The organism is Mycetocola sp. Y444, assembly GCF_059445295.1.
On record NZ_JCAIUB010000001.1, the window covers coordinates 244,737 to 358,085 of the forward strand.

A 113,349-nucleotide genomic window follows, 5' to 3' on the forward strand; every position below is an offset into this window, starting at 1 on the left:
TCGTGGCCTCGCCCGTTGTTCTGAAGCGGTAGCCCGGGTGGGCGGTCCGGATACCCCGCCAGCCGGCGCTGTACTGCTAGTTGGCTACGACTGCCTTGTTGCCGAGGCGGAGGCCGGACTCGACGTCGAAGACGTGGACGTGGTGCGCAGCGGGGATCAGGAAGACCTTCTCGCCGGCGTGCGCGTGGATGCGTCCGTCGACGCGGGCGACCAGGTCGGTGCGCTTGCCGTTGACGTCTGCGTGACCGTAGAGGTAGCCGTCTGCACCGAGTTCCTCAACCAGGTCGACCTGTACCTCGAGGCCGTTGCCCGGCTCTGTCGATACTTCGATGTCCTCGGGGCGAACGCCAACGGTGACCTGACGGGCGGTGGTCTCACCGATGATGTCGCGGTCGACCGGGACAACCCGTGCACCGAACTGGATGCCGCCGTCGGCGACGTCCGCGGTGAGCAGGTTCATGGCGGGGGAGCCGATGAAGCCGGCGACGAAAACGTTCTGCGGCTTCTCGTACAGGTCGCGCGGGGTTCCGACCTGCTGCAGGATGCCGTCCTTGAGGACCGCGATGCGGTCACCCATGGTCAGTGCCTCGGTCTGGTCGTGCGTGACGTAAACCGTGGTGACACCGAGGCGGCGCTGGAGCGACGCGATCTGCGTACGGGTCTGAACGCGAAGCTTGGCGTCGAGGTTCGACAGCGGCTCATCCATGAGGAAGACCTGGGGCTGACGGACGATCGCACGGCCCATGGCAACACGCTGACGCTGTCCACCGGAGAGCGCCTTCGGCTTGCGGGTGAGGTACTCCTCCAGGTCGAGCAGCTTGGCTGCCTCGAGGACGCGAGCGGCACGCTCGTCCTTGTTGACGCCGGCGATCTTCAGGGCGAAGCCCATGTTCTCGGCGACCGTCATGTGCGGGTACAGCGCGTAGTTCTGGAACACCATCGCGATGTCGCGGTCCTTCGGCGGCACATCGGTGACGTCGCGGTCACCGATGAGGATGCGACCGTCGTTGACCTCTTCGAGGCCGGCGAGCATACGCAGCGACGTGGACTTACCACAACCGGACGGCCCGACCAGGACGAGGAATTCGCCGTCGGCGACCTCGAGGTTGAGCTTGTCAACGGCGGGGCGTGTACCACCCGGGTACAGGCGGGTGGCGTTGTCGAAGGTTACTGATGACATGGGTACTGCTCCTTCACCGGCAGGTACGTGCCGGACGATCCGAGTGAGGATTCATGCTCCGCATGCTGCATTGCATGCTCCCGGATGCCTTACGGCATTCGAGAGATCATCAGTATGACAGATAGCCGGGGCGGTTGGGCTCCTTGCCGCCGTTTCAGTTTCCAGTCCTCTCATCACGTGCGCCCAGCATCCGTTTGGGTATTTCCCAGTGAGGGCAACTACGATCGATTCGTGTTCGGCGCCTGTAGCGTGCCCACCCGACTACACGAAGCGAGGATCCATGACGAACGGCGGACCTGAGTCCAGTCCGACGAAGAACCAGCGTCGTGAGGCAACCCGCGAAAAGGCGAAGGAGCTTCGTGACGCGCAGCGCAAGCGGGACCTGCGTAACCGGATTTTCCTCCAGGGCGGACTCGTGCTCGTTGTCGTCGCCATCATTGCCGGGATCGCGTTTGTGATCGCCAGCGCGATTCGTCCCCCCGCACCGGGGCCGAAGAACATGGCCTCCGACGGGATCGTTATCGGCCAGGGCCTCAAAGCCGTGACGACGCCGGCCATTGCGGCGGGAGCCAAGCCCGTTGCAACTGAGATCAACGCCAACGTGCCGAACATCAGGGTTTACGTCGACTTCCTGTGCCCGGCGTGTGGTCAATTCGAGAAGGCGAACTCCGAGCAGCTCGCCACCTGGGCCGAAAACGGAACGGCAACTGTTGAGTACCACCCCATCGCCATTCTGACCGGTCGCTCGGCTGGCACCCAGTACTCGCTCCGCGCCGCGAATGCTGCAGCGTGTGTGGCGAACTATGCCCCTGACTCCTTCTTCGTCTTCAGCACCCTGCTCTTCGATGACCAGCCTGCCGAGGGCACTGAGGGGCTGAGCGACGACGAACTCGCTGACGTCGCCAAGACAGCCCTCGCGTCCGCGAACGAGACAGTGGACGAATCGGCGCTCTCGTCGATCTCGAGCTGCATCGACGACGGAACCTTCACCAGCTGGGTGCAGGAAGCCACAGACAGGGCGACCACAGAGCCGATCCCGAACTCGAGCCTCGAGAAGGTCAAGGGAACGCCGACGGTGCTCGTCAACGACAAGCAGTACACGGGGTCCATCACCGACCCGAAGGAGTTCCAGGCCTTCGTGCTCTCCGTGGCGAGCGAGACCTACGCCCAGAAGTCGTCGACGCCGGCACCAAGCGAGACCCCGGCACCGACCGAAACCCCGGCGTCGAGCGAGACCCCCGTGCCGAGCGAGACCCCCGCGGGCTAGATCGTCTCGTCCTGCTTCCGGCTGAGACGAACCTGCACACCCATGAGCGGGCCGACGAAGCGACGCTGGATGCGACGAGCGGGCCCGAGCAGGCTCTGAACGACGTACTGTCCGAGCAGCGCTCCTGCCGCGAGTGCGACAGCGACGCTCGCCGCCTCGATCATGCTGAGCAGCCCGTCGATCGAGCCGGCGCTGAGTTCGAGCAGGCCGCGGAACAGAATAAGTCCTGGCACAAGGGGCACGAGGGCCGTGACGACGAGGGGGAGGGGCGGGACCCGGACCGCTCTCGATGCGAACGCCGAGAGGACGCCGACGGCGACAGCGGCGAACGCGGCGCTCCAGGCGACACCGATCTCCCAGGTGAGGGCCGCTGCGAATACCAGGTAGCCGAGGACGCCAAGTACGATGACAGCCCAGATGGCCCTGGCCGGCACCTCGACACCGAGGGCAAACCCGATGACCACGATGACGCTGCCGATCACTTGCGCACTGATGCTCTCGAGCGTCGGTGCGACGTATGGCTCGATGTCGAGCAGGATGCCGAAGCGTGACAGCAGCATGTTGGTGCCTGCGACCCCGGCAACGAGCCCACCGGTGATGAGCAGGGCCTCGAGAACCCGCGCCGTCCCTGTGACGTAGAAGCCCGAGAGCACGTCCTGCACTGCGCCGAACGAGGTGACGCCGGCCAGGAGCATGATGATCGTCGCGACGACGACGAGCGATGAACTCGCGGCGGGGTCGATGACGTGGACCACGGCGGCGACGATCGGTCCGACGGCGCCACCCGCGAGGGTCTGGTAGAACACGGAGATCCGCGTTCGCGCGAGCACGCTTGTCAGCAGGTCGACGAAGAAGGTGGCAACGAACGCTGCCAGCACCACGAGCGGTCCACCGCCGAGCAGCAGCGCCGCGCCGGCGCCGACGAGGCTCCAGCCGACGCGACGAACCGCGGTCGGGTAGATGGGCCGTGCCCTGATGATCGCGTCAACGCGTGACCTGGCGTCAGCGACGGCGACGGGGCTGTGGAGCAGCTCCCCGATCAGGGTAGAGGTATTGGTGAGGCGGGTGTAATCGAGTGTGCGATACCTGACGTTGCGGCTCTTCGAGATCGAATCGTTCGAGTCGGAGTCTTCGTACGTCAGCGTGATCACCGTGTGCGTGACATCCGCTTCGCACCCGCGAAGCCCGTATGCCCGGGTGACGGCCAGCATCGAGGCTGTCGCGTCTTCGGCACTCGCTCCCGATGCGAAGATGACCTCGCCACACCGGATGGCGAGGTCAAGAATAGATCGGCTGGCGTTCGCTCCGCCGGCGGGCGCGGAAAACGCAGGTGCCATGAAAATCCTCAAAACTTTGTTACTTCAAGGATGCCATGGCGACGGGCCGTTTGTGTCCCGCTGGCGTCGAAGGGAGGGCGGCTTCGGGGTGTGCCCGATGGCAGCGCTTCGACATGGCTCGAATCGGTCCCCGGGTTCGTTATGATTGACAGGTCCATGCCGCCTTAGCTCAGTTGGCCAGAGCAGCGCACTTGTAATGCGCAGGTCGTCGGTTCGAATCCGACAGGCGGCTCTCGTGGATCTTGTCGATGGGCCGGGGCGCTCCCGGTCTCGTCCTCTGTCAGGAGATGAGGCGTCCGGTGGAGACACCTTCCCGGTCCGGCCGGATGCCCTCGTGGCTTGCGGTCACACTCGCGGCCGCGTGCGGTGCAGGCATGGCCGTGCAGACCCGCATCAACGGAGCGCTCGGCGTCGCGATTGGCGACGGCTTCACGGCGGGGACGATTTCGTTCGGATCCGGCCTGCTCATTCTCCTCGTCGTGATGGCCTGTGTGCCGAAGGGACGAACGGGGCTTCGAGTCGTCGTCTCCGACCTCAGGAGCGGCAGCGCGCCGCTCTGGAGCGTGCTCGGGGGTGTAGCCGGAGCATTCTTCGTGCTGTCGCAGGGCATCACCGGTGCCGTCATCGGTGTTGCGCTCTTCAGCGTTGCACTCGTCGCCGGGCAGACCATCTCCGGTCTCGTTCTCGATCGTGTGGGCTTTGGGCCTCACGGTCGATCCGGGTTCACCTGGCCGCGGCTCACGGGGGCGGCGCTCGCTGTCATTGCCGTTACCTGGTCGATGTCCGCGCAGCTGTCGCGGGATTTCCCCCTGTGGATGCTGTTGATGCCGGTCGTCGCGGGTTTCGGCAGCGGATGGCAGAGCGCGGTCAACGGGCGCCTGCGTGTGCGTTCGGGGAGTGCGCTGACAGCGACGTTCATCAATTTTCTGGTCGGGACAACAGCGTTGCTCGCCGTGACGGTCATCCGCAATTCGCTGGCGGGCTGGCCCACCAGTCTCCCGGCGGACCCTGCGCTGTACCTCGGCGGGCTCATCGGCTGCGTATTCATCGGGGTCAACGCGTTCCTCGTTGCACACACCGGGGTCCTTCTGCTCGGACTCGGCACCGTGGCAGGGCAGCTCTTCGCCTCGGTCGCGATCGACGCGATAGCCCCTGGCGACAACCCCCTCGGTGCACCCACGGTCATCGGCGCGGCGCTGGCGCTCGCTGCCGTGTGTATCGCAACGATCAGGGTGCGACCGCGGGCCGCGGGCGTTACCGGAGCCGAGTGAGAAACTCCTCAGGGTCGACGGGTTTGCGGTAGCCCACCTTCGCGCCCTCCGGGATGCCACCGACATACAACCAGCCAAGCAGCTGCTCGTTCTTCTTCAGCTTGTGCATCTTCCGTACGGCTTTCGACCGCGTGTAGTGACCGGTTCGCCAGATGACGCCCCAACCCGCGTCCGCGAGGAGCAGGCTGAGCGTGTGAGCGACCCCGGACGCGACAGCTTCCTGCTCCCACGCCGGCACTTTGCCGCTCTCCTTCTCGCAAACCACGATCGCGAGCAGCAACGGCGCTCGCAGCGGCTTCTGCGACGGTGTGTCGTCGTGCTCCGCCTTCGCGATCGCGGCGCCGAGCTTCACCCTGTCGTCGCCGCGCAGCTCGATCAGCCGCCACGGCTTGAGCGCACTGTGGTCGGCGACGCGAGCCGATGCAGCGACCAGCGGAAGCAGCTCGTCGTGCGTCGGCGCAATGTCGGTGACACGGGAATACGACCGCCGGTTCTCGACGGCGGTGAGCAGAGCTGACACGCCTAGTCTTGTGCTGTGAAGTTCAGCGCAATCGAGTTCATGCAGTAACGGTCACCGGTCGGTGTCCCGAAACCGTCGTCGAACACGTGGCCGAGGTGGGAGTCGCAGTTCGCGCAACGAACCTCGGTCCGCACCATCCCGAGGCTCTTGTCCTCGATGAGCTTAACCGCCTCTGGCCGGACCGACTCATAGAAGCTCGGCCATCCGCATCCGGAGTCGAACTTCGTCCCGCTTTGGAACAGCTCAGCGCCGCACGCACCGCAGGTGTACACGCCCGCACGTGACTCGTCGAGCAACTCGCCAGTCCACGGGCGCTCGGTGGCAGCCTCACGAAGGACGGCGTACTGCTCATCGGTGAGCTCCTCACGCCACTGGTCGTTGCTCTTCTGAACCTGGTCGGTCATGGTTTTCTCCTTCGGAAAGTCGTCGTACCCCATTAAACCCGCCATGCGGCCGGGATGTTCCCGTGTGACCGAATGCTGGGCAAAGGCTGAACATCTGGTTCGAACGATTGCCGTGTGCCATCGTCAAACGCACAAGCGGGCCGCGTTAGTATTGCGGTCGACGCGCGGGCCGGTGCGCGGGAAGGCAGCAGACGAGTGAGCGAGAACGACGTCCCCCTTCCGACCGGCGTGTCCGGATCCGTACCGAGTGACGCTGCACTTTCGCAGCGCGACCTCGCCATTATGGACTTTGAAAACCTGTGGTCACAGCACGCGGGCCAGAAGGAAGAGGCCATCCGCGAGACCTTTCAGCTTTCGCCCACCCGCTACTATCAATTGCTGAGCGCGGTGATCGACAGTCCGGCTGCGCTCCGGCACGATCCCATGCTTGTAAAGCGGCTCCATCGATTGCGGGACGCGAGGCAGGCAACCCGGCGGGCGCGAGCGCGGGGCGCCGCGCAGAACTAGTCGCGGTTGCCAGAGATCCACCCACCAACGCCCTCGCGGGCCGACCCAGAGGACCACACGAGAGCGACATGGCCGAACACTACGCCAAGGACAGGTTCGACGAGATCCCGGACGACCTGAAACGCGTTGGTGCTCACCGTGCGCCGCCCAGGCCGGGCAGGGGATGGGTCGTCTTCCTCTGGGCAGCACTGGCGACGGTCGTGCTCGTTGCGGCAGGCATCCTCGGACTGTTCGTACTGAGCGACCGGGTCAATTTCACCGACACGTCGACCTCCAGTGCCGCTCCGGAGTCGACCGAGACGCCGGCAGCGGTCGCGACCATCGACCCGGAGGCGATGGTCACGGTACTCAACGGAACGACGACCAAGGGTCTTGCCACCCGGGCCATCGGACAGCTGAATTCGGCGGGCTGGACCCAGAACATCACCCCGGGCAACGCGAGCGCGACCGACGTGACAACGACCGCCGTCTACTACGAGGATCCCTCGCAGGAAGGCGCTGCCCGCGGGCTCGCCGAAGCGCTCGGTGTCTCCAACATTCAGCTGTCAACGCAGTTCCAGATCCCCGTCGAAGAGGGCGAGGAGCCGGTTCTTCAGCTCACCGTCGTGCTCGGGTCTGACTTCGTCCCCGAGGATTGACCTGCTGCCTCTCCGGGGTGTGCGTGTTTCGTTCGGGTTTCGCGGGAGTTCGCGCCAGGTAACCATCCGCGTGATTTGCAAAAAAACCTGTTGCTAGCTGTTGCCCGTTCATTAGTATCTGGAACTGGTCGAACATTTTGCTCCACGGTCCGCGCCTCCATAAGGCGGAGAAGGGGTCAGCACAATGGCCGTACGGCGGCAGACCCCAGCCAGCGCAGGCCTGGGTGGAGAGGAACACAGCAACTGGGAGTGACAATGGCGAGTGGAACCGTGAAGTGGTTCAACGCTGAAAAGGGCTACGGATTCATCACCGACGACGGGGAGGGACAGGACGTGTTCGTCCACTACTCCGCGATCGACATGGGTGGCTACAAAGTCCTCGAGGAAGGCCAGAAGGTCGTCTTCGAAGTAGGCACAGGGGCAAAAGGCCCGCAGGCAGAGGCGGTCCGCCCGGTCTGAGTCGGCCGGTCGTCCTCGAATCACACAATGCCGTCCACGGAAGTGGGCGGCATTGCTGTGTCCGGGGGACATCCAGGCATGGTGCCGCGAACGGATGCCGTCGCGCGGGCGGCGTCCGTCGTGTGGTTTCGGGCGGCAGATCGGGTGGGCCGTCGGCAATGGCGGCACGGCCGTGCGCTTTTTCCTCCCGAAGCGCACGGGTCGCCGATCCTGTCTCCACTGGCTTGCACTCGCAGGTGGAGAGTGCCAGAATCGAGTTAGCACTCGCAATCATTGAGTGCTAACTACGTTCATCACGTCCGGGAGGGACGAAAAACCACATGGCAAAAATCATTGCTTTTGACGAGGAAGCCCGCCGCGGCCTCGAGCGCGGCCTGAACATTCTGGCCGACACCGTGAAGGTCACGCTCGGCCCACGCGGTCGCAACGTTGTCCTTGAGAAGAAGTGGGGCGCCCCCACAATCACCAACGATGGTGTATCCATCGCCAAGGAAATCGAACTCGACGACCCGTACGAGAAGATCGGTGCAGAGCTCGTCAAGGAGGTCGCCAAGAAGACTGACGACGTCGCCGGCGACGGAACCACCACCGCCACCGTGCTCGCTCAGGCTCTCGTTCGCGAAGGCCTGCGGAACGTCGCAGCCGGCGCCGACCCGATCTCGCTCAAGCGCGGCATCGAAAAGGCAACCGCTGCTGTCATCGCAGAGCTCGTCACCAACGCCAAAGAGGTCGAGTCGAAGGAAGAGATCGCAGCTACTGCATCCATCTCTGCCGGTGACCCCGAACTCGGTGCCATCATCGCCGAGGCGATCGACAAGGTCGGCAAGGAAGGTGTTGTCACCGTTGAGGAGTCGAACACGTTCGGCACCGAGCTTGAGCTCACCGAGGGTATGCGCTTCGACAAGGGATTCCTGTCCGCGTACTTCGTGACGGACCCCGATCGCCAGGAAACGGTCTTCGAAGACCCGTACATCCTGATCGCCAACTCGAAGATCTCCAACATCAAGGACCTGCTCCCCGTTGTTGACCAGGTCATCCAGTCGGGCAAGCAGCTCCTCATCATCGCCGAGGACGTTGACGGCGAAGCGCTCGCGACCCTCGTCGTGAACAAGATCCGTGGCATCTTCAAGTCTGTCGCCGTCAAGGCTCCTGGCTTCGGAGACCGCCGCAAGGCTCAGCTTCAGGACATCGCCATCCTCACCGGTGGACAGGTCATCTCTGAAGAGGTCGGCCTCAAGCTCGAGAACGCCACGCTCGACCTCCTCGGTCGTGCACGCAAGGTCGTCATCACCAAGGACGAGACCACCATCGTCGACGGTGCCGGCGACGCCGAGCAGATCGCGGGCCGCGTTGCCCAGATCCGCAAGGAGATCGACAACACCGACAGCGACTACGACCGCGAGAAGCTCCAGGAGCGCCTCGCGAAGCTCGCCGGTGGCGTTGCAGTCATCAAGGCGGGTGCAGCGACTGAGGTTGAGCTCAAGGAGCGCAAGCACCGCATCGAAGACGCCGTTCGTAACGCGAAGGCAGCTGTCGAAGAGGGCATCGTCGCCGGTGGTGGCGTTGCGCTCATCCAGGCTGGCAAGACCGCGTTCGAGAAGCTCGAGCTCACGGGTGACGAGGCAACCGGAGCGAACATCGTTCGCGTTGCCATCGACGCTCCGCTCAAGCAGATCGCCCTCAACGCGGGCCTCGAGCCTGGCGTTGTCGCTGACAAGGTGCGTAACCTGCCCGTCGGACACGGCCTCAACGCCGCGACCGGTGAGTACGTTGACATGCTCGCAGCTGGCATCAACGACCCGGTGAAGGTCACCCGCTCGGCCCTGCTCAACGCAGCGTCGATCGCCGGCCTGTTCCTCACCACCGAGGCCGTTGTGGCTGACAAGCCGGAGAAGAACCCGGCTCCGGTCGGCGACCCGACCGGTGGCATGGACTTCTAGTCCGAACCACAGTTCACAGCAACTGGGCGTCTCCTCACGGAGGCGCCCAGTTGTGTTTTAACGGCGGGGTGTTCGGGTCCGGGTGTTCCCGCCGGTGTGTTCGAGCCGGGATCAGGACGTGCGCGCTGGATACCGGCGCGTCGCTCGCGGTGCTCGCGGTCAGCCGATGCGGAACAGGTCCGCGTTCCCGCGCTCGACCTCCTGGTACTGCGTTCCGGCGCGGCCCAGTGCCTGGTTGATGGTCGTGATGCTCTCTTCGACCCGCTGCTGGGTTGCACGCCAGTCGGTGACCACCCCCTGGAACGCCGCTGACGCCTCGCCGGTCCACGTGCTCTGCAGCTCGGTGAGCTGGTTCAGGAGGCCGGCGACCTCGCTCTGGATGGTGTCAATTGTGCCGCGAACCCTCGCCGTCGTCCCCATGACGATGTCGCTGTCTACCTGATACCTGGTCACTGTGTCCTCCTCGATGTCATGGCGAACCTCGCTCGCGGTTCGACCGGACAACCGACGGTACGCGGACACAGCGGCGCGGCACGCCAGTCACGCGCGATGGGGACTCCAGCGCGGGGGAGGGGACCTGTGAAGGGGCGGCTATGCGGCCGGTGCCGCGTCGGCGGTGTTGGCGTCGGCAGCCGAAGCGGGTGTGTACAGCGGAAGAGTCACCCGGAAGGTGGCGCCGCCGCCGGGAGTGTCTGTGACGCTCACCGATCCGTTGTGGGCGCGGACGATCGACGAGACGATAGCGAGACCGAGGCCGGAGCCACCCGTTTCCCGTGCTCGTGAGGAGTCGGCGCGCCAGAAGCGCTGGAAGATCTTCTCCCGGATCTGCGGTGGAACACCCTCACCGTGGTCGATCACGGCGATCGTCGCAGTTTTGTTGATGGGATTCGCGGAGACCGCGATTTCAAGGGGGCTGCCGGCCGGGGTGAATCGGATGGCGTTTCCGACGAGGTTGGTGATCACCTGCCGGAGCTTGTTCTCCTCACCGAGCACGACGGCAGGGACCTCGGGCAGCGGGGATGCCTGGATCGGCGGAAGATCGCCTGTGAGCTGCGGGTCGGTCCCCTCGGACTTTCGTGGTCGCCGGCGGAGGCGGGCAAGGGTCGCTCCCGCGAACGCTATGGGTCCTGTTGCGGACGTTTCAGCGGTTGCCGGCGGTTTCGTGACGGGCCCGGAAGCCTCGGGTTTCGCGTCGGCAACGACGGCGGGCTCGTTCGGCGGTGTATCGACCACAGCCCGGACCACCCGGTCAGGCGCTGACGCGCTCGCGTCGAGGGCCGCATCGCGGGCGATGGGGGAGAGGTCGACCGGCTCGAACACCATGGGCTTTGTCTCGTCGAGGCGAGCAAGCTCGAGGAGATCCTCCACAAGTCCGCCCATGCGGATGGCTTCCTTCTCGATCCGGTCCATCGCCTTGGCGATGTCCTCCGGCGTCTGAAGCGCCCCCATGCGATAGAGCTCCGCATAACCGCGAACACTGACCAGCGGGGTCCGCAGTTCGTGGCTGGCGTCGCCAACGAAGCGCCGCATTTGGTCGATGGTCCGTGCACGGTCGGAGAACGCCTTGTCGATGCGGTTGAGCATGGTGTTCAGCGAGCGGTTCAGGCGACCGACCTCGGTGTTCGGGGTCGACACCGAGAGCCGCTGGCTGAAGTCGCCGTCAGCGATCGCCGCGGCCGTGTGTTCCACTTCGCGGAGCGGATGAAAGGTGCTCGTGACGAGGACTCTCGTCAGCAGCGCGCCGAGGATGATTACGCCGAGCCCGAACCCGAAGAAAATGGTGAAGAGCGTTGCGATGATGGTGTCCGTCTCACGCATCGACACCGCGACCAGGACGACACCCATGTCGCCCTGATGGTTCCACTGGTACGGAACGATGACCGCGTGGAACAGTTCCTTCTTGTCGGCCGTGCGGAGTTCGAAGATGCTCTCGCCCTGCTCGAGAGCTGCGGCAAGGGTCACGGTCGTCGGGACCTTGGGCAGGTCCTGCCTGTCGCGGTTCTGCCATGTCGCCGCGCGCAGGCGACCGTCTGCGTCGTAGACAGCCGTGTAGTAGTCGGAGGAGACGGCATCCTGAACCATTTCGCCGGCATCCTCGGCGGCACCGGCGTCAAGGTCGAGGAAACCGGGCGGCGTCGGAGCCTGGGCAGCGGCGACGAGGTCAGCGTTCACCTTGCCCTCGAGGGCGGGGCGAAGCATGGTCATGGTGCCGACGCCCGCGACGACGAGCCCAAAGGCAAGCACGAGTACCGTCACGCCGGTGATCTTCGTCCGCAGTGAAATCGCGTTCCACCACTCGGCTGCTGAATCGTGCATTACACCGTTCGATTATGCCTTCGCTGTTTTCAGCATGTAGCCGAACCCGCGTTTGGTCTGGATGAGGGGCTCAGTCGAGAACTGGTCAAGCTTCCTGCGGAGGTAGGAGATGTAGCTCTCGACGATGCCGGCATCACCGTTGAAATCGTATTCCCATACGTGATCAAGGATCTGCGCCTTGCTCAACACGCGGTTCGGGTTGAGCATGAGATAACGCAGCAGCTTGAACTCGGTAGGACTGAGTTCGATCGGTGTCTCACCGACGAGAACCTCATGGGTGTCCTGATCCATGGTGAGCTCGCCGGCGCGGATGACGGCATCCTCATCAGCATGCATTGTTCGCCTGAGGATTGCCTTGATGCGGGCGACGATCTCGTCGAGGCTGAACGGCTTCGTCACGTAGTCGTCGCCACCGACGGTGAGGCCCATGATCTTGTCCTCGGTGTCGTCTTTTGCCGTCAGGAACAGGATGGGAGCGGTATAGCCGGCGGAGCGAAGTCGCTTCGTGACGCCGAAGCCGTTCATGTCGGGAAGCATGACGTCGAGGATGATGAGGTCTGGCTCCTCTTCCAGGACGGCGGAGATGGCCTGGGCGCCGTTTCCAACCGCCCGCACAGCGAAGCCGGCGAAACGGAGGCTCGTGGTGAGCAGGTCGCGGATGTTCGGTTCGTCATCGACGATGAGAATTCGTGGTCCAGTCATATTCTCAGTATCTGCGTGTTCCCTGAATTGTTTCTGAACGTTTCGGATATGGCCATCCCGGTGAGCCCACGCCGGCGTCGGCGGGGGCGACCCGACCCGCCGTGGGGCACGATGGGTGGTATGACCGACTCAGTTCCGGACGCTTCGCGCACTCCTCCCGGTTACCCGTCCGAGCGTCGGGGGAGCAGCAGGGTAATCGACCTCTCACGCCGCGTCCGAGTGATGGCTGTGGTCAACCGCACGCCCGACTCGTTCTACGACCGCGGCAGTACCTTTGCGTTCGACGCGGCCGTCGCTGCCGCGCTCGCCGCGGTCGCTGATGGTGCAGAAATCATTGACATCGGAGGTACCCCGTTCGCGCCGGGGCCGGAGCTCGCGGCCGCAGACGAAGTGGCCCGCGTCGAACCGGTCGTTGCTGCCATTCGCGCGGCATCCGATGTGATGATCTCCGTCGATACCTTCCAACCGGAGGTCGCGAGGCGCAGCATCGCCGCTGGCGCTGACCTCATCAACGACACGACAGGACTCCGCAACCCGGAGATGGCGTCCGTCATCGCCGACGGCGGCGCCGGCGTCATCGTCACTCACAGCCTCGCAGCACCGAGGACCGTGTTTCCCCGACCGGTGTACACCGACGTTGTTGCCGAGGTCGTCGACTTCCTGGCCGCGCAGGCCGAGTTCGCACGGGCCGCAGGGATTCCGCCCGAACGCATCATCGTCGACCCGGGGCACGACCTCAACAAGAACACGGTCCATTCGCTCGAACTCACCCGTCGCTTCGGCGAGATCGCGGCGCTGGGATACCCCTCCCTCGCCGCGGTCTCGAACAAGGACTTCGTCGGTGAGACGCTCGGCCGTGACCGTGATGACCGGATAGCCGGTTCGCTCGCCGCCGCTGTGGTCGCCATCATGAACGGAGCACGGATCATCAGGATGCACAACGTCCGTCCCGCCGTCGATGCGGCCCGGATGACCGAAGCGATCCTCGGGCTCCGTGAGCCGGCATATCTTCGCCACAATATGGGCGAGAGCAATGACTGAACCGCGGATTGCGCTCCTCCACAGCGCGGATGGCCAGCTCAGTGACGATCTCAGTGACGACGAAATCCTGGCTCTCTATGCGGTGCGCGACAGGTCTGCGTCGTGGCTGCGGGTCAACTTCGTGTCGAGCGTCGACGGTGCCGCCACCTCGGCCGGGCTGTCAGCTGGACTGGGTTCCGCCGCCGATCGCCGGGTATTCGACCTGTTGCGCCGACTCTCCGATGTCGTGGTCGTTGGAGCGGGGACCGTGCGCGCCGAGGGCTATGGACCGATGCGCCTGACGCCGGACGCGGCCTCGTGGAGAGTCGCCAACGGACTGCCCGAGCATCCGGTCTTCGCCATCATTTCGGCCAGCCTGAGCCTTGACCCGTCCTCACGGATCTTCACCGAGGCTCCGGTGCGCCCGGTCATCGTCACCGTCGAGGATGCACCGGTCGAGAGGGTCGCTGCGTTGTCTGCGGTCGCCGACGTGCTTGTCGCGGGCCGGTCACGGGTCGACACACTACGGATGCTGCCGCTCCTCGCTGCGCGGGGCCTTCGGCAGGTGCACTGCGAGGGCGGTCCGCAACTGCTCGGGGACCTCATCAGGGATGACGCCGTCGACGAACTGTGCCTGACGATCTCACCGATTCTCGAGGGCGCAGGCGCATCGCGTATTGCGACGGGCGTCGCCGGTCACGTCCAGCGGGCTCTCGAACTGGTCCACGTCCTGGGTTCTGACGGGACCCTCCTCCTCCGGTACGTCCGGAAGCACCCGCGAGGCGGGCCAGGGATCGGCAGCTGAGGTCAGGCGGCGAGAGCGCCCGCGTCGAGAATTGTGTAGCTGTAACCCTGCTCGGCGAGGAACCGCTGCCGGTTCTGCGCGAAGTCCTGGTCAACAGTGTCCCGGGCGACGAGCGTGTAGAAATTGGCCGACAGCCCCGACTCCTTCGGTCGGAGGAGCCGCCCGAGCCGCTGCGCTTCTTCCTGCCTCGAACCGAACGAGCCAGACACCTGGATCGCCACGGTCGCCTCGGGAAGGTCGACGGAGAAGTTCGCCACCTTCGACACGACGAGAACCGTGATGTCGCCGGTCCGGAATGCCTGGAACAGCCGTTCGCGTTCGTCGACGGGCGTTGCCCCGGTGAGCTTGGGCGCGCCGAGTTCCTCGGCGAGCTCGTCGATCTGGTCGAGATACTGCCCGATGACGAGAATGCGCTCGCCCTCGTGCCGAGCGACCAGGTCACGGACCACGTCAAGCTTTGCCGGGGCCGTCGCAGCGAGGCGGTACCGTTCGTCATCGGCCGCAGCGGCGTAGGTGAGTCGCTCGGACTGCGGGAGGTCGATCCTGACCTCGTAGCAACTCGCCGGTGAGATGTAGCCCTGGGCTTCGATTTCCTTCCAGGGAGCGTCGAACCGCTTCGGGCCGATGAGGCTGAACACGTCGCCCTCCCTGCCGTCCTCTCGGACGAGCGTCGCCGTGAGGCCCAGCCTGCGGCGAGCCTGGAGTTCTGCGGTGAGCTTGAACACCGGAGCGGGCAGGAGGTGGACCTCGTCGTAGACGACCAGTCCCCAGTCCATGGCGTCGAGGAGGGCGAGGTGGGCGTACTCGCCCTTTCGCTTGGCGGTCAGGATCTGGTAGGTGGCGATGGTGACGGGCTTGACCTCTTTGACCTGACCGGAGTACTCACCGATTTCCTCTTCGGTCAGGCTTGTGCGCCGCAGCAGCTCATCTCTCCACTGCCGGGCAGACACCGTGTTCGTGACGAGAATCAGGGTGTTCGTCTTTGCCGTTGCCATAGCGCCAGCGCCGACCAGGGTCTTTCCCGCGCCGCAGGGAAGCACGACGACGCCGGAACCGCCCTCAAAGAAGTTGTCGATGGCCTTCTGCTGGTAGCCCCGCAGGTGCCAGTCCTCCTCGCGAAGGTCGATCTGGTGCGGCGTGCCGGGGGTGTAGCCCGCCAGGTCCTCAGCGGGCCAGCCGAGTTTCACCAGTTCCTGCTTGAGCTGGCCACGCGCCCACGCGTCGACGAGGTACGTGTCGGGAGACGGATGCCCGACGAGCAGCGGTGAGATCCGTTTGGCGCCGGCGATCTCGGTCAGCACCGCCTCGTCCGTGGAGCGAAGCACCAGCTGGTTGTCGTCGTTGCGCTCGATAATGAGCCTCCCGTAACGCGACACGGTCTCGGCGATGTCGAGCGAGACGGTCTGGGGGATGGCGAACTTCGAGTATTTTTCGAGAGTCGCGAGCATGTCGGAGGAATCGTGCCCGGCCGCACGGGCGTTCCACAATCCCAGCCGGGTGATCCGGTAGGTGTGGATGTGTTCCGGGGCGCGCTCGAGCTCGGCAAAAACCGCGAGGTCGTGTCGTGCGTCCTCGGCAAGGGGATGAGCAACCTCGAGGAGAACCGTGCGGTCGCTCTGGACGATTAGTGGGCCATCAGACATAACTAGCTACCCTATAGCCGAAGGCTGGGAACGGCGCCGGGATCCTATTTCAGTTCAAGGATGCTTGACAGCGGGAGAGTGCGCTCGATATCGGATCGTTTGTCCCGACCGCGGAGCCGGCCACCGGAGACCCCCGTCGGCTCGAGCACGAACTCGAGCGGACCTGAATTGGGCACCTGGACGGTCACGGTAACCGTCTGCTTCGCGCGGATCGCGGCGTCGAGCAGGCGCGCGACCCAGGCCTGGCGCGAATCCTCCGGCGAACCGAACTGAGCCGAACGAAGACTGGCGATGAGTGCCGAATGGTCTTGAGGTGCCTGGGCGGCAGGCTGTTGCGTTGTCCGCTGTCGCCGCAGGCTGATGAGTTCGCCGTCCGGTGTCTCGGCAGCAACGGGATACCGTGCGTCGCTGAGCGCCCAGAACACGACCTCGAACTCGAAGCGGCTCACCAGCCGGTTCTCGCCTGACCGCCTCAGGCCAAGCGGGGTCAGCGCCTGGTCGACATCGAGCAGGCCGATCAGTGCGCTGTCGCTTGAGCGCACGTAACTGTGTGCGTCAGGTTCGGGTGTGCTGGACGGGATCGTTCCGACCCGGATGGTGCCGAACCGGCCGGCGGCCTGCGAGATGAGGTAGTGCACGGGCTGCGGGATTCCGGTGAGGGAGACGCTCTCGAGGAACGCCAGCATTTGGCGTGCGGTTACTCCCGATGACAGCGCTCGGTTGATGCTCGCCTGGGAGAGCCGGTAGCTGAACGCCTGTGCGCGGTTCTCGAGGTCGGCGAAATTGCGGAGCGTCTGGTCGAGGTCGGGCTGAAGAGGACCCGGAGCGATGATCGACAGGTCGTGCTGAAGATAGACCTGACTGACGTGAGCGGGGAACAGGTGGGCCATCGCTGCCGCCGCTGCAGCGGCATCCGTCGTCAGAAGCACCGCTCCCGGTGTGCTGAGCACCTGAGCCGCGGGTGACGGGCCGCTCGTCACTCCGAGCAACTCTGCGTGGGCAGCGACGCGGGTGACTTCTCCGTGAAGCCACTCGCCGCCCGCCGGGTAGAGCCACCGCGCATAGGAATGCAGCGATTCGCCCCACTCGGTCCTCGCGCCGAGCACTGACCTCACCTCGCCGGGGATCGCCTCGACCCACGCGCGTGCCAGAACGGCCCAGCGGTCAGCGGTGGACGCGGACAGCCACTTCTCACCCGTTACGGTCGGATGCCAGCCACCGGTTTCGTGGGACGCCAGATTGCTGCGTACCGCGAGGTCGAGATAGCTGTCGACTGCTGGCTCTTCGACCTGCATCGCCCGGGCAAGCCGGCGACGTTCGGGAAGGGCGGGGCCACCCTTGCCGAGTTCACGGACCGGGTGCGCGAGGAGTTCGACCACGAGTTCCGCGGTGGCCATGGTGGTCTGGAAGGCCTGGTCGGCCGCACCGAGATCCGTTGACCGGGCGGATGCTGCTGTTGGCGTTGCACCCGCGGCCGGCGGCGGTGACGTTGCGAGTTCGGCGAGGTCGGGAAGGCCGATCTTCGGCCAGTCGGCGAGGACGCCTGACACGGGGCCGAGCGCGGAGTATCCGGTCTCTGTCCTGGTGAGCAGCGCGCTCTCGACGGCGTGAGCGGCGCGGTCATCGACCTGGTCAGGACTCATGCTCCCGATACGATCCGCGATCTCTGTTGCGGAGAGCGAATCGGCTGTCGCCGCAGCGAGCACCGCGAGCGTGTGCCGGTCGAGACGCTGCAGTGCTGAGCGGATTCCCGCGGGGTCGAGGAGGCTTTCTGCGAGGTCGAAGAAGTCCCTGACCCGGCCTCGCGGTGCGGGTGGGCGGAGCGTCAGGAGGTGTTCGAGTGAGGCGTCGTCCCGCGCGCGAAGGCTGCTTGCGAGGGTCATAATGTCCGTCATGAGCAGCAGGCCGTGTCAGCGCTGAGTGATCGTGCGCTTGTTTTCGCGGGAACGCCGGATCACGCTCGTGATCATCAGCGCGATCAGCAGGACGAACGCGAGAGGGAGCCCGATGTACGGCACCATGACGACGACCGGCCAGATTCCGGCGGCGAAATCGCTTGACCCCATTCCCTGCCAGGTCCCGATGATGATGGCGAGGAAGGTGCCAACGGAGAGGATCACAAGCCCGAGCAGCATGTAGGCGAGGACTCGCTCAAAACGGCTGACGTTCTGCGGATTATTGTCGGTCACATGCTCAGGATATCGCTCCGGGCTGAATCCGGCAGAACTGGTGTGATGCCTGACGCTCTAAGCTTGAGACGCGGGACCAGAACGCCCGCTCGTTGTTCGGCTCCTGCCGCGACGATTGCACCACTCGCCGGTTCGCCGGCGTGTCTATTCACTGCGAGGTTGAGTCCATGCCCACCGGCAAGGTTAAGTTCTACGACGACGAGAAAGGCTTCGGCTTTATCTCGAGCGATGACGGCCAGGAAGTCTTCCTGCACGCATCGGCTCTGCCCGCCGGCGTGACCTCGGTCAAGGCCGGCACCCGACTCGAGTTCGGGATTGCCGACGGCAAGCGTGGAGTGCAGGCGCTCTCGGTTCGCGTCCTCGACGCGCCCCCGAGCCTGGTGAAGCTCAAGCGCAAACCAGCCGATGACATGGCGATCATTGTCGAAGATCTCGTGAAGCTGCTCGACGGCCTCGGCGGAGACCTGCGGAAGGGTCGCTACCCCGACAATGCACACAGCCGCAAGGTCGCACAATTGCTGCGCCGGGTAGCCGACGAACTGGACGCGTGATCGCTGCGCCACGTTGGGCCCGCCGTCTTTTCCCAAGGAGCACTTCGATGAACCCCGCCGAGAACTCCACGACGGAGCAGTCACTCCCACACGGTCAGGACGCAGCGCCCGCTGCAGACGCCGATTCCGGTTTCCCCGCCGCATCGAGCACCGCCGCATCCGGCACCGCCGCACCCGAAACTGCCGCAACTGATTCTCCCGTCGATTCGGTGCAGAGCCGCGAGCGAACGGATGCCGGCCAGGAGACGGCGCGGACGGCCGTCCAGCAGGAACCAACGGCGGATCAGGTCACGACGGATCAGGCCGCGGCTCAGGCAACGGCGGACGAGACCGCAGCGCCCCACGCTGCCATCTCCGAGGGTGCCGAGTCGAAGCCTGCCGAGTCGAAGCCGGCGTCGACGGTGCCGGACCGGCCGAAGCCAGCCCCCGTCGCAGATGACGTGCTCCTCGCCTCTGTCGATGTGGCTCGCGAAGCACTCCTGAAGGTCACGCCAGCGTCGACAATCGGTCAACCGACCGGACACATCGTCGAAGACGACAACGTGCTCTCCCTGCTGTTCGCCTCGACTCTTCCCGGTTACCCCGGGTGGAACTGGACAGTGACGCTCGCCCGTGTTGGCGACGATGCGCCCACCGTCCTCGAGACCGAGCTGCTGCCGGGGGAGTCCGCGTTGCTCGCGCCCGTCTGGGTGCCGTGGTCCGAGCGTCTCGCCGACTACCACGCATCGCAGGAGGCCGCCGAACAGGAGGCGCGTCTCCTCGCAGAGGCCGCTGCCGAGTTGGAGGACGACGAGGACGACGACGATGATGACGGGTTCAGCATCCTTCACGCCGGCGACGTCGATGGTGTCGACGTCGACGAAATCGACGAGTCTGATATCCCGGGCGATGACGAGTCGGATGACGATGACGACGAGTCGGATGACGATGACGACGAGTCGGATGACGATGACGACGAGTCGGATGACGATGACGACGAATCGGACGACGATGACGACGAGTCGGACGAAGATGACGAGTCGGATGACGATGACGACGAATCGGACGAAGCGTCCGACGATGACGAGGGCGAACGCAGCTACTGACGCGCCGACAGATAACGCCCGCCACTTCACAAGTGGCGGGCGTTATTGCGTGGTCTGTGTGCTCTACAGCGCGTCGACGACAAACTCGATGCTGCGCGTGAGCTGACGGATGTCGTCCGGTTCGATGGCGGTGAAGGTTGCGACGCGGAGCTGGTTGCGACCGAGTTTCCGGTAGGGCTCCGTGTCGACGATTCCATTGGCCCGAAGCGCCTTCGCGACGGCTCCCGCATCAACGGCGTCATCGAAGTCGATCGTTACGACGACCTGTGAACGGTCGGAGGGATCCGTGACGAATGGTGTTGTGTACGCGGTTTTCTCGGCCCACTCATACAGGTACGACGAGGATTCCCTGGTCCTGGAGTCGGCCCAGGCGAGGCCACCGTTCTCTCGGATCCACGAAACCTGGTTGTCGAGCATGACGAGGGTCGCGAGGGCCGGGGTGTTGAGGGTCTGGTTCAGGCGGCTGTTGTCCACCGCGTTCTTCAGGCTGAGGAATTCGGGAATGTAACGGCCGGACGATGCAACTCGCTCAACACGCTCGATGGCAGCAGGTGAGAACAGTGCGAACCACAGACCGCCATCCGACGCAAAGTTCTTCTGCGGGGCAAAGTAATAGACGTCAGCCTGCGCAGCGTCGATCATGACGCCGCCAGCAGCGCTCGTCGCGTCGATCACCGTGAGCGCGCCGGGGTCCGCCGTCACCCGCGTGACCGGGGCCATGACGCCGGTGGATGTCTCGTTGTGGGTCCAGGCGTAAACGTCGACGCCGTCGACGGGTTCCGCTGTTGTCCGTGAGCCGGCGGGAGCTTTCCGGACATCCGGCGCTTCCAGCCACGGAGCCGCCGCGGCCGCTGCGAACTTCGAACCGAACTCACCGAACGTGAGATTCTGGCTCCGGCGTTCGATCAATCCGAAGGATGCAGCATCCCAGAACGCGGTCGAACCTCCGTTGCCGAGCACAATTTCGTATCCGTCGGGGAGCGAGTACAGCGCACTCAGCCCGTCGCGAACGCGGCCGACCAGGTTCTTCACCGGGGCCTGGCGATGCGAGGTGCCCAGCAGCGACTGGGCCGCTTCCGTCAGCGCGGCCACCTGCTCGGTACGGATCTTGGACGGGCCGCAGCCGAATCGTCCGTCCGCTGGCTTGAGGTCATTCGGGATCACAATGTCAGGCATGTTCCGATTCTAGAAGCGATGCACCGGTCCCCGAACTTCTGTGACGATCCAGGCGCGCCAAAGCTGGGTTCAGCGCACAGTAGGCTTGGGACTATCGCGCTGAACCATGGGAGACGTCAATGACTGACCTGATTGACACCACCGAGATGTACCTTCGTACCATCCTCGAACTCGAGGAAGAGAACATTGTGCCTCTCCGTGCCCGGATCTCCGAGCGGCTGAGCCACTCGGGTCCGACAGTGTCACAGACCGTCGGTCGCATGGAACGCGACGGACTCGTGGTGGTCTCCGGCGACCGCCACCTCGAACTTACGCCGACGGGACGCAGCAAAGCCGTGCACGTCATGCGCAAGCACCGTCTGGCCGAACGACTGCTCAGCGACGTGATCGGGCTTGAGTGGGAGTACGTTCACGAGGAGGCCTGCCGGTGGGAGCACGTCATGAGCGAACAGGTTGAGCGCAAGCTGCTCGCCATGCTCAACCACCCGACCGAATCACCGTATGGCAATCCGATTCCCGGCCTCGAGGAACTCGGCGATACCCCCGCTGGTGCGTTTGCGCACGGAGTGACGAACCTGGTCGAGCTCGTCCGCGGCAGAAGTGAACCGATCACCGCGACGATCCGTCGCCTCGGTGAGCCAGCGCAGGTCGACCCGGAACTCCTTCTGCAGCTGAAGCAGGGCGGTATCATGCCTGGTTCGGTCGGTGTGTTCTCCCCGGCTGGGTCTTATGTTCTGGTTCAGGTTGAAGGTTTTGGGGAAGGTCTGGAACTTCCCAACGAGGTCGCCGGTCACATCTTCGTCGAAACCCCGTAAAACCGGCCTCACTGCGGCTTAATGCCGACTCACGTGCGCGGTTCTGATACCAGAGCCGTTGGACTCCCGTTACCAATTCGTTAGTTTCCGTGCGAAAAAGGTGACAAATTGGTAACGGTCACGTACGCTCGAACACGTCCGAAGGTCAGAACTGGCCACAGGAACCCGTTCCGAGGCGCCTCTCCCGCTCGTCTCCTCGGCTGCGGAACCCGAATATTTGTGTAGACGAGACGCCATCCCTAGTGTGGTGTTCGAGGCGCCGGAGGTTCACGCTTTGGCCGTAAACAACAGCCCGTTCGACGGCGAGTCGGAGAAAAGCGACCCGTCGACGTCCCACCGGGTGGCCCTGCGCTCGCCGCGTCCGGTTCGCAGCCAGCCCGGTGCAGTGACACCCGCAGCCCCGGTGGCACGGACAGCGAAGCCCGCTCCGAAAGAGAGTGTGTGGCGCAAGTTCCGGTCGACAGCCATTATGGCGATCGTCGTCCCCGGGCTTTTCGGCACTGTAGCGCTCCCCGCTTATGCCTTCTCGCCGACCGCGACTGACCAGGCGGCGCCTTCGTCCACTCTCCAGACGCTCAAGGAGTCAGGGGCGCAGTCACTCTCCGTCGATGAAGGCGTGACCGCCGCGACCGTTGTTCGCGATGGATATACAGCGACGACGGCCGAGGAACTCGCGAACGCGCGTGCGGTCGCTGAAGCGGCAGAGGCTGCGACCCGTCGCGCCGAATTCGCAACCCAGCAGACGTCGTTCTCCGGACCAACGGCATCCGATCACCTGGCAAGTCCCGCCTACCCCTCGAACTTCAGCCTCGACCAGGTCTTCAACGTCGCGCTGCAGTACCAGGGCGTCCCATACGTCTACGGCGGAGCCACCCCCGCCGGGTTCGACTGCTCGGGGTTCGTGAAGTACGTCTACGCGCAGTTCGGCATTAACATGCCGCACTCCTCGACCGCCCAGGGCAACATGGGTACCCGGATCCCCGTCGCCGACGCCGTTCCTGGCGACCTCGTCGTCAGCGCGGGACACATCGGCTTCTACGCCGGAGACAACAAGATTCTCCACGCCTCACGGCCGGGCACCCCGCTCCGCATCGGCCCGATCTATGCAGACAACTGGTGGATCGTCCGGATCGGAATCTAAGGTCCAGATCAGCCCCGGAATGATATTCCGCTGCGAATGGCGTGCTTCTCTCGGGAAGCACGCCATTTGTGCGTTACATTAAAGCCCTGACCTCAGAAAGAAGCAGCAGGAAGCTCATGACCCGACACGCAGGTATCCACACCACGGATGCTTGTGCGTGCCAGGGTCGCGACCATTCCGGTTCAGCATGTCGCCCCTTCAACGGTGGTGGCGAAAAGGCGCAGTCTGCATAGACTGCGCTTTTTGTTTACCCGGATCCTCTCTTCGGCCTCAGGTCGGAACACCGAATAACCGCGAAGCCGTCGCGGCAATTTGAGAGGAAACGTGACATGCGCACACTCGTGTTGAATGCCGGATACGAACCCCTTGCCATCGTGTCGTTCCGCCGGGCGCTGGTGCTGGTGATGAACGAGAAAGCGGCGATCATCGAGGTGGATGCCGAGAATCCAGTGTGGGGATCTGATGGTGCCCACGAAAGGCCCGCGGTGATCGTTCTCAACCGGTATGTGCGCATTCCCGCTTCCCGTCGCGTTCCCGTGACGCGTCGGGGCGTGCTGCGGCGGGATGCCAACCGGTGCGGGTACTGCGGCAAACTCGCCGCGACCATTGATCACGTCATCCCCCGGTCACGCGGGGGCGAGGACTCGTGGGAGAACCTCGTGGCCTGTTGCCTGCGGTGCAACAACGCCAAGAGCAACCGCACACCGGCCGAGATGGGCTGGTCCCTGCGGATCAAGCCCCGGATGCCCCACGGTCCGACGTGGGCTGTGCGCGGCGCCGAGAAAGCGATGCCGGCGTGGGACCAGTACCTCACGCCTGCCGCTGCGTAGGTCGGGAGCGCGGGGAACAAGCGGGCGGTTGTTCACGTGGGCGGCGTTCTCTCCGCTAAACTTCTGGAGTCAGCCTCTGTAGCTCAACGGAAGAGCACCTCCGTCCTAAGGAGTTGGTTGGGGGTTCGAATCCCTCCAGGGGCACCACAGGAGTTCATTCCACGAGGAAACCCTGGCCGCAGTTCGTCGGCCGCAGTTGTCGCCGGGCGGGGTTATTCCCCACAGCGCTCGCGGCCTGTTCCGTTATCGGGCGATGGCGGGTCGGTGTATTTTCGGGCGGATGTTCCGCCATGCCGTCGTCGATACGACGACAGACACCGCGATTGACCGCCCGAACCAGGTCGTACGTCGGCAACGGTCAGGATCTTGGCGGCCGTGGTTCTTGACGGCCCGGGGTGTCCGCCATTGCCGCCTGAGGCCTGTCCCGTTATCGGGCGATGGCGGGTCGGTGTATTTTCGGGCGGATGTTCCGGGTTGCCGTCGTCGATACGACGACAGACACCGCGATTGACCGCCCGAAGCAGGGTGCACGTCCCCAACGGCCATGATCTTCGTCGGTCAGACCGGCTGGGGCTGTCCCTGCGTGTGCTTCGGTGGCCAGGGGATGAGCATCGATGTTGAGCGTCGGTAATCGGCGTACGCCGGGTACTTCGACGCGCTGATGGACTCGGTAAAGATCGTTGAGCCGATAAAAAGCACGGTCAGCAGCACCGGGCCGATGATCGTCCAGTTGAGGACCCCGCCCAACAGGCCGTGTCCCGCGGAGACCGCTGCCGTCGCCCCGATCGCGTAGAACGTCCACCACTGTGCCTGCTCGAAGAAGTAGTTGGGGTGTCGGCTGAACCGGAAGAGGCCCGAGGTGAGGAAGCCAGGCCCGAGGTCTCCCGCCCTGCGTTTCTTCGCCTCGTGGAAGTTCCACTGTTCCTGGTCTGCGGTGAACTCGCCAACCAGGAACGCGACGAACAGGACGGCGAACACCCCGTCCCACCCGTTCAGCGGAGTGGGGTTCTGCCATGCAACGAGGGCGGGCAGCGTGATGAGCACGAGGAGCGCGTTCTGGTACAGCACGATGAAGAACAGATTGAAGAGCTGGAACTGCCACGGTTTCATCCGCGCGCGGAGGATCCCCCAGCGGTAGTCCTCCATCCCGGTGTACCCGCCCCTCCGCGCAAAGTTGAAAGTGAGGCGCACCGCCCACGCGGTCACCAGGACCGCCATCAGCACCAGTCGCGCGGCGTCCTCGCCTGTACCGATGCCAGCGCCCGCAAAGATCCAGACGTACACCGCCGGAACGACCGACCAGAGCCGGTCGACCCACGAGGTGTCTTTCGTGATCAGGGACGCGATCCAGCAGAACGCGCAGGTGATTGCGAACACGATGAGTACGAGAGTGAGCGGGTTCATGCGCACAGCATACGGACGGTGACGTGCGAGGGGTAGGACCGCAGTGAGGGCGCAGGCCGCAGACGAAGAGTGACCACAAGTGCTCATCAGCGGCTGTCCGAGACAGCGGCTGTCTGAGGTGGCGCTCGGGACCGGCAGGGGAGAGTCCGATGCCGGCCCCGAGCTGTGGAGTTCATCCGTTACCTGAACGGTCGCATGGCGAGGAACTGATCGCGCCATTCCTCACGCTGCCGTTGAGCGTCCTCGCCTTCCCGCCGGCCAGCGTCATCGAGTACGGGCGTGAGGTCCGGCCGTGCATTCGGTTTGGCCGTGCGAGGCCGACGGCTCCACGTGACGAGGGCAACCCCGAGGTGGAGCGCCGCTCGGTCGAGCAGTCCGACACGGCGAACCGCTCGTTCCGCCCGAACGGGAACCGTGCTGGGTTGGGGTGGGTGTTCCTGGCGAGCGGGAGCGCTCACAAAGTGGGTATTCATGGGAGATATGTCCTTAAGAGTGGGATCCAGGCACGCCGAAGAGAGCGCTCGGGATCGCCGAAGAGTGGGAACCCGCTGGTGCGGGCAGAGTGCGACGAACTGCTCGTCACATACGGGGTGATAAGCCTGTTGGCAGGGTGCAGAAATCTGCGGATGCCGCCTGGCCTGGCTTCGAAACCGTCACCACCGTCTGAACCGGTGGGTGTTCTACTGGTCAGGCAGTGAGGACGCCGACGAAGCCAGCTGTGGGTGATGCGATTGCAATAATCATTGAGAACACGCTGGACTCCTTTCGTCATTTGGGCGTAGGCATCACGGTAGCGGAGCCCAACTGTGAAGCGCAAGAGCTTTTCCGCACTGCCGCGCCGCGCCGATTCCCAACTGTTCTGCTTCCCGAACAATCGATGCACGATGATGTTGCTCATGCACAATTCGTCGCCGCAACGCCAGAGCCAGCCTTCGCGCGCAGATACCGGTGACTCCGTCTTCTCGGTGATCTCCGGTGTTTTACTTCTCGCAGGCGGCCTGCTCATCGGCTCGCTCTTCTCGCAGTGGGTCGGCACTCGCGTCTCGATCTGGGGTAGCCCCGTCGTCAGCGACGGTGCTATCCGGAATTACGTGGTGATGGCATCCGTCGCTTTCCTGCTCCTGGCCGGTGCCTGCGTCCTCGCTCTCGTGGGCCGGAACCGGAGCCTCGCGTGGGTTGCCGGAATTTTCCTGGCCGCCGATCTGGTGGCGGCCCTGGTCTTTGTGAACCCGCAAGGGTAAAGGGCCACACGGCCCGGAACACGTCGGTCATCGTCGAACGACCAGCCGTGCTACAGCGGAAGCACGTTCGGCCCTGGGGGTAAGAACTCGGGCGGAATGACCCCAACTCGGCGAATATCCGGTGGTGCTACCGGCGATTGGGCCCGACAGAGCTTAGGGTGTGGATGTGTGGCGGCTAGACAAGAAACCAGAGACTCGCGATTCCGATATCGCTGACGTCGATACTTCCCTTGCGCGTTCGGTCACCAGTCCCACTGGTTTGAGCGTCGGAGACCCGAATTTCACAGTGGGCAACGTGGCGGATGAGACCCGGAAACGCTGGCGTGAGCAACTCGCCACGGCCGGTGGGCGATCCCCGCTGTTGCACTTCGTGGACGACCCGCGCAATCGCATCGAGCTGAGTTCCACGCACCCTGGCGGCCTGCCTCAGTTCATCACCGGGCATTCCACTCTGTTGTCGAACCTCATTCGTGACGAGCTCGCACTCCGCGGCGCGAAAGCCGCGGCGGATCAGATCACCGTCAAGGGTGTCGAACTGCGGACAGTGCGCGGCATCGAATCGGTGCACCTCGCGATCGGGCTCGCCGAGTGGCGCCACGGAGAAGAAGAGTTCTCCGCACCCGTTCTTCTGCGTCCCGTCGCCATCCGCCGCTACGGCCGCGACTTCGAGCTGAAGCTCAAGGGCACCCCGTTCCTCAACCCGGAGCTCGCCAGGGCGCTGCACGAGCAATTCCAGATCACGCTCGACGCCGAGGCGTTCGAGGCGCTCGCCGTCACCAACGGTGCGTTCAAACCGCAGCCCGTCATCGACCGCCTGCGCGGACTCACCCAGCACCTCGAGTGGTTCAGCGTCCAGCCGAGGCTCGTGGTGTCAAGCTTCGCCGAGGTCGGCACAGCGCTCGTTCGCGACGCCAGGGATCTTGACCACCCGGTGCTCAACGCGCTCGCTGGAAACCCCGGGGCGCGCAGGCTCGTTGAGGGTCTGTTCCGGCCGGTGGATGCCATCGGCCAGGACGACAGGCCGCCGACAACGGATACGCTCCTGCTCGACGCCGACACCGAGCAGGAAAACGTGATCGCACAGATCGCTGCAGGGCACTCCATAGTGGTCACCACCCTTCCTGGCACCGGTGGCACGCAGACGGTGGTCAACGCCATCGGCAGCCTCGTCTCCCAGCACAAGCGTGTTCTCGTCGTGAGCGCAAGGCGTTCCAGCCTCGATGGCATCCGTCACCGATTCGGGAAGGTCGGTCTCCCGGGCATTACCGTGTCACCGGCGACCATTCGCCGCGACCTGATCCAGGCGATTTCGCGCAATGAGAAGGCTGTCGCACCGAAGGTCGCAGACGTTGACGACGCGCTTGTCCGGTTGCGCAAGGTGCTCCTCGACTACCGCGGCTCCCTCGGCCGGATCGACAGCGGGCTTGGTGTCAGCGTCATCGACACCCTCCAGGCTCTCACCCGCCTCGGCAACCTCCAGGACCAGCCGACGACGACCGCGCGGCTCGACCTCGCCTCTCTCGAGAAGCTCGCAGGCAATCGCGACATCATCGCGCGCAAGCTCGCGACCGCTGCCCAGCTCGGTGAGTTCCAGTACGGCCCGGATGATTCACCCTGGTACGGCGCCCAGTTCGCCAGCACGAAGCAGGCGAAGGCGACGCACGCCCTGGCCAAGAAGCTGCACAGGACAGAGCTGCCGCGCCTGCTCGAGCGCGGATACGAACTGATCGGCCAGACCCGGATGCGTGCGTTCGAGTCCATCGAGGAACTCGGCATCTACCTCCGGCTGCTCCTCGACATTCGCGAGACCCTGGACAAGTTCCAGCCGAGCGTCTTCGACAGGTCACTCGGCGAACTCATCGCCGCGACAAGCGCAAGGCGGGACGCCCCGAGCATGACCGGCGCCAACCGCCGTCGGCTGAAGAAGCTCGCTCGCGAGTATGTGCGGCCGGGCGTGCACGTCACAGACATCAATGCGGCGCTGCGACGAATTCAGCAGCAGCGCACGCTGTGGCAGCGATATGTGGCGGCAGGCGTCAACCCGGAGGTTCCGCTCGGTATCGCCGACGTGCAGGTTGCATACCAGCGCGTTGTCGAGGATCTCTCCCAGCTCGACGCGCCGCTCAGCCGCACGGCGAAGGCCCAGTCGCTTCTCTCGATGCCCGTCAAGGAGCTCGTCAGGCTCATGTCGGGACTGGCAGCAGACTCCGCGGTGATGGAGAACCTCCAGGAGCGGACCACTCTCATCGCCGAGCTGCGTGAGAAGGGGCTCGCCCCGCTCATCACCGACCTCTCGGTGCGCCATGTCCCCGAGGCGAAGGTTGCGAACGAACTCGAGCTCGCCTGGTGGCAGTCGGTGCTCGAGCACATGCTCACGACCGACCGTGCACTGCTCGGCGCGAACACCAGTGTCATCGACAGGCTCGAAGCAGACTTCCGCCTCGTCGACGAAGCGCATGCCTCGTCGACCGGCGCACTGCTCGGCGCGTTGCTCTCGGAGAACTGGAAGATCGGCCTCGTCGACTACCCGGATGAGGCAACGGCCCTCAAGAAGCTACTCCGCACCGAGGGCGCAACGCCGACGAAACTCGAGAACACGGCACCCCACCTGTCCCGCGTGCTGTCCCCGGTGTGGCTCACCTCGGTATATGAGGCCCACCTCATCCCGGAGAGCGTCCGATTCGACACGGTGTTCCTCGTCGACGCCGGGGCAACCACCCTCGCGGAGAACGCCGGGGCGATTCGCCGGGCACGCCAGGTCGTCGCCGTCGGTGACCCGGTCACGCAAAGCCCGACGCCGTTCACCGTCGCCATCGGCGTTCCGACGCCGGCCGCCGGCGCCGACGATGTTGACGCCAGGCATGCCGACTCGGCTCTCGCACGACTGTCCGGCCTGCTGCCGACCCTGACCCTCACGCGCAGTTACCGCGCCGGGGGCGAGGATCTGGCCGAGCTGGTCAACCACAGGTTCTACGGTGGCGAGATCGAGTCACTGCCGTGGGCAGGGTCCTTCCTCGGCCACGGAAGCCTCACCCTCGACTACGTTCCGAACGGGCATGGCATGCCCGACCCGGAGACCGGGGGAGTGGAGAGCGTTGACGCCGAGGTGGCCCGCGTCGTCAACCTCGTACTCGAACACGCCATCAACCGGCCGCGCGAATCGCTCATGGTGGTCACCGCGAGCGAGAAGCACGCCACCCGTGTGCACCAGGCGGTCATCTCCGCATTTGCCATGCGCGGCGACCTCTCCGACTTCATCCTCAAGGAACGGCCGGAGCCGTTCTCCGTGCTCACGCTCGAGCAGTCGGTGGCCGAGAGCCGCGACCGGGTCATCTTCTCCCTCGGCTACGGTGTCACCCCGCACGGCCGCGTGCTGTCCAACTTCGGCGCTCTTGCCCGGCCTGGCGGCGACCGCCTGCTCGCGGTCGGTATGACGCGAGCGAGGCGATCCATGGTGATCGTGTCGTGCATCCGTCCAGAAGACATCGACACCGATCGGATGCAGCACGGCATCGGAGCGCTCGCCGAGATCCTCAAGCAACCCGTCCAGCACGTCCCCGCGCCGCCCGCTACCGACGGTGCCGAACCGATGCTCATCGACCTCGCCGAACGGCTGTACCGCCACGGCCTGTCCGTTGAGGTCGGTTATCGCGGCAAGCTCGCCCTGGTCGCGGCGTACGAGGGCAAGGCGATCGCCGTGGAGTCCGACCCCGAGGTCAGCAGCGACTCGCTGCGGGAGTCGTTGCGTCTGCGTCCGGACGTGCTGCGCCGACTGGGCTGGCACTACCTCCGCGTACACAGCTTCGATCTGTTCAGCGACCCCGATGGCGTGACGCGCAAGATCCTGGCGATGCTCGGTGTTCCGTCACGCAACGCCGATGCGAACGCCGGGAACAGCCTTGAAACGTATGTCGCGGGCGATGTCGCGGACGTCTCCGAAGATGACCAGCAGGAGCGCGTACACTGAGCGACGTGTCGAACCGCCCAGCGCCCGAAGACCCTGGATCGCCGCACCCCGGTGATGCCAGGACACCGGACGCAGAGCGGGTACGCCGGGTCCCCGGTTCGCGACGTGCGGTCCTTCCGCCGATGCCTGGCACTGATCCAACGCCACAGGCCAGCCGGGAGGCGGTTCTCGCATCCGAAGACACGGACCGGTCCTGGGGCGGGCAGCCTGCAGCGCGCCCGGCTGAGGCCGGCCCGAACGACGCGCAGTTGCTCCAGGACGTTCCGCCCCACTGGGGCTAGCCAGGGGACCGCTATTCCTCGAGGTTGCTTCTATTCCTTGAGGTTGCTTCTGGCCAGCAGGTCGCGAATCTCGGTGAGGACGTCGATCTCGGTGACCGGTGCCTTCTCTTCGACGATGCCTGCCTTGCGCTTGGCCTCGGCGCGTTCCTTCATTGTGTTGATCGGCAGCACGAAGACGAAGTACACCACGGCCGCGATGATCAGGAAGCTGATAATCGCGCCGAGAACAGCGCCGAACTGCAGCTTCGCATCGCCAACAGACACGATGAGCGCGTTGTTGAGGCTGTCGGCCTGAAACAGTGCCCCGATGAGCGGGTTGAAGATGCGCTCGACTATCGAGTTGACGACAGCGGTGAACGCGGCTCCGATAACAACGGCGACGGCAAGGTCGATGACGTTGCCCCGCATGATGAAGTCTTTGAATCCCTTAAGCAATTTCGCCCCCATGGTCACGAAGCGGCAGCGGCGCTACCGGTACTCGACGAGCCAGCGGAACCGCTGGCAGGCGACGAAGATACCTTCTCCTTCGTGGCGCTGGCAGAGTCCTTCGATCCGGCAGAGTCCTTCGAGCCCGCAGAATCTGACTTTCCGCCGGATGACCTGGCACCGGTCGAGGCTGCCGCCGCGCGGGAGTCATTGCGGTAGAACCCCGACCCGGTGAACGACACTCCGACCGCGCTGTAGAGCTTGCGAAGCCTTCCGGCGCACTCGGGGCATTCGGTGAGGGAATCGTCGGTGAACGACTGCTGGATGTCAAAAGCCGTGTCGCAGGCTGTGCATTTGTATGAGTACGTGGGCATTCGGGTTTCCTGGAACTGTCGCGGCGTTTGTGCCGATGAGGTCGGTGTGTGGTTAAAAGTCGAGAATGCGTGACGGGGTGACGGCGCCGTCGACCCGCTGGTCGTGCTTTTCGAATGGCACGTCGGCCCGGAGTTCGCTGTCGAAGACGATCGCGTAGACCGGCGGGCATTTCTCCATTGAGCCGAGGGTTTTGTCGAAGTACCCGCGGCCCCAGCCCATCCGCATCCCATCGGGGCCTACCGCGGCGGCCGGCACGAAAATGAGGTCTACCTCGTTGATCGCGATTGGACCAAGGAGTTCGCCGACAGGCTCGGGCATTCCGTACAGGCCCTCAACCTCGGACCCCGTCTCTCCGACGGTCCAGTCCAGGAGGCCGTCTTCGCGGCTGATCGGAAACAGGACCCGGATGCCGTTGGCGAGTGCCCAGTTCACAAATGGGCGGGTGTTCGGCTCGTTCGGCGCGGAGAGGTAGCAGGCGATGCTGGTCGCGCCGCGGCGGGTGGCCAGGGCGGTGAGGTTGTCGGTGAGGCCGGTGGAAGCATTCTCACGTTCCGACGTGGTCAGGTTCTGACGCCGCTCCCGCAGCTCGGCACGGAGGGCTCGTTTCTGATGGTCCACCTGGGTTGGCATAGCCCCATTCTAGGCGGCGATGCCTGAGCGCCGGCATCCGCTGATGAGGGGCTCCTTCAGCCCTGACACGCCCGGCGCCGCGCTACGGCGAGACATCTCCCCGCCGGGGGCGGCATCCCGCTACTGTTAGTAGATGCCTCAGCCAGTACGCAAAGTCGTTATTCCCGCAGCAGGTCTCGGTACCCGGTTCCTGCCGGCAACGAAGGCCCTTCCCAAAGAGATGCTGCCCGTCGTCGACAAGCCAGCGATCCAGTACGTCGTCGAGGAGGCCGTCAGTGCCGGGCTCAACGATGTCCTGATGATCATCGGGCGCAACAAAAACGCGCTCGCCAACCACTTCGACCGGGTCACCGAGCTCGAACTGGCACTCGAGGAAAAGGGCGATGCGAAGCGCCTGAACCGCGTCGTTGAGTCGAGTGCTCTCGCCGACATTCACTTCCTGCGGCAGGGCGATCCCAAGGGCCTTGGCCACGCGGTGCTTCGCGCACGCAGGCACGTCGGTGATGAGCCGTTCGCGGTTCTGCTCGGTGACGACCTCATCGACGCCCGCGATCCTTTGCTCACGACGATGATCAAGGAGCAGGAAAGCCGCCAGGCCACGATCATCGCGCTGATGGAGGTCGACCCGGCAACGATCCAGATGTACGGTTGTGCGGCCGTCGAAGCGACCGACAACCCTGACGTCGTGAAGATCACCGACCTGGTCGAGAAGCCGGCCCCCGAAGACGCGCCGTCGAACCTCGCGATCATCGGCCGTTACGTCCTGCGCCCGGAGATCTTCGATGTTCTCGAGACGACGGAGCCGGGCAAGGGTGGCGAAATCCAGCTCACGGATGCCATGCAGGTGCTCGCTGCGGACGACTCGATTGCCGGCGGCGTCTACGGCGTCATCTTCCGTGGCCGACGCTATGACACCGGAGACCGTCTCGATTACATCAAGGCCATCATCCAGCTCGCCTCGGACCGTGAGGACCTGGGAGTCGAGCTCAAGCCCTGGATCAAGGAATTCGCCGCCAAGCTCGACTAGTTCGACGTTCTCTATCAAAGGAGACCCGGGTTGGCTCTTCCTGCCACCGTTCTGACCGACGGTCCCATCACCGTACGACTGGTCCGGTTACGCGATGCGCGGGCCATGGAACGCGAGCTCCTCGGTAACCGAAGCTGGCTGCGGCAGTGGGAGGCGACCAGCCCATACGCGCCGCGGTCCTTCGACATGCGTGCGAGCATCCGTTCGCTGCTCTCCAGCGCCAGGGCCGGCACAGGCCTGCCGCTCGTGATGGAGTACGACGGCGAGTTCGCCGGGCAGCTCAACGTGTCGGGGATCACCTACGGCTCACTGTCGTCCGCGACGCTGGGCTACTGGGTGTCCGAACGATTCGCCGGCAGGAGCGTGACACCGACATCCGTCGCGCTTGCCACCGACCACTGTTTCTCCCAGCTGGGCCTGCACCGGGTGGAGATCTGCATTCGGCCCGAGAACGCGCCGAGCCTGAGAGTCGTCGAAAAGCTCGGGTTCCGGTACGAGGGTCTCCGCAGACGGTACATCCACATCAACGGGGACTGGCGGGACCACTTTTGCTTCGGTCTCGTTCGCGAGGAGGTGCCGGGAGGCGTGCTCCGCCGGTGGAAAGACGGGCAGGTCCCTCCCGATGCTGCGACGGTTCCGGAATCCGACCGGATCGCGGCCCAGACGCCGATTGTGCCTCCCGCAGCGCTCTTTTAAACCTTCAACCTCAACTTGGGGGTGACACACCCTCGCCAATGCGGCGTGGCGTGCCTGTTCCCTCGTACCTTGGAGCCATGGCTGGCAGTGGACTCTTGAGTGGCGGGATCGTTTTCGCGATCGCCGCTGCGCTGTGGATCGTCTACCTGATGCCCACGTGGCTCGCCAGGAACGAGTTCCTCGCCACCGAGCGCAACGCCATTCGACTGCAGCAGACGTTGAGGATCCTCGCCGAAACTGCGGAAACCCCCGCCGAGGTGCGGGTAGAGACCACCGCGCGCGGCGTCGCTGAGCAGCAGAAAATTCTCAAGAAGTACGAGGCCGAGGCTCTCGAACGCGCCAGGCTCGAAGCGCTCGCGCTCGTCGAGGCGCAGCGTGAGGCCGAGAGGGCCAGGCAGACAGAGGAAGTCCGGCGAGCAACCGCTCTGGCAGCAGCTCGGTTCAGGGTCAAGAGAGCACGACGGCGCGCGCGACTTGCGGCGACGGTTGTGCTCGCGGCATCGCTCGCCACGGTCGGTGTCGGCGGATGGTTGCTGGCAACCGGCGGATCAGTGCTGGTTCTCGCCGCAGGAGTGACGGCAGCCGTCAGCAGTATCGCTGTGCTCGTTCGCATGGCTCGCGTCTCCGGTCGAACCAGGGTTGCCGCGCCCGTGACCCGGTCAGTTCCCGTCTCCCAGGCCTTCGAGCCGGTGAGCTTTGAAGAGACCGTGTCGGTGCCAAGCACCTGGACGCCAACGCCGCTTCCCCGGCCGCTGCACCTGTCGCAGGGGTCGAGCGCCGCCGGCACCATTGCCCAGGCCGACGCCCATGCCGCGCTGCGGCGTGCCGCTCTCGCGCAGGTCATGGCGGAGCGTGCGGTCGAGCTCGCTCCGACCGTCACACCGCTGGTCCCGGTTGTCGCAGCTCAGGAAGAGCCAGCGGTCGAACCGGCCAGCCGGTTTGCGGGGATGGGCGTCGTGGACGAGTCCGAGATCGCCCCAACCGACCTGACTGCGCTGCTTCAGCGCCGACGAGCCGCCAGCTGATGGATTCATCGCGCTCCCCGGCGTGATAATCTTTTTCTATCAGGGCCTATGGCGCAGTTGGTAGCGCGCCTCGTTCGCATCGAGGAGGTCAGGAGTTCGAATCTCCTTAGGTCCACACCATCCCTGTTCCACATTCGAACCCCCAGCGAGAAGTCGCACCGAGGTCCAAGACATGTTCGACAGCATCCCCGGCGGTCAGTGGATTTTCGGCATCTTCGCGATCGTGGCCATCATCGTCGTGCTCGCCCTGTTCGGTAAGCGCCTCGGCGGTGCATTCTCCACGAAAGAGTCCGACAGGTTCGAGACCACCGAGATTCCGCCCGATGACCCCGAGACGCGTGAGTTCATCGTGCGCGACGATCACACCGGCTCGAGGCTTCAGTTCGTCTCGCTTCACACTCGCGGCCGGGTCGTCGAGATCGTGGTTCCAGCCAAACACCGCCGGACCGGCGTCGAGGTCGACCTGTTCGAAGCCGCGTTGCCGTCGGCGCCGAACGTGACGACGTGGACCTGGCCCCCGACAACCCCCGATGGTTACGCCGCGCTCCTGATCATCGCGCGAAGGATGCCGGACGTCACGTTTCTCGACGCACACGGCTCTCGCGTTCTTTGACGACCCGGGTCGGCTCACGCGGCCGCGGCGCGACATCGGTCGAGTGGCGGGTCAGCGCGACAGGATCCACGCCATCAGGTAGGCGCGGCTGTTGCCGTCGTCGATGCGTGATTCCGGCAGCGCGGGCACGGCGTCGCCGGCAGCTGCGGCGGCATCCGCTCCGGCCAGTGCCGAGTACATGAGCAGGTAGTCGCCGAAGAGGACATCGAATCCGTTGGGAGCCGCCTCGTCGATATTCGCTTGAATCCGATCCGCGTCGCCCGCAAGGTAGCCGGAAACCGGACTCATCGGCAGGACAAGAATCCCCAGCATCGCACTCGGCTCAGCGCTGAACCATGTAGCGTAGTCGCGTTTCCCTCCCCAGACGAGAGAGGTGACCGTGTGGTCGAAGCCCGAGTACACGGGGGAGTCGAGTGGGAAGTCGGTCCAGTATTCCCGTGCGGATGCCGCCTCAGCGGACAGCATCCAGGTCGCCTCTGTCAGGAGCGCGGGCTGGTCACTCACCTCGGCCCACAGCGCGAGGCCGTTCCAGGCGGTCACCGCTTCTGAGCTCGACTCCTGATTGTTCCCGTCGCGGAAGGGGGCAGTGCCGCTGGCCCAGGAATGCCCGGCGTACGCGTCGAACACCCGCCGCTCCGGGAAGTACTCACTCAACCCACTGGTCGCGAGGTCCGCGGCCACCAGGTTCATCACGGGCGCCCATTTCTCCGTCACGTCGTCCCGGCCAGCCGCGACGACGGCGGCCGTATACAACAGGTAGCCATAGTGGAAGTGGTGGTCGTTGAACTCGTCCGAGCCGAAGGAGGGCTGAAGTCCGACAAGGCCCCGCGCGGCAGGATCGTAGACGAAACACCGGGCGTCGCGTGTTTCGCAGCCGTCCGGCTCCATCCACGAGTCAATTTCTCGGATCAGGCGGTCTTCCAGACTCGCAGCGATGTCGTCTGCCCCAAGCTCGCGGGCAATGCTGAGAAGGTTCGCCGCTCGATAGAGCGCTTTGCCGCCGAAATAGGTGTCGGCGGGAAACGCCGGTGTGCCGGCTGCGTCGGCCTCGAGCTGCCTGAGCAGTCGCTCGCGGTCTGCGGTTTCCAGCGAGCCGAGGTCGAGGGTGCCCGACGGTTCCAGGCGGGGGACCGTCCAGCTGAGGGTTTCCGCCCGGCACAGCTGCAGCTGGCCATAGATACTCTCGTAGGTGCCGTGCGTGCACTCGGCATCCGTCGAGGCCTGATGCGGCATCACGGCCATCAGCGCCGGTCCGGTCGCTTCGAGGTTGTACGTCAGAGCGGTGCTCGCCGTGCCGTCGGCCAGGGCGTAGGTGAGGCTCGTGCCGGTGAGGCGGTTGCCGGCAGCGGCGGTGAGCTCGTCGCGGTCGCCGCCGTCAGGGACAGCGAACCACGTCACGCTGTTGCCCGCGCTGAGGGTGACAGACCCGCTGTCTGTCGCGAGTGGATCATCGGACACGACCCCGTACTCAACACCATCGACGGTGGCAAAGGCCACGCGCTCATCGACAGGGCTGAACGCGGTGCCGAGCCGTACTGTGGTGTCCTGCGCTGCCGTGAAGGTGACGAAGGGCGAACCCTGCGCGATCACTGTACGGCCGATCTCCTCGCCGCCGGAGCGCTGTGCCACGGTGACGGATGCCGTGTCATACGCGACGACTTCGTGCTCCTGGGCGCCGACATCCACCGACACCGCCGCTCTGAACCCTCCCATGATCGCCGCAGGCGAGGTGGAGATGGCGGGAAGTCCGAAGTCCATGCCGTTATCGGTCAGCTCGAACGAGAGCGGAAGCGGGAAGACCGGCATCGACGGTTCGCCGAAGACGAGGCCGGAGAACCACCGGTTGGTTGGCGGAATAAGGCCAGACGCCAGCCGGGATGCCGGAAGCGGCTTGACGGTTCGCTCGGGAACGGCGTTCACGGAGGCGGCGATTTCGTCCGTTGGGTAGATGGGCGTGGTGGCCGACGTGACGTCCAGCTCGCTCGCCGGCTTGGGGGCCCAGGCGCAGCCACCGAGCGACACCGCGACCGCAGCGATCAGGGATGCGGCGAGAAGCCGGGGCAGTTGCTCGCGCATGTCACACCCCGATCTTCCGGAAGAAATCGAAGAGCCCGTCGCTCACACCGGCGAGAATGCCGTCGTTGCGCAATTGCAGAGTCGCCGAGACCGGCGTGCCTCGCGCCATGAGGCCGTTATGCCCGCCGTCGGAAAGCTCGTCGCTGTGAACGAGGACCACCGTACGGGCGATGCCCTCACTCGTCGACACCTGAACCGATGTCACCGATCCCTCTATCCGCTGGTCGTCAGGGAGCAGCAGTGTGACCTCCGCGCCGTTCTCGATGCGGCCGTAGTCCCGGCTGGTGAGTTCATACTCCGCGGTGACGAAGAGCGAACCCGCCCGATCGACGGTGGCAAGTACCTGCCCTGCCTGGACGAATGAACCGCGCTCGGTTGTCACATCGCGCACTGTGCCCGCCACGGCGGCCGTCAGGGTGATGGTGCCATCTGTTGTCACCGCGTATGCGATCGTCTCCGGCTTGAGAAGCCCATCGGCGAGATCCGCCTGGAGACTCGTGCTGAGGACAACGAAGAGCGGATCGCCCTGGGCCACCAGGTCTCCCTCGTCCACCAGGCGATCCACGACGGTCCCGCCGTAGTCGATACCGATCGGGAATCGCTCGGCCTCGATCGAGGCGCTGTCGCTCGCCACCTGCGACTGCCGCTGGGTGAAAACGAGGGTCAGTACGGCAACGATCCCGAGAACGACGACCAGCCCGGACAAGAGCCGCAGCCGGCTCCGCCAGGTCACGACGCCACCGCCACTGCCGTAACGGATGCCGTGGGCTCAGTGGAAAGCGCTCCGGCACGGGCGGGTCTGGCGACCGTTGCATGTTCCCTCACGGCTGTCGCGACGAAGCCGCCGAGGACGAACGTATTCGTGACGTTCCAGGCTGTCGCGAGCGTCAACATGCCGTTGCTGGCATCGCGCCAGATGGCCACGACCGACGTGAGAAGGAGAAATGTGAAGAACAGGACCTGGGGAACTATGACGTTGAACGGTGAACTCACGTGATCCCGATTGCCCGTCGCGGTCCACCGCTGCTCGCGGCCGACCAGGACGTTAAACAGGGCAGCGGTATATATCGGGAAGGACGCCGTGGCGAGCATCAGCGTCTCCCAGCGAAACGATCCCATCGTGTAAAACGCCAGGACGATCTGCAGAACGTAGAAGCCGGCGTAATACAGCACCCAGGTACCGACCGTCGTGGACAGATGCACCGGCCGCAGGTCGAAGTAGATCTCGAGCGGCGGAACCAGCAGGAGCAAGAGGGGTGAAATCCCGGTGAGGTAAAAGGAGCCGGTTACGAGGTATTGCAGCCGCTGATCAAGGGTGAGTTTGCTTCGTCGGCTGAAGATTTTGTGCCGAAGGAGGATCTCAAATCCGCCCGTCGCCCACCTGAGCTGCTGTTTCGTATATGCCTCGATGGTGTCAGGAGCATCACCGACGGCGAGGACGAGGGGGATGTAGACGGTTCGCCACTCCCGCTCATGAAGCATGAGGGAGGTCCAGACGTCTTCCGACTTCGAGTCGGTGTACAGGCCTCCGATGTCGGCAATCGCCGAGCGGCGGAAGATGACGTTGGTACCAACACAAAACGCCGCGTTGAACCTGTTGCGCCCCGGCTGGATGAAGCGATAGAAGACCGACTGCATGTAACCAGCGCCTCGTGAAATGACGTTGTGCAGGTTGCCATAGCTCTGGGGCGTCTGGACGAAAGCCACCTTCTCGTCAGCGAAGAACGGCACGGTTTCAACCAGGAAGTTCTCGTTAGGGACAAAGTCAGCATCGAGGATCATGAAGAAGTCGCCCCTGGTCAGGGAGAGCGCGTGGTTGACGTTGCCCGCCTTCGCCCCGCCCGAGCTGAGCCGGCGTACGTATCGTGCACCGAGTTCGGCGGCCAGTGATTTCACGTCGTCCGACCTGCCGTCGTCGAGAACCCACGTGACGTGTGCTCCGCTCATGGCGATGGCAGCGTTCACCGTGCGTCGGATCGTGGTGAGGTCTTCTCCGTATGTCGTGATGAACACATCGACGGATACCGGTGTGTCGGCAAGATGCATCACCCAGTGTTCCGGCGAATTACTGAACCCATCGCGCCTGATGTCGCGGGAGCGGAACAGCGATCCGCGTGCCTGGTGGAAGGCGAAGTCCCGGGGGTCGTGCGCCGCGGACAGGATGGTCCACATGGAGAAGAGCGCCTGCAGGATCAGGATGGATTCGGCCGCGACGACCATCAGGTAGGGCAGCCAGTCGCCACGGCTCGCCGGGTTCAGGAGAAAACCCGCGTACGCCAGGATGCCGATGGCCGCGATGAGCACCAGAAGAACCAGGGAAGGGGACTGGGGCTTGGTGCTCTCGATCGAGCGCGGCGGCAGTACGGGTTCGGCCACCAGTGTCGTCGACGGCCGGGATCGATGCTCGAGGGATGTCATAACGAACTCTTTTCGGGAGACGAGCGAGGAGTTCGAGCAGCGCCCTCGGCACCCGGCGGTTACCGGTGTGGTTCGTCGGTCCCGCATTTCCAATCTAGGAGCGCGAGGTGAACGCGAGAAAGCCTCAGGATTTCAGTCGTGTAAACACTCCCTGACAGCAACCAGGCGCGCAGGGGTCACGTTCTCACGGGTCTGAATCGAGCGAACCATCCGCTTCCGCGTACGCGTGGACGATGAGTTCACGCAGGACATCGAGGTCGATATCGTCGAGTTGCTTGATGTAGACACAGCCCTTGCCGATGGTGAACTTTCCCAGCGAGGCCAGAAGATGCTCGCTCCGCGCGTGACCCTGCAGTCCGTACAGGGTGAGTGCGTTCTTCCGCGGGGCGAACCCGACCCTCATCGTGTCACCCTCCCGCCCGGTGGCGTAACGGTAGTGAAACGAGCCGAAACCGATGATCGACGGGCCCCAGAGCTGTGGTTGCTCACCCGTTGCATCGGCTATCAGGTGGGTGAGGCGCGCCGCGTCTGCCCGTTTGCGCTCATCTTCGATCGTCTCGATGAGCGCCTGGGGATCTCCGTCACCTGGCGGGGTCTTCGGGGCGGTCATGGTCTCATGCTGGCACCGTCGTGTGGCACGGTCAACGGCCTTCTGGCTCTTTCCGCCTGAGCGTTGCCCGGGCGACAAGGGCGGGTCAGCCGCCGAAGACGAGGGTGGCGACCGTGTAGATCGCGAGCCCGGCCAGGGCACCGACCACCGTGCCGTTGATGCGGATGAACTGGAGGTCCCTTCCGACCTGGAGCTCGATTTTCTCGCTCATCTCGCGGGGGTCCCAGCGCTCGACCGTGTCGGTGATGACGCTCGCGATCTCGTGACGGTAGGTATTGACGAGGTACACCGCTGCATCCGTCACCCAGAGATCGAGCTTGGTGCTGAGGCGCGAATCGGTGGAAATGCGGCTGCCGAGGTCGTTGACCGTGCGCGCCAGCTGCACTCGCAAACCGCTCCCGGGGTCGTCGAGGGAGTCGATGAGGGCCGCCTTTGTGGTGTTCCAGGTCGACGAGGCGAGCTCGCGCACCCGGGGGCTGTCGAAGAGTTCGGATTTCGCGCTCTCGAACCTGGCGATCATGAGCGGGTCGTTCTGCAGGTTGTCGGTGAGCGTCAGCAGGTAGTTGTCGATGGCGCGACGGGCCGGATCGAGTTCGTCATCCTTCATCCGGCGGACGAATCCGAGCGCTTCGCGGTACAGCCGGTCGTCGACGACGCGGTCAAGGAACGAGGGAACCCACGAGGGAAGGCGGGATGACACGAGTCGAGCGAAGGCCTCCGGGTTGTTCACCAGCCAGTCGTCGATGCCGTCGAGGACGAGTCCAACGGCTGCGTGATGACCGCCGCCAGCCACGACGCTCTCGCCCCACGCACCGAGTGACTCGCTCCACGGCTGCTCGATGAGGTGCGTCCGCGCGAGCTTCTCCAGGACGTCGCGCACGTCGTCGTCGTCGAGCAGCGAGAGGATTCCCTTCGCCCCAACCGATACCTCGTCGGCAAGCCTCGTGGCATTCTCCGGGCGCGCGAGCCAGTCCCCGAGCTTCTGGCCGATGTGGGTCGATTCCAGCTTGTGACGGACGACCGGTTCTGAGAGGAAGTTCGACTCGACGAAATCGCCGAGGCTCGCCCCGATCTCATCCTTGCGGCGGGGAATGATCGCCGTGTGCGGAATCGGTAATGCGAGAGGATGCCGGAACAGCGCCGTCACGGCGAACCAGTCGGCGATCGCCCCGACCATGCCGCCCTCACTTGCCGCGCGGACCCAGCCGAGCCACGGGATCTCGTCCTGGAGCGCGAAGGAGACACAGAAGATCACGGCCATCAGGATGAGCAGAGCGGTTGCGGTGCGCTTCATGGATACGAGGCCCCTGCGCCGTTCGAGGTCTTCCGGGGTGAGGAGGGGGATCGTCATTGGGCAATCGTACGTCGGGTTACCGGCCTGCCGTCAGGCGGTTGCGCCCCGGGCTTTGTTGCCTCATACGTCGTCCACGTTCTGGCCCCATCCGTCGGATTCGGTTACGTGGTACCCGCTTGGGGGGCTTGTGCTCTCATCTCACACAGCCAAGCTTGGTAACACACAGAGTGGACTGCCCCGCCGCTCGTGGCCCCGACCCTCGCGAGGACTGCTGCCCCCAGTTGTTCGCCGTTGCAGGAGTTGCCCAATGATGTTTGAAGAACGTATTGCAGTTTCAGAGAGCCGAACCCCGATCAGGCTCATGGTGGTTATCGGAAGTGTGCGACCCGGCCGTTCAGGCCTGGCCGTTGCCCTCTGGGTCCACGAGTGTGCGACAAAATTCGGCGGGTTTGACATCGACTTCGTTGACCTGGCCGAACTGGACCTTCCGTTCATGAATGAGCCGAAGCACCCGAAGCACCAGGAGTACCGCCACAGGCACACGATCGCGTGGGGAGAGCGGGTCAGCGCCGCAGATGCGTTCCTCTTCGTGACCCCCGAGTACAACCACAGCTACTCGCCCGCGCTCAAGAACGCGCTCGATTATCTGCACCACGAGTGGTCGGGGAAGCCGGTCGGCCTGGTCAGCTATGGCGGGCTGGCCGGAGGCACCCGTGGTGCGGCAGCACTTCGACCGGTGCTCTCGGCGCTCGCCATGGTTGGCACTGAGTCGAACGTCGAGATTCCCTACGTCTCCCGTCAGATCGACGATGGGTTCTTCGAGCCGACCGACGGGCAGGCAGACAAGCTCACGCTCATGCTGGACGAGTTCGGCCGGCTTTCACCGGCCCTCAGCAGTGTCAGGGGTCGCGGTCTCCTCGCCGTGTAGCTGACGGCCCCGCTCAGGGGGCCCGGCTCAGGAGGCCCGGCTCAGGAGGTCTGGATCTGGATCGGCTCTGTGTCAGGGATCGGGCCCCCGTCCCGACCCCTGAGGTCGGGATGCCACCGTTTTCCGAGAAGCGGCACCATGAAGCCGAGGAAGGCGAGGGCGCTCGCCGCCCAGAATGCGCCGATCGCTCCGTTCGAGTCGATGAGAATGCCGGCGACGGCTGAGCCGAGCGCTGCGCCGATGAGCTGGCCGGTTCCCATCCAGCCGTAAGCTTCGGCGGTGTCGCTGAACTTCACGCTCGACGACACCATGGCGAAGAGCACGGTGAGCGCCGGCGCGATCCCGATGCCAGCGACGAACAGCACGATCGACAGGGCGACGATGTCTGAGAACAGGGTCGACAGCGCGATGCCGGCGAAGACGATGAACATCCGTCTGGCAAGTGCCCACGGTCCGATGGCGATGTGCCCGAGTGCGAGGCCACCGGCGAGGCTGCCGAGGGAGAGGATGCCGAGGACGATTCCGGCTTCAAGTCCGCTGTGTCCGAAGACTGCGACGACACCGACCTCGAGTGCGGAACAGGCGCCGATGAGGAGGAAGCCGACAACCGTCGCGAGCAGGACGGCCGGTCGTTTCAGGACCTGGCCGATCTTGCGCTTGCTGCGCGGGATGCGAACCCGCCCGACTTCCGGCGAGGCGATGAACCAGGTTCCGCCGATTGCCAGGATGCCAACGGCGGTGAGGATGCCCCACTCGGTGCCGACCTGGGTCGAGATGAATGTCGTGATGACCGGCCCGAGGACCCAGATGATCTCCTGCGCGCTCGCGTCGAGTGAGAACAGCGGGGTGAGCTGCTTTGAGTTGACCATCTTGGGGTAGATGGTGCGAACCGCGGGCTGGACAGGGGGTGTTGACAGACCGGCCAGGAAGGAAAAGGCCATGTACCACGGGACGCTCATCTCGATGAGCGCGACCGCGGTTACCGTTGCTCCGCAGACGATGACGGTCAGCACGAGGACGGGGCGCATACCCCAGGTGCCCATCCACCTGCTCGTCAGGGGGCCGGCGAGTGCCTGGCCGACGCTCGATGCAGCGAGAACGATACCCGCGGCGGCGTACGAGCCGGTGACCTGCTCGACGTGAAGGAGGAACGCGAGCGACAGCATCCCGAACGGGAACCGCGCGACCAGCTGGGCGAGGATGATTCGAGCGACGCCCGTTGTTTTCAAAAGGCTGGAATATGCGCTCATGTGTCAAGTCTATTGACAGCGAGACGCCCCTCCTGTTGCTCCCCGGCGGGAACGGAGACGGGGAACTGCGACACGCCGATGGCCCGAATTGGGGACAGATTTAATGTCGGTGGTGGCCCGTAGCGTTGCAACTGTGGAGAACCGCGGATGTGACGCCCGGCACTCGCAGAAATACGGCATTCCGCCCCGGCTCCGGGTGTGGAGAGACCGGTGGATAAATGGTGGATAACGGAAGAAAACGGTGGAATCACTTGTTGATAACTACAGGGGTGTAACTACTAGCTCTAGGGGTGCTCCCCAAAGCGACCAACTATATGTAGTATTGGACCACCGGCAGGCACTGCCGAGAAGATCAGGATTTTTTCCAGGAAAGGGGCCAGAGTCACATGACAATTACGGTCTACACAAAGCCTTCATGCGTGCAGTGCACTGCGACCTACCGTGCCCTCGACAACAAGGGCATCGAGTACAACATCCTCGACCTTTCTGAAGACGAGAATGCGCTTGAGGCTGTCAAGGCGCTCGGCTACCTTCAGGCGCCTGTCGTCATCACGGACGAAGACCACTGGTCCGGATTCCGCCCCGACAAGATCAACGAGCTGGCATCACGCCTGTCCTGATCCCGTCACGCCACGATTTCGACTCGGCGGGGCAGAAGATGGCCAAGCTGGTGTATTTCTCCAGCGTCTCCGGTAACACCCTGCGATTCGTTTCGAAGCTCGGTGTCCCCGCCAAACGGATCCCGCTGCACGCGAAAGATCCGCACCTCGCCGTGAGCGATCCGTACATTCTCGTCACCCCGACCTACGGCGGGGGCGACGGCAATGGAGCGGTGCCCAAGCAGGTGATCAGGTTTCTCAACGACGAGAACAACCGCGGCCTGCTTCGGGGGGTCATTGCCGCCGGCAATACCAACTTCGGTGCTGCCTATGGGCTTGCGGGGGATGTCATCTCCGCCAAGTGCAAGGTGCCGCACCTTTATCGATTTGAAGTATTCGGAACACCGGATGACGTGCGTGTCGTCCACGATGGATTGGAATCATTTTGGCTGGAACAGTAGTAACAGAGGTGCCGATGGACACCGGCATGGACTACCACTCGCTCAACGCGATGCTCAACCTGTACGGCCCGAACGGCGAGATCCAGTTCGACAAGGACCGTGAGGCGGCGCGGGAGTTCTTCCTGCAGCACGTCAACCAGAACACCGTGTTCTTCCACTCGCTGCGCGAGCGCCTCGACTACCTCGTCGAGAAGGAGTACTACGAGGCTGCCGTCATCGACGCATACTCGTTCGACTTCATCCAGAGCCTCAACGACCTCGCGTACTCCAAGAAGTTCCGCTTCCAGACCTTCCTCGGTGCGTTCAAGTACTACACCTCGTACACGCTGAAGACGTTCGACGGCAAGCGGTACCTCGAGCGTTTCGAAGACCGCGTCGTCATGACGGCTCTCGGACTCGCCCAGGGTGACGAGAAGCTTGCCGTTGCACTGGTCGAAGAGATCATCGCCGGCCGGTTCCAGCCCGCTACGCCCACCTTCCTCAACTCGGGCAAGGCCCAGCGCGGCGAACTCGTTTCCTGCTTCCTGCTCCGCATCGAAGACAACATGGAGTCGATCTCCCGCGGCATCAACTCGTCGCTGCAGCTCTCCAAGCGTGGCGGTGGCGTCGCACTCCTGCTCTCGAACATCCGAGAGGCCGGAGCGCCGATCAAGCAGATCGAGAACCAGTCGAGCGGAATCATCCCCGTGATGAAGCTCCTCGAAGACTCCTTCAGCTACGCCAACCAGCTCGGTGCCCGCCAGGGTGCCGGTGCCGTCTACCTGCAGGCGCACCACCCGGACATCATGCGGTTCCTCGACACCAAGCGTGAGAACGCCGACGAGAAAATCCGTATCAAGACGCTCTCCCTCGGTGTCGTTGTTCCCGACATCACCTTCGAGCTCGCGAAGAAGGGCGAGGACATGTACCTGTTCTCGCCGTACGACGTGGAGAAGGTGTACGGAGTGCCGTTCGCCGACATCTCGATCACCGAGAAGTACCACGAGATGGTCGACGACGCGCGGATCAAGAAGACCAAGATCAAGGCGCGTGACTTCTTCCAGACCCTCGCCGAGATCCAGTTCGAGTCCGGTTACCCGTACATCATGTTCGAAGACACGGTGAACAAGGCGAACCCGATCAAGGGTCGCATCAACATGTCGAACCTGTGCTCGGAGATCCTCCAGGTCAACACGCCGACCACATACAACGCCGACCTGTCGTACGACGTGATCGGCAAGGACATCTCCTGCAACCTCGGATCGATGAACATCGCCCTGTCGATGGACTCGCCCGACTTCGGCAAGACGGTGGAGACCGCCATCCGCGGCCTCAGCTCGGTGTCAGACCAGAGCCACATCGAGTCGGTGCGTTCGATCGAAGACGGCAACGACAAGTCCCACGCGATCGGCCTCGGCCAGATGAACCTGCACGGCTACCTTGCTCGTGAGCGCATCTACTACGGCTCCGAAGAGGGCATCGACTTCACGAACATCTACTTCTACACGGTGCTCTACCACGCACTGCGCGCATCCAACCGGATCGCGATTGAGCGTGGAATCGCATTCGACGGATTCGCTGACTCGACCTACGCCTCCGGTGAGTTCTTCACCAAGTACACCGACCAGGTGTGGGAGCCGGCAACCGCCCGCGTCGCCGACCTGTTTGCGAACTCGGCCGTTTCGATCCCGACGCAGGCCGACTGGGCTGCGCTGAAGGCATCCGTCATGGAATTCGGGATCTACAACCAGAACCTGCAGGCTGTCCCGCCGACCGGCTCGATCTCGTATATCAACAACTCAACGTCGTCGATCCACCCGATCGCGTCGAAGATCGAGATCCGCAAGGAAGGCAAGCTCGGCCGCGTCTACTACCCGGCGCCGTTCATGACGAACGACAACCTGGACTACTACCAGGACGCGTACGAGATCGGCGCGGAGAAGATCATCGACACCTACGCCGCTGCGACCCAGCACGTCGACCAGGGCCTGTCGCTCACGCTCTTCTTCAAGGACACCGCGACGACCCGCGACATCAACAAGGCGCAGATCTACGCATGGCGCAAGGGCATCAAGACGATCTACTACATCCGCCTGCGCCAGCTTGCGCTCGAGGGCACCGAGGTTGACGGCTGCGTCAGCTGCATGCTCTGATCTCGATCTTCGACTACTAAGGAACAACAATGATTGAGAAGCTCAAGCTGGTCGACCACGTCCAGGCGATCAACTGGAACAAGATCGAAGACGAGAAGGATGTCGAGGTCTGGAACCGGCTCGTCAACAACTTCTGGCTGCCGGAGAAGGTACCGCTGTCGAACGACATCCAGTCGTGGAACACGCTCACCCCTGAGGAGCAGCAGCTCACGATGCGCGTGTTCACGGGGCTCACGCTTCTTGACACCATTCAGGGCACCGTCGGCGCTGTGTCCTTGATTCCGGATGCCGTCACGCCGCACGAAGAAGCGGTGTACACCAATATCGCGTTCATGGAGTCGGTGCACGCCAAGAGCTACTCGTCGATCTTCTCGACGCTGTGCTCGACGAAGGAAATCGACGAAGCGTTCCGGTGGTCGGTCGAGAACGAGAACCTTCAGAAGAAGGCCGCGATCGTCATGGATTACTACACCGGTGACGACCCCCTGAAGCGCAAGGTCGCCTCGACGCTGCTCGAGTCGTTCCTGTTCTACTCGGGCTTCTACCTGCCGATGTACTGGTCTTCCCGTGCAAAGCTCACCAACACGGCAGACCTGATCCGCCTCATCATCCGTGACGAGGCAGTGCACGGTTATTACATCGGCTACAAGTTCCAGAAGGGTCTCGAGAAGGAGACCGAGGAGCGCCGCCAGGAGATCAAGGACTACACGTTCAACCTCCTGTTCGAGCTCTACGACAACGAGGTTCAGTACACGCAGGACCTTTACGACGGAGTCGGCCTGACCGAAGACGTCAAGAAGTTCCTGCACTACAACGCCAACAAAGCCCTTATGAACCTCGGCTACGAGCCGATGTTCCCGAAGACCGTCACCGACGTGAACCCGGCGATCCTCTCGGCGCTCTCACCGAACGCCGACGAGAACCACGACTTCTTCTCGGGGTCGGGCTCGTCGTACGTCATCGGCAAGGCAGTTGTCACCGAAGACGAGGACTGGGACTTCTAGCGCCCCAGATGATGCCGGCCCGTAAAGGGCAGCTCAAAGGCCCGGACCCGCAGGATTCTGCGGGTCCGGGCCTCTTTTGTGCCTGCTCTCGTTGGAGAACCGGAATCCGATGCGTCGAGTCGTCGCGCGAAATCGCCGCCAGGCAGAGCGTCGAGCGCCCGTCCGCTATCGTTTGCCGTACTTCCGGTGGACCGCCTGCTTGCTCACGCCGAGCCCCTGGGCAATGGCCTCCCACGATAACCCGGCCTGGCGAGCGCTTCGGACCAGGCCTGCCTCTGTGCGAGCTACTTCCCGATGCAGCTCAGCGATGACTCGCAAGGCCTCGACTGGGCCCTTGCCGTCCATTGATCCAACAAGGGTCTTCATCCTCTCGGTCTCCATCCGTCAAGGGTAGTTGACGAGCGACGTCGCCGGTAGGCACTGCAATCTTCCGAGTCCGCGAATGCCGCTGGGGATACGCCCGATCATCATGCTGATCCGCCCGTGATCGCGGGTGGCGGGGGCGCCGTTCCGGGTGTTGTGAACTCCGTAAGCAGCCGAAACCCCTGTCTGTCCACGGAGCGGTGAGCCGCTGAGAGCACAACGACTCCGGTGCCGGCGTCTCGGTCGACCCCTATCCAGCTGCTAAACCCGCCGGTGCTGCCGTTGTGCCACGTGATGTCGCGGTCCTTGTACCTGAGCGTGATCCACCCCGCGCCAATACTGACGCGGGGCGTGAATTCCGCGACCGGGTCGAGTGCGGTGAGACCCCGAGTTGTCCCGTCGAGGACCGCGCGAAGAAAGTCCCGCATGGTAGTTATGCTGGCGCGGATGCCACCCGCCGGAGCGAGGGCTTCACCCACCCATGCGGGTACGGGGCGTCCGAATCGGCTGGATCCCCTCAGGTCCATGGGTCCCAGGTCGTCGGCGTTTGCTGGAGTGGAGAACCCAGCACCCATGACGTCGCGCAGAAGTCGTCCGTAGGTACCTCCGGCTGCGTTCGCCACAGCGTGCCCGAGCAACTGGAAACCGAGGTTCGAGTATCTGGTCCGAGGGGTGCCAAGGCGCACGTCGCGGGTCTGCTCGAGCAGCTCCGTTAGAGAATCGCCGTAAGGGTTGTCTCCGCGGGTGAGGAATCGAATATTTCGGCGAAGGGGATGCATCCCTGGGGGCAAGCCAGGAAGGCCGGAGCGGTGAATGGCCAGGGAGCTGAGCGTTACGGAGCCGACTTCTCCGTGGCCATCGAGTGGCAGCAGATCGCGCAGGACTGTCGACGGCGAAATAAGGCCTGACTCTGTCGCATCCCGGTACAGCATGCCCGTGAGCGCCTTGGAGATCGAGCCAATCTCGAAGGACGAGTAAAGGTCGGAGCCCACCGCCGCGATCATCTCGCGATGAGGGGCAACAACCGCCACGGCTACCGCAGAGGAGCGAAACGCTCCATCCACAGCGTCCACAAGCTCGGCATCCCCCGTCCATTTCGTGGTCACGATTGATCTCCTCTCTCAATGTCCTGACCGCCTGCGATTGCCCACAAGATGCGATTCAAGGGGTCGGATACGTCAACACTCGCTGACGGCGTCTTCGGTCAACTCTAGGCGACGAGAACCGGAAGCGTCAATAATTGTTGACGCGAATCTGCATGGTCGACGGGCTCGCCAGACAGCCAGGCATAGAGGCGATGGACCCGGTGCCCGCCGACTCTTTTCGCACTCGGACGCGTTTCTGGCAGTGAAAATGTGAATACCTGCTGAGATCACGGTAGAGGGGTGACGTTGCAGAAAAGTTGACATAGTCTCAGGACAGCTGGACACGTCAGTGCATGGTGGAGGACCTTCCTCGTTCACGGGCGATCCCCGGGGCGCGACCCCGCGGGCGTGAGACTGACGACCTGCCCGGCAGGCGGGGTGTCGACGATGCGAGCGCAGCGCGGATGAGCAGGCGGGCCGATCGCGTGATGCGCGCGGACCAGGACCAGGGAACGAACCAGTCGCTCCCGGAACCGGAGCGCCACCGGTCCATCTTCAGGTCGCACCCACACCGGGCAGCCCACGCCCTGCCTCGAGCGAGCGAGCACGAGCAGGCGCGTCAGGTGCAGAACCGCGGCAAGGCACGGCATGCCAGGCCCGGGAGAGCCCACGGCGGCGGACTCCGAACGGCGTTCGCCGTGATGCTCGCCCTGCCCGGTCTTTTCCTCACCGCCGCTCTTCCGTACCAGGGGGCTTCGCCGGCAGCCGCAGGCGGAACCGACGTCCTGAGCGAAACCGGACTGCAGTCCTTCACCGTTTCCGTGGGGACGCAGCCGGATGTCAAGCGCGATCTCTACTCAGCCACGAGTATGGAAGAACTGATCGCGGCTCGCGCGGCCGCTGCGGCCGCGCTTGCCGCGGCGGAAGCGGAAGCCGAGGCAGTGGAAGCTGAAGCTGCGGCGGTGGCGGCCCTCGCGGCGCGGGAGAAATTCAACGAGGACGCCGAATGGTCCGGCTCGGATTCGCGCCCGTCTGACTCCTCCGACACGTACTTCGACCTCGACGACGGTGAACTGAGTGAGTTTCTCGTTGGCAGGTCGGGATCATGGGTGCGACCCGTCGAGGCGCCGGTCTCCTCGCCGTATGGGCCCCGTCACATCATCTGCAACGCCGCGGGGTGTTCCAACTCCTTTCACGACGGTGTCGACTTCGGTGCGGGCTGCGGAACCCCGGTGGAGGCCGTCTCGGCCGGTCGGGTGGTGTTCGTCGGCGCTGCCGGTGCCTATGGGAACCGGGTTATTGTCGACCACGGCGGCGGCATCGAGTCGATTTACGGACACCTCAGCGACGGGTCGTACGCGGTCGAGGTGGGCGACCTGATCGAGGCGGGCACTGTTGTCGCGGAGGTGGGAGCGACCGGGGTCGTCTCCGGTTGTCACCTCGACCTCAAGATTCGGGTCGAGGGTGAATACGGCTCGCCCGTGGCTTATCTCGTCGCGCGCGGAGTGACGGTGTAACCACGGATGCGGGACGTCACTCAGTCAGCGGGCAGCACTTCGAGCGTGGTCTCCGGAGCCTCGGGCCCGACGACCGTGTTCACGATGCGTGGCCCGTACCTGTCGTACTTGGCGTGATAGGCGGCATCAACGTCAGGGGCGACAGACCGGTCGGCAGGCACGAAGCGAACATCCTTCTCCAGCTCACCGGCGCGGATCCGACCCGAACCGCTCGCCTTCGCCCGCACGTACCAGGGGTTCGTCGAGCCATAAGCCGAACGCACATAGACGCTGTCGCCGGAGCGAACCACCCAGATCGTCACGTACGGTCGGAGTGTGCCGTCAGCGCGCCTCGACGAGATCTGAAGTTCGTCGGCAGCCGCCAGCGTGGCCAATTCGTCCGCGGTCCATGCAGTCATCGCTGTAGCCCTTTCTCGAATGGGTCTCAACGCTACGCCTGACCGCCGAAGATGGGGAGGCCCGCCCCCAGTGCGACCCGGATTCGCAACCCGGTGTCGACGTATCGACCGGGTTGTGCCGTACGGGCGATTCCAGTGCCGAAGCGCCGGTGAAGTAGTCTCGATATGTCGTCCCGGTCGACGAAGCGAATTTAAGGAAACCACCATGCGCACCCAATCCCTTGTCGCACCGCTGGCACTCGCGGCATCCGTCGCCCTCGTGCTCACCGGTTGCGTGAATAACGAAGAAGCGCCGAGCGGTGAGTCGACCGCCGGCAGTTCCGTCACGGCCGATGAAGCGCTCGTCGCTCTCGTCCCCGAGGACATTGCCTCCGCCGGAGTCCTGACCATCGGCGTTGACGCCAGCTACGCGCCCAACGAATTCGAAGCAGACGACGGGTCGGTCACGGGCTGGGACGCCCAGTTGGCGGAGGCTGTCGCGGCAAAGCTCGGCCTTGAGGTCGAGTGGGAGAAGTCCCTCTTCGACGCCATCCTGCCCAAGGTCGCCGGCGGTACGCTCGACCTCGGCTGGTCAAGCTTCACCGACAACGCCGAGCGCCAGGCGCAGGTCGACTTCGTCGACTACTACAACGCAGGACTCCAGTTCGCGAAGACCCCGGATGCCGCTGACGTCACCGAATTCTGCGGCGTCACCGTCGCCATCCAGGCCTCGACGACATCGGAGCAGTTCCTCCAGGACGCCAGTGACGCGTGCGTCGCCGAAGGCAAGGAACCCGTTGACATGCTGAAGTCCGACAACCAGGACGAGGCGACCAACAACGCTGTCCTGGGTCGGGCCGACTACCTCCTCGGTGACTCACCGATCGTGCAGTACGGTGTTGCGCAGTCGGACGACAAGCTCGTGCTGAGCGGAGACGTCTTCGACGCTGCGCCATACGGCGTCGTCATCGAGAAGGGCGGCGACCTGGTCGAACCGATCCAGGCCGCGATGCAGTCGCTCATGGATGACGGAACATACCTCGAGATCCTCACCGAGTGGGGCGTCGAAGACGGCGCCATCTCCGAGGCTACGATCAACGCAGGCTGATGCCCATGGACTCCGATACAGAACCGATCAAAGCGGTCAAACTCCGCCACCCGATTCGGACCGCGTTCGCGGTCCTGATCCTTCTGCTGCTCGCGGCGTTCATCTGGGACGCCGCGAACCGTGAGGCCTACCAGTGGCCGCTCGTGGGGCAGTACCTGTTTGACCGCCGCATCAGCCAGGCAGCACTCATCACGCTCGCCCTGACCATCCTGTCGATGATCCTCGCGATCGTGATGGGACTCGTCCTCGCCGTCATGCGGCTGAGCGAGAACCCCGTGCTCAAAGCTGTCTCGTGGGTCTACCTATGGCTGTTCCGCGGTACCCCGGTGTACGTGCAGCTCGTGTTCTGGGGTTTGCTCGGCACCATCTACCGCTCGGTGACCATCGGCGTTCCGTTCACCGACATCGAGTTCTTCACCGTTTCGCCGTTCTCAGCGATCGACCTGTTCTGGCTCGCCGTGCTCGGCCTCGCCTTCAACGAAGCCGCGTACATGGCGGAAATCGTGCGCGGCGGCATCCTGAGCGTCCCACGCGGCCAGGACGAGGCGGCGCGTGCCCTCGGCATGAGCTGGCGTCAGACCATGCTCAGGGTCGTCGTCCCGCAGTCGATGCGCGTCATCATCCCGCCGACGGGCAACGAGGTGATCTCGATGCTGAAGACGACCTCGCTCGTCACGGCGCTCGGGTTCTCCCTTGAGCTCTACGCTCGCACCCGCGCCATCTCGGCACAGATCTATGCGACGGTCCCGCTGCTCATCGTCGCGAGCATCTGGTACCTGCTCGTGACGAGCATCCTCATGGTTGGCCAGCACTACCTCGAGAAGTACTACGGCCGGGGCGTCGCGCCGCAACGGGCTCAGGACGCGGACCCGACCGATCCTGACGCTTCCGCTGGTCTGGAGGCGGACAACGCCGTAGACGGGCGGGCGGATGCCAGCCAAGTTCCGCCACCGAAGAGAGAACACCTATGACCGACGTCCCCATGGTCCAGGCGGATCACATCGTCAAGAGCTTCGGCTCGCACGAGGTCCTCAAAGACATCTCGGTCACCGTCAACCGCGGTGAGGTCGCGTGCCTCATCGGCCCGAGCGGGTCGGGCAAGTCCACCTTCCTGCGCTGTATCAATCACCTCGAGTCCATCAACGGTGGGCGCCTGTGGGTCGACGGTGAGCTCATGGGCTACCGCCAGCGCGGAGACAAGCTCTACGAGATGTCGCCAGCCGAGGTATCGAAGCAGCGCGCAGACATCGGCATGGTGTTCCAGTCGTTCAACCTGTTCCCCCACATGACCGTGCTCGAGAACATCATCGAGGCACCGACGCGGGTGAAGGGCGTCAAGAAAGCGGATGCCGTCGCAACCGCGCACGAACTCCTCGATCGCGTCGGTCTCGCCCAGAAGGCCAAGGCCTATCCGGCGCACCTCTCGGGCGGGCAGCAGCAGCGTGTCGCGATAGCGCGGGCGCTCGCAATGAGCCCCAAGCTGATGCTGTTCGACGAGCCGACAAGCGCGCTCGACCCCGAGCTCGTCGGCGAGGTGCTCGATGTGATGAAGGAACTCGCGACCTCCGGCATGACCATGATCGTCGTGACACACGAGATCGGCTTCGCCCGTGAGGTCGGTGATTCCCTGTTCTTCATGGACGAGGGCGTCATCGTCGAGTCCGGAGACCCGCGCGAGGTGCTCTCCAACCCGAAGCACCAGCGCACCCAGTCGTTCCTGTCCAAGGTTCTCTAGCCGGAGCATCCGCCGGGGCCGCCGTCGTGACGGCGACTACCCGGCGAGGACCTTCCGGATGCGCTGAAGCGAGACTGTCTCGTTCGCGCCGATGTTCTGGGCGAATAGGCTGAGCCTCAGTTCCTCGATCATCCAGCGCGCCTTGACGATGTGCGGTGGTGCGAATCGGGCTGGTGGCAGCGTTCCGCCGGCGGCCTCGTACAGTTCGATCGCCGCCTGTACCTCGTTCATCCACACGCGGTCCCGATTGGGGTTGTCGGCGAGTTTCTCGATCCTGTGGGTGATGCCGGCGAGATACCGGGGCACCTGTGCGAGGCGGAGCATGCCGGTCCTCGACACGAAGCCCGGGTAGATGAGTGCGGACAACTGCTGGGTAGCGTCGCTCAGCGCGGGCAGAAGCGCGAGGCTTGTGGCCTTCTTGAGCGCCTTGTCGGCGGTGCGGGATGCCGTCAGCACCTTCGCAACGAGCGAGACGGTGTCGAACATCGTGTTCATCATCGCCCCGGAGATGCGGTCGCGAACCGTCTCGAACTCGGCGCGCATGAAGATTGCACCGTCGGGCTTGACCCGGTACAGCACATCGTCGACGCACGCGGCGAGGCAGTCGTCGAACAACGCCTGTGTCGATGGATACGGACTCGTGGCCAGGGAGAGCTTCTCGGCGCCGGTGAGATGCTGCTGCACGTAGGACACGGGGGAGGGGAGAGCGAGGAGGAGCAGCCGGCGAACGCCATCCGGCATCGACTGGGCCTGGTCCTTTTCGGTCGCCATGATTCGAATGGACACGGAGCTGCCCTCGTCGACGAGGGCGGGATAACCCCGGATCATGTTGCCGCCCTGCCGGGTGTCGACGAATCGCGGCAACTCGTCGAAGTCCCAGCGGGTGATCCCCGAACGCTCGAGCGCGTTGGGTGTCGCCTCGGCGATCTGCGCGACACTCTGGCGGGTCCGGGCCTTGAGCCGTTCCTGAAGCTCCACGAGGTCTTTGCCGCTCGCGACCGGGCGGCCTTTCTCGTCGACGACTCGGAACGTGACCTTGAGGTGGTCCGGCACACGCGAGAGGTCGAAATCGCCCGGTTCGATCTGCATGTACGACAGCCGTTTGATCGCCATCGCGAGGTGCGCAGTGAGCGTGTCGGCGTTGGTCGATTCCGGCTCGGGCGGCCCGGCGGGCAGTTCAGCCATGAGGCGCCTCGCCCAGTCGGCGGCCGGCACGATGTTGCGCCTGATCGCCTTGGGCAGGGATTTGATCAGTGCTGTGACCAGCTCGTGTCTCAGCCCGGGAACCTGCCAGTCGAAACCGGCAGGGGAGAGACGGGCGAGGAGAGCAAGCGGCACCTGCACGGTGACCCCGTCGTCGTCTGAACCCGGTTCGAACCGATAGCGCAGGCTCAGTTTCTGGTCGCCCTGGCGCCAGACCGGCGGGAACTCGGCCTCGTCCACGTCGGGAGCATCGTCGGGAAGCAGGTCTTCCTGTTTGATCGTGAGCAGGTCAGGCGTCTTCTGTTTTGCCGTGCGCCACCAGCCCTCAAACGTCCTGGTGGAGAAGACGTCGGCGGGAATCCGCGAATTGTAGAAGTCGAAGACGGCTTCGTCGTCGAAGAGGATGTCGCGTCGACGCGTGCGTTCCTCGAGCTCGGCGAGCTCTTTCCGGAGCTTCCGGTTGGCGCGGTCGAATGCCTGGGGCGAATCCCACTCACCCTCGACGAGGGCGTGCCGGATGAAGAGTTCGCGGGACAGCTCGGGGTCGATCTTCGAGTACTGCACCCGACGCCTCGGGATGATGGCGAGCCCGTAGAGCATGACCTTCTCCCACGCGACGACAGCGCCCTGCTGCTTCTCCCAGTGCGGCTCAGAGTAGGAGCGCTTGACCAGGTCACCGGCGATCGCTTCCGCCCAGGCGGGGTCGATGGCCGCGTTGGTGCGCGCGAACAGGCGGGAAGTTTCAACCAGCTCGGCCGCCATGATGGCGTTCGGCTGCTTCTTCGCGAGGGCCGACCCGGGGAAGATGACGAACCGCGACTGCCGAGCGCCGATGTAGTCGCCCTTCTTCGCCGGACCGGGGCGCCCCGGCTGCTTGCCGCGCGCGGAGTTCGCCGCCGCTGCCGCGGCATCCTTCAGTCCGATGTGCGAGAGCAGGCCGGCGAGCAGCGACTTGTGGATGCCGTCGGGGTTGGTGGTTCGGTCTGCCATCGTGAGGCCGAGCGGCTTTGACAGCTGGCGAAGCTGGCGGAAAACGTCCTGCCACTCCCGCACGCGAAGGTAGTTGAGGAATTCGTTCTTGCACAACCGGCGGAACGCGCTCGAGCCGAGTTCCTTCTGCTTCTCCTCGATGTAGTTCCAGAGATTGAGCAGTGAGAGGAAATCGCTCGTCGGGTCGGTGAATCGCGCGTGCTTCTCATCGGCCTGCTGGCGTTTCTCGAGCGGCCGCTCGCGCGGGTCCTGGATGGTGAGCGCGGCGACGATCGCCATCACCTCACGCGAGACGTTGTGTTTCTTCGATTCGACGACCATGCGTGCGAAACGCGGATCAATCGGAAGCCGGGCGAGGTCGCGCCCCACACGCGTCAGTCGCGGAGTGCCTGTCGCCTTGCTGTCAATCGCCCCGAGTTCGCTCAGCAGGTCGAGACCGTCCTTGATCCCGCGGGAATCCGGCGGCTGGAGGAAGGGAAACGCCTGGATGTCGCCGAGTCCGAGCGAGACCATCTGCAGGATGACCGCGGCGAGGTTCGTGCGGAGGATCTCCGGCTCGGTGTATTCGGGCCTGGCGAGGAAATCCTCTTCCGAGTACAGGCGAATGGCGATGCCGTCGCTCGTGCGGCCCGATCGACCGGAACGCTGGTTGGCCGACGCCTGCGAGATGGCCTCGATCGGCAGCCGCTGAACTTTGGAGCGCACGCTGTACCGCGAGATACGGGCGGTCCCAGCGTCGATGACGTACTTGATCCCGGGAACCGTGAGGCTGGTCTCGGCGACGTTGGTCGCGAGCACGATCCGCCGGCGAACCCCGGCTTTCGCACTCGGCTGGAATACCTTGTGCTGGTCGGCGGAGCTGAGGCGGCCGTACAGGGGGAGCACCTCGGTGACGCCGGCACCGCCCTCGGAGTATCGGGCGTTGAGCGCGTCGGCGGTGTCGCGAATCTCGGTTTCGCCGCTGAGGAAGACGAGAACGTCGCCCATCGACTCACCCGCCAGTTCATCGAGCGCCGCGGTGATGCCGTCGATCGGGTCGAGGTCCGGCTCGTCGGGCTCGTCGTCGGCATCGGTGTCATCGGTCGTCTTGTCTGCGACGAGCGGCCGGTACCTGATCTCGACCGGGAACGTGCGCCCGGAGACCTCGATGATCGGTGCGTCGTCGAAGTGGCGCGAAAAACTCTGCGGATCGATGGTCGCCGACGTGATGATGACCTTGAGGTCCGGGCGCTTCGGCAGCAGCTGCTTGAGGTATCCGAGCAGGAAGTCGATGTTGAGGCTGCGTTCGTGTGCCTCGTCGATGATGATCGTGTCGTATGCCCGCAGCATCCGATCGCGGTGAATCGCATTCAGCAGGATGCCATCGGTCATCAGTTTGACCTTGGTCTCCGGGCCGGCCTGGTCGGTGAACCGCACCTGGTACCCCACGAGTCCGCCGAGGTCGACGCCGAGCTCCTCGGCGATACGCTCGGCGATCGTGCGGGCCGCCAGTCGCCTCGGCTGGGTGTGGGCGATCGACTCGCGGCCGAGCTCGAGGAGGATCTTCGGCAACTGGGTCGTTTTGCCCGACCCGGTGGCACCGGCGACGATGACGACCTGCGAATCGCGGATGGCGTCGGCGATCTCGCCCCGCATCTGGCTGACCGGCAGCTCGGGAGGGAAGGAGATCGTAAAAGACATAGCCATCCATCGTACGACGGACGGCACGTGTACGAGCGGGATTCGCACGGTGACCCCGGCGATCGATTCCGCTGACGGCGAAGAGGCTGCCCCGAGGGTTGGTCGTCGCCGGGCGCGGGTGGTTAGCTGGTGCGATGACGACAACGTGGACCGGTCCGGTACTTCCCCTCAATTCAGGCGCAACCATCCCGCAGCTGGGCTTCGGCGTGTTCAAGGTAGACCCCGCCGAGACCGAGCGCATCGTGACGGATGCACTCGAACTCGGCTACCGCCACATCGACACCGCAGCCATCTACGGCAACGAGGAAGGTGTCGGGCGCGCCATCGCGAAGAGCGGCATCCCGCGCGAGGACCTCTTCATCACCACGAAGCTGTGGAACGATGACCAGGGCACCCAGTCGGCCTTCGACGCGATCGACCTGAGCCTCGAGAAGCTCGGCCTCGACTCGGTCGACCTGTATCTGATTCACTGGCCGACTCCGAAACGCGACCTCTACCGCGAAAGCTGGAAGGCGTTGCAGCAGATCCAGGCCGACGGCAAGGCCACCTCGATCGGCGTCTCGAATTTCCTCGTCGAGCACCTCGAGAACCTTCTCGCCGACGGTGGCGCTGTGCCGTCCGTCAACCAGATCGAACTCCACCCGGCGCTGCAGCAGCGCGAGGTCGTCGAGTTCTCCCGCGAGCACGGAATCCAGATCGAAGCCTGGGGACCGCTCGGGCAGGGCAAGTACCCGCTCTTCGAAGAGTCCAGCGTTGCAGACGCCGCCGCGGCGCACGACAAGACCCCGGCTCAGGTGGTGCTCAGGTGGCACCTGCAGAACGGGTTCATTGTCTTCCCGAAGTCGAACAGTCGCGAGCGGATCGCCGAGAACCTCGATCTCTTCGACTTCGAGCTGACGGATGCCGAGATGGCCGCGATTTCCGCGCTCGAACGTGACGGTCGCGTCGGCGCTCACCCGAACGACGTCAACTGAGCGAGGACGCCACCATGGCATTACCAGACACCTTCGCCTCGAGCACGGACAGTGTGTCGTCAGACTGGGCCACCTGGCACGAGGCGCGAGAGCGGTCGACGTCGTCGCCGTTCGGTCTCGCGTCGCTCGCTGCGACCCACTGGCTGACCGCGGTGCCGGAACAGCTGGACTCGGTACCGGGACTGTGGCACGCAGGACTCGACGGAATCGTCGGTGAGGGTTCCGAGCTCGACGGGCTGACCATTCTCCAGGGCGGCCGGCCGGTCGGCGTCGTCACTGACGACACCGTGACGCTGATGAGTGGCCAGGACATCGAGTGGGGCGACCGGCGGTTGCGCTTCTTCGAACGCGATGGCGCGCTCGCCCTTCGCGTGCTCGACCCCGACGCGCCGACCAGGACGCGGCTTCGCGGCATCGACGTCTTCGAGCCTGACCCTGCCCTCGTGCTCGAGGGGAGTTTCAGCCCGGCCGCGCCCAACTCACGGGTGGAGATCACGGCCATCGATGGGCATGTCTCCGAAGACCTGCCCGCCGGGGTTATCGCCGTGCCCTTCCCGGACGGCGCCATCGAGACGTTGACCGTCGTCGCCGAACGTGGTGGCCTGCACGCCGTCTTCGGCGATGAAACCAACGGCACAGAAACGTACGGATTCCGCTTCATCGACATGCCGGCACCGGATGCCGATGGCCACGTCACCGTGGACTTCAACCGCGCGTACCTTCCCCCGTGTGCATTCGCCGACTTCTACGTGTGCCCGCTGCCGCCGGTGGGCAACCGGCTCAGCCGTCCGATCCGCGCTGGAGAAAAGAACGTCAGACTCGAGCAGTAGCGCCCGTTACGTCGTGTTGCGCCCTGCGCCCGGTGGAGCCGCGAATCGGCGTAGCGTCGCAGCATGGTCGAGATTGCCGCACAACAGCCGCTCCGAGTCGTTGCCGTGTCGGGGAGCCTGCACACCCCATCGAAGACGAGCGCGCTCATCAATGCCATCCTTGATCGCGTTGCCAGGGAGCATCCGATCGAGGCGCACGTCATCGAGCTCACGGCGATCGGCCCTGAGTTCGCCGGTGCGCTCACCCGGGAGCAGCTTCCTCCGGGCGTTGAGAGCGAGCTGGTCAGGATCGAGAACGCCGACCTGCTGATCGTGGCCAGCCCGGTGTACCGCGGCTCGTTCACCGGGTTGTTCAAGCACCTGTTCGACTTCGTCGGCCAGTACTCTCTCATCGACAAGCCCGTCCTCGTCGCCGCGACGGGTGGTGGCGACCGGCACGCGCTCATTCTCGAGCACCAGTTCCGGCCGCTGTTCGGATTCTTCCAGGCGCTGACCCTGCCAATCGGGGTCTACGCCTCGAACTCAGACTTCACCGACTACGTGCTCACGAGCCGTGCTGTCCAGGAACGGATCGACCTCGCGGTGCTCCGCGGGCTGCCGTTCGTCCGCAACCGTGTGAGGGACGCCAGCTCGGTGTCCGATTACGTCGGCGCGTGGTAGATCGCGGCTGAGCGTAGGCTGAAGTATGGTCAATCGCCTCGCTTCAGCCATGAGTCCCTACCTTCGTTCGCACCGGGACAACCCGGTCGACTGGCGGGAATGGGGGCAGGACGCCTTCGACGAGGCCGCGGCGCGCGACGTTCCCGTCTTCATCTCGATCGGCTATGCCACCTGCCACTGGTGCCACGTCATGGCGCGAGAGTCGTTCAGCGATCCGGCCATCGCCGAGTACCTCAACGAGCACATGGTGAGCATCAAGGTCGACCGCGAGGAACACCCGGCCGTCGACGCCAGCTACCTGGCCCAGGCCAGTGCGTTCACGTCCCAGCTCGGCTGGCCGCTCAGCGTCTTCGCCACTCCCGACGGGGCCGCATTCTTTGCCGGAACCTACTTTCCGCCGGTGCCGATCTCCGGGCATCCGTCGTTTCTCCAGGTCCTGCACGCTGTGACGGATGCCTGGACCAACCGACGCGAGGCCGTCACCGCGAGCTCCACGGCGCTCGCCGCAGCAATCGCGGCGACGGCGGTCCAGGACCAGGCTGCAGGGCTGCCAGACATCGCAGGGATCGATGCAGCTGTGGCTACGCTCGAAGCTCACGAGGACCGTGAGTACGGCGGGTTCGGCGGAGCACCCAAGTTCCCGGTCGCCCCCGTTCTCCGTTTCCTGCTCTCGAGGCCAGGGGGCGTCCCGCTCGCGACGCGCACGCTCCAGGCCCTCGTGACTTCCCCACTTCGTGACGCTGTCGATGGCGGCTTCTTCCGGTACGCGACGAAGCGGGACTGGAGCGAACCGCACTACGAGCGGATGCTGTACGACAACGCGCTCCTGCTCGATGCCTACAGTCTCGCGTACAGCCAGGACACCTCCCGCACGTGGGCGAGAACAGCGGCGGAGGGCATCGCACAGTTCCTTCTGGGCACACTGCAGCTGCCGACCGGGGGATTCGCCAGCGGGCAGGACTCGGAGTCAATCATCGACGGCGAGCGGTCGGAGGGTGGGTACTACCTGCGCGACGCCGATGGCCGTGCCGGGCTGATTCCACCCGCCCTCGATGAGAAGGTGCTCACCGGCTGGAACGGACTGGCGATCGAGGCTCTGACGCGTGCCAGCGTGGTGTTCGACCGTGCGGACTTTCTGGAGTCGGCACGGTGGGCCGCCGACTACCTGCTCGAAAACCACAGGAATGCCGACGACACGCTGGTTCGGGCATCCGTCGCCGAGCGCCGGTCGACCGCGCGAGCGACCCTCGAGGACTACGGGATGCTCGCCGGGGCACTCCTGGAGCTGTCCCTCGCGACCGGAGAGCTGCCGTACGCGCAAGCGGCCAGGTCACTGATCGATCAGACCCTTGCGGCGGGAACGCCCGATCTGGTGTTCGGCGAACCGGGGGGAGGGGACCCCGTCCTCGCCGCCAAGGGCATCGCGCTCGCGGGCGACCCGTCCGAGGGGGCGTACCCGTCCGGCATCAGCGCGACAGCGACGGCGGCGTGGAAGCTGTACCTCGTCACCGCCGATCGGCGCTACGCCGACGCTGCCCAGTCGACGATGGCTCCCCTCGGTGACGTCGCCGTTGCCAACCCGATTTCATTCGGCGCCTCGCTCGAGCTGATGGCGGCGATGGCCGTCGGGCCGCGACAGCTCGTGATCGTCAGTCCCGACGGCAACGTCGACCCACTGCCGGAGAGCGTGCGCCACGACTCTTCAGACGTCGTTGCGGTTGTGACCGAGCAGCAGGCGCGAGAGCTCGCGGCCGCCGGCTTCGAACTGTTCGAGGCGAGGCTCCCGGTCAACGGTCGCCGGGTCGCGTACGCCTGTGAAGCGTTCACCTGCCGGATGCCGACGCCCGTGTAACCCGGCGCCGGTTCAGTGCGGTGCAGTGCGGTCAGCCGTGAGCGACTCAGCACTCGACGACGTTGACCGCGAGTCCGCCCTCGCTCGTTTCCTTGTATTTGCTGGACATGTCGACGCCGGTCTGCCGCATGGTCTCGATGACGGCGTCGAGCGACACGAGATGGCTGCCGTCGCCGTGGAGGGCCAGCCGCGCGGCGCTCACGGCCGTCGACGAGGCTATGGCATTCCGTTCGATACACGGGACCTGCACCAGGCCACCCACCGGGTCGCAGGTGAGTCCGAGGTGGTGCTCCATCGCGATCTCTGCGGCGTTCTCGACCTGCGCCGGCGTGCCTCCAAGCACGCCGCAGAGCGCGCCGGCGGCCATCGCGCAGGCCGAACCGACCTCGGCCTGGCAGCCACCGACCGCCCCGGAAATCGAGGCGTTCGCCTTGAACAGCGAACCGATGGCCGTCGCCGTCAGAAGAAAGCGCCGGATGCCGTCGGCTGACGCGCCCGGGACGAAGCGCAGGTAGTACGACGCAACCGCGGGAATGATGCCGGCCGCACCATTGGTCGGCGCGGTGACCACTCGCCCGCCGGCGGCGTTCTCCTCGTTGACGGCGAGCGCGAACGAGTGCAGCCACTCGGACGGCAGTTCACGGCCGCCCTCAGCCTCGGCGATTTCGAGGTGTTCCCTGACCGCCGCCGCGCGACGCTTGACCTGGAGGCCGCCGGGCAGAACTCCGGGCGTAGCGAGCCCGTTCGCGACAGACTCGGCCATGGCAGCCCAGATGGCGTCGAGGCCGCGGTCCACGTCGTCCGGGCTGCGCACTGCTTCCTCGTTCCGGCGGGCAACCTCGTCGATCCTGAGCCCTTCGCTCGTGCACAGGTCGAGCAACACGGCGGCGGTCGGGAACGGCAGGGGATAGCGGACGACGGGACGGTCGCCGTCGCCGTCGCCGTCGCGGCGGATGAAGCCCCCGCCAACCGAGTAGTAGGTGTCGGTCACCAGCGGCACACCGGCACTCCAGGCAGTCAGGGTCAGCGCGTTGGGGTGCCCAGGAAGCCGGGTACGCGGCTCGAACGTGATGTCTCCCTGCTCGAACGCGATCGGGCGCTCGCCGGCAAGTGAGAGTGTCGAACCGGGCCTGAGGCCGGACCACGCTCCGCGAACCACGGTGGGGTCGCAGGTGTCCGGTCGCAGTCCGGCGAGCCCCGCCACGACGGCATCCGGGGTTCCATGACCGATGCCTGTCGACCCCAGCGACCCGAACAGTGCGCAGGTGACCCGCTCGACGGCGCCGAGAAGACCGGCGCCGGTGAGGCGCGTCGCGAAGTCGAGAGCCGCGCGCATCGGCCCGACCGTGTGCGAACTCGACGGGCCGATACCGATCGAAAAGAGTTCGAACGCCGAAACGTAGGCCGTCATGGGTGCTCCTCGCAGAAGTGATGTCCTGCCACTATAGGCAGACCGAGCGTCGGCACAGGCGGGCGCCGCAGATCGGCGAACCGCGCCGCAACGTTCGTGCGAAATCTCCCGGCTAGGGCACGTTAACTGCGGAAAAACTCAGGTGAGCTGCTTCCGGGAGGAGATCTGGCCCGTGTCGAAGCCGAACAGGTTGAGGCCGCCGTGGAACCGCGCGTGCTCGACCTTGATGCACCGGTCCATGACCACGGTGAGGCCGTTCTCCTCGCCGTAACGTGCGGCTTCCTCGTTCCAGATCCCGAGCTGAACCCACACGGTCTTCGCTCCGACCGCGAGTACATCGTCAATGACCTCGGGGATATCGCTCGCCTTGCGGAACACGTCGACGATGTCGGGCACCTCGGGCAGGGACGCGAGGTCGGGGTACGCCTGGTGGCCGAGGATCTCGCCGGCGTTCGGGTTCACGAAGTAGACACGGTAGTTGCTGGACTGGAGCAGGTAGGTGCCAACGAAGTAACTGGCCCGCGTCGGATTCGCTGACGCACCGACGATCGCAACCGATTTCGCGGTGCGGAGGATGCTGAGCCGCTGTTTCGCGTCAGGGCCGACCCACGTGCGCTGGGACTTCAGCAGCTTCGCGAGCGGTGAGGCAGCGGGAAGCGAGCAGGTGAGACCGTTCTGCAGCTGGGTGGTAACGAGATCCGACATGGTTTATGCCTCCACTGCCCGGGTGAGCGCCTGGTCAAGATCATAAATTATGTCGTCGGCATCCTCGATACCCACGCTGAGCCGCAGGACGCCGGGAAGCACGCCGGCGTCGATGAGCTGCCGCTCGGTCAGCTGGGCGTGCGTCGTTGATGCGGGGTGGATGATGAGCGTCTTGGTGTCGCCGATGTTCGCGACGTGGCTCGCGAGCTCCACGGATTCGATCAGTTTCTGACCGACCACCCTTCCGCCCTTGACCACGAAGCTGAAGACGCTGCCCGCGCCCCTCGGCAGGTACTTCTCGGCGCGAGCGTGGTGCGGGTGCGACTCGAGGCCCGCCCAGTAGACGGCCTCGATCCGCGGGTCCTGCTCGAGCCAGGTCGCCACGGTCCTGGCGTTGTCCACGTGCGCCTGCATCCGGTAGGACAGCGTTTCGATGCCCTGGGCGAGGGTGGCGGCCGAGGTTGCCGAGAGCGCTGGGCCGATGTCCCGCAATTGCTCGGCGCGGAGCCTGGTGAGGAACGCGTACTCGCCGAAGTTGCCCGACCATTCGAGGCCGCCGTAACTCGGTACCTTCTGGCCGAACAAAGGGAACTTGTCGCTGTGCCAGTCGAACCGCCCGCTCTCGACGACGACTCCGCCGAGCGTCGTCCCGTGGCCACCGAGGAACTTCGTCGCCGAGTGCGTGACGATGTCTGCGCCCCACTCGATCGGGCGGTTGAGGTACGGCGTGGCGATGGTCGAGTCGATCACGAGCGGGATGCCGTGTGCGTGCGCGACATCGGCGAGGCCCTCGATATCTGCGACCTCACCCGACGGGTTGGCGATGGTCTCGGCGAAGATGAGCTTCGTTTTGTCCGTAATGGCGGCGGCGTAGTCCGCCGGGGTCGACGACTGCACAAAGGTGGTCTCCACTCCGAATCGCCGGAGCGTGACGTCGAGCTGGGTGATCGATCCGCCGTACAGGTTCGCTGACGCGACGATGTGGTCACCGGCGCCGACCAGGCTCGCGAAGGTGATGTACTGCGCGGAGAGGCCGGATGCCGTCGCGACGGCGCCGAGTCCGCCCTCGAGGCTCGCCACCCTCTCCTCGAAGCTCGCGACAGTCGGGTTGGCCAGCCTTGAATAGATATTGCCGTATTTCTGCAGCGCGAAGCGGGCGGCGGCATCCGACGTGTCATCGAAGACGAATGCGGTCGACTGGTAGATCGGAAGCGCGCGCGCCCCAGTCACCGGGTCAGGAATGTTGCCAGCGTGAATTGCACGCGTGCGGAAGCCATACTCGCGATCTGCCATGGGCACACGCTACCCGAGGCAGGCACGCCACTCGGCTGTCGCCGTAACAGAGCGACACGAAGCACACCGATCAGGAGAACAGGTGTATTGCGGCGAGCGCGAGAGCGGCGATGAGTGCCCAGGAGAGCAGGCCGACGACGAGCGTGCGCCACCCCGTCGTCACCAGTTTCTTCACGTCGACAGCGGCACCGAGACCGAAGAGCGCCATGGCGAGAAGTGCGGTCTGTGCCGTGTCGGCGGTGGCGAGCACGACGTCGGGAATGTCGAGAAAGGTGCGGGCCAGGATCGCTGCGATGAACCCAACGACGAACAGGGGCACGAGCGGCGGCCGGGTCGACTCGGGATTGGCCCGAAAGCGGCGGCGTTCCACAACGCCGGCAACGGCCACGATCGGCGCGAGCATGACCACGCGAGTGAGCTTGACGACGAGTGCGACGGCCAGGGCCCCTCCGCCGGCGACCTGGGCCGTCGCGACGACCTGGCCGACGTCGTGCACGCTCGCTCCGACCCAGTGCCCGAACTGCAGGTTGTCGAGGCCGAGCGGATGCCACAGGGCGGGCAGGACGGCGATGGCGAGGGTTCCGCAGAGGGTGACGAGCGCGACGGGCTGCGCCTGCTCCGAGTTCTTTGCCCTCACGACGCCGGACATGGCCCCGATGGCGCTCGCCCCGCAGATGGCGAAGCCTGTCGCGATGAGCAGGGGCTCGTGCCCTGGCAGGCGGAATGCACGACCGAGCAGCCAGGTGCCGCCAAACGTGATCAGCACGATGCCCACCGTTGAAAGGAACACACCCCAGCCGAGCGACGCGACATCGAAGAGGCTGAGCTTGAGCCCGAGCAGGACGACGCCGATGCGCATGAGCCGCCTCGCCGACAGGGCGAGCCCGGGCGCGAACGTCCCGCGGACCAGCGGCTTCGCGGCGGGCAACTGGGCGACGAGGATTCCGAGCACGACGGCGGCCGTCAGGAGGGGCACGGCGGGAATGAGCGTCGACAGCGCCCACGCGATGACAGCCGCCAGCGCGGCGACCGCCAGCCCCGGCAGCCACACCGGTCGTTTCTCGGTGGTCGTCATCGCCATGTCGTCATTCCCCGCGTTTCCCATGTCGTCATACCCATGTCGAGAGCCAGGAGTGAAGTTGCCAGAACCAGAACGGCACGGTCGTCGCGGACCAGAGCGGGTACCAGAAGGCGCTGAGGAGTGCGGCGAGAGCGAGGAACACTCCCGTCACACCGAGTCCCCTCGTGCGCTCATACCGCGGATCGTTCCTCGTCCCGATGATGAGGCCGATCACGAAGGTGAGGCCGAGGAGGAGGTACGGCTCGAACGCGATCGTGTAGAACTGGAACACCGTGCGTTCGGTGTACATGAGCCACGGCAGGTATCCCGCCGCAGCACCGGTGAGGATGAGGCCAACCCTCCACTCCCGCCGCCGGATCAGGCGGTAGACGAGGTACAGGGTCGCGGCCGCCGCAGCCCACCAGATCAGAGGGTTCGCGATGGATGTGATCGCCTGCGAACACGGGGCGAGCTCGCAGCCGTCGACCCCGGTGGCGGGCGAGGCGTACCACATGCTCGTCGGGCGGATCATGGCGAGCCAGCCGAGAGGATTCGCGGAGTACGGATGGGGAGCGGCCAGGCCGACATGGAAGTTGTAGATCGACTGCTGGTAGAAGAGGAAGCTCTGCCAGACCGATGGCACCCAGGAGAAGGCGCCGGTCCAGGCGTTGCCCGGTTGTTCTGCCCAGTGCCGGTAGTACCCATTGTCTGTGACGAACCAGCCGATCCAGCTGGAGAGGTAGGTGAGCAGTGAAATCGGTACGAGCAGCAGGAAAGTCGCTGGCCCCTGGGTGAGCACGGATGCCGAAAACCACGCGGGCAGGCCGAGTCGGCGGCGGGCGAGCGCGTCGACGACGATGAGGTAGAGGCCGAACGCGGCGAGGAAGTAGAAGCCCGACCACTTCACACCGGCCGCGAGCCCGAACGCGACACCGGCGGCAACGAGCCAGGGCCGCCACCAGATCACCGGGCCCCACTCGGGCGCGGCTCCGGCCGAACGCCGTTCGGCTGTGCGGGCGGTGAGTCTGGACTCATGCCAGCCGCGATCCGCGAGGATAAAGCCGAAGCCGAGCAGCGCGAAGAACATGAGCGAGTTGTCGAGGATCGCTACCCGCGACATGACGATGGCGTGCCCGTCGATGGCGAAGAGGAAGCCGGCGACCACGGCGAGGAACGTGGATGCGCACAGTTTCCGCGCGATGAGGGTGAGCAGGAGGACGGCGAGCGTGCCGAGGAGAGCGGTCGAGATCCGCCAACCGACGCTGTCTGCCGCTCCGAACACGGCGAGGCCGAGCGCGATGATCCACTTCCCGAGCGGGGGATGAACGACGTATGACGGGTCGATGAGGAACCCGTCCACCCTGCCCGCGTTGAAGTCGGTGTCGGCCTCGGGCGGCCACGCTGACTCGTAGCCGTGGTGCAGCAGGGTCCAGGCGTCCTTCACGTAGAAGGTCTCGTCGAAGACCAGGGCGTGCGGGGTCCCGAGGTTCCACAGTCGGAGGACCGCGGCGAGGAGAGTGACCAGGATCGGCCCGCCCCAGTACCACAGCCGTCGTCGGCCGGGCGTGGACAGGAGCCGTCCCCACCAGTCGTCGAGCCGGGATCCGCGGGGCTCGACCAGTTCCGTCGGTCCGGTCGCCGCGCCACTCACAAGGTGGGAGAAGGACTCACGGGAGGGGACGGACACCCTGCAATGGTAGCGACCCGGTTCGCCGCACCGGCCGGGACCGCCCCGGTGGCGCCGAGAGCATCAGTTGCGGTCGAGAACATCCGGCGCAACTGGTGCTCTCGCCCGCAACTGATGCTTTCGACGGCGACGGGACGCGGCCGGGTTCTGGCGGGGTGGGAGACTTAAGCCATGATCATCCTCGCAGCGACCCCGATCGGAAACCTCGGGGATGCGTCCAAACGACTCGTCGACGCCCTCAGCACCGCTGAGGTGGTCGCTGCCGAAGACACCCGCACCACGATCAAGCTTCTCAAGGGGCTCGGCATCGCGCACAAGCCGCGCCTCGTCAGCCTCCATGAGCACAACGAGCGGGAGAAGTCGACGGAACTCGTCGAGTTCGCCCGCAACGCCGACCTCCTCGTGCTCAGCGACGCCGGAATGCCAACGGTCTCCGACCCCGGCTACCACCTCGTGGTCGCTGCCGTCGACGCCGGGGTCCCTGTCACCGTCATCCCCGGGCCGAGCGCCGTCATCACGGCGCTCGCCGTCTCCGGGTTGCCGACGGACCGGTTCAGCTTCGAGGGTTTCCTCCCGCGCAAGCAGGGCGACCGCCTGACGACACTGCGTGCGCTCGAGCACGAGCGCCGCACCATGGTGTTCTTCGAGTCGCCGAACCGGCTGGCGGCCTCGCTCGCTGACGTGGCATCCGTTTTCGGCTCTGACCGACGCACGGTTGTGTGCCGGGAACTGACGAAGATGTTCGAGGAGGTCAAGCGCGGAACGGCCGCCGAGCTCGCCGAATGGGCAACGGCCGGCGTGCGCGGCGAGATCTGCATCGTGATCGCTGGGGCCGAGAAACGGGAGTTCAGCCTGCACGACGGCGTCGTCGAGGTGCTCGAGCGCGTGAGCGCGGGGGAGCGGTTGAAGGATGCCGCCGGCTCGGTGTCCGAGGCAACCGGAATCAGCAAGCGCGAGCTGTACCAGGCGGCCCTCGCCGTGAAGAACTGACCTCCTAAACCCGCGGCAGCGCCACCCGAAGCCGTGTCGCCGCCCGATCGTCGCGCCCCCACGTGTAACGCGGCCCGAGGGTGCTCGTATCGGCCATAAGATTGAGAGTATGGCCAGCGGTAATTCCTTCTACATCACAACGCCCATCTTCTATGTGAACGATGCGCCCCACATCGGGCACGCATACACCGAGGTGGCCGCTGACGTGGTTGCGCGCTGGCACAGGCAGGCCGGCGATGACACCTGGTCGCTGACCGGGACCGACGAGCACGGCGAGAAGATCCTCCGCACGGCTACCGCAAACGGAACGACGCCCCAGAAGTGGGCGGACAAGCTCGTTACCGAAGCGTGGAAGCCGCTGCTCGAGACGATCGACATCCGGAACGACGACTTCATCCGCACCACGGAGGAACGCCACGAGTCGAGTGTGCAGCTCTTCCTGCAGCGGCTCTACGACGACGGCTACATCTACTCGGGCGAGTATGAGGCGCTGTACTGCGTCGGCTGTGAGGAGTTCAAGCCGCAGTCCGAAATCGTCAACGGCACTGGCCCGTTCGAAGGCCAGAAGGTGTGCGCGATTCACTCGAAGCCGCTCGAGCTGCTCAAGGAGAAGAACTACTTCTTCCGGATGAGCGACTTCACCGAGCGGCTGCTCGCCCTCTACGAGGAGCGGCCGGACTTCGTCCAGCCCGAGTCGGCGCGCAACGAGGTCATCCAGTTCGTTCGGCAGGGACTGAGCGACCTGTCGATCTCCCGCTCGAGCTTCGACTGGGGTGTGAAGGTCCCGTGGGACGACAGCCACGTCGTCTACGTCTGGTTCGATGCTCTGCTCAACTACATCACCGCCGTCGGCTACGGGCAGGACGACGCCACGTTCGACCGGCGCTGGCCGGCAACACACATCGTCGGCAAGGACATCCTTCGCTTCCACGCGGTGATCTGGCCGGCAATGCTCATGGCTGCCGGACTCGAGGTGCCGAAGCAGGTCTTCGGCCACGGCTGGCTGCTCGTCGGCGGCGAGAAGATGTCGAAGTCGAAGCTCACGGGCATCGCACCGACCGAGATCACCGACACGTTCGGTTCGGATGCCTTCCGGTACTACTTCCTCCGCGCCATCGCTTTCGGCCAGGACGGCTCCTTCAGCTGGGAAGACCTCTCAGCCAGGTACCAGGCCGAGCTGGCCAACGGCTTCGGAAACCTCGCGTCGCGCGTCGTCGCGATGGTCACCAAATACTTCGACGGTGTCGTTCCCGCGCCCGCCGGCTACACCGATGTCGACCTGGCCATCCAGGAGGTCGTGAAGACGGCATCCGCTGACGCTGACCGCGCCATCGACGCGCTCGCCATTCACGATGCGCTCGCGTCCATCTGGACCATCGTCGATGAGCTCAACGGCTACATCACCGATTCAGAGCCGTGGGCACTCGCCAAGGACCCGGCGAACCGCGCTCGACTCGGCACAGTTCTCTACACGGCTGTCGACGGCTTGCGCGCGCTCGCCGTGCTGCTCTCCCCGGTGCTGCCGAAGGCGAGCGAGAAGCTGTGGGAGGCGCTCGGCGCACCCGAGGCGCTCGGTGCTCTCGACGACCAGCCCATTCGTGAGGCCGGGCGTTTCGGTCAGCTGCCCGAAGGCAGCACGGTCTCTCCGCTCCAGCCGCTCTTTCCCCGGATCGAGCCCGCTGTCGTTGAGCCCACTGTCGCGTAGCCGGGATCGAAGGCGCTCTGGCGCGGGGTGGGGTACCGTCGAGATATGACCGATCCAGTGCACGTACGCACGCGCGACGCTGGCGAGCGGCGGGACAGAACCTTCCCACCGCTTCCCGAGAGCCTCGCGGTTGGGGTCTACGACAACCACACTCACCTTGAGATCGCCGACGGCGATGTCGCGCTCGATTACCGCGAGCACCTCGACCGCGCATCGAGCGTCGGAGTGCGCGGTGTCGTGCAGGTGGGCACCGATGTTGCGACGTCGATCTGGAGCGCCGAAACCGCGGCGATCGAGCCACGCATGCTCGCTGCTGTCGCTATCCACCCCAATGAGGCTCCCGCGCTCGACGAAGCCGGCACCCTCAATGACGCTCTCGCCGTCATCGCCGAGCTGGCCACCCGGCCGCGCGTGCGGGCAATCGGGGAGACCGGGCTTGATTTCTACAGGACCGCTGAGCCTGGACGCGCCGCCCAGTACGCCTCGTTCGAGGCGCACATCCAGATGGCGAAGGAGAACGACCTCGCGCTCCAGATCCACGACCGTGATGCACACGCCGAGGTGATCGCGACTCTCAAGCGGGTCGGCGCTCCCGCACGCACGGTGTTCCACTGCTTCTCCGGCGATCGTGAACTCGCCCAGATCTGCACGGAGAACGGCTGGCACATGTCATTCGCCGGAACCGCGACGTTCAAGAACGCCGCGAACCTCCGGGATGCCCTCGAGGTCGCCCCGCGCAGCCTGCTGCTCATCGAGACGGATGCGCCCTACCTGACCCCGATGCCGTATCGCGGGCGGCCGAACGCGCCGTACCTCATCCCGCACACGCTGCGGTCAATCGCCGCAACGCTGGGTACCGACCCGTCGATGCTCGCAGCGCAGATCTCGTCGAACACGGAATACGTGTACGGCCACTGGGACGACGAGCCCGTCGTCTCCCCGCCAAACCCCTATGAGGATGTACCCGTATGACGCTTCTTGGCCCCGCCGAGATCCGCGACCTCGCTGAACTTCTCGATGTTCAGCCCACCAAGAAGCTCGGTCAGAACTTCGTCGTCGATGCCAACACCGTCCGTCGCATCGTCAAGGTCGCGAAAGTGGCCGCGGGGGAGCACGTCGTCGAGGTCGGCCCCGGTCTCGGTTCACTCACCCTCGGCCTCCTCGAGGTTGGCGCGAGCGTCGTCGCCGTCGAGATTGACTCCCGCCTCGCCGGTCAGCTGCCCCGCACCGTTGAGCTGCTGCAGCCGGGCGCTGATCTCACGGTCATCAGTGCCGATGCCATGCGCATCACGGAGCTTCCCGGCGACCCGACCCGGCTGGTCGCCAACCTGCCGTACAACATCTCGGTTCCTGTGCTGCTGCACCTGCTCGAGCACTTCGCATCGATCACAGCCGGTGTCGTCATGGTGCAGGCTGAAGTCGGTCACCGGCTCGCTGCTGAACCCGGGTCGAAGGTCTACGGCAGTCCGAGTGTGAAGGCATCGTGGTACGGCCACTGGCGAACCGCGGGCAACGTCTCACGCCAGGTGTTCTGGCCGGTTCCCAACGTTGACTCGGTGCTCGTCGCCTTCGAGCGGCGAACGGATGCCATCGGCACCGAAGAAGAGCGGCTCATGACCTTCCAGCTCGTCGACGCCGCCTTCCAGCAGAGGCGCAAAATGCTGCGCCAGTCGCTCGGGCAGGTGCTCGGCAGTTCGCAGGCTGCGACGGATGCCATGGTGGCAGCCGGCATCGCGCCGACGGCGCGCGGCGAGGAGCTCACCGTTCACGATTTCCTCGCGATCGCGAGGAACGCGCGCACCGACGGCCCGGACGAGGCGGCTCACTAGGGACCTTTGGCGCTCAGGCAGCGCTCCCAAGGGTTTAGGTTGGAGATATGACGGATCCGGTAGCCCTCCATTTCGCCCACGCCAGGGCACCGGGGAAGATCAACCTCTTTCTGAAGGTCGGGCAGCTGCAGGACGACGGGTACCACGAGCTCGCGACGGCCTTCCAGGCGGTTTCGCTCTACGAAGAAGTGCGGGCGTACCCGGCTGACGACTTCTCCGTCTCGTTCACCGGCACTGTCGATACGACCGGGCTCTCCACTGACGGATCGAACCTGGCGATCAAGGCTGCCCGCCTGCTGGCCCGCAAAACCGGGTATACAGGCGGAGTTCGGCTCGAGATCGAGAAGAACGTCCCGATCGCCGGCGGGATGGGTGGGGGCTCAGCGGATGCAGCCGCGACTCTCGTCGCGTGCGACGCGCTGTGGGGAACCGAAGCGTCGCGCGACGAGCTTGTAGCCATGGCGGCGAAACTCGGAGCCGACGTCCCGTTTGCCCTCACCGGTGGAACCGCGATCGGCACAGGGCGCGGTGACCAGCTCAGCCCGGCGCTCGCGAAGGGCCGTTTTCACTGGGTGCTCGCTCTCGCGGAGTTCGGCATGTCGACGCCGGACGTTTACACCGCGCTCGACCGTCACCGGGAGAAACACGCTCAGGACATCTATCCGGCGTCACTGCAGCCCACGGTCGACGCCGATGTTCTCCAGGCTCTCCGCGCCGGCGACCCGCGACAGCTCGCCGAGGCACTCCGAAACGATCTGCAGGCGCCCGCTCTCGGGCTCGCGCCCGGGCTCGCCGGCATTCTTGAACTGGGCGAACGGATGGGCGCACTCGCCGGTATCGTTTCCGGATCGGGTCCGACCCTCGCTTTTCTCGTGCCGGATGCCGACACCGCCCTGGAACTGCAGGTCGAGCTCAGTGCGTCCGGCCTGCACGCGCTTCGGGTCACTGGCCCGGTTCATGGAGCGCGGCTCGTCCAGGAGTGGTGATCGCCACTCGCTCCGGCGCATAGTCTTGATGGGTGGCCCATCTACTCGGAGCTGAACAGCTCCACCTTGAATACCCAACCCGCGTGATCTTCGACTCTGTCACTGCCGGGGTGAACGAAGGCGACAGGATCGGCGTCGTCGGACGCAACGGCGACGGCAAGTCGACCCTGCTCTCGCTGCTCGCCGGACGCCTCGAGCCCGACGGCGGACGGGTAACGCGTCGCAGGGGAATCACCGTCGGCGTCCTCGACCAGCGCGACGAGCAACCCGACGATCTCACCGTCTCCGCTGCGATCGTCGGAACGATCGAGGAACACGAGTGGGCCGGTTCCTCCCGGGTCCGCGATGTGATCGCCGGGCTCGTCCAGGACATCCCCTGGCACGCCACAATCGGGTCGTTGTCGGGCGGACAGCGCCGCCGCGTCGCACTCGCTGCCCTCCTTGTCGGTGACTGGGACGTTATCTTCCTGGATGAGCCCACGAACCACCTCGATGTCGAGGGAATCGCCTGGCTTGCCGGACACCTCAAGAAGCGGTGGGCGGCGAATGCCGGCGGCCTCATCGTCGTCACCCACGACCGGTGGTTCCTCGACGAGGTGTGCACCCAAACGTGGGAGGTCCACGACCAGATCATCGAACCGTTCGAGGGTGGCTATGCCGCGTACATCCTCCAGCGCGTCGAGCGCGACCGCATGGCCGCGGCATCCGAATCACGCAGGCAGAACCTCATGCGGAAGGAACTGGCCTGGCTGCGCCGCGGTGCGCCCGCCAGGACCACGAAGCCCAAGTTCCGGATGGATGCCGCCGCCGACCTGATCGCCGACGAACCACCGCCCCGCAATACTGTCGCGCTCACCCAGCTCGCCACGTCGCGTCTCGGCAAGGACGTCGTCGACCTGATCGACGCCGGCGTCGTCTATCCGGACCCCGAGTCGGAATCCGGCTGGAGGACCGTGCTCAAGGACATCGAGTGGCGGATCGCTCCGGGGGAGCGCACCGGCATCCTTGGTGTCAATGGAGCGGGCAAGTCGACCCTGCTCGGACTGGTCACCGGCGACGTGAAGCCGACCTCGGGAACCGTGAAGCGGGGCAAGACGGTGCGCATTGCGAGCCTCACCCAGCAGCTCGATGAACTGAAGGAAATCGAGCACGAACGGGTTTCGACAGTCGTTGGTATGCAGAAGGCGGCATATGTCGCCGGCGACAAGGAACTCACGCCGGGCCAGTTGCTCGAACGGATGGGATTCACGAGCGCGCAGCTCTCTACACCGGTCAAGGACCTCTCCGGAGGCCAGCGCCGCCGGCTTCAGTTGCTCCTGATCCTGCTCGATGAGCCCAACGTCCTGATCCTCGATGAGCCGACGAACGACCTGGACACAGACATGTTGGCCGCGATCGAGGACCTCCTCGACTCGTGGCCAGGGACGCTTCTTGTCGTGTCCCACGACCGGTACCTGCTTGAGCGGGTCACCGACCAGCAATATGCCGTGCTCAACGGACACCTCCGGCACCTGCCGGGCGGTGTTGACGAGTACCTCGCGCTCAGGTCAGGGCAGGCGGCGGCCCCGCTGATCGCACCGCTCGCCGGTGAGGCGGCTCCAGCAGCGGGCGGGGCACCCAAACTCGGGGGAGCGGACCTCCGAAACGCGCAAAAGGAGATCGCGTCGATCGAGCGCAAACTCCAGAAGGCCAGGCAGAAGGTCGTCGATACCCACGAGCTTCTGGCGAACGCCGACCAGACCGACTACGCGGCGCTGGGGGAACTGACCGATACGGTCAGTGCGCTCGAGACGACGATCGTCGATCTCGAGACCCGCTGGCTCGAACTGTCCGAGCTGCTCGAGTAACACACTCACAACACAACGCCCTCCCCGGTTCCCGGGGAGGGCGTTGTGTTGTGAGAGGGATGCGTGGTGGCGCAAAAAAATCACCGGCTCCGTCAGACCAACCTTTTCAGGTGGTCCGGCGGAGCCGGTGATCAAAGAATTACGGTGGCGGCCTTACGGTCGCTTACGCAATAGTTTTAGTTAGAGCGGGCGGATGTTCTCAGCCTGCAGGCCCTTGGGGCCCGTTGCGGTTTCGAATTCAACCTTCTGGTTCTCTTCGAGCGAGCGGAAGCCGCTGGAAGCGATGGCCGAGAAGTGCGCGAACACGTCGGCGCTTCCGTCATCGGGAGCGATGAATCCGAAGCCTTTTTCTGCGTTAAACCACTTGACGGTTCCTGTTGCCATGATGATCTCCTTAGGAGTCTTGCGTGGATGACGACTGTCGTCATCCCAAATGCGGCGTACCTGTCCGCTCCTACAAGAAACGGCGGCTCTTCAGATGAAGGAACCGCCGTAAATCAATCACTGCGTAACACTACTACTGCGTAAACAAACCTAGCTCAGGTCATCACCGAACGCAACCCCAATCTCAATATGGCTGCATATATGCCCAAACGCGGTCTATTTTCCGTTAGCGGCATGAACCCTCCCGTAGTCTCGGAGCATCCGGGGCACACGCCCGTACTTCATATATCACGGCTGGGAAGTCGGGCTCGACCCTTTTGGAGGTGCCATGACAGCAACAGCTACCCTTGGGCCTGTTCGCAAGACCACCACACGAATCGCCGGGATGGAGAATCCGACGAACACGTTCTCAGCTTTGCTGAAGACGGTTCGTGAAGCGGGTCTGCTTCAGCGCCGCACCGGCTTCTATCTCATTAACCTCGCCGTTCTCACGGTGGCGCTGATCGGCCTCGGCGTCGGCTTCGTCCTCCTCGGCGACTCCTGGTTCCAACTGCTGATCGCGGCAGGACTCGGGATCATCCTCACCCAGTTCGCTTTCGTCGCCCATGAGGCGTCACACCGCCAGGTTTTCGAATCGGGCCCTGCAAACGACCGCCTTGGTCGCATTCTCGCCGACGCTGTCGTCGGCATCAGCTACGCCTGGTGGATGACCAAGCACACCCGCCACCACGCCAACCCGAACACGGTCGGCAAGGATCCGGACATTGAGATCGACACGATCTCGTTCATCGAAGAGGATGCCGCCAAGGCGAAGGGCGCTCTCGCCTTCATCACGCGCCGCCAGGGCTACCTCTTCTTCCCGCTGCTCACCCTCGAGGGCCTCAACCTGCATTTCCGCTCAATCGTGACGTTGTTCACGACTGAGAAGGTCGACAAGCGCTGGCTCGAACTGACCCTTATCGCTCTCCGTCTCGGCAGCTACCTGGCGATTCTCTTTATCTTCCTCCCGGTCGGAATGGCCTTCGCCTTCCTCGGGGTTCAGATGGCTGTCTTCGGCGTCTACATGGGTGCGTCGTTTGCTCCGAACCACAAGGGGATGCCGCTGATCCAGGAAGGCGCGAAGGTGGACTTCCTGTCAAAGCAGGTTCTCACCAGCCGCAACATTCGTGGATTCGGCATGAGCTACTTCATGGGTGGCCTCAACTACCAGATCGAACACCACCTCTTCCCGAGCATGCCGAGGCCGCACCTCAAGCACGCACGGGACATCGTGATCGAGCACTGCAGGAACCTCGGCGTCCCGTACACCGAGACGTCCCTTGTGCGCTCGTATGCGATCGTCATCGACTACCTCAACCGGGTGGGACTCTCGGCACGCGACCCGTTCGACTGCCCCATGGTCAACCAGTTCCGCCGTCCCTAAACCGGTCGGCACCGTCCAATACCCCCGCGGGTGATCGTGACCCGCGGGGGTATTGCTCTATCTCTACATCGATGTAAAGCTGTAATCCCTCACGAAGGAGTGTTGGATGCCAGGCAATGTATTTCCATCGATTCCGTCCCTTTCTCGTCGATCAGTACTGCTTGGCGGTGCGGCCGCCCTCGGCGGCGCGGCTCTTCTGCCGGGGCTGTCCGGGTGCGCGCAGGCGGGTGCCGCAGGGAGTTACCCGCTGAAGTTCTGGCATCTGCTCTCTGGCGGTGACGGGATCGTCATGGCGGGACTCGTCGATGCGGCGAACCAGGCAAACCCCGAGTTGTACGCGTCCCAGACCGTGCTCGCCTGGGGTACGCCCTACTACACGAAGCTTGCAATGGCATCCGTTGGCGGCAGGGCACCAGACGTTGCCATCATGCACGCATCGCGCCTCCCGGGGTACGCCCCCGGTGGCCTGCTCGACCCCTGGGATACGGAGCTTCTCGCCGAGTTCGGAGTGACCGAGGAGAATTTCCCGCCGCGCGTGTGGGAGAAGGGGGTCATCGACGGCAAGTTGTACTCGGTCGCCCTCGACGCGCATCCGTTTATCCTCATGTACAACACGGAGATCGCCGAGCAGGCCGGGGTGCTCGGCCCTGACGGGCAGCTGGTTGAGATCACCTCGCCCGAGCAGTTCCTCGACGTGGCCAGGGCCATGCAGGCGGTCACGGGCAAGCACGGGCTGTCATACGGTTACCTCGGCGACGGTGCCCAGATGTGGCGGCTGTTCTACACGTTCTACAAGCAGCTCGGCGCCGACATGGTTCTCGAGAACGGTAAAGAAGCACAGATCGACGAAGAAGCGGCTGTCACGTCGCTCTCGTTCATCCAGCAGCTGCTCGACGGCACCATCGCGACGAAGAGCGGGGACTATGCCAGCGCGGTCGCCGAGTTCGTCAATGGGGAGAGCGGCATGTTCTTCACCGGGGTGTGGGAGCTGCCGACAGCGCAGAACGCGGGTTTCGCCTTCGACGCCCAGCCCATTCCGACGTTATTCGGAACGCCGGCCGCCTATGCGGACTCCCACGCGTTCGTGCTCCCTCACCAGTCAACACCGGACGAGAACAAGCGGCGCGAGGTCTACCGCTTTGTCTCCGAGCTGTTCAAGGGGTCGATCGACTGGGCGGGGGCCGGCCACATCCCGGGCTATCTGCCGGTGATTGACAGTGATGAGTACGCGGATCTCATGCCGCAGGCGCACTACGCCGCGGCGGCCGAGGTGCTCAACTACGACCCCTCAGCGTGGTTCACCGGCTCCGGTTCGGATTTCCAGACCTATTTCGCCGAGAACGTTCAGGGTGTGTTCCTCTCCGGCAGTGACCCCGCTGAAGGTATCAGGGGGTTCGCCAGCCGATTGAATGCGCTGCTCGCCAAACCCAACCCGGTCGCCGGGTCCTGAGAAAGGAGCCTGACGTGACGACATCGGCAGTAAGCAACCGCGCACAAGCCGCCACAGTGGCACGGGGGGACACGAAGAACGCGCGAAAGCGCAAAGACAATCTCGCCGGCTGGGCGTTCATCGCCCCGTTCGGAGTGTTCTTCGTCCTCTTCCTCGTCTGGCCGATCGTCTTCGGCCTGTATCTCAGTTTCACAGGAACGACGCTCACCGGCGCCGGCGGGGAGTTCGTCGGCTTCGCCAACTACGCCGAGGCACTCGTTGACCCCGACATGTGGCGGGCCATGCTCAACACGCTGTGGTTCACGGTCCTCTCGACGATTCCGCTCGTGCTCATCGCGCTCGTCATGGCGTTGCTCGTCGACCTCGGCCTGCCGGGCCAGTGGCTATGGCGGCTCTCCTTCTTCATGCCGTTCCTCCTGGCGTCGACTGTCGTCTCCCTGATCTGGGTGTGGCTGTTCAACCCGCAGCTCGGCCTCATCAACGAGATGCTCAAGCCGTTCGGTGTCGAGCCCATCGCGTGGCTGCAGGATCCGAAGTGGGCGATGCTCGGGGTGGTGATAGCCACGGTCTGGTGGACCGTCGGCTTCAACTTCCTGCTGTACCTCGCCGCCCTGCAGAACATTCCCGAACAGCAGTACGAGGCAGCGGCTCTCGACGGTGCGGGCAAGTGGAGGCAGCTCTTCTCCATCACCGTCCCGCAGCTCGCGCCGACAACGGGCCTCATCATCATTCTTCAGGTCCTCGCGTCGCTCAAGGTGTTCGATCAGATATTCCAGATGACCCAGGGCGGCCCGGCCGGCACGACCCGCTCTGCCGTCGTCTATATCTTCGACCTCGGCTTTACCGGGTACCGCTTCGGATACTCCGCCGCTGTGTCCTTCATCTTCTTCGCGGTGATCATCCTGGTCTCGCTGGTCCAGCTGAGAATCACGTCTCGAAAGGGAGCGCGGTCATGACCACTCTCGAACTTCCCAAGGAAGCCAGAGTCGCGGAGCCGCGGCCTAAGGCGCCGCGCCGCCCCGGAGAGAAGCCCTTTGGGGTTGGCCGGATCGTCGCCCTCGTCATCCTCACTCTCATGGCCATCTCGTGGCTCCTTCCGTTTGCCTGGGCCCTCGTTACGTCCCTGAAGACAGAAGCGGATGCCGGTGCGACGCCGGTCAGCTGGCTCGCGCCCAACGGATTCACTCTCGAGGCGTACGCGAGCGTGCTTGAAGAAGGAAATATCCCGGTCTGGGCGATCAACAGCCTGCTCAGTTCGGCGATCATCACCGTACTGACCGTCGCAACGAGTGCACTCGCGGCGTACGCGTTCTCCCGCCTGGACTTCACCGGCCGCAAGTGGCTCTTCTTCGTGATCATCGCGTCGATCATCATCCCGCCGCAGGTGCTCATCATCCCGCTGTTCTACGAGATGCTCGCGTTCAACATGGTCGATACCTACTGGGGCCTCATCCTGCCGCAGGTCGTCGCCCCGCCGATGGTGTACATCCTCAAGAAGTTCTTCGACCAGATTCCGATCGAGCTCGAAGACGCGGCGCGGGTCGACGGAGCGAGCCGGCTCAGGCTCTTCTGGTCGATCGTGCTGCCGTTGTCACGTCCGATCCTCGCGGCGGTGTCGATCTTCGTGTTCATCGCGGCGTGGAACAACTTCCTCTGGCCGTTCATCGTCATCAACGACACGTCACTGATGACGCTCCCTGTTGGACTGCAAACCGTGAAGAGCGCATACGGAGTTCAGTACGCCCAGAACATGGCGATGGCGCTTCTCGCGGCCCTCCCGCTCATCATCATCTTCCTCTTCTTCCAGCGCCAGATCATCAAGGGCATAGCCACGACAGGGTTCGGCGGGCAGTAGTCCCGGTCAGAGAAGGGGACCAGGCGCATCGGTGCGTAACCAGGGCCTGAACGGAATTCATGCAAAGTCGATTGGGCGCCGGGTCGGCACCTCGGTCTTGCCCCCACAGGCCGTGGATGTGAAGATAATTTCACGGGCGGTCATCCCGTCGGATTTTCTGTTACGAACGGTGACGGTTCATCTCGCGTTTGGCAGAAAACACAGCTAACTTAAACGCTGTGCCCCGGAGTTGGGAGCGCAGACACTCCATCCCAGAACGCCTCGCACTGCGTGGCGTCAGTTTCTGTGCCCTGCATTCAATGGCCGGATGACGCACGACACAGCGAAGAGGACACACAGTGAAGAAATCCCCCCTGAAGAGCGCACTCGCCACCCTGGCGATCCTGCCCATCGCTGCCCTGCTCGCCGGCTGCGCCGGAAACGCAGGCTCCGGCGATGGCGGCAACGAGAACGAGACAGTCAAGATCGGCGTTGTTGGCGCGAGTGACCCGTACTGGGAAACCTATGTTGACGCCGCAGCCGACGAGGGCATCACCGTCGAACTCGTCGATTTCTCCGACTACAACCAGCCCAACCCTGCGCTTGCCGAGGGCGAGATCGACCTCAACCAGTTCCAGCACATCGTCTACCTCGCCCAGTACAACGAATCAAACGGTCAGGACCTCGTTCCGGTTGGTTCGACGGCGATTTACCCGCTCGGCCTGTACTCCACTCAGTACGAGTCCGTCGAGGACATCCCGGAGGGCGCGACGATCGCCGTGCCGAACGACCCAAGCAACCTCGCACGTGCTCTCCTCGTGCTCCAGTCCGCGGATCTCCTCACGCTCGAGGGCGGCGGAGACAGCTACTCAACGGTCGCTGACATCGATGAATCGAAGTCACGCGTGACGGTCACCGAGCTCGACCCCGCACTCACGGCTACCTCGCTTCCCGACGTCGCCGCGGCGATCATCAACAACGAATTCATCCTGGACTCGGGCCTCGAGGCCACCGATGCCATCGCCCAGGACGACCCGTCAGACCCGAACTCCATCCCGTACGTCAACATCTTCGCGGCTCGCGCGGAGGACAAGGACAACGAGACGTTCGCGAAGCTCGTGGAGATCTACCAGGACACGACGGCCGTCACGGACGGTGTCGTTGACAACTCGGGAGGAACGGCTCTCATCGTCAAGACCCCGGTTGAGGAGCTGGTCGAATCGCTGAAGACCGAGCAGAAGCAGATCGCGGAACAGGGCTAGCCCTGCCACAGCCCGATCCCCGGCGCCGGAGCAACTGCTCCGGCGCCGGTTCGCGTCACCGAGAGGAACACCAATGAGCATCGTCAGCATGACGGATGTCGTCAAGTCCTATCCGCCAGCCCAAAAAGGTGGCGCGCCGGTCGTCGCCATCGACGGCGTGAGCATCGAGGTCGAAGCAGGCGACGTCTACGGGATCATCGGCTACTCGGGAGCGGGGAAGTCCACGCTCGTCCGGCTCGTGAACGGGCTCGAGAAGGCGACGTCAGGAAGCATCGTCGTCAACGGGACCGAGATCACCTCGCTCCCTGAGCGCTCAATGCGCGCTGTTCGCGGCGACATCGGCATGATCTTCCAGCAGTTCAACCTCTTCAACTCCAAGACCGTTGCAAAGAACGTGGCGTACCCGCTCGAGGTGGCGGGCCGTCCGTCGGCCGAGATCACCGAACGAGTCGCAGAGATGCTCCGGTTCGTCGGCTTGAGTGACAAGGCGAAGAACTACCCTGACCAGCTGTCCGGAGGCCAGAAGCAGCGCGTCGGCATCGCGCGCGCCCTCGCGACCTCGCCGTCGTTGCTGCTGGCGGACGAAGCGACGAGCGCGCTCGACCCGGAGACGACGAGCGAGGTCCTCTCACTCCTCGACCGGGTCAACCGGGAACTCGGCGTCACGATCATCCTCATCACCCATGAGATGGACGTCATCCGCAGCCTCGCCACCAAGGTGGCGGTGATGGACGGAGGCCGGATCGTCGAGCGGGGCGATGTCTTCGACGTTTTCTCCTCGCCGCAGAACGCGGCATCCGCCCGGTTCGTGTCCACCGTCGTCCAGGGCGTCCCGTCACCGGTTGAGGTCGCGACGCTCCGCGCTCGCCACGAAGGACGGATCGTCACCTTCTCGTTCCGGGATGGCAGCGACTCGCAAGCGCAGGTCTTCCTTGACCTCGCGTCAGCCGGCATCCGCTTCGAACTCGTCTATGGCGGGATCAACGACATTCGCGGCCGGGCCTTCGGCCACCTGACGCTCGCCCTTCAGGGCGATGACGCCGCACTCGACGCCGCACTGGCGCAGATCGAAACCCACTCTGAAGTGACGGAGGTGCGCTGAGCATGGACAAACTGATCGATCTTCTTCCCCAGCTGGGTGAGGCGGCATGGGAGACGCTCTACATCGTCGCGGTGAGCCTGGTGTTCGGCGGTATCGCCGGCCTCGTGATCGGACTCGGGCTTTACGTGACGCGAGCGGGCTCGATTCTCGAGAACCGGGTCGCGTTCACGGCGATCAACGTTCTCGTCAACATTTTCCGGCCCATCCCGTTCATTATCTTCATTGCGGCCATCCAGCCGCTCGCGCGGCTCGTGCTCGGTACCGGAATCGGCAACGGGGCGCTGATCTTCGCGATCTCCATCGGTGCCGCGTTCGGTATCAGTCGCATCGTTGAACAGAACCTGCTCACGGTGTCGCCCGGTGTCATTGAGGCCGCCCGCGCGGCCGGCGCCAGCCCGCTGTACATTGTCCGGACCGTGCTGCTGCCCGAAGCGCTCGGGCCGCTCATCCTCGGCTACACCTTTGTCTTCATCGTGCTCGTCGACATGAGCGCGGTTGGCGGATACATCGGAGGTGGCGGCATCGGAAACTTTGCGATCCAGTACGGCTACCGGCAGTTCAACCCGATCGTCACCTGGGCAGCAGTGCTCGTGGTGATCCTCTTCGTTCAGCTGATCCAGTTCTTCGGCAACGCGCTCGCGCGCAAAATCATGCGTCGCTAGTCGGGGCAGCCTCGTCGAAGTCGAGGCTCAGCTTGCGCAGCAGCCCCGCGAGCCGGTGCTGATCGGAGGGGGACAGTGACGCCAGGATCTCCGATTCGGCATCGACGAGCCTCGTGATGGCCGCGTCAACGCGGGTGAGTCCGGTCGGGGTCATTACCACGAGAATGCCGCGGCCGTCTCCGGGGTCTGCTTTGCGTTCGACGAGACCGGATGCCACAAGCCGGTCGATCCGGTTGGTCATGGTCCCGCTCGAGACGAGGGTCTGCTGCAACAGCTGCTTGGGACTGAGGGTGTATGGCCGGCCCGCGCGGCGCAGGGCGCTCAGCACGTCGAATTCCCACGACTCGAGCTTCGAGCGGGCGAACGCGGTGCGCCTGGCACGATCGAGGTGCCTCGTGAGTCGCGATACCCGCGAGAGCACCTGGAGAGGAGCGAAGTTCAGGTCGGGCCGCTCGCGCTCCCACGCCTCGACAATCCTGTCGACTTCGTCACTGGTTTCGGCCATTTCTCCATTATCGTGCCTCGGACCGGACGGGTCGGCGGCCATTATCTGGCAGACTTGACTCTTGCGGAGGCTCCGGCCTGCGTGGTCCGCCTTAGTGTAATGGCAGCACGGCAACCTTTGGAGTTGTTCGGTCCAGGTTCGAGTCCTGGAGGCGGAGCGGAACGAGCGGCTCCGTGCCGGCACAACAGCAACGGTCCACCTGAAACCTGGCCCAATCGACACTTCGGGGGATATACCTGTGGCAGACACCAAACTCGCGATCGTCATTCTGGCCGCTGGCCAGGGCACTCGAATGAAGTCAGCTACCCCGAAACTCCTGCACCCGCTCGCGGGAGTGCCCATGGTCAGCCATGTGCTGGCAACGGCACGGGCTCTCGACGCCGCACACGTGGTCGCGGTGGTCAGGCACGAGCGCGACAGCCTCGTCGAGGTCATCACCGCCGAACTGCCGGGGAGCATCATCGTCGACCAGGACGAGGTTCCCGGAACCGGACGCGCGGTTGAGCAGGCCGTTGCGGCCCTTCCCGACGCCTTCGAGGGAGACGTTCTCGTCATCAACGGTGACGTGCCGCTTCTCGACGCCGACACCCTCACCTCCCTGGTCTCGCGGCACAGGGCGGATGGTGCCGCTGCGACGCTGCTGTCGGCGGTCCTCGCCGACGCGACGGGCTATGGGCGCATCATCCGCACGGCCGACGGCGCCGTCGACTACATCGTGGAGCAGAAGGACGCGACCGACGCGGAACGCGCGGTGTCCGAGATCAATGCTGGTGTCTACGTCTTCGCCCTGTCGATGCTCCGCACCGAGCTCGCAAAACTCACCACGGACAACGCGCAGGGGGAGAAGTACCTGACGGATGTCGTCGGCCTGCTCCGGGCGGACGGCCTCGAGGTCTCGGCCATCCCCGTCGCTGAACCCTGGCTCGTCGAGGGAGTGAACGATCGCGCCCAGCTGAGCGCCCAGGCGGCACGACTCAATGCGATGATCATCCGCGGCTGGCAGCTCTCCGGCGTCACCATCCAGGACCCGTCATCCACGTGGATCGATGTGCAGGTGACGCTCGCGCCCGATGTCACAGTCAAGCCAGGGACCCAGCTGCTCAGGGCGACAGACGTTGCCACCGGCGCGATCATCGGCCCAGACACGACACTTGTCGACTGCGAGGTCGGTGCGAACGCTGAGGTGAAGCGCACAGACGCAACCCTCGCCGTGATCGGTGCGGGAGCATCGGTTGGCCCGTTCTCCTTCCTCCGCCCTGGCACGGTCCTCGGCGCTGACGGCAAGATCGGTGCGTTCGTCGAGACGAAGAACGCGAAGATCGGCACCGGCAGCAAGGTTCCGCACCTCTCCTACGTCGGTGACGCCGAGATCGGGGAGCAGTCGAACATCGGCGCCGGCAGCATCTTCGCCAACTATGACGGAGTAAAGAAGCACTCATCGGTCGTCGGGTCGCACGTGCGGACCGGCTCGCACGGCGTGTTCGTCGCGCCGGTTACAATTGGAGACGGCGCGTACACAGGTGCAGGCACCGTCGTCCGCAAGGACGTGCCCGCAGGCGCGCTCGCGATCACCGTCGCTCCGCAGCGCAACATGGCGGGCTGGGTCGAGACTCATCGGGCTGGCACAGCGGCCGCCACCGCGGCTGCGGCGGCGTCTGGACAGACCACAAACCCCCACGAAGAAAACTAAGCGGTACAACGCCGGCTCGGCCGGCAGGAAGCGGGCCATGTGTCTGGCATCAAAATGAGCGGAGAGAAACGACTCGTCCTCGTATCGGGTCGTGCTCACCCACAACTGGCTGTCGACATTGCAGCCGAACTTGGCTCCGAACTCGTTCCGACCGACGCGCGCACGTTCGCCAACGGTGAGCTGTATGCACGTTTCGACGAGAGCGTTCGCGGGTCGGATGCCTTCGTGATCCAGTCGCACACGGCTCCCATCAACGAGTGGTTGATGGAACAGCTCATCATGGTCGACGCGCTCAAGCGCGCCTCGGCCAAGCGCATCACCGTCGTCGCACCGTTCTACCCCTATGCCCGTCAGGACAAGAAGGGCCGGGGCCGCGAACCTATTTCCGCGCGGCTCGTTGCCGACCTGTTCAAGGTCGCAGGCGCGGACCGGATCATGTCGGTCGACCTGCATGCCGCGCAGATCCAGGGTTTCTTCGACGGTCCGGTGGACCACCTGTTCGCCATGCCCGTGCTGCTCAACCACTTCCGTGAGAAGCTCGACCCTGAAACGCTTACCGTGGTGTCGCCCGACATGGGCCGCGTCCGCGTCGCCGACATCTGGAGCGACAAGCTCGGGGTGCCGCTTGCCATCATCCACAAGCGCCGCGATCCGCTGGTTCCCAACCAGGTCTCCGTCCACGAGATCGTCGGGCAGGTGGAGGGCAGGGTCTGCCTCCTCGTTGATGACCTCATCGACACCGGTCGGACCATCGTTCGCGCAGCGGAAGCTCTCAAGGCCGCCGGTGCGATCGGCGTTGTCGTCGCCGCCACACACGCGGTCTTCAGCGACCCGGCCACAGAGATCCTGCAGAGCGATTTCATCGACTCGGTCGTCGTGACCGACACGCTCCCCATTCCGGACGAGAAGCGGTTCGAACGCTTGACGGTCCTGCCCATCGCTCCGCTTCTGGCCCGTGCCATTCACGAGGTCTTCGAAGACGGTTCAGTGACGAGCATGTTCGATGGGGCGGCGTAGCCCCAAACCCTGACTGAGTGGCGCCGGACTGCCGGTGCCACTCAGGGTAGAGGACGGGATATCCCGATTACCCCGTCCTCCAAGACCCTCGGTGATGGTCCGGCGTCCGGGTGCTCTCACTAGCGCCTAAGCGGGCCATTTTCGGGGAGGATCTTCTACCGAAATGGTAGGTAATCCTTCGCCCGAATGGAAGAGTCTAACGATTTCCGGGTGGCCGGTTTCTCACGACGCGAGGAACGGCGCGAGGCCGTCTAGCCTGAGAAGCCGTGAAGGTCCGACCGGGCGATGCGGGCGGCGCTCTCAAGCAGGTCGTCCTCGGCGATGGCGATGCCCGCGTCGGCGAACCGCTCGCGCAGTGCTTCGAGAACCTCTGCCTCATCGTGCCCGGCAAGGTCGGCTTCCTCCTGAATGAGGATGCCGGCGATCTTGTCGTCGATCAGCTGCTGGTGCTGGTCCTGCACCGGCGCTGTTGTGTCCCGTGCGATTTCTGAATCCGACATGTGGCCTCCCTGGCGTTCTTCCCATTCTGCAGGCAGCGCATGGCGCGACCAAACTGTCGTGCGGCTAGTAGAGGAAGATTGCCAGCCAGTCCCGGTTGTGAGCGTGGAGCAGGACGAGGAACAGGATGAAGTCGAAGAGCAGGTGGACGCTGACGATGTAGCTCAGTGACTTCGTCTGGCGGAAGATCCATCCCTGCAGCACCGCAAAGGGGTAGATGATGAACGGGCCCCACGCGTGGAATCCCAGTTCCCACAGGAACGACGTGAACAGGACCGCCTGCAACAGGTTCGCCTGCCAGTCCGGGAAGTGTCGCCGAAGCAGCGCGAACGTCGTGCAGATGAAGAACAGCTCGTCCCAGATCCCGAGCGCGTTGGTTCCGAGGAAAAGCCGCGCGATACTTCCGGGGTCGGATGCCGCTGGCCAGTTCTCGTAGACGCCCGTCGGAATCATGTAGACCGGCAGCAGGAACCAGCCGAGAATCACTACGGCAATGAGGTAGCCGAACTCGATCCTGGTCCAGCGCTTTCCGGTCAGGACGGGGAACCTGATGGCGTGGTCGCGGTAGACGAACCGCGACACGAGGTAGGGGATGAGCACCGCCGCAGCAAGGGCAGCACCCATGAGGAGCATGTGCTCCCACTCGATGTCGGTGTTGATGGGAACGAGGCTGAGCGCGAGCAGCCCGACAGCGATGAGCACGAGGTCACGGGCCAGACGCCGGTCAATGAGCACCGCCGCGAGAAGCGTGACGGCGAGGGCGATGTAGCCGGCCGGGCGCTCATCGAGTCCGAAGATGAGGAATCCCGACAGTGCGAGCAGGATGCCTGGCAGGAGCTTCCAGCTCACCGCTGGACGGGTTTCTGTCGCGACGAGCGTTGGGGTGTTGGTCATATCAGGGATCCTCGGTGAGCCGGGCTGTGAATCTCGAGCGTACAGGGATTTCGGAGCTGGCCGCTGGTGTGCCGCGCGCAAAGAGAACGGGCCCCCCGCTGTGCGGGGAGCCCGTAATCTGAGGAGTTCTGTTAGACGGAGATCAGTGCGTGTCTGCCGCTTCGATCTCTGACCGATCTCCCGACCACAGCGTGTGGAAGGTGCCCTCGGTGTCGACCCGACGGTAGGTGTGCGCGCCGAAGAAGTCCCGCTGGCCCTGGATGAGGGCGGCGGGGAGCCGGTCGGCGCGAAGACCGTCGTAGTACGACAGTGACGACGCAAAGGCGGGGGATGGGATGCCGGCCTGAGCTGCCGCAACGACGACCCGGCGCCATGCGTCCTGTGTGCGCGAAACGGCGTCGGTGAAGTACGGTGCCGTCACGAGTGCGACAAGTCCCGGGTCCTGGTCGTATGCCTCGGTGATTCGGTTCAGGAACTGGGCACGGATGATGCAACCGCCGCGCCAGATCTTGGCGATGTCGCCCTTCTTGATGTCCCAGTTGTACTGCTCTGCACCCGCGACGATCTCGTCGAAGCCCTGGCTGTACGCGATGATTTTCGACGCGTAGAGCGCCTGGCGCACGTCTTCGACGAATGCGTCTGCATTGTCGACCGTCCACGGCGTCGACGGTCCCGGCAGGTGCGCCGCGGCCCGGCGCTGGTCCGGCTTGGACGACAGCGACCGTGCGAACACGGCTTCGGCGATGCCGGAAACGGGGATGCCGAGGTCGAGCGCCGTCTGGACGGTCCACGCTCCGGTTCCCTTGGCGCCCGCCTGGTCGACGATGACGTCGACGAGGGGCCGTCCGGTTGTGGCGTCGACCTGACGGAGGACCTCGGCGGTGATCTCGATGAGGTAGCTCTCGAGCTCGCCCTTGTTCCACTCGGTGAAGATATCGGCGATCTCGGCGGGGGATTTGCCCGTGCCGCGGCGGATGAGGTCGTATGCCTCAGCGATGAGCTGCATATCGGCGTACTCGATGCCGTTGTGGATCATCTTGACGAAGTGGCCGGCACCATCGGTGCCCACGTGCGTGACGCAGGGCTCGCCTTCGGCGACAGCGGCGATTGACTTCAGGATCGGTCCGAGGGTCTCCCACGCTTCCGCCGAGCCACCTGGCATGATGCTCGGTCCCTTGAGTGCGCCTTCTTCGCCGCCGGAGATCCCGGCACCCACGAAGTTGATCCCGGTCTCGCGAACTGCCTTCTCGCGGCGGATCGTGTCGGTAAACAGTGCGTTGCCGCCGTCAACGATGATGTCGCCCGGTTCAAAGACCTCGGTCAGCTGGTTGATGACAGCGTCGGTGCCAGCGCCGGCCTTCACCATGATGATCGCGGTCCGCGGCTTCGAGAGCGACGCCGCGAATTCCTCGATCGTCTCCGCCGCGACGAATCCGGCCTCGGGGAACTCAGCAACGACGGCGCGCGTCTTCTCGGGGGACCTGTTGTAGATCGCAACAGTGTTGCCCTCACGGCTCGCCAGGTTTCGCGCGAGGTTCGATCCCATCACCGCCATCCCGATCACGCCGATGTTTGCCTGTGCGTTGGCCATGAAGGTCTCCTCTAGATGTGATGCAGTGGAAATAGTGTGAACGGATGTCGCCGGCGGGAGAATCTGGAGCGCCACAGTGGTGCCGGTCAGGGTCAACGCTAGCAAACTGAGCGCTCCCGCCCCGAGAGACGACCGGTCTGCCGTGACCGTACGGTGTGGTCGGAGCCGCGCCAAATGTGTCGAGACCCCGGCCCCCTGAGACGGGGTCTCGACGGGGTGTCCATGCGCTCGGAAATGGCGGACGGGTACCTGTCGCTACCTCCATCAGACACGGGAGCGGAGTTTTTGTCAACCGGTTGCCAAAATCCCAACGGGCCCCTAGAGTTGGCCCATGGCCCGCGGATTCGTCCCGCTGGTTCCCAACGACGCGAACACGTAAGGCGGACACGACGCAATGACCGACACTGTCACCTGGACCCTCTCCGGCTTCGGCGACGAAATCGACCCGGACCCGCGGATCCAGAGCGCCGTCCTCAAGGCCCTCGGCAGCGAACACATCGAGGTGCGCAGTGCGTGGGGGACCAACGTCGTCGACCTCGACGATGATCAGCTCGCCGATCTCACGACGCTTCTCTCCGCCGAAGGCATGCGGGCGTCAGCCGTCGCGTCGCCCATCGGAAAGGTCGACGTCTCGCTCGACGCCGACCTGGAGATACAGAGGCTGCGCCGCGTCATCCGCGTCGCTCACGCACTCGACACTCCCAACATCAGGATTTTCTCCTTCTTCCGCGCCGACGGTGTCGAGGTAGAAGACATCCGTGACGACGTGCTCGTGCGTATGCGCCTGCTCGCCGATGAGGCAGAGCGTGAAGGCATCACCCTTCTCCACGAGAACGAGAAGGACATCTACGGCGACACTCCCGAGCGCGTACTCGACCTCGTTGAGTCCGTGTCCTCGAGCGCTCTTCGGCTCGCCTGGGACAGCGCGAACTTCGTGCAAGTCGGCGTCGCCAATCCCCACGATGCCGGCTACGCGATGCTGAGGCCGTACCTCGACTACCTCCAGGTCAAGGACGCGGATGCCGCGACCGGTTCCGTCGTCCCGGCCGGAGAGGGCGACGGCCAGGTACTCGAAACCCTCACCGCGCTGCGCAACGACGGCTACACGGGCTTCGCCTCGCTCGAGCCTCATCTCGACGCGGCACACACCCTCGGCGGGTTTTCGGGACCGAGCGCATTCGGCCAGGCCGCTCGTGCATTCGACGGTCTACTCCGCAGCATCGGTGTGTCGACGAAGTGACCGGTCTCACCCGTGCCGCGGTCATTGGCTGCGGAGACATCTCAGCGCTTCACTTCGCCGCGATTGCCGCCCTGGAGAATGCTGCCGTCGTTGCCGTGTGCGACACCGATCCTGCCAGGCTCGCCACGGCATCCGCCGCTCTCAACGTCCCGGGTTTCGACGATCACGTGCGGCTGTTCGACGAGGTTCGGCCTGACGTCGTCCATATCTGCACACCGCATCACACGCACGCGGTGATCGCCGTCGACGCGCTCGAGCGGGGGATCCCGGTTGTGCTCGAAAAGCCTCTCGCCCACACCCGGGCGGAAGCTACACGGTTGACCGAGGCAGCGTCACAGAGCGGCGCCAGAATCGCCGTGTGCTTCCAGAACCGGTACAACGCCCCGGTGCAGGCGGCCAGGGAGCTTCTGGCCTCCGGCAGGACAGGGGCGATCATCGGGGCATCCGCAACGGTGCTCTGGCAGCGTGGCGCCGAGTATTACGAAGATCGTCCGTGGCGCGGCCTCTGGTCGACGGGCGGGGGCGGGCTGCTGATGAACCAGGCGATCCACACCATCGATCTGGTGCAGTGGCTCGTTGGGCCGGTCGCCTCGGTGCGCGGCAGCGCCAGTACCCGGCTGCTCGACGAGGTGATCGAGGTCGAGGACACCGCCGAGATGGTGCTGACCCACACAAACGGCGCTCGAACCGTCTTCTACGCCACGCTCGCCAACGTCGCCAATGCGCCGGTAGCGGTCGACATCGTCACCGAGAAGGCGACGCTCAGCCTCCGCGGTGCCCTGACCGTGACGTGGGCAGACGGCCGGGTGGAGACCGTATCCGAGCGGACGCTCGCTGCTGGCGAGCGTTCGTATTGGGGTGTGTCACACGAGCTGCTCATTCGTGACTTCTATTCGGCGCTCGATACCGGCGTTCCGTTCTGGATCGATCCGGCCGAGGCGCGCAAATCATTCGACATCATTCAGGACGTCTACGACCAGTCTTACCCGGAACGAGCCGGGTGGACGCAGGAAACCACAGAACGGAAAACTCTTTCATGACGCAGAAAGTTCGACTCGGAATCATCGGTCTCGGTACGCAGGGATCGATGTACGCGAAGTTCATCGCCGACGGCATGGTCCCGAACATGGTCGTAACGGCCATCGCTGACATCGACCCTGCCAAAGCGGGTGTCGTTCGAGCGGCTTACCCGGACACCGCGTTCTACGACGACTACATCGCGCTGCTCGAGAGCGGCGACGTCGATGCCGTCATCACGACGGTTCCACACTTCCTGCACCCGCAAATGGGGATCGACGCGCTGTCGCGTGGCATCCACGCGCTCGTCGAGAAGCCCGCGGGTGTCTACACCAAACAGGTCAGCGAACTGCTTGCGTTCGCCGAGACGGTGCCTGATCTGAGCTTTGGCATCATGTTCAACCAGCGCAACAACCCGCTCTACCGCCGGCTCAAAGAGATCGTCGACGCCGGGGAGATCGGCGAGATCCGCCGGAGCAACTGGATCATCACGACCTGGTGGCGCCCGCAGGGGTACTACAACCAGAGCGAGTGGCGCGCCACCTGGGGCGGAGAGGGCGGCGGAGTGCTCGTCAACCAGGCACCGCACCAACTCGACCTCTGGCAGTGGATCTGTGGCGTGCCGGAGAAGGTCTTCTCGAAGGTCGCCTACGGGTTCCGTCGCGACATCGCCGTCGAAGACGAAGTGACCGCTGTCGTGGACTACGGCGACGGACGGACCGGCGTGTTTGTCACGGCGACCCACGACCTCATCGGCACCGACCGGTTCGAAATTCTGGGAGACGCGGGCAAAATCGTCGTCGAAAACAGCAAGACAGCGACCGTGACTCGCCTGGCAAAACCCGAGCGTGAACTCTCGGAGAGCATGTCCATGCAGGACGTTGGCAAGCTCTTCATGGGGCAGCTCGACCCGACCGAGTTCTACACGACGGAGACGATCGAGTTCGAGTCCGCGTGGGGCGACCAGCACGCGGGTGTGCTCGAAAACTTCGCGGCGAACATCCTCGACGGCACACCGTTGCTGGCGCCCGGGTCCGACGGCATTCGGGGTGTTCGCCTCGCGAACGCCATCCACCTCTCCAGTTGGACCGGGAAGGAAGTCCCGCTCGACTTCGACGAGAGCGAGTACCTCGCGGAACTCAACAAGCGCATCGCTGACGAGGGCAAGTTTCCCGTCCGGTCGTAAGAAGTGATCGGACCCCGCGGCCGGAGCGCCGCGGGGTTCGCCCGCTGGGTGATGAGCCGTGCGCTACCGTAGAACTTCCGAGAAGGCCCGCCGGGCAGCGTGCATTGTGCACGTCCAAAGGAGTAGCCGTGCCGCGTGAGATCGCCGAGAACGACCCCATCGCAGGGGCTCCCAAAGCGCGCTCGCGCGCGGGGCGACCGGGGAAGAACGCGCCGACGATCTACGACGTCGCCGAGCTCGCCGGTGTAAATCCGTCGACGGTGTCCCGAGCCCTCAGCCAGCCGGGCCGGATCAACATCAAGACCGAGGAGCGAATCCACGCCGCGGCGAAGGAACTCAACTATCGGCTCAACCCGATGGCCCGCGCGCTACCGACCGGGCGGACGAGCACGCTGGGCCTCCTCCTGGCCGATATCACGAACCCGATGATCTTCGGCATTGTGCGCGGAGCCGAACACGCCGCTGCGGAGCAGGGCTACACGCTCGTCATCGCCGAATCCCAGGAGTCGGGGGAGCGGGAGGCGACCACCGCCGAGCGGATCCAGCCGTCCGTTGACGGGCTGATCCTCGGAACGACCCGGCTTCGCGACGAAGAGATCCAGCGCCTCGCCGCGCACAAACCCCTCGTGTTGATCAACAGGGAGGTCGACGGGGTGTCGAGTGTTCTGCCCGATGTCGACCCCGGCATCGATGGGGCGCTCGCGCATCTCGCGTCCCTCGGGCACCGTTCGATCGCCTACCTGTCCGGTCCCGCGAACTCGTGGATGAGCTCAACGCGCTGGGCGAGCCTGCTCGATAAGGCGGTTGCCCGCGGAATGAATGTGGTGGAGATCGGCCCTGGCGTTCCAACCCTCGACGGCGGCCGTGCCGCCCTCACCCGGATCCTCGCGTCCGGTGTCACCGCCGTTGTCGCATACAACGACCTCATGGCCATCGGCCTGCTCCGCGCGGCGAGCGAGGAGGGCATCTCGGTGCCTGAGCGGTTCAGCATCGTCGGCTTCGACGACATCTTCGGGTCAGACTTCACGACACCGGCGCTGACCACGATTCGCACCCCCCTCGACCGGGCCGGTGCACGTGCCGTCCGGCGTGCCCTGGCGCTCGTGGCCGGAGGGGCCGGCGACGATGGCAGCGAGTCGGAGGAGAAGATCGAGACCGAGCTCGTCATCCGTCAATCGACGGGCCCCGCTGCGTCCTGAGCGCTCCGGCAGGTCTCACAACGGATGCCGTCCCGCGTGATCGCGAGGCGGCACCCGTTTTCCGTCGGGATCGAGTTTCTAGAACAGGTCGCCGTAGCCGAGTCCGACGAGGTTGTCGTGTGAGGTCTGGAGGCAGTCGAAGACGTCCCTTCCGTAAAGATCGTCCTGCTCGACGAGGAGATACTGCACGTCGCTCGCCAGGCTCTCCTCGATGATGGCGCGGAAATCGAGGTTGCCCTCGCCGACCTCGGCGAACTGGACGACGCCCGTGAACGCGGCCATGAACGTCGGGTAGTCGCCCGTCGCCAGCGCCGCGAATGCCTCGTCGGGGATTTTCCCGATCCGGTAGTCCTTGAGGTGGACCATCGCGACGCGATCGCGGTACTTGCGAATCGTGCCGACCGGGTCGAGCCCGCCGCGCTGTACCCAGTGCACGTCGATCTCGAGCCCCATGTCTGGCGCGCGGTCGGCGATGATGTCGAGGAGGTGCTTGCCCTCGTACTTCGCGAACTCGATGTGGTGGTTGTGGTAGTACAGGCTGATGCCTTCGTCGGCCAGTCGGCGGGCGACCGCGTTGGTCTCGTCGCAGAACTCGCGGACCTTCTCGAGCGACACCATGGCATCGAATGGCAGCATCCCGATGCGCAGCATCGTCGTGTCGAGCGCGCGGCAATCCGCAACGATCTTGTCGAAGTCAGTCGACAGCGATTCGCCCGGCATGCCGGGGGCGACGCGGAGCGAGGCTGAGAGTGACGCAATATTCATGCCGAGCTCGTCCCGCGCGCGGGCCAGCTCGGAAACGTTCTCGGCCGTCATCGGAACCTGAGAGACTTCGACGGCGTGATAGCCGATGTCGGTGATCCTGCGGAGCGTCTCGAACGTGCCGTTCTGGGCGAAACTGTCTTTGAGCATCATTGCCTGGACGCCGATTGTGGCCACGTGGGTTCCTCCATTGGATTCGTCGCTTCCCTCGTTGGAAGCCGATTGCCGCAGCGGCCGAAAGGGCCGCTGTCTTCCGCTCAGTCTGTCATGGGGTTAGGATGTTTGGCAACCGGTTGACACTCCTCGCTGGTTGGGCGAAATTTATTCAGATGAAGGTGTATCAATGAAGCTGCAACTCGACCCGGACCGGTTGTTTCCCGCCGACCCCGCAACCCGCGCCGTCGCCAGGACACTGTTCGAGCACGTCGAGAGCCTCCCGATTCTCTCGCCGCACGGCCACGTCGATCCGGCGATCCTCGTCGAGGACAAGCCGTTCCCCGACCCGGCCGAGCTGTTCATCCGCTATGACCACTATGTGACGCGGCTGATGCACGCCGCCGGCATCGACCTCAGCGAGCTGGGTGTCCCGAACCGGGCGTCAGGCGAGGCTGTCGCTTCACCCCGTGAGGTGTGGCGCACGTTCAGTGAGAACTGGCACCTCTACGCCGGCACGGCATCCGGGTACTGGCTGCAGTCGACGTTTTCGCAGATCTTCGGCATCGACGTACAGCCGAGTACCGAGACCGCTGATGCTATTTACGACGAGATCCAGGCGGCACTCGACACCGACGACTTCCGGCCACGCGCGCTCTTCTCCCGGTTCAACATCGAGGTGCTCGCGACGACGGACGACCCGATGGATTCGCTCGCGCCGCACAGGGCGCTCGCCGCGGACCCGGGCTTCACCGGCAGGGTGCTGCCGACGTTCCGCCCTGACGCGTACCTCAACCCGGCGACGCCAGGCTGGACGGACCGTGTCGCTGCGCTCGCCGAGTGGAACGGATCCGCCGTCGGTAGCTTCGCCGGCTACCTCGACGCGCTCGCTGGCCGCAGGCGATACTTCGTCGAGAACGGCGCGGTGTCTGCTGACCATGGCGTACTCGAACCGCTCACCGTCGACCTCGATACCGCCGAGGCCGGTGCTCTGTTCGAGAAGGGACTCGCCGGAAAATTGACGCCAGCTGAATCCCGGGTGTTCGCGGGCCACATGCTGCTCCAGAGTGCGCGCATGAGCTGTGACGACGGCCTCGTGATGACCGTGCACCCCGGTGTCTACCGCAACCACTCAAGTGAGACCTTCGCGGCATTCGGCCCCGACACAGGCCACGACATCCCCGTGACGACAACCTACGTCGAGAACCTGCGTCCCCTGCTCGAAAAGTACGGCAACAACGCCGACTTCCACCTGGTTCTGTTCAGCGTCGATGAGACCGTCTACTCCCGCGAGGTCGCCCCACTCGCCGGTTTCTATCCGAGCGTCTACATCGGTGCACCGTGGTGGTTCCTCGACGCCCCGGACTCCGTGCTCCGCTTCCGTTCGGCGGTGACCGAGACCGCCGGCTTCTATCGCAGCTCAGGGTTCATTGACGACACCCGCGCCTTCCTCTCCATCCCCGCCCGGCACGACATGGCACGCAGACTCGACTCGGCATTCCTCGCCCGCCTCGTGCGCGAGGGCCGGATCGACGAAGCGACAGCGGGTCGGATTATCGTCGACCTCGTCGACTCACTGCCTCGAAAGGTCTTCAAACTGTGACGAACGCTCAAGCTCCACGCCTCACGCGCGCTTCCCTCGGCCTTGAAACCGGACGAGCGGATGCCGCACCCCGCGTTCGCATCGTTCACATGGGCCTCGGCGCATTCTCCCGCGCTCACCAGGCCTGGTACACCGACGTCTCCGATCCGGCAGGGGAATGGGGGATCGCCGCCTTCACCGGCCGAAGCCGAACGGCGGCCGACGAGCTCGCGCCGCAGGACGGGCTATACACACTCATCGAACGCTCCGCCGAAAAGGACACCGCGATGACGGTCTCGAGCATCGTCGAGGCTCATGATGGTGCAGACCTGGATCGATTCGTCGAACTGGTTGCCGCGCCGGAGACCGCACTGGTCACGCTCACGGTGACCGAGGCCGGTTACCGCCTCACCTCCGACGGTCGGCCGAACCGTGACGACGCTGCGGTTCAGGATGACATCGACTGGCTGACAGCGGCGCTGTCTGGCGCGTTGCCGTCCTCATATGACGACGGCCCTGTCACAACCCTGGGCCGGCTCCTGCTCGGCCTCCATGCGCGGCGCGTCGCCGGGGGAGGGCCGATCGCCATCGTCCCCTGCGACAACATGCCAGACAACGGATCGTTCGTGAGACAGGGCGTGCTCGCTCTCGCCGAACTCGTCGACGCGGCGACCGCCGAGTGGATCGCGAAGGACGTGTCGTTCGTCTCGACCTCGGTCGATCGGATCACCCCGAAAACCACCCCGCGAGATCTCGAGACAGCGAAGACCCTGACCGGCTTCCGTGACAACGCTCCTGTTGTCACCGAACCGTTCAGGGACTGGGTCCTCTCCGGCGGATTTCCGGCCGGCCGCCCCGACTGGGAAAAGGCGGGCGCGCGTTTTGTCGAGAACATCGAGCCGTTCGAGAGACGTAAACTCTGGCTGCTCAACGGGGCGCACAGCCTGCTTGCGTACGCGGGCAGACTGCGTGGCCATGAGACCGTCGCATCGGCCGTGGCCGATCCCGAGTGTCGTGCCTGGGTGATCGAGTTCTGGGACGAGGCGACCGAGCACCTCGGCGACGGTCTCGATCTCGACGCCTACCGTTCCGCGCTCCTTGACCGCTTCGAGAACGCCCGCATCGAACACCGGCTGGCTCAGATCGGCACGGACGGCGTCACGAAACTCCGGGTGCGAGCCGTCCCGATCATCCTCGCGGAGAGGGCAGCGGGTCGGAGTGGTCATGCGGCTATCCGTGCTGTTGGAACCTGGGTGGCGCTTGTGCTCTCAGGCGCCGATCTCCCGGACGCGTCATCGGCCGATGTCACCGCGGCGCTCGGCTCAGACGGTGACGCGCTCGCCGAGCTGGTGCGCGTCATCGACCAGCGGCTTGTGGACGATGCTGCGGTGCTCGACGGCATCCGTTCCGTCGCCGAACACGCAGTTCCGACGCGCTCCTGACCCGACAAATCCGCCGATAAGCACACTTGCGCCACGGTGCTTGGCAACCGCTTGCCAATTGGTGGTAATCGTGCTTGACTTGTCGTCATCACGGTTTCAGGAACCATCACCTGCAGTACACATTTCTCGCAAGGATGCGGTCCGCAACGGCGCGCAAAGGAGGGCATCATGTCGGCATCGTTCGCTCGTGAACCCGCCGCCGTGTCCGTCTTCCGTGCTGTGACCCGGCGCGTATCTCGCGCCCCAATTCTCGGCAACCTCACCACTATGGCGAGCACCAGAAACGGTGAGGTTGCCGATACTCACGAACGGGCATTGAACGCACGTGCCCCCCTCGCAGTCGGATCATCGGACGCGCGGTAACAACTGCCCGTCGGGTAAAGGAGCCCCATGACATCCACGACCACCCCGCCACCCACACCGGTCTCACACGCTTCGCCGGCAACGGGCGCGCTGTCGAAGATCAGCATCATCGGCTATGGCGCTGGAGACGCCGCGAACAACCTGGCGTTCACGACAGCCACGATGTTCCTCCTGATCTACTACACGGATGTCGCGGGGATCTCCGCCGCCGCTGCAGGAACGCTGCTGCTCGTTGTGCGCGTCTTCGATGCATTTGCCGACCTTTTCGCCGGCCGAATCGTCGACCGCACCTACAGCAAGCGGTTCGGCAAGTTCCGTCCGTTTCTCATGTTCGGGTCGGTTCCGCTCCTCCTGCTCAGTGTCGCGACCTTCTCTATTCCACAAATTGGTGAGACCGGCGTTCTCGTCTACGCGTACCTCACATACGCGGCTCTGGGACTGGCGTACAGCCTCGTCAACATCCCATACGGCTCGCTTGCCGGTGCGATGACTCAGGACCCCGGGGAGAGGGCCACGCTGGCGAGCGCTCGAACCGTCGGAGCCATGATCGTCGGCGCAGCGCTCGGTATCTTCGTCGCACCGTTGATCACCCCTGAAAACGACCTGCAGTCGATTTTCACCTTCATGACGCTCGGCTTCGTTGTCGTCGGCACCGCCCTCTACTTCTTCACGGCGTTTACGGCAAGGGAGCGTGTGAAGCGCGATGTGCCCCACGTCACGATGAAGCAGAGCTTCGCGATTCTTCGCAACAACCAGCCGCTCGTGCTCCTCTGCATCAGTTCATTCGTCTTCCTCACCGGCATGCTCGCTCTCAGCACCGTGCAGCTGTACTACCTGCGCGACGTGCTCAACGCCCTGCCCCTCTACGCACTCTTCTCGGTCATCCAGCTCGTCATGGTCTTCGGCCTCGCCGGATTCGTGCCGAAGATCGTCCGCGTCTTCGGCAAGCGCACCGCGTACATGACCGGCGGCGCTGTCATGGGCGTCGGCGGAGTGATCGTCTTCCTCGCGCCGCCGAGCATGGTCTGGCTCGGTTTCTCCGGACTCGTCGTCTGCCAGCTCGGAATCGTCCTCGTCAACATGCTGGTGTGGGCACTCGAGGCCGACACTGTCGAGTACGGCGAGTGGAAGACCGGCGTTCGCGCGGAGGGCATCGTCTACGCACTGTTTTCATTCACCAGGAAGGCGGGCCAGGCGGTCGGCGGCGCACTCGCCGCATACGCCCTGGCCTGGGGTGGGTACGTCGCAAACGCGGCCGCCCAGTCAGAACAGGCTGTGTGGGGCATCCGCGCCGGAGCCGGACTCATCCCGGTTGTCGCGAGCATCATCGCCATCGCCATTATGTACTTCTACCCGCTGACCGACGCGAAGCATAAAGAAATCGTTGCCGAGATCGCCGAGCGCCGTGACCGGCACGGTGCGGCAACTCCGATCGACCCCTCGCTGTCAACAGCCGCGTTCACAGTGAACCGCGGCCAGCACACGACGCCACCCACCGACTGACCACCACCGATACGCTCGGCGTAGATCCGTTCGCCGTCGCAACGCAGAAGGAAATCAATGAAGATCGAAAAAGCCGACGTCATCGTCACAAGTCCTGACCGCAACTTCGTCACGCTCAAGCTCACGACAGAGGACGGGGTCACCGGGCTGGGTGACGCGACACTCAACGGTCGCGAACTCGCCGTTGTCTCGTACCTGACCGAGCACGTCGTGCCTCTCCTCATCGGCCGCGAAGCCCACAACATCGAGGACACCTGGCAGTTCCTCTACCGCAGTGCGTACTGGCGCCGCGGGCCGGTGACCATGGCGGCCATCGCCGCTGTCGACGTCGCGCTGTGGGACATCAAGGCGAAGGTCGCCGGGATGCCGCTGTACCAGCTGCTCGGCGGCGCATCGCGCACGGGGCTGATGGCATACGGCCACGCCTCGGGCAAGACTCTCCCCGAACTCTTCGACAGCGTGCGCGAGCACCAGGAGCAGGGCTACAAATCGATCCGGATCCAGACAGGGGTCCCCGGGCTGAAGTCGATCTATGGCATCGCGTCAAACGCGACATTCGAGGCGAACAAGGGCGTGCGCTACGACCACGAGCCGGCCCAGCGCGGCGCGCTGCCCAACGAGGAGGACTGGGACACCCGCAGCTACCTGCGGCACGTTCCGACAGTGTTCGAGGCCGTGCGCAACGAGTTCGGCCCGGAGATCCCGCTGCTCCACGACGGCCACCACCGGATGACGCCCATCCAGGCCGCGACGCTGGGGAAGTCGCTCGAGCCGTACGACCTGTTCTGGCTCGAGGACTGCACGCCGGCCGAGAACCCCGAGGCCCTGCGCCTCGTGCGCCAGCACACCACGACACCGCTTGCGATCGGTGAGATCTTCAACACTGTCTGGGACTACCAGCAGATCATCCGGGAACAGCTCATCGACTACGTGCGCAGCGCTGTCACCCACACCGGTGGAATTTCGCACCTCAAGAAGGTCCTCGATTATGCGGCGCAGTACCAGATCAAGTCGGGCATGCACGGGCCGACGGACATCTCGCCCGTCGGGATGGCCGCGGCCATGCACCTCGGCATGTCGATTCACAACTTCGGTATCCAGGAGTACATGCAGCACGGTGAGAAGACCAACAGTGTCTTTGAGCAGTCATTCACCTGGAACGACGGAATGCTGCACCCGGGCAATAAGCCGGGCATCGGGGTGGAACTCAACGTCGACGAGGCAGGCAAGTACCCCTACGAAACCGCATACCTGCCGTACAACCGTCTCGCCGACGGTACAGTTCACGACTGGTAGACGGTAGATTCGGCAAATGTCAGAGCAGAGCACGCCCCACTTGCAGATCATTGTGATGGGGGTGTCCGGATCGGGAAAGAGCACGATCGGCGCCCTCATCGCCGGTGCCCTCGGGGTGCCGTTCGTCGACGGAGATGCCCTGCACCCGCAGTCGAACATCGAGAAGATGGCTGCCGGGCATCCTCTCGACGATTCCGATCGCTGGCCGTGGCTCGCCCTGGTTGGTCGGACGCTGGCCGATGCCGGCGGCGCCGGCGGGATGGTCATCGCCTGCTCCGCGCTGCGGCGCGCGTACCGCGAGGCGATTCTCGAGAGCGCGCCACAGGCGAGGTTCGTCCACCTGGACGGCAGCCGTGACGTGCTCGCCTCCCGGATCGAGGGCAGGAGCGGACACTTCATGCCGCCGAGCCTGCTCGACTCGCAGTTCGCGATCCTGGAACCGCTCGCCGACGACGAGCCGGGCATCGTCGTCGACATCGACAGGCCGGTCGCGGCCATCGTCGATGATGCCGTCACGAGGATCCGGGCGGGAGAGGGCGTCCGGGAGGGCGAGGAGGCGCGAGCGGACGAGGGCGCGGCTGGCGCCTGACGCAGCGGGTCGCCCGACGGATGCTGTAGACTGGGCGACTGAACTTCGGCGAGGGATGCTGTGCGCTTACGGGCACTGCGGCATCCGTTATCGACGCGGTGGGCAAGGCACTTACTTTTCTTACCCAAGAACTGGCTTTTCCTCACGCTGACATGCGTTCGAGTTGAACCGAGGCCGGTCCGCCGCCCTCGCACCAGACCCACGGAGCATAGCTCCGGTAAGCGAAGAGCTGTAAGGCTCACCAAAGGAGAATCACCATGGCTGACGACAACAAAGTAGTCGCAGAAACCCGCACCAAGTTCGGCAAGGGTGCTGCCCGCAAGCTCCGCGCTTCAGGCAAGATCCCCGCCGTCATGTTCGGCCGCGGCACCGAGCCGAAGCACCTGGCCCTCCCGGCGCACCAGATCGGCCTCATCATCCGCAAGTCGAACGCGCTCCTCGAGCTCGACATCGACGGCGTCGAGAGCCTGGCCCTCGTCAAGGACGTCCAGAAGGACCCCGTGCTCCGCATCATCGAGCACCTCGACCTCATCGTCGTCATCAAGGGCGAGAAGGTTGTCGTCGACATCCCCGTCCACATCGAAGGCGAGCCTGCACCGGGCTCGGCTATCAACCGCGACGCGACCACCCTGTCGATCGAGGCTGAGGCGACACACATCCCCGAGCACCTCGTCGTGTCGATCGAGGGCCTTGAGGTCGGCGCTCAGATCCTCGCGAAGGACGTCACGCTGCCGAGCGGTTCCAGCCTGCTCAGCGACCCCGACCTGCTCGTCGTTGCCATCGCAGAGCCTGAAGAGACCGAAGAAGAGGCCGAGGCTGCAGCAGAAGCCGAAGCCGAAGGCGAGTCCGCCGCCGAGTAACCTCGGTCGATAGCCTGACGAGCCTGCCGGTGCGCGATTTTCGAATTGTGGACCGGCAGGTTCGTCGCCTTAACGAGGGCACAGACTCGCTGTCGAAGGAAGGATTCACCGATGTGGTGGAACAGAAAGAGGGAGCCGATCGTGGCTGAGAACACCTGGCTGGTCGTCGGACTCGGCAACCCGGGCCCGGCCTACGCAGGCAACCGCCACAACGTCGGTCAGATGGTCGTCGATGAACTGGCCACGAGAGTCGGCACCAAATTCACCAGGCACAAGACGCCGGCGGTCGTCGCCGAAGGTTTCCTCGCCCCTGGCGGACCGAAGCTCATCCTCGCCAAACCCAACAGCTACATGAACCTCTCCGGCGGCCCCGTTGCCGCACTCCTCAAGTTCTACTCCCTCGACCCGTCGCAGCTCATCGTCGTGCACGACGAACTCGACATTCCGTTCGACACCCTCAAGCTCAAGTCCGGCGGTGGCCACGGCGGCCACAACGGCCTCCGCGACATCGCCAAAGCCGCAGGCACCCCCGACTTCATTCGTGTTCGCGTGGGCATCGGCAGGCCACCCGGCCGCCAGGACCCGGCGGACTTCGTGCTCAAGGACTTCGGCGCGTCCGAGCGTGCCGCCCTTGGGCCACTCCTGTCCGATGCCGCAGACGCCGTCGAACTCATTGCCACAGACGGCCTCGCCGCTGCCCAGCTGAAGGTGCACTCGCCGGCGTGAGGCACCCGGCGGCTCGGCGTGCTGTCAGTGAGCGCGCGTAGACTGATCCGGTGATCCTTTCGGGCTTAATCGCAGCACTTTCGCGCGCCTCCACCTTTGACAACGCACTTTCCTACGCGACCCGTGACGCCGATTTCTCGGTCACCGACGGGTTACGCGCGCCCCTGCTCGCCGGTCTCATCGATGCCAGGAGAAAGTCCGAACGACCGGCATCCCTGTTTGTCGTCACCCCGACCGGTCGTGACTCCGAGTTGCTTCGGGCGGCCATCGGCGATGTTGTTCCGGATGCCACGATCGTCGACTTCCCGGCGTGGGAGACGCTCCCGCACGAGCGGCTGAGCCCGAGCGCCGAGATCGTCGGCAAACGGCTCGCTGCCTTGCGCACCATGAAGCTGTGGCAGGGCGACACCCCGCTGGTCGTCGTCGCGTCGGTACGCGCGGCTCTCCAGCCCGTCGCCGACAACCTCACCGACATCGCACCGATCGAGCTGATCGCGGGTTCCCGGGGCCACGACCTCGCAGCGCTCGCTGTGCAGCTGGTCGATCTCGCTTACGTTCGGGTCGACATGGTGTCCCGCCGGGGTGAGTTCGCGGTGCGCGGCGGCATCCTCGACGTGTTCCCCGCGACAGCGCAGCACCCCTATCGAGTCGAGTTCTTCGGCGACGAGGTGGAGCAGATCCGCGAATTCTCGGTCGCCGACCAGCGGTCGACTCCCGAGGTCATCGACCGCATCGAGCTGCCGCCGAGCCGTGAACTGCTTCTCTCCGACTCGGTGCGCCAGCGCGCCAGGGAAATGCAGCACGAGTTCCCGAGCATGTCCGGAATGCTCGAGAAGATCGCCAACGGCATCCCCGTCGAAGGGATGGAGTCCCTGGCGCCCGCCCTCCTCGACCGACTCGTCCCGGTCAGCCACTATTTCCCCGCGGGCACCGCGGTGGCCGTGATCTCACCCGAACGGGTCGCGTCTCGTGCGATCAGCCTGGCCGAGACCAACCGGGAGTTCCTCGCCGCCGCGTGGAGCGCAGCAACGGCGGGAGCGCAGGCCCCCATCGACCTCGCGAGCGGCGAGTTCATCACCCTCGGCGACCTGAGGGACGCCACGAAGTTCACGAGGCCGGGCGAGCCAGCATCTGACCATCCCTGGTGGACGTTCAGCACCTTCCAGCAAGGCCCTGGCGACGTGCTGCCCGAAGAGCGTGAGCTGGACGAACTGCTCACCGTGCGGGTCGAGGCCGAGACCGTCCCCAGTTTCTCCGGCAACGTGGATGGAGCGATCGCCCACGTGGCCGAACGGCTGCGCGAAGGTTGGACGGTCGCCATCACCGCGCGGGGTGTCGGGCTGGTCGAGCGCGCCGTCGACGTGCTCGCCGAGCACGAGGTCGCCGCCCGCCGGGTGGACGAGTTCCCCGAGTCCCCTGAGCCCGGAGTCGCGTATCTGCTGCAGGCGACGACCGAGTCCGGCTTCGAGCTTCCCGAGATCAAACTCGCGCTGCTCGGCGAGAACGAGTTCTATGGGCGCACCATCGGCTACGACTCGCGGCAGGTCAAGAAGCTCGCATCGAGGCGCAAGAACGTCGTCGACCCGCTGCAGCTCAAAGCGGGGGACTACGTCGTCCACCAGACACACGGCATTGGCAAGTTCGTCGAACTCACCCAGCGTGAGGTGTCAAGCGGCGGACGCAACGCGACCAAGACCCGCCGCGAATACCTGACGATCGAGTACGCGCCGTCCAAGCGCGGGTACCCGGGCGACAAGCTGCTCGTGCCAACCGACCAGCTCGACCTGCTCAGCCGCTACGTCGGCGGTGAAGCACCGCAACTGTCGAAGATGGGCGGGAGCGACTGGTCTCAGGCCAAGGGCCGTGCCCGCAAGGCGGTCCGCGACATTGCCGTCGACCTCGTCAAGCTGTACTCGGCGCGCATGGCGTCGAAGGGATTCGCGTTCAGCCCGGACACCCCGTGGCAGCGCGAACTCGAGGAGGCCTTCCCGTTCGCGGAGACGCCAGACCAGCTGACCACCATCGACGAGGTCAAAGCCGACATGGAGCGGCCCATCCCGATGGACCGGTTGCTGTCGGGCGACGTCGGCTTCGGAAAGACCGAGGTCGCAATTCGCGCGGCATTCAAAGCGGTCCAGGACGGCAAACAGGTCGCGATGCTCGTGCCGACGACTCTGCTCGTCAAGCAGCACTTCGAGACATTCTCCGAGCGATTCGCCGGGTTCCCCGTGCATCTCCGGGCACTCAGCCGGTTCCAGACCGCCAAGGAAGCCAAGGAAACGCGTGATGGTCTTGAGCGTGGAACCGTCGACGTCGTCATCGGGACCCACCGGTTGCTCAGCGAGGGCATGAAGTTCAAGGACCTTGGCCTCGTCATCATCGATGAGGAGCAGCGGTTCGGCGTCGAGCACAAAGACGCACTCAAGAAGCTCAAGAAGAACGTCGACATTCTCGCCATGAGCGCGACCCCGATTCCGCGCACCCTCGAAATGGCGGTCACCGGCATCCGCGAAATGTCGACGCTCGCCACGCCGCCGGAGGAACGGCATCCGATTCTCAGCTTTGTCGGTCCGTACAGCGACAAGCAGGTCGGAGCCGCCATCCGCCGGGAGCTGCTGCGGGAAGGCCAGGTCTTCTTCGTGCACAACCGGGTATCGAGCATCAACAGGATCGCTGCTCAACTCGCCGAGATCGTGCCGGAAGCCCGCATCGCCGTCGCTCACGGCCAGTTGTCTGAGGCGACGCTCGAGCGCGTCGTGGTCGACTTCTGGGAGCGCAAGTTCGATGTGCTCGTCTGCACGACCATTATCGAGACCGGTCTCGACATCCAGAACGCCAACACCATCATCATCGACCGTGCCGACAAGTACGGGCTCAGCCAGCTGCACCAGCTCCGTGGCCGGGTCGGCCGCGGACGCGAGCGTGCGTATGCCTACTTCCTTTACGACGAGAACAAGCCGCTGTCGGAGACCGCTCTCGACCGGCTCTCGACCATCGCGGCGAACAACGAACTCGGCAGCGGAATCCAGGTCGCCATGAAAGACCTCGAGATCCGCGGAGCGGGTAACCTGCTCGGCGGCGAGCAGGCGGGGCACATCGCGGGCGTCGGATTCGATCTGTATCTCCGGATGATCGGGGAGGCCGTGAGCGAGTTCCGCGGCGACGTGGCCGAGGGGCAGACCGAGCTTCGGCTTGAGCTGCCCGTCGACGCCCACATTCCCGAGGACTACGTCGACAGCGAGCGGCTGCGGCTCGAGGCGTATCAAAAGCTGTCGGCCGCGAGCGCGCCCGCCGCGGCGGACGACCAGATCGCCCTCGTCATCGACGAGCTGACCGACAGGTACGGCGAGCCTCCGGCGCAGGTACAAAACCTCATCGCCGTGTCGCGCCTGCGCCAGCGTGCCCAGCGCGCCGGACTCAGCGAGCTCGTTGCGATGGGATCGAACCTTCGGGCAGCGCCGGCGCACCTGCCCGATTCGCTGCAGGCACGTCTCAGGCGGATGTATCCGGGTGGCAAGTACCTCGCCCAGGCCAACGCCCTGATCGTGCCGATGCCAGACAAGCACGGCGAGAAGCTCGGCGACGCTGAGCTGATCGCCTGGGTCACGCAGTTCCTCGACGCACTCTTCCCCGTCGCCGATACGTCGAAGAACGGCGTTGCGACACAGGATGCCGCGGCGACAGCCTGATCGATCACGGTCGGCGAACCAGCAATTTCAGGCACGGATCAGTAGTCTGGCTTTGAGTAGCCAACGGAGGTTCTACATGGCATTTTCAGTCGCGAACGCGAGGGTCCTGGTCACCGGCGGTGCGTCGGGAATGGGCAGGCTGTACGCGGAAAGAGCCATCCGCGAGGGCGCCGGATCGGTCACCCTCTGGGACATCGATGCGCTCGCCCTCGACACAACCGCGAGCGAGCTTTCCGGCTACGGCACGCTGGTGCACACCAGGGTGGTCGACGTCTCAAAGCTCGACGATGTCCGGGATGCCGCACGTCACGAACTTGGGGCGGGCCGGGTACCCGACGTGCTCATCAACAACGCAGGAATCGTGCGGGGAAACGACTATTTCTGGAACACCGACCCGGAGCGCGACACCGAAGCGACGATGCGCATCAACGCGCTCGCCCCGATGCACGTCACGAGGGAGTTCCTGCCGGCGATGATCACCGAGGCCGCGCGTGAGAAGCGCATTCTCAACGTCGCATCCGCAGCGGGAACACTGTCCAACCCGCGAATGAGCGTGTACGCGGCCTCGAAGTGGGCGCTGATCGGCTGGAGCGACTCCGTGCGCCTCGAGCTCGAGCGCTCCGGAAACCGCCACGTCAAAATCACGACCTTCTGCCCGTCCTACGTTGCCACCGGCATGTTCGCGGGGGCTCGTGGCCCCCTGATGACGCCTGTCCTGCTGCCGGACGTCGCGGTCTCCCGGGCCTGGCAGGCAATGCTCTCCGGCAAGCCGTTCCGGCTGACGCCGTGGACGGTGTCGCTCGCGCGCGGCCTCAAGGGCGTCCTTCCGACCGCGGTCTGGGACCAGGTCGCAGACCGGGTGTTCCACGTGTACTCGAGCATGGACGCATTCACCGGTCACGCCGCGACCCCGGCTACCGCCACCACAACAGCGAAGGAGTCGAGGGCGTGACGCTGACCGAGGCCACCGCATCCGTTTACCGCACAGAGATCCAGACGACCGTCGGGGATCTCCGCCGAACCTTCGACAGCGGGACAACGAAGCCGCTGGCCTGGCGCGTACAGCAACTCCGCGCACTGCGGCGCATGCTCGTCGAGCGGGGGACAGAGCTCGAGGACGCACTCGGTGCCGACCTGGCAAAGAACCCGACCGAGGCCCAGCTGGCCGAACTCGGACTCGTGATCGGTGAGATCGATTACACCCTCCGTCACCTGCGGTCATGGCTTCGGCCCTCACGGGTGACGGTTCCGGTGAGCGTCGCCCCGGCGTTCGCGAAGGTGATCCGGGAACCCCTCGGAGTCGTTCTCGTCATCGGACCGTGGAACTATCCGGTACAGCTCACACTCGTCCCGCTGATCGGCGCACTCGCCGCGGGCAACGCCGTACTCGTGAAGCCGAGTGAACTCGCTCCGGCGACATCGGCGCTGCTGGCCGAACTTCTTCCGCGGTACGTCGATCCGTCCGCTGTCAGGGTCGTCGAGGGCGGGGTGGACGAGACCACCGAACTGCTCAGGGAGAAGTTCGACCACATCTTCTACACCGGAAACGGGCAGGTGGGGCGTATCGTGGCGCGCGCCGCCGCGGAGCACCTCACCCCGGTCACCCTTGAGCTCGGCGGTAAATCGCCGGTGTTCGTCGACGACGACGCCGACCTGGCCGGAGCGGCACGACGGATCGTCTACGGCAAGATGCTCAACGCCGGTCAGACCTGCGTTGCCCCCGACTATCTGCTGGCGACGAAGGCAACGGCCGCCGCGCTTCTGCCCCACCTGAAGAACGCGATCACCGAGTTCTATGGAACTCGGCCCGAGGAGAGTGTCGATCTCGGCCGAATCGTCAACGGCCGCCACTTCGAGCGCCTCGCCGCTCTGATCGCCGACCGTCCAATCGCCATAGGCGGTGACGTCGACACTCAGTCGCGGTACATAGCGCCAACCGTGGTCGACGGTGTCACGGCGGATGACGCGCTGATGACCGACGAGATCTTCGGCCCCATCCTTCCGATCGTGCACGTCTCCGGTGTCAGCGAGGCAATCGCCTTCATCACCGGGCGCGACAAGCCGCTCGCGCTGTACGTCTTCACCGGGCGCAAGTCGGTCGAACGCCGGTTCCTCAGGGAGACCTCGTCTGGTGCTGTCGGTCTGAACATCCCCGCCGCGCACCTCCTCGTCCCGCGGCTCCCGTTCGGTGGCGTCGGCCCGAGCGGCAGCGGGCGCTACCACGGCAAGTATTCGATCGACACGTTCAGCCACCAGAAGGCCGTGCTCTCGAAGCCGTTGAAGCCGGACACCCTCAGGCTCATCTACCCGCCGTTCACAGACCTGCGCGATCTGCTTGTCCGCATAGTGGTCGCGCGAACCGGACGCTCCCGCCGGTGACCGTCGACAGGAACGCAGCGGGGGGTCACACGCCGGAGGCGCCCGACGGTGACGGATCTGTTGCGCAGATGGCCGCGCTCGCCGCGTCGATGAGCACCGTGCTCGACCGGTGTGTGTGGAGCCAGTCGATGACCCACGAGTCGCTCGTGACCTACCTCGTCGAGGAGAGTTACGAGCTCATCGACGCGGTCGAAGCCGGTGGCAGGGACGATCTGCTCGAAGAGCTCGGCGATGTCCTCCTGCAGGTGGTCTTCCACGCCGAGATCGCGCGTCGCACGCCCGGGGAGGAATTCAGTCTCGACGACGTTGCCCGTGTCGCGAACGAGAAAATGGTTCGCAGGCATCCGCATGTCTTCGGCGACGAAGTCGCCCTCACCGTTGACGACGTCTACCGGGTGTGGCGCGCCGCGAAAGCGCGCGAGAAAGCGACGCGGACGAGCATCCTCGAGGGCATACCCCAGTCGATGCCGGCGCTCGCGCTCGCGGACAAGGTGCTCGGACGCGCGAAGCAGGCCGGGCTGCGCCCGCGGCAAACGGATGCCGTCGAATCGCCTGTTTTTGACGACGAACGAGAACTCGGTGAGCTGCTGTTGTCGATAGCGTCGCGTGCGCAGGAGCAGGGCCTCGACCCTGAGCGCGCCCTGCGCGCGACCTTGCGTGACGTGCAGGATGACCTTCGGCGGGCTGGAGCTGGGAAACCCGCCACGATGGACTCGCCCGACAGCACGATGCCCGACGCCGACTGACGCCCCGGCTGACTCTGGGACAGCGCTCAGCTGTGCGGCGGGCCACGGCTTCGGTGCATGCCAGAATTGATGCATGGCTCCTGGCGTAACTCCTCCCCGCGGCATGAGGGATTTCCTCCCGGCAGAGAAGGCGCGGCGAGAACACGCACTCGGCGTCATCCGCCGGGTGTATTCGAACTTCGGTTTCGACGAGATCGAGACGCCGGTTGTCGAGGACTATGCGCGGCTGCACTCCGGCCTCGGCGGCGACAACGAGAAACTGGCCTTCAACGTACAGAAGCGCGGCCTCACGCCGGACGACCTGGCCCAGGCCGTGGACACAGGGGACCTGTCGTCGTTGACCGACCTCGGACTTCGCTTCGACCTCACCGTGCCGCTGGCCCGCTTCTACGCGACGCACCGCGCGGAGCTGCCCCCGGTGTTCCGGTCGATCCAGATCGCTCCGGTGTGGCGGGCGGAACGCCCGCAGAAGGGCCGCTACCGCCAGTTCGTGCAGTGCGACATCGACATCATCGGAGAGGCCGGTCCGCTCGCCGAGGTCGAGCTGCTCACCGCAACCGCAGCTGCGCTCCGCGAGCTCGGGCTGACGGGCTGCCGCGTGCGCATCAACGACAGGCGACTGCTCACCGGCATGCTCGACGTGTTCGGTTTTGAGTCCGCCGAGCGGTCACAGGTGCTCATCACCATCGACAAGCTCGACAAGGTCGGCGTCGGGGGAGTGCTCGAGGAACTGCGAAGCCGCGGCGCGACATCCGCCGCCGTTGACGCACTCGAGCTCTTCCTCACCCGGGTCGCCCCCGAGAACCCCGGGCCATTCGGCGAAGCGCAGATTCGTGCCCAGCTGCCCGACGGCATCGACGACGCGGTCATCGCTGAACTGGCGTCCATCGGCGTCGCAGCCGAGCAGGCCGACGCGGCCGCGACCGGCCGCGAGGTTGGGGACGCACCGTTCGTCGTCTTCGACCCGTTCCTGGTGCGCGGCATGGGGTACTACACCGGCCCGATTTTCGAGATCGAGCACCCGGAACTGGGCTACTCACTCGGTGGCGGAGGGCGTTACGACGGCATGATCGGCCGCTTCCTCGGCTCCGACGTTCCGGCTACCGGGTTTTCCATTGGTTTCGAGCGGATTGTGGACCTCGTCGAGCTGCCAGAGGCATCCGCCGCTGATTCGCTCGTCCTCGTCTACGAGAAGTCGGTTCCGCCGGTGCGGCTCGTCTCGTTGAAGGCCGAACTGGTGGCCGAGGGGCGCCGGGTACGGCTTGAGCCGCGCGTCAAGAATCTCAAGGCATTACTCGCCCGGGTCGAGACCGCGGGATTCAGCTCGTTCGCCTTCGTCACCGAGCAAACGGCATCCGTCAGCGATCTGGAGATCAAGCCGCTGGGCTGACACCGAGGAAACGAAGAGGCCGCCGGCCCGGTGTATCCGGTCCGGCGGCCTTTCTTCGTGTGGCTTACGCCTCCTGCTGGTTGGCAGCGATCATGCGGCGGATGATGAGCGCCGCAGCACCGAGGGCGAGGATCGAGAGGAGCACGATCCAGATCAGCGGTGAACCCACGAGTTTGGCGAGGCTGAATGTCGCGGCCCCGCTGTGCAGCTCGGCGCTGCCATCGTCGATCTGCGTGTTGCCTGCGGCGAGGGATGCTGCTCCGTCGGCGAGGGTTCCCGTGCCGTCGTTGAGCGTCACTGCCCCGTCCGCCAGCTTCGACGTGCCGTCGGCGAGGCTGGTGGACCCCGCCGACAGTGCCGCCAGGCCCGTGTTGAGCGTGGCGGACCCGGTGGCGAGTGCGTCTGTGCCCGTCGACAGGGTCGCAGCGCCCGTTGCCAGCTTGTCGTTGCCCGCGGAGAGCGTGGATGCACCGGTCTGCAGGGCCGCGAGTCCCACATTGAGGGTTGTTGCGCCGGTGAAGAGCTTGTTCACGCCGGCGGAGAGCGATGCCGCCCCCGCAGAGAGCGTGACGCTTCCGTCGCGGAGCTTGACCATTCCGGGGAGGACGTCGTTGTTGATGCCCGCGTTGAGCACATCAGCGCCCGCGGTCAGAGCCGGGAGGTTGGTCGCGTAGAGCAGCCCGCCGGACTCGAGGCCCGCCGTTGGAGCTGTTGTTCCGAGACCGGCTGCGACCTGCGCAGAGCCGGCAGCGAGCGTGGGGAGGTTTCCCTTCGA

The 113,349-nt window shown here is 64.8% G+C and carries 102 protein-coding genes and 4 tRNA genes (1 of these 106 cut by a window edge); 68 read left to right on the forward strand and 38 right to left on the reverse strand.

Annotated elements, in window-relative coordinates; all coding sequences use genetic code 11:
- Window positions 1-76 precede the first annotated feature (76 nt).
- Entirely contained in the window at window positions 77-1,180 is a 1,104-nt protein-coding gene (locus AC1C2M_RS01155; protein WP_483404761.1) for an ABC transporter ATP-binding protein, read from the reverse strand.
- A 280-nt stretch (window positions 1,181-1,460) separates the two neighbouring features.
- On the opposite strand from AC1C2M_RS01155, the gene AC1C2M_RS01160 reads away from it, so the two are divergent.
- On the forward strand, window positions 1,461-2,447 hold the full coding sequence (locus AC1C2M_RS01160; protein WP_483404760.1) for a DsbA family protein: 987 nt from the start codon (window positions 1,461-1,463) through the stop codon (window positions 2,445-2,447).
- On the opposite strand, the gene AC1C2M_RS01165 is transcribed toward AC1C2M_RS01160, so the two are convergent.
- Window positions 2,444-3,784 (reverse strand): threonine/serine exporter family protein, encoded by a 1,341-nt coding sequence (locus tag AC1C2M_RS01165; RefSeq protein ID WP_483404759.1) that lies wholly within the window; start codon window positions 3,782-3,784, stop codon window positions 2,444-2,446. The genes AC1C2M_RS01160 and AC1C2M_RS01165 overlap by 4 nt on opposite strands.
- A 158-nt stretch (window positions 3,785-3,942) precedes the next feature.
- Here AC1C2M_RS01165 and AC1C2M_RS01170 point away from each other — a divergent pair.
- A tRNA-Thr gene (locus tag AC1C2M_RS01170) sits at window positions 3,943-4,016 on the forward strand.
- Window positions 4,017-4,110: 94 nt separating this feature from the next.
- Window positions 4,111-5,055: a DMT family transporter gene (locus tag AC1C2M_RS01175; RefSeq protein ID WP_495435677.1), complete on the forward strand. Its 945-nt coding sequence runs from the start codon at window positions 4,111-4,113 to the stop codon at window positions 5,053-5,055.
- Here AC1C2M_RS01175 and AC1C2M_RS01180 read toward each other — a convergent pair.
- Entirely contained in the window at window positions 5,039-5,575 is a 537-nt protein-coding gene (locus AC1C2M_RS01180) for a nitroreductase family protein (protein ID WP_495434956.1), read from the reverse strand. The two genes, AC1C2M_RS01175 and AC1C2M_RS01180, sit on opposite strands and share 17 nt — an antisense overlap.
- Before the next feature lie 2 nt (window positions 5,576-5,577).
- The gene (gene msrB / locus AC1C2M_RS01185; RefSeq protein ID WP_483404756.1) at window positions 5,578-5,979 is read right to left on the reverse strand and encodes a peptide-methionine (R)-S-oxide reductase MsrB; all 402 of its coding nucleotides are present in this window, start codon (window positions 5,977-5,979) and stop codon (window positions 5,578-5,580) included.
- A 195-nt stretch (window positions 5,980-6,174) separates the two neighbouring features.
- Between msrB and AC1C2M_RS01190 the strand changes: the two genes are divergently transcribed.
- From AC1C2M_RS01190 to groL, 4 genes are all read left to right on the forward strand, one after another.
- The gene (locus AC1C2M_RS01190; RefSeq protein ID WP_495434957.1) at window positions 6,175-6,486 is read left to right on the forward strand and encodes a DUF3263 domain-containing protein; all 312 of its coding nucleotides are present in this window, start codon (window positions 6,175-6,177) and stop codon (window positions 6,484-6,486) included.
- A gap of 68 nt (window positions 6,487-6,554) precedes the next feature.
- Window positions 6,555-7,124, forward strand: coding sequence for a LytR C-terminal domain-containing protein (locus AC1C2M_RS01195; RefSeq protein ID WP_495434958.1), 570 nt, complete (start codon window positions 6,555-6,557; stop codon window positions 7,122-7,124).
- A 255-nt stretch (window positions 7,125-7,379) separates the two neighbouring features.
- Complete coding sequence (locus tag AC1C2M_RS01200; RefSeq protein WP_108391633.1) at window positions 7,380-7,583, forward strand: cold-shock protein; 204 nt, start codon at window positions 7,380-7,382, stop codon at window positions 7,581-7,583.
- Between the two features lie 320 nt (window positions 7,584-7,903).
- Entirely contained in the window at window positions 7,904-9,523 is a 1,620-nt protein-coding gene (gene groL / locus AC1C2M_RS01205; protein WP_108391632.1) for a chaperonin GroEL, read from the forward strand.
- 159 nt (window positions 9,524-9,682) lie between these two features.
- Here groL and AC1C2M_RS01210 read toward each other — a convergent pair whose 3' ends face one another.
- From AC1C2M_RS01210 to AC1C2M_RS01220, 3 genes are all read right to left on the reverse strand, one after another.
- Window positions 9,683-9,976, reverse strand: a complete 294-nt coding sequence (locus AC1C2M_RS01210) for a WXG100 family type VII secretion target (protein ID WP_495434960.1) — start codon at window positions 9,974-9,976, stop codon at window positions 9,683-9,685.
- A 138-nt stretch (window positions 9,977-10,114) separates the two neighbouring features.
- A complete protein-coding gene (locus tag AC1C2M_RS01215) occupies window positions 10,115-11,839 on the reverse strand; it encodes a sensor histidine kinase (protein WP_495434961.1) in 1,725 nt (574 codons plus the stop codon).
- Window positions 11,840-11,851: 12 nt separating this feature from the next.
- Window positions 11,852-12,541 carry a response regulator transcription factor gene (locus AC1C2M_RS01220; RefSeq protein ID WP_108391630.1) on the reverse strand — a complete coding sequence of 230 codons (690 nt, stop codon included), beginning with the start codon at window positions 12,539-12,541 and terminating at the stop codon, window positions 11,852-11,854.
- A gap of 120 nt (window positions 12,542-12,661) precedes the next feature.
- Here AC1C2M_RS01220 and folP point away from each other — a divergent pair, with 120 nt between their 5' ends.
- Together folP and AC1C2M_RS01230 are read left to right on the forward strand one after the other, a co-directional pair.
- On the forward strand, window positions 12,662-13,582 hold the full coding sequence (gene folP, locus AC1C2M_RS01225) for a dihydropteroate synthase (RefSeq protein ID WP_495434962.1): 921 nt from the start codon (window positions 12,662-12,664) through the stop codon (window positions 13,580-13,582).
- Window positions 13,575-14,366 (forward strand): pyrimidine reductase family protein, encoded by a 792-nt coding sequence (locus AC1C2M_RS01230; protein WP_495434963.1) that lies wholly within the window; start codon window positions 13,575-13,577, stop codon window positions 14,364-14,366. Before folP ends, AC1C2M_RS01230 begins: the two co-directional genes overlap by 8 nt.
- A 2-nt stretch (window positions 14,367-14,368) precedes the next feature.
- Here the strand turns inward: AC1C2M_RS01230 and AC1C2M_RS01235 are convergent, their stop codons facing one another.
- The 3 genes from AC1C2M_RS01235 to AC1C2M_RS01245 are packed head-to-tail and all read right to left on the reverse strand — an operon-like array spanning window position 14,369 to window position 18,198.
- Entirely contained in the window at window positions 14,369-16,009 is a 1,641-nt protein-coding gene (locus AC1C2M_RS01235) for a DNA repair helicase XPB (RefSeq protein ID WP_495434964.1), read from the reverse strand.
- A gap of 44 nt (window positions 16,010-16,053) precedes the next feature.
- Window positions 16,054-17,892 (reverse strand): helicase-associated domain-containing protein, encoded by a 1,839-nt coding sequence (locus tag AC1C2M_RS01240; protein WP_495434965.1) that lies wholly within the window; start codon window positions 17,890-17,892, stop codon window positions 16,054-16,056.
- A 27-nt stretch (window positions 17,893-17,919) separates the two neighbouring features.
- Window positions 17,920-18,198, reverse strand: coding sequence for a multidrug ABC transporter ATPase (locus AC1C2M_RS01245; RefSeq protein WP_495434350.1), 279 nt, complete (start codon window positions 18,196-18,198; stop codon window positions 17,920-17,922).
- A 167-nt stretch (window positions 18,199-18,365) separates the two neighbouring features.
- On the opposite strand from AC1C2M_RS01245, the gene AC1C2M_RS01250 reads away from it, so the two are divergent.
- On the forward strand, window positions 18,366-18,749 hold the full coding sequence (locus AC1C2M_RS01250) for a cold-shock protein (RefSeq protein ID WP_483404747.1): 384 nt from the start codon (window positions 18,366-18,368) through the stop codon (window positions 18,747-18,749).
- 47 nt (window positions 18,750-18,796) lie between these two features.
- The gene (locus tag AC1C2M_RS01255; protein WP_495434351.1) at window positions 18,797-19,834 is read left to right on the forward strand and encodes a DUF3027 domain-containing protein; all 1,038 of its coding nucleotides are present in this window, start codon (window positions 18,797-18,799) and stop codon (window positions 19,832-19,834) included.
- 63 nt (window positions 19,835-19,897) lie between these two features.
- On the opposite strand, the gene serC is transcribed toward AC1C2M_RS01255, so the two are convergent.
- Window positions 19,898-21,010 carry a phosphoserine transaminase gene (gene serC, locus AC1C2M_RS01260; protein ID WP_495434966.1) on the reverse strand — a complete coding sequence of 371 codons (1,113 nt, stop codon included), beginning with the start codon at window positions 21,008-21,010 and terminating at the stop codon, window positions 19,898-19,900.
- Window positions 21,011-21,129: 119 nt separating this feature from the next.
- Here serC and AC1C2M_RS01265 point away from each other — a divergent pair, with 119 nt between their 5' ends.
- The 4 genes from AC1C2M_RS01265 (at window position 21,130) to AC1C2M_RS01280 (ending at window position 23,943) form a co-directional block, all read left to right on the forward strand.
- Complete coding sequence (locus tag AC1C2M_RS01265; RefSeq protein WP_483404744.1) at window positions 21,130-21,825, forward strand: iron-dependent transcriptional repressor DtxR; 696 nt, start codon at window positions 21,130-21,132, stop codon at window positions 21,823-21,825.
- A 274-nt stretch (window positions 21,826-22,099) separates the two neighbouring features.
- On the forward strand, window positions 22,100-22,966 hold the full coding sequence (locus tag AC1C2M_RS01270) for a C40 family peptidase (RefSeq protein WP_495434967.1): 867 nt from the start codon (window positions 22,100-22,102) through the stop codon (window positions 22,964-22,966).
- A gap of 329 nt (window positions 22,967-23,295) precedes the next feature.
- A complete protein-coding gene (locus AC1C2M_RS01275) occupies window positions 23,296-23,796 on the forward strand; it encodes an HNH endonuclease (RefSeq protein WP_495434352.1) in 501 nt (166 codons plus the stop codon).
- A gap of 72 nt (window positions 23,797-23,868) precedes the next feature.
- Window positions 23,869-23,943, forward strand: a tRNA-Arg gene (locus tag AC1C2M_RS01280).
- 411 nt (window positions 23,944-24,354) lie between these two features.
- Here the strand turns inward: AC1C2M_RS01280 and AC1C2M_RS01285 are convergent.
- Both AC1C2M_RS01285 and AC1C2M_RS01290 read right to left on the reverse strand, forming a co-directional pair.
- Window positions 24,355-25,200 carry a DUF1295 domain-containing protein gene (locus AC1C2M_RS01285; RefSeq protein WP_495434968.1) on the reverse strand — a complete coding sequence of 282 codons (846 nt, stop codon included), beginning with the start codon at window positions 25,198-25,200 and terminating at the stop codon, window positions 24,355-24,357.
- 179 nt (window positions 25,201-25,379) lie between these two features.
- Window positions 25,380-25,673 (reverse strand): hypothetical protein, encoded by a 294-nt coding sequence (locus tag AC1C2M_RS01290; protein ID WP_495434969.1) that lies wholly within the window; start codon window positions 25,671-25,673, stop codon window positions 25,380-25,382.
- Window positions 25,674-26,096: 423 nt separating this feature from the next.
- On the opposite strand from AC1C2M_RS01290, the gene AC1C2M_RS01295 reads away from it, so the two are divergent.
- From AC1C2M_RS01295 to AC1C2M_RS01305, 3 genes are all read left to right on the forward strand, one after another.
- Window positions 26,097-26,441, forward strand: coding sequence for a hypothetical protein (locus AC1C2M_RS01295; protein WP_495434970.1), 345 nt, complete (start codon window positions 26,097-26,099; stop codon window positions 26,439-26,441).
- Window positions 26,442-26,607: 166 nt separating this feature from the next.
- Window positions 26,608-30,408, forward strand: coding sequence for an AAA family ATPase (locus AC1C2M_RS01300; protein WP_495434971.1), 3,801 nt, complete (start codon window positions 26,608-26,610; stop codon window positions 30,406-30,408).
- A gap of 5 nt (window positions 30,409-30,413) precedes the next feature.
- Complete coding sequence (locus AC1C2M_RS01305; RefSeq protein ID WP_495434972.1) at window positions 30,414-30,689, forward strand: hypothetical protein; 276 nt, start codon at window positions 30,414-30,416, stop codon at window positions 30,687-30,689.
- Window positions 30,690-30,719: 30 nt separating this feature from the next.
- Here AC1C2M_RS01305 and mscL read toward each other — a convergent pair whose 3' ends face one another.
- Genes mscL through AC1C2M_RS01320 form a run of 3 tightly spaced genes read right to left on the reverse strand, consistent with a single transcriptional unit; the run spans window position 30,720 to window position 32,120 of the window.
- Window positions 30,720-31,124 carry a large conductance mechanosensitive channel protein MscL gene (mscL, locus tag AC1C2M_RS01310; RefSeq protein WP_495434973.1) on the reverse strand — a complete coding sequence of 135 codons (405 nt, stop codon included), beginning with the start codon at window positions 31,122-31,124 and terminating at the stop codon, window positions 30,720-30,722.
- A 14-nt stretch (window positions 31,125-31,138) separates the two neighbouring features.
- Window positions 31,139-31,489 (reverse strand): FmdB family zinc ribbon protein, encoded by a 351-nt coding sequence (locus AC1C2M_RS01315; RefSeq protein WP_495434974.1) that lies wholly within the window; start codon window positions 31,487-31,489, stop codon window positions 31,139-31,141.
- Between the two features lie 52 nt (window positions 31,490-31,541).
- Window positions 31,542-32,120 (reverse strand): 5-formyltetrahydrofolate cyclo-ligase, encoded by a 579-nt coding sequence (locus AC1C2M_RS01320; protein WP_495434975.1) that lies wholly within the window; start codon window positions 32,118-32,120, stop codon window positions 31,542-31,544.
- Window positions 32,121-32,253: 133 nt separating this feature from the next.
- On the opposite strand from AC1C2M_RS01320, the gene galU reads away from it, so the two are divergent.
- From galU to AC1C2M_RS01345, 5 genes are all read left to right on the forward strand, one after another.
- Window positions 32,254-33,147, forward strand: a complete 894-nt coding sequence (gene galU / locus AC1C2M_RS01325; RefSeq protein ID WP_495434357.1) for a UTP--glucose-1-phosphate uridylyltransferase GalU — start codon at window positions 32,254-32,256, stop codon at window positions 33,145-33,147.
- A 30-nt stretch (window positions 33,148-33,177) separates the two neighbouring features.
- Window positions 33,178-33,843, forward strand: a complete 666-nt coding sequence (locus AC1C2M_RS01330) for a GNAT family N-acetyltransferase (protein ID WP_483404732.1) — start codon at window positions 33,178-33,180, stop codon at window positions 33,841-33,843.
- Window positions 33,844-33,920: 77 nt separating this feature from the next.
- A complete protein-coding gene (locus AC1C2M_RS01335; protein WP_495434977.1) occupies window positions 33,921-34,868 on the forward strand; it encodes a large exoprotein in 948 nt (315 codons plus the stop codon).
- A gap of 42 nt (window positions 34,869-34,910) precedes the next feature.
- Window positions 34,911-34,983 (forward strand) — tRNA-Ala (locus AC1C2M_RS01340).
- Window positions 34,984-35,040: 57 nt separating this feature from the next.
- Window positions 35,041-35,481, forward strand: a complete 441-nt coding sequence (locus AC1C2M_RS01345; protein ID WP_483404730.1) for a hypothetical protein — start codon at window positions 35,041-35,043, stop codon at window positions 35,479-35,481.
- Between the two features lie 51 nt (window positions 35,482-35,532).
- On the opposite strand, the gene AC1C2M_RS01350 is transcribed toward AC1C2M_RS01345, so the two are convergent.
- The 5 genes from AC1C2M_RS01350 to AC1C2M_RS01370 all read right to left on the reverse strand — a co-directional run bounded on the left by AC1C2M_RS01350 (window position 35,533) and on the right by AC1C2M_RS01370 (window position 41,936).
- A complete protein-coding gene (locus AC1C2M_RS01350; RefSeq protein ID WP_495434978.1) occupies window positions 35,533-37,557 on the reverse strand; it encodes a glycosyl hydrolase in 2,025 nt (674 codons plus the stop codon).
- Window position 37,558: 1 nt separating this feature from the next.
- Window positions 37,559-38,290: an HlyD family secretion protein gene (locus AC1C2M_RS01355; RefSeq protein WP_483404728.1), complete on the reverse strand. Its 732-nt coding sequence runs from the start codon at window positions 38,288-38,290 to the stop codon at window positions 37,559-37,561.
- A complete protein-coding gene (locus AC1C2M_RS01360; protein ID WP_495434980.1) occupies window positions 38,287-39,975 on the reverse strand; it encodes a glycosyltransferase family 2 protein in 1,689 nt (562 codons plus the stop codon). Before AC1C2M_RS01360 ends, AC1C2M_RS01355 begins: the two co-directional genes overlap by 4 nt.
- 184 nt (window positions 39,976-40,159) lie before the next feature.
- On the reverse strand, window positions 40,160-40,585 hold the full coding sequence (locus AC1C2M_RS01365; protein ID WP_495434981.1) for a DUF1801 domain-containing protein: 426 nt from the start codon (window positions 40,583-40,585) through the stop codon (window positions 40,160-40,162).
- An 85-nt stretch (window positions 40,586-40,670) separates the two neighbouring features.
- Window positions 40,671-41,936 carry a DUF445 domain-containing protein gene (locus AC1C2M_RS01370; RefSeq protein WP_495434982.1) on the reverse strand — a complete coding sequence of 422 codons (1,266 nt, stop codon included), beginning with the start codon at window positions 41,934-41,936 and terminating at the stop codon, window positions 40,671-40,673.
- Window positions 41,937-42,186: 250 nt separating this feature from the next.
- On the opposite strand from AC1C2M_RS01370, the gene AC1C2M_RS01375 reads away from it, so the two are divergent.
- Entirely contained in the window at window positions 42,187-42,807 is a 621-nt protein-coding gene (locus AC1C2M_RS01375; protein ID WP_495434983.1) for an NADPH-dependent FMN reductase, read from the forward strand.
- Window positions 42,808-42,848: 41 nt separating this feature from the next.
- On the opposite strand, the gene AC1C2M_RS01380 is transcribed toward AC1C2M_RS01375, so the two are convergent.
- A complete protein-coding gene (locus AC1C2M_RS01380; RefSeq protein ID WP_495434363.1) occupies window positions 42,849-44,057 on the reverse strand; it encodes an MFS transporter in 1,209 nt (402 codons plus the stop codon).
- Window positions 44,058-44,443: 386 nt separating this feature from the next.
- On the opposite strand from AC1C2M_RS01380, the gene nrdH reads away from it, so the two are divergent.
- The 4 genes from nrdH to nrdF are packed head-to-tail and all read left to right on the forward strand — an operon-like array spanning window position 44,444 to window position 48,253.
- On the forward strand, window positions 44,444-44,677 hold the full coding sequence (gene nrdH / locus AC1C2M_RS01385) for a glutaredoxin-like protein NrdH (RefSeq protein ID WP_108391604.1): 234 nt from the start codon (window positions 44,444-44,446) through the stop codon (window positions 44,675-44,677).
- Between the two features lie 38 nt (window positions 44,678-44,715).
- Window positions 44,716-45,117 carry a class Ib ribonucleoside-diphosphate reductase assembly flavoprotein NrdI gene (gene nrdI / locus AC1C2M_RS01390; RefSeq protein WP_495434984.1) on the forward strand — a complete coding sequence of 134 codons (402 nt, stop codon included), beginning with the start codon at window positions 44,716-44,718 and terminating at the stop codon, window positions 45,115-45,117.
- 14 nt (window positions 45,118-45,131) lie between these two features.
- Window positions 45,132-47,249, forward strand: coding sequence for a class 1b ribonucleoside-diphosphate reductase subunit alpha (nrdE, locus tag AC1C2M_RS01395; RefSeq protein WP_483404980.1), 2,118 nt, complete (start codon window positions 45,132-45,134; stop codon window positions 47,247-47,249).
- A 29-nt stretch (window positions 47,250-47,278) separates the two neighbouring features.
- On the forward strand, window positions 47,279-48,253 hold the full coding sequence (gene nrdF / locus AC1C2M_RS01400; RefSeq protein ID WP_108962271.1) for a class 1b ribonucleoside-diphosphate reductase subunit beta: 975 nt from the start codon (window positions 47,279-47,281) through the stop codon (window positions 48,251-48,253).
- A 165-nt stretch (window positions 48,254-48,418) separates the two neighbouring features.
- Here nrdF and AC1C2M_RS01405 read toward each other — a convergent pair whose 3' ends face one another.
- Together AC1C2M_RS01405 and AC1C2M_RS01410 are read right to left on the reverse strand one after the other, a co-directional pair.
- The gene (locus tag AC1C2M_RS01405; RefSeq protein ID WP_495434985.1) at window positions 48,419-48,634 is read right to left on the reverse strand and encodes an AsnC family protein; all 216 of its coding nucleotides are present in this window, start codon (window positions 48,632-48,634) and stop codon (window positions 48,419-48,421) included.
- 86 nt (window positions 48,635-48,720) lie between these two features.
- A complete protein-coding gene (locus AC1C2M_RS01410) occupies window positions 48,721-49,722 on the reverse strand; it encodes a serine hydrolase domain-containing protein (RefSeq protein ID WP_495434986.1) in 1,002 nt (333 codons plus the stop codon).
- Window positions 49,723-50,165: 443 nt separating this feature from the next.
- On the opposite strand from AC1C2M_RS01410, the gene AC1C2M_RS01415 reads away from it, so the two are divergent.
- Complete coding sequence (locus AC1C2M_RS01415) at window positions 50,166-51,218, forward strand: M23 family metallopeptidase (protein ID WP_495434987.1); 1,053 nt, start codon at window positions 50,166-50,168, stop codon at window positions 51,216-51,218.
- Window positions 51,219-51,238: 20 nt separating this feature from the next.
- Here the strand turns inward: AC1C2M_RS01415 and AC1C2M_RS01420 are convergent, their stop codons facing one another.
- A complete protein-coding gene (locus AC1C2M_RS01420; RefSeq protein WP_495434988.1) occupies window positions 51,239-51,616 on the reverse strand; it encodes a DUF2255 family protein in 378 nt (125 codons plus the stop codon).
- Window positions 51,617-51,821: 205 nt separating this feature from the next.
- Between AC1C2M_RS01420 and AC1C2M_RS01425 the strand changes: the two genes are divergently transcribed.
- From AC1C2M_RS01425 to AC1C2M_RS01435, 3 genes are read left to right on the forward strand one after another with little or no spacing between them, the layout of a single operon-like run.
- Complete coding sequence (locus AC1C2M_RS01425) at window positions 51,822-52,703, forward strand: ABC transporter substrate-binding protein (protein ID WP_495434989.1); 882 nt, start codon at window positions 51,822-51,824, stop codon at window positions 52,701-52,703.
- 5 nt (window positions 52,704-52,708) lie between these two features.
- Entirely contained in the window at window positions 52,709-53,674 is a 966-nt protein-coding gene (locus AC1C2M_RS01430) for an amino acid ABC transporter permease (RefSeq protein WP_495434990.1), read from the forward strand.
- A complete protein-coding gene (locus tag AC1C2M_RS01435; protein WP_495434991.1) occupies window positions 53,671-54,438 on the forward strand; it encodes an amino acid ABC transporter ATP-binding protein in 768 nt (255 codons plus the stop codon). The genes AC1C2M_RS01430 and AC1C2M_RS01435 overlap by 4 nt, the downstream gene beginning before the upstream one ends.
- A gap of 36 nt (window positions 54,439-54,474) precedes the next feature.
- Here AC1C2M_RS01435 and hrpA read toward each other — a convergent pair whose 3' ends face one another.
- Window positions 54,475-58,311: an ATP-dependent RNA helicase HrpA gene (hrpA, locus tag AC1C2M_RS01440; protein WP_495434992.1), complete on the reverse strand. Its 3,837-nt coding sequence runs from the start codon at window positions 58,309-58,311 to the stop codon at window positions 54,475-54,477.
- 134 nt (window positions 58,312-58,445) lie between these two features.
- Here hrpA and AC1C2M_RS01445 point away from each other — a divergent pair, with 134 nt between their 5' ends.
- The 4 genes from AC1C2M_RS01445 to AC1C2M_RS01460 all read left to right on the forward strand — a co-directional run bounded on the left by AC1C2M_RS01445 (window position 58,446) and on the right by AC1C2M_RS01460 (window position 62,627).
- Complete coding sequence (locus AC1C2M_RS01445) at window positions 58,446-59,285, forward strand: aldo/keto reductase (protein WP_495434993.1); 840 nt, start codon at window positions 58,446-58,448, stop codon at window positions 59,283-59,285.
- Between the two features lie 14 nt (window positions 59,286-59,299).
- Window positions 59,300-60,115, forward strand: a complete 816-nt coding sequence (locus AC1C2M_RS01450) for a DUF1684 domain-containing protein (RefSeq protein WP_495434994.1) — start codon at window positions 59,300-59,302, stop codon at window positions 60,113-60,115.
- Between the two features lie 63 nt (window positions 60,116-60,178).
- On the forward strand, window positions 60,179-60,775 hold the full coding sequence (gene msuE, locus AC1C2M_RS01455; protein WP_495434995.1) for an FMN reductase: 597 nt from the start codon (window positions 60,179-60,181) through the stop codon (window positions 60,773-60,775).
- A gap of 25 nt (window positions 60,776-60,800) precedes the next feature.
- A complete protein-coding gene (locus AC1C2M_RS01460) occupies window positions 60,801-62,627 on the forward strand; it encodes a thioredoxin domain-containing protein (RefSeq protein WP_495434996.1) in 1,827 nt (608 codons plus the stop codon).
- Window positions 62,628-62,673: 46 nt separating this feature from the next.
- Here AC1C2M_RS01460 and AC1C2M_RS01465 read toward each other — a convergent pair whose 3' ends face one another.
- From AC1C2M_RS01465 to AC1C2M_RS01485, 5 genes are all read right to left on the reverse strand, one after another.
- Window positions 62,674-64,038: an L-serine ammonia-lyase gene (locus tag AC1C2M_RS01465; protein WP_495434997.1), complete on the reverse strand. Its 1,365-nt coding sequence runs from the start codon at window positions 64,036-64,038 to the stop codon at window positions 62,674-62,676.
- Between the two features lie 138 nt (window positions 64,039-64,176).
- The gene (locus AC1C2M_RS01470; RefSeq protein WP_495434998.1) at window positions 64,177-64,743 is read right to left on the reverse strand and encodes a CoA-binding protein; all 567 of its coding nucleotides are present in this window, start codon (window positions 64,741-64,743) and stop codon (window positions 64,177-64,179) included.
- Window positions 64,744-64,746: 3 nt separating this feature from the next.
- Window positions 64,747-66,036: an O-acetylhomoserine aminocarboxypropyltransferase/cysteine synthase family protein gene (locus tag AC1C2M_RS01475; RefSeq protein ID WP_495434999.1), complete on the reverse strand. Its 1,290-nt coding sequence runs from the start codon at window positions 66,034-66,036 to the stop codon at window positions 64,747-64,749.
- 70 nt (window positions 66,037-66,106) lie between these two features.
- A complete protein-coding gene (locus AC1C2M_RS01480) occupies window positions 66,107-67,117 on the reverse strand; it encodes a YeiH family protein (RefSeq protein ID WP_495435000.1) in 1,011 nt (336 codons plus the stop codon).
- A 28-nt stretch (window positions 67,118-67,145) separates the two neighbouring features.
- Window positions 67,146-68,783, reverse strand: a complete 1,638-nt coding sequence (locus tag AC1C2M_RS01485; protein WP_495435001.1) for a dolichyl-phosphate-mannose--protein mannosyltransferase — start codon at window positions 68,781-68,783, stop codon at window positions 67,146-67,148.
- Between the two features lie 171 nt (window positions 68,784-68,954).
- On the opposite strand from AC1C2M_RS01485, the gene rsmI reads away from it, so the two are divergent.
- From rsmI to AC1C2M_RS01515, 6 genes are all read left to right on the forward strand, one after another.
- The gene (gene rsmI / locus AC1C2M_RS01490; protein ID WP_495435002.1) at window positions 68,955-69,773 is read left to right on the forward strand and encodes a 16S rRNA (cytidine(1402)-2'-O)-methyltransferase; all 819 of its coding nucleotides are present in this window, start codon (window positions 68,955-68,957) and stop codon (window positions 69,771-69,773) included.
- Between the two features lie 109 nt (window positions 69,774-69,882).
- On the forward strand, window positions 69,883-71,478 hold the full coding sequence (gene metG / locus AC1C2M_RS01495) for a methionine--tRNA ligase (protein ID WP_495435003.1): 1,596 nt from the start codon (window positions 69,883-69,885) through the stop codon (window positions 71,476-71,478).
- Window positions 71,479-71,523: 45 nt separating this feature from the next.
- Window positions 71,524-72,450 (forward strand): TatD family hydrolase, encoded by a 927-nt coding sequence (locus tag AC1C2M_RS01500; protein WP_495435004.1) that lies wholly within the window; start codon window positions 71,524-71,526, stop codon window positions 72,448-72,450.
- A complete protein-coding gene (rsmA, locus tag AC1C2M_RS01505) occupies window positions 72,447-73,307 on the forward strand; it encodes a 16S rRNA (adenine(1518)-N(6)/adenine(1519)-N(6))-dimethyltransferase RsmA (protein ID WP_495435005.1) in 861 nt (286 codons plus the stop codon). The genes AC1C2M_RS01500 and rsmA overlap by 4 nt, the downstream gene beginning before the upstream one ends.
- A gap of 47 nt (window positions 73,308-73,354) precedes the next feature.
- Window positions 73,355-74,293, forward strand: a complete 939-nt coding sequence (locus AC1C2M_RS01510; protein WP_495435006.1) for a 4-(cytidine 5'-diphospho)-2-C-methyl-D-erythritol kinase — start codon at window positions 73,355-73,357, stop codon at window positions 74,291-74,293.
- Between the two features lie 32 nt (window positions 74,294-74,325).
- Window positions 74,326-76,140 carry an ABC-F family ATP-binding cassette domain-containing protein gene (locus tag AC1C2M_RS01515; RefSeq protein WP_495435007.1) on the forward strand — a complete coding sequence of 605 codons (1,815 nt, stop codon included), beginning with the start codon at window positions 74,326-74,328 and terminating at the stop codon, window positions 76,138-76,140.
- 180 nt (window positions 76,141-76,320) lie between these two features.
- Here the strand turns inward: AC1C2M_RS01515 and AC1C2M_RS01520 are convergent, their stop codons facing one another.
- A complete protein-coding gene (locus tag AC1C2M_RS01520) occupies window positions 76,321-76,524 on the reverse strand; it encodes a cold-shock protein (protein WP_090712708.1) in 204 nt (67 codons plus the stop codon).
- A gap of 328 nt (window positions 76,525-76,852) precedes the next feature.
- Between AC1C2M_RS01520 and AC1C2M_RS01525 the strand changes: the two genes are divergently transcribed.
- From AC1C2M_RS01525 to AC1C2M_RS01555, 7 genes are all read left to right on the forward strand, one after another.
- Entirely contained in the window at window positions 76,853-77,947 is a 1,095-nt protein-coding gene (locus AC1C2M_RS01525; RefSeq protein WP_495434374.1) for a fatty acid desaturase family protein, read from the forward strand.
- Window positions 77,948-78,053: 106 nt separating this feature from the next.
- A complete protein-coding gene (locus AC1C2M_RS01530; RefSeq protein ID WP_495435008.1) occupies window positions 78,054-79,397 on the forward strand; it encodes an extracellular solute-binding protein in 1,344 nt (447 codons plus the stop codon).
- Between the two features lie 56 nt (window positions 79,398-79,453).
- The gene (locus AC1C2M_RS01535; RefSeq protein ID WP_483404979.1) at window positions 79,454-80,353 is read left to right on the forward strand and encodes a carbohydrate ABC transporter permease; all 900 of its coding nucleotides are present in this window, start codon (window positions 79,454-79,456) and stop codon (window positions 80,351-80,353) included.
- Entirely contained in the window at window positions 80,350-81,252 is a 903-nt protein-coding gene (locus AC1C2M_RS01540; RefSeq protein ID WP_495435009.1) for a carbohydrate ABC transporter permease, read from the forward strand. The genes AC1C2M_RS01535 and AC1C2M_RS01540 overlap by 4 nt, the downstream gene beginning before the upstream one ends.
- A 338-nt stretch (window positions 81,253-81,590) precedes the next feature.
- A complete protein-coding gene (locus AC1C2M_RS01545; protein WP_495435010.1) occupies window positions 81,591-82,493 on the forward strand; it encodes a MetQ/NlpA family ABC transporter substrate-binding protein in 903 nt (300 codons plus the stop codon).
- 73 nt (window positions 82,494-82,566) lie between these two features.
- Window positions 82,567-83,595, forward strand: coding sequence for a methionine ABC transporter ATP-binding protein (locus AC1C2M_RS01550; protein ID WP_495435011.1), 1,029 nt, complete (start codon window positions 82,567-82,569; stop codon window positions 83,593-83,595).
- 2 nt (window positions 83,596-83,597) lie between these two features.
- A complete protein-coding gene (locus AC1C2M_RS01555) occupies window positions 83,598-84,257 on the forward strand; it encodes a methionine ABC transporter permease (RefSeq protein ID WP_495435012.1) in 660 nt (219 codons plus the stop codon).
- On the opposite strand, the gene AC1C2M_RS01560 is transcribed toward AC1C2M_RS01555, so the two are convergent.
- A complete protein-coding gene (locus AC1C2M_RS01560) occupies window positions 84,244-84,762 on the reverse strand; it encodes a MarR family winged helix-turn-helix transcriptional regulator (RefSeq protein WP_483404695.1) in 519 nt (172 codons plus the stop codon). The two genes, AC1C2M_RS01555 and AC1C2M_RS01560, sit on opposite strands and share 14 nt — an antisense overlap.
- An 85-nt stretch (window positions 84,763-84,847) precedes the next feature.
- On the opposite strand from AC1C2M_RS01560, the gene AC1C2M_RS01565 reads away from it, so the two are divergent.
- The 3 genes from AC1C2M_RS01565 to AC1C2M_RS01575 all read left to right on the forward strand — a co-directional run bounded on the left by AC1C2M_RS01565 (window position 84,848) and on the right by AC1C2M_RS01575 (window position 87,469).
- Window positions 84,848-84,919: transfer RNA gene (locus tag AC1C2M_RS01565), tRNA-Gln, on the forward strand.
- Between the two features lie 81 nt (window positions 84,920-85,000).
- Window positions 85,001-86,452: a bifunctional UDP-N-acetylglucosamine diphosphorylase/glucosamine-1-phosphate N-acetyltransferase GlmU gene (gene glmU, locus AC1C2M_RS01570; protein WP_495435013.1), complete on the forward strand. Its 1,452-nt coding sequence runs from the start codon at window positions 85,001-85,003 to the stop codon at window positions 86,450-86,452.
- A 39-nt stretch (window positions 86,453-86,491) separates the two neighbouring features.
- Complete coding sequence (locus AC1C2M_RS01575) at window positions 86,492-87,469, forward strand: ribose-phosphate diphosphokinase (RefSeq protein WP_108391572.1); 978 nt, start codon at window positions 86,492-86,494, stop codon at window positions 87,467-87,469.
- A gap of 251 nt (window positions 87,470-87,720) precedes the next feature.
- Here the strand turns inward: AC1C2M_RS01575 and AC1C2M_RS01580 are convergent, their stop codons facing one another.
- The 3 genes from AC1C2M_RS01580 to gnd all read right to left on the reverse strand — a co-directional run bounded on the left by AC1C2M_RS01580 (window position 87,721) and on the right by gnd (window position 90,452).
- Complete coding sequence (locus tag AC1C2M_RS01580) at window positions 87,721-87,969, reverse strand: hypothetical protein (RefSeq protein ID WP_483404693.1); 249 nt, start codon at window positions 87,967-87,969, stop codon at window positions 87,721-87,723.
- 64 nt (window positions 87,970-88,033) lie between these two features.
- The gene (locus AC1C2M_RS01585) at window positions 88,034-88,861 is read right to left on the reverse strand and encodes a CPBP family glutamic-type intramembrane protease (protein ID WP_483404692.1); all 828 of its coding nucleotides are present in this window, start codon (window positions 88,859-88,861) and stop codon (window positions 88,034-88,036) included.
- Window positions 88,862-89,003: 142 nt separating this feature from the next.
- Window positions 89,004-90,452, reverse strand: a complete 1,449-nt coding sequence (gnd, locus tag AC1C2M_RS01590; protein ID WP_495435014.1) for an NADP-dependent phosphogluconate dehydrogenase — start codon at window positions 90,450-90,452, stop codon at window positions 89,004-89,006.
- A gap of 394 nt (window positions 90,453-90,846) precedes the next feature.
- Between gnd and AC1C2M_RS01595 the strand changes: the two genes are divergently transcribed.
- From AC1C2M_RS01595 to AC1C2M_RS01610, 4 genes are all read left to right on the forward strand, one after another.
- Window positions 90,847-91,692, forward strand: coding sequence for a sugar phosphate isomerase/epimerase family protein (locus AC1C2M_RS01595; RefSeq protein WP_495435015.1), 846 nt, complete (start codon window positions 90,847-90,849; stop codon window positions 91,690-91,692).
- Complete coding sequence (locus AC1C2M_RS01600; protein WP_495435016.1) at window positions 91,689-92,732, forward strand: Gfo/Idh/MocA family protein; 1,044 nt, start codon at window positions 91,689-91,691, stop codon at window positions 92,730-92,732. The genes AC1C2M_RS01595 and AC1C2M_RS01600 overlap by 4 nt, the downstream gene beginning before the upstream one ends.
- A complete protein-coding gene (locus tag AC1C2M_RS01605) occupies window positions 92,729-93,895 on the forward strand; it encodes a Gfo/Idh/MocA family protein (protein ID WP_495435017.1) in 1,167 nt (388 codons plus the stop codon). Before AC1C2M_RS01600 ends, AC1C2M_RS01605 begins: the two co-directional genes overlap by 4 nt.
- Before the next feature lie 128 nt (window positions 93,896-94,023).
- On the forward strand, window positions 94,024-95,094 hold the full coding sequence (locus AC1C2M_RS01610) for a LacI family DNA-binding transcriptional regulator (protein WP_495435018.1): 1,071 nt from the start codon (window positions 94,024-94,026) through the stop codon (window positions 95,092-95,094).
- Between the two features lie 78 nt (window positions 95,095-95,172).
- Here AC1C2M_RS01610 and AC1C2M_RS01615 read toward each other — a convergent pair whose 3' ends face one another.
- Window positions 95,173-96,033: a sugar phosphate isomerase/epimerase family protein gene (locus AC1C2M_RS01615; RefSeq protein ID WP_495435019.1), complete on the reverse strand. Its 861-nt coding sequence runs from the start codon at window positions 96,031-96,033 to the stop codon at window positions 95,173-95,175.
- A 166-nt stretch (window positions 96,034-96,199) separates the two neighbouring features.
- Here AC1C2M_RS01615 and uxaC point away from each other — a divergent pair, with 166 nt between their 5' ends.
- The 12 genes from uxaC to hisS all read left to right on the forward strand — a co-directional run bounded on the left by uxaC (window position 96,200) and on the right by hisS (window position 112,574).
- Window positions 96,200-97,612, forward strand: a complete 1,413-nt coding sequence (gene uxaC, locus AC1C2M_RS01620; RefSeq protein ID WP_495435020.1) for a glucuronate isomerase — start codon at window positions 96,200-96,202, stop codon at window positions 97,610-97,612.
- Entirely contained in the window at window positions 97,609-99,033 is a 1,425-nt protein-coding gene (locus AC1C2M_RS01625) for a mannitol dehydrogenase family protein (RefSeq protein WP_495435021.1), read from the forward strand. Before uxaC ends, AC1C2M_RS01625 begins: the two co-directional genes overlap by 4 nt.
- A gap of 390 nt (window positions 99,034-99,423) precedes the next feature.
- Window positions 99,424-100,899 (forward strand): glucuronide transporter, encoded by a 1,476-nt coding sequence (gene uidB, locus AC1C2M_RS01630; protein WP_495435022.1) that lies wholly within the window; start codon window positions 99,424-99,426, stop codon window positions 100,897-100,899.
- 57 nt (window positions 100,900-100,956) lie between these two features.
- Window positions 100,957-102,195: a D-mannonate dehydratase ManD gene (manD, locus tag AC1C2M_RS01635; protein ID WP_483404682.1), complete on the forward strand. Its 1,239-nt coding sequence runs from the start codon at window positions 100,957-100,959 to the stop codon at window positions 102,193-102,195.
- Between the two features lie 16 nt (window positions 102,196-102,211).
- Window positions 102,212-102,784, forward strand: a complete 573-nt coding sequence (locus AC1C2M_RS01640; protein ID WP_495435023.1) for a gluconokinase — start codon at window positions 102,212-102,214, stop codon at window positions 102,782-102,784.
- A 257-nt stretch (window positions 102,785-103,041) separates the two neighbouring features.
- A complete protein-coding gene (locus tag AC1C2M_RS01645; protein WP_495434388.1) occupies window positions 103,042-103,644 on the forward strand; it encodes a 50S ribosomal protein L25/general stress protein Ctc in 603 nt (200 codons plus the stop codon).
- A gap of 111 nt (window positions 103,645-103,755) precedes the next feature.
- Entirely contained in the window at window positions 103,756-104,370 is a 615-nt protein-coding gene (gene pth, locus AC1C2M_RS01650) for an aminoacyl-tRNA hydrolase (protein WP_495435024.1), read from the forward strand.
- 50 nt (window positions 104,371-104,420) lie between these two features.
- Window positions 104,421-108,059: a transcription-repair coupling factor gene (gene mfd, locus AC1C2M_RS01655; RefSeq protein WP_495435025.1), complete on the forward strand. Its 3,639-nt coding sequence runs from the start codon at window positions 104,421-104,423 to the stop codon at window positions 108,057-108,059.
- A 76-nt stretch (window positions 108,060-108,135) separates the two neighbouring features.
- Window positions 108,136-109,011 carry an SDR family NAD(P)-dependent oxidoreductase gene (locus AC1C2M_RS01660; protein WP_495434389.1) on the forward strand — a complete coding sequence of 292 codons (876 nt, stop codon included), beginning with the start codon at window positions 108,136-108,138 and terminating at the stop codon, window positions 109,009-109,011.
- Complete coding sequence (locus AC1C2M_RS01665; protein WP_495435026.1) at window positions 109,008-110,438, forward strand: aldehyde dehydrogenase family protein; 1,431 nt, start codon at window positions 109,008-109,010, stop codon at window positions 110,436-110,438. Before AC1C2M_RS01660 ends, AC1C2M_RS01665 begins: the two co-directional genes overlap by 4 nt.
- Entirely contained in the window at window positions 110,435-111,184 is a 750-nt protein-coding gene (locus AC1C2M_RS01670; RefSeq protein ID WP_495435027.1) for a nucleoside triphosphate pyrophosphohydrolase, read from the forward strand. Before AC1C2M_RS01665 ends, AC1C2M_RS01670 begins: the two co-directional genes overlap by 4 nt.
- 73 nt (window positions 111,185-111,257) lie before the next feature.
- Entirely contained in the window at window positions 111,258-112,574 is a 1,317-nt protein-coding gene (gene hisS / locus AC1C2M_RS01675; RefSeq protein ID WP_495435028.1) for a histidine--tRNA ligase, read from the forward strand.
- Window positions 112,575-112,638: 64 nt separating this feature from the next.
- Here hisS and AC1C2M_RS01680 read toward each other — a convergent pair whose 3' ends face one another.
- Window positions 112,639-113,349 carry the end of a hypothetical protein gene (locus AC1C2M_RS01680; protein WP_495435029.1) on the reverse strand. 1,380 nt of this gene lie beyond the right edge of the window, so the window shows 711 of its 2,091 coding nt (coding positions 1,381-2,091); the start codon falls outside the window, past its right edge; its stop codon occupies window positions 112,639-112,641.

What these genes read in the sequence shown, in the direction of transcription:
- AC1C2M_RS01290 (WP_495434969.1), bottom strand. Translation starts at nt 25,673, where the DNA reads ATGAATACCCACTTTGTGAGCGCTCCCGCTCGCCAGGAACACCCACCC.
- AC1C2M_RS01425 (WP_495434989.1), top strand. Translation starts at nt 51,822, where the DNA reads ATGCGCACCCAATCCCTTGTCGCACCGCTGGCACTCGCGGCATCCGTC.
- AC1C2M_RS01640 (WP_495435023.1), top strand. Translation starts at nt 102,212, where the DNA reads ATGTCAGAGCAGAGCACGCCCCACTTGCAGATCATTGTGATGGGGGTG.
- AC1C2M_RS01550 (WP_495435011.1), top strand. Translation starts at nt 82,567, where the DNA reads ATGAGCATCGTCAGCATGACGGATGTCGTCAAGTCCTATCCGCCAGCC.
- AC1C2M_RS01645 (WP_495434388.1), top strand. Translation starts at nt 103,042, where the DNA reads ATGGCTGACGACAACAAAGTAGTCGCAGAAACCCGCACCAAGTTCGGC.
- hisS (WP_495435028.1), top strand. Translation starts at nt 111,258, where the DNA reads ATGGCTCCTGGCGTAACTCCTCCCCGCGGCATGAGGGATTTCCTCCCG.
- AC1C2M_RS01255 (WP_495434351.1), top strand. Translation starts at nt 18,797, where the DNA reads ATGAACCCCGCCGAGAACTCCACGACGGAGCAGTCACTCCCACACGGT.
- AC1C2M_RS01175 (WP_495435677.1), top strand. Translation starts at nt 4,111, where the DNA reads ATGCCCTCGTGGCTTGCGGTCACACTCGCGGCCGCGTGCGGTGCAGGC.
- AC1C2M_RS01275 (WP_495434352.1), top strand. Translation starts at nt 23,296, where the DNA reads ATGCGCACACTCGTGTTGAATGCCGGATACGAACCCCTTGCCATCGTG.
- AC1C2M_RS01500 (WP_495435004.1), top strand. Translation starts at nt 71,524, where the DNA reads ATGACCGATCCAGTGCACGTACGCACGCGCGACGCTGGCGAGCGGCGG.
- AC1C2M_RS01295 (WP_495434970.1), top strand. Translation starts at nt 26,097, where the DNA reads ATGCACAATTCGTCGCCGCAACGCCAGAGCCAGCCTTCGCGCGCAGAT.
- AC1C2M_RS01420 (WP_495434988.1), bottom strand. Translation starts at nt 51,616, where the DNA reads ATGACTGCATGGACCGCGGACGAATTGGCCACGCTGGCGGCTGCCGAC.
- rsmI (WP_495435002.1), top strand. Translation starts at nt 68,955, where the DNA reads ATGATCATCCTCGCAGCGACCCCGATCGGAAACCTCGGGGATGCGTCC.
- uxaC (WP_495435020.1), top strand. Translation starts at nt 96,200, where the DNA reads ATGAAGCTGCAACTCGACCCGGACCGGTTGTTTCCCGCCGACCCCGCA.
- gnd (WP_495435014.1), bottom strand. Translation starts at nt 90,452, where the DNA reads ATGGCCAACGCACAGGCAAACATCGGCGTGATCGGGATGGCGGTGATG.
- serC (WP_495434966.1), bottom strand. Translation starts at nt 21,010, where the DNA reads ATGCCTGACATTGTGATCCCGAATGACCTCAAGCCAGCGGACGGACGA.
- AC1C2M_RS01595 (WP_495435015.1), top strand. Translation starts at nt 90,847, where the DNA reads ATGACCGACACTGTCACCTGGACCCTCTCCGGCTTCGGCGACGAAATC.
- nrdF (WP_108962271.1), top strand. Translation starts at nt 47,279, where the DNA reads ATGATTGAGAAGCTCAAGCTGGTCGACCACGTCCAGGCGATCAACTGG.
- AC1C2M_RS01240 (WP_495434965.1), bottom strand. Translation starts at nt 17,892, where the DNA reads ATGACCCTCGCAAGCAGCCTTCGCGCGCGGGACGACGCCTCACTCGAA.
- AC1C2M_RS01460 (WP_495434996.1), top strand. Translation starts at nt 60,801, where the DNA reads ATGGTCAATCGCCTCGCTTCAGCCATGAGTCCCTACCTTCGTTCGCAC.
- galU (WP_495434357.1), top strand. Translation starts at nt 32,254, where the DNA reads ATGCCTCAGCCAGTACGCAAAGTCGTTATTCCCGCAGCAGGTCTCGGT.
- AC1C2M_RS01230 (WP_495434963.1), top strand. Translation starts at nt 13,575, where the DNA reads ATGACTGAACCGCGGATTGCGCTCCTCCACAGCGCGGATGGCCAGCTC.
- AC1C2M_RS01335 (WP_495434977.1), top strand. Translation starts at nt 33,921, where the DNA reads ATGGCTGGCAGTGGACTCTTGAGTGGCGGGATCGTTTTCGCGATCGCC.
- AC1C2M_RS01580 (WP_483404693.1), bottom strand. Translation starts at nt 87,969, where the DNA reads ATGTCGGATTCAGAAATCGCACGGGACACAACAGCGCCGGTGCAGGAC.
- AC1C2M_RS01585 (WP_483404692.1), bottom strand. Translation starts at nt 88,861, where the DNA reads ATGACCAACACCCCAACGCTCGTCGCGACAGAAACCCGTCCAGCGGTG.
- AC1C2M_RS01365 (WP_495434981.1), bottom strand. Translation starts at nt 40,585, where the DNA reads ATGACCGCCCCGAAGACCCCGCCAGGTGACGGAGATCCCCAGGCGCTC.
- AC1C2M_RS01215 (WP_495434961.1), bottom strand. Translation starts at nt 11,839, where the DNA reads ATGCACGATTCAGCAGCCGAGTGGTGGAACGCGATTTCACTGCGGACG.
- AC1C2M_RS01235 (WP_495434964.1), bottom strand. Translation starts at nt 16,009, where the DNA reads ATGTCTGATGGCCCACTAATCGTCCAGAGCGACCGCACGGTTCTCCTC.
- AC1C2M_RS01605 (WP_495435017.1), top strand. Translation starts at nt 92,729, where the DNA reads ATGACGCAGAAAGTTCGACTCGGAATCATCGGTCTCGGTACGCAGGGA.
- uidB (WP_495435022.1), top strand. Translation starts at nt 99,424, where the DNA reads ATGACATCCACGACCACCCCGCCACCCACACCGGTCTCACACGCTTCG.
- AC1C2M_RS01435 (WP_495434991.1), top strand. Translation starts at nt 53,671, where the DNA reads ATGACCGACGTCCCCATGGTCCAGGCGGATCACATCGTCAAGAGCTTC.
- AC1C2M_RS01285 (WP_495434968.1), bottom strand. Translation starts at nt 25,200, where the DNA reads ATGAACCCGCTCACTCTCGTACTCATCGTGTTCGCAATCACCTGCGCG.
- AC1C2M_RS01315 (WP_495434974.1), bottom strand. Translation starts at nt 31,489, where the DNA reads ATGCCCACGTACTCATACAAATGCACAGCCTGCGACACGGCTTTTGAC.
- AC1C2M_RS01510 (WP_495435006.1), top strand. Translation starts at nt 73,355, where the DNA reads ATGACGGATCCGGTAGCCCTCCATTTCGCCCACGCCAGGGCACCGGGG.
- AC1C2M_RS01465 (WP_495434997.1), bottom strand. Translation starts at nt 64,038, where the DNA reads ATGACGGCCTACGTTTCGGCGTTCGAACTCTTTTCGATCGGTATCGGC.
- AC1C2M_RS01555 (WP_495435012.1), top strand. Translation starts at nt 83,598, where the DNA reads ATGGACAAACTGATCGATCTTCTTCCCCAGCTGGGTGAGGCGGCATGG.
- AC1C2M_RS01370 (WP_495434982.1), bottom strand. Translation starts at nt 41,936, where the DNA reads ATGACGATCCCCCTCCTCACCCCGGAAGACCTCGAACGGCGCAGGGGC.
- AC1C2M_RS01320 (WP_495434975.1), bottom strand. Translation starts at nt 32,120, where the DNA reads ATGCCAACCCAGGTGGACCATCAGAAACGAGCCCTCCGTGCCGAGCTG.
- AC1C2M_RS01345 (WP_483404730.1), top strand. Translation starts at nt 35,041, where the DNA reads ATGTTCGACAGCATCCCCGGCGGTCAGTGGATTTTCGGCATCTTCGCG.
- folP (WP_495434962.1), top strand. Translation starts at nt 12,662, where the DNA reads ATGACCGACTCAGTTCCGGACGCTTCGCGCACTCCTCCCGGTTACCCG.
- AC1C2M_RS01415 (WP_495434987.1), top strand. Translation starts at nt 50,166, where the DNA reads ATGAGCAGGCGGGCCGATCGCGTGATGCGCGCGGACCAGGACCAGGGA.
- AC1C2M_RS01525 (WP_495434374.1), top strand. Translation starts at nt 76,853, where the DNA reads ATGACAGCAACAGCTACCCTTGGGCCTGTTCGCAAGACCACCACACGA.
- AC1C2M_RS01265 (WP_483404744.1), top strand. Translation starts at nt 21,130, where the DNA reads ATGACTGACCTGATTGACACCACCGAGATGTACCTTCGTACCATCCTC.
- AC1C2M_RS01160 (WP_483404760.1), top strand. Translation starts at nt 1,461, where the DNA reads ATGACGAACGGCGGACCTGAGTCCAGTCCGACGAAGAACCAGCGTCGT.
- AC1C2M_RS01475 (WP_495434999.1), bottom strand. Translation starts at nt 66,036, where the DNA reads ATGGCAGATCGCGAGTATGGCTTCCGCACGCGTGCAATTCACGCTGGC.
- manD (WP_483404682.1), top strand. Translation starts at nt 100,957, where the DNA reads ATGAAGATCGAAAAAGCCGACGTCATCGTCACAAGTCCTGACCGCAAC.
- AC1C2M_RS01155 (WP_483404761.1), bottom strand. Translation starts at nt 1,180, where the DNA reads ATGTCATCAGTAACCTTCGACAACGCCACCCGCCTGTACCCGGGTGGT.
- AC1C2M_RS01195 (WP_495434958.1), top strand. Translation starts at nt 6,555, where the DNA reads ATGGCCGAACACTACGCCAAGGACAGGTTCGACGAGATCCCGGACGAC.
- msuE (WP_495434995.1), top strand. Translation starts at nt 60,179, where the DNA reads ATGGTCGAGATTGCCGCACAACAGCCGCTCCGAGTCGTTGCCGTGTCG.
- AC1C2M_RS01470 (WP_495434998.1), bottom strand. Translation starts at nt 64,743, where the DNA reads ATGTCGGATCTCGTTACCACCCAGCTGCAGAACGGTCTCACCTGCTCG.
- AC1C2M_RS01660 (WP_495434389.1), top strand. Translation starts at nt 108,136, where the DNA reads ATGGCATTTTCAGTCGCGAACGCGAGGGTCCTGGTCACCGGCGGTGCG.
- AC1C2M_RS01530 (WP_495435008.1), top strand. Translation starts at nt 78,054, where the DNA reads ATGCCAGGCAATGTATTTCCATCGATTCCGTCCCTTTCTCGTCGATCA.
- AC1C2M_RS01480 (WP_495435000.1), bottom strand. Translation starts at nt 67,117, where the DNA reads ATGGCGATGACGACCACCGAGAAACGACCGGTGTGGCTGCCGGGGCTG.
- hrpA (WP_495434992.1), bottom strand. Translation starts at nt 58,311, where the DNA reads ATGTCTTTTACGATCTCCTTCCCTCCCGAGCTGCCGGTCAGCCAGATG.
- AC1C2M_RS01375 (WP_495434983.1), top strand. Translation starts at nt 42,187, where the DNA reads ATGATGTTTGAAGAACGTATTGCAGTTTCAGAGAGCCGAACCCCGATC.
- AC1C2M_RS01200 (WP_108391633.1), top strand. Translation starts at nt 7,380, where the DNA reads ATGGCGAGTGGAACCGTGAAGTGGTTCAACGCTGAAAAGGGCTACGGA.
- metG (WP_495435003.1), top strand. Translation starts at nt 69,883, where the DNA reads ATGGCCAGCGGTAATTCCTTCTACATCACAACGCCCATCTTCTATGTG.
- AC1C2M_RS01540 (WP_495435009.1), top strand. Translation starts at nt 80,350, where the DNA reads ATGACCACTCTCGAACTTCCCAAGGAAGCCAGAGTCGCGGAGCCGCGG.
- AC1C2M_RS01560 (WP_483404695.1), bottom strand. Translation starts at nt 84,762, where the DNA reads ATGGCCGAAACCAGTGACGAAGTCGACAGGATTGTCGAGGCGTGGGAG.
- AC1C2M_RS01520 (WP_090712708.1), bottom strand. Translation starts at nt 76,524, where the DNA reads ATGGCAACAGGAACCGTCAAGTGGTTTAACGCAGAAAAAGGCTTCGGA.
- msrB (WP_483404756.1), bottom strand. Translation starts at nt 5,979, where the DNA reads ATGACCGACCAGGTTCAGAAGAGCAACGACCAGTGGCGTGAGGAGCTC.
- AC1C2M_RS01430 (WP_495434990.1), top strand. Translation starts at nt 52,709, where the DNA reads ATGGACTCCGATACAGAACCGATCAAAGCGGTCAAACTCCGCCACCCG.
- AC1C2M_RS01250 (WP_483404747.1), top strand. Translation starts at nt 18,366, where the DNA reads ATGCCCACCGGCAAGGTTAAGTTCTACGACGACGAGAAAGGCTTCGGC.
- nrdI (WP_495434984.1), top strand. Translation starts at nt 44,716, where the DNA reads ATGGCCAAGCTGGTGTATTTCTCCAGCGTCTCCGGTAACACCCTGCGA.
- nrdE (WP_483404980.1), top strand. Translation starts at nt 45,132, where the DNA reads ATGGACACCGGCATGGACTACCACTCGCTCAACGCGATGCTCAACCTG.
- AC1C2M_RS01445 (WP_495434993.1), top strand. Translation starts at nt 58,446, where the DNA reads ATGACGACAACGTGGACCGGTCCGGTACTTCCCCTCAATTCAGGCGCA.
- rsmA (WP_495435005.1), top strand. Translation starts at nt 72,447, where the DNA reads ATGACGCTTCTTGGCCCCGCCGAGATCCGCGACCTCGCTGAACTTCTC.
- AC1C2M_RS01405 (WP_495434985.1), bottom strand. Translation starts at nt 48,634, where the DNA reads ATGGAGACCGAGAGGATGAAGACCCTTGTTGGATCAATGGACGGCAAG.
- nrdH (WP_108391604.1), top strand. Translation starts at nt 44,444, where the DNA reads ATGACAATTACGGTCTACACAAAGCCTTCATGCGTGCAGTGCACTGCG.
- AC1C2M_RS01165 (WP_483404759.1), bottom strand. Translation starts at nt 3,784, where the DNA reads ATGGCACCTGCGTTTTCCGCGCCCGCCGGCGGAGCGAACGCCAGCCGA.
- AC1C2M_RS01360 (WP_495434980.1), bottom strand. Translation starts at nt 39,975, where the DNA reads ATGACATCCCTCGAGCATCGATCCCGGCCGTCGACGACACTGGTGGCC.
- AC1C2M_RS01350 (WP_495434978.1), bottom strand. Translation starts at nt 37,557, where the DNA reads ATGCGCGAGCAACTGCCCCGGCTTCTCGCCGCATCCCTGATCGCTGCG.
- AC1C2M_RS01220 (WP_108391630.1), bottom strand. Translation starts at nt 12,541, where the DNA reads ATGACTGGACCACGAATTCTCATCGTCGATGACGAACCGAACATCCGC.
- pth (WP_495435024.1), top strand. Translation starts at nt 103,756, where the DNA reads ATGTGGTGGAACAGAAAGAGGGAGCCGATCGTGGCTGAGAACACCTGG.
- groL (WP_108391632.1), top strand. Translation starts at nt 7,904, where the DNA reads ATGGCAAAAATCATTGCTTTTGACGAGGAAGCCCGCCGCGGCCTCGAG.
- AC1C2M_RS01380 (WP_495434363.1), bottom strand. Translation starts at nt 44,057, where the DNA reads ATGAGCGCATATTCCAGCCTTTTGAAAACAACGGGCGTCGCTCGAATC.
- AC1C2M_RS01450 (WP_495434994.1), top strand. Translation starts at nt 59,300, where the DNA reads ATGGCATTACCAGACACCTTCGCCTCGAGCACGGACAGTGTGTCGTCA.